The sequence below is a fragment of the Streptomyces sp. AP-93 genome (genome assembly GCF_022808175.1).
Lineage (GTDB): Bacteria > Actinomycetota > Actinomycetes > Streptomycetales > Streptomycetaceae > Streptomyces.
The window spans coordinates 1-114,300 of record NZ_JALGBX010000020.1 but is presented as its reverse complement, the minus strand read 5'-3'; the positions used below and the strand labels follow the sequence as shown (position 1 = coordinate 114,300).

Annotated in this window: 101 protein-coding genes, 1 tRNA gene and 3 pseudogenes (1 of these 105 only partly in view); 57 read left to right on the top strand and 48 right to left on the bottom strand. The window is 70.3% G+C overall.

What is annotated here, in order from left to right; genetic code table 11:
• Together MTF69_RS29230 and MTF69_RS29225 are read right to left on the bottom strand one after the other, a co-directional pair.
• On the bottom strand, nt 1-395 hold the 5' portion of the coding sequence (locus MTF69_RS29230) for an amino acid ABC transporter ATP-binding protein (RefSeq protein ID WP_243339164.1). Its footprint begins 349 nt before the window's first position; the window shows 395 of its 744 coding nt (coding positions 1-395); the start codon lies at nt 393-395; its stop codon lies off the left edge, out of view.
• A 126-nt stretch (nt 396-521) separates the two neighbouring features.
• Complete coding sequence (locus MTF69_RS29225; protein ID WP_243339163.1) at nt 522-962, bottom strand: DUF6278 family protein; 441 nt, start codon at nt 960-962, stop codon at nt 522-524.
• Between the two features lie 175 nt (nt 963-1,137).
• Between MTF69_RS29225 and MTF69_RS29220 the strand changes: the two genes are divergently transcribed.
• Nucleotides 1,138-1,986 (top strand): DUF3626 domain-containing protein, encoded by an 849-nt coding sequence (locus MTF69_RS29220; RefSeq protein WP_243339240.1) that lies wholly within the window; start codon nt 1,138-1,140, stop codon nt 1,984-1,986.
• A gap of 37 nt (nt 1,987-2,023) precedes the next feature.
• Here MTF69_RS29220 and MTF69_RS29215 read toward each other — a convergent pair whose 3' ends face one another.
• The 4 genes from MTF69_RS29215 to MTF69_RS29200 all read right to left on the bottom strand — a co-directional run bounded on the left by MTF69_RS29215 (nt 2,024) and on the right by MTF69_RS29200 (nt 4,220).
• On the bottom strand, nt 2,024-2,803 hold the full coding sequence (locus tag MTF69_RS29215; protein WP_243339162.1) for an exodeoxyribonuclease III: 780 nt from the start codon (nt 2,801-2,803) through the stop codon (nt 2,024-2,026).
• A gap of 30 nt (nt 2,804-2,833) precedes the next feature.
• Nucleotides 2,834-3,466, bottom strand: a complete 633-nt coding sequence (locus MTF69_RS29210) for an MBL fold metallo-hydrolase (RefSeq protein WP_243339161.1) — start codon at nt 3,464-3,466, stop codon at nt 2,834-2,836.
• Nucleotides 3,467-3,508: 42 nt separating this feature from the next.
• A tRNA-Trp gene (locus tag MTF69_RS29205) sits at nt 3,509-3,583 on the bottom strand.
• A 46-nt stretch (nt 3,584-3,629) separates the two neighbouring features.
• Complete coding sequence (locus tag MTF69_RS29200; RefSeq protein WP_243339160.1) at nt 3,630-4,220, bottom strand: hypothetical protein; 591 nt, start codon at nt 4,218-4,220, stop codon at nt 3,630-3,632.
• Between the two features lie 144 nt (nt 4,221-4,364).
• Here MTF69_RS29200 and MTF69_RS29195 point away from each other — a divergent pair, with 144 nt between their 5' ends.
• Entirely contained in the window at nt 4,365-5,570 is a 1,206-nt protein-coding gene (locus tag MTF69_RS29195) for a transposase (protein ID WP_243339159.1), read from the top strand.
• 34 nt (nt 5,571-5,604) lie between these two features.
• Here the strand turns inward: MTF69_RS29195 and MTF69_RS29190 are convergent, their stop codons facing one another.
• Genes MTF69_RS29190 through MTF69_RS29175 form a run of 4 tightly spaced genes read right to left on the bottom strand, consistent with a single transcriptional unit; the run spans nt 5,605 to nt 9,746 of the window.
• Entirely contained in the window at nt 5,605-6,771 is a 1,167-nt protein-coding gene (locus MTF69_RS29190; RefSeq protein WP_243339158.1) for an ROK family glucokinase, read from the bottom strand.
• A 16-nt stretch (nt 6,772-6,787) separates the two neighbouring features.
• Complete coding sequence (locus MTF69_RS29185) at nt 6,788-7,726, bottom strand: ATP-binding cassette domain-containing protein (protein ID WP_243339157.1); 939 nt, start codon at nt 7,724-7,726, stop codon at nt 6,788-6,790.
• Entirely contained in the window at nt 7,696-8,757 is a 1,062-nt protein-coding gene (locus MTF69_RS29180; RefSeq protein ID WP_243339156.1) for an ABC transporter permease, read from the bottom strand. The genes MTF69_RS29185 and MTF69_RS29180 overlap by 31 nt, the downstream gene beginning before the upstream one ends.
• A complete protein-coding gene (locus MTF69_RS29175; RefSeq protein ID WP_243339155.1) occupies nt 8,754-9,746 on the bottom strand; it encodes a sugar ABC transporter substrate-binding protein in 993 nt (330 codons plus the stop codon). The genes MTF69_RS29180 and MTF69_RS29175 overlap by 4 nt, the downstream gene beginning before the upstream one ends.
• A 236-nt stretch (nt 9,747-9,982) precedes the next feature.
• Between MTF69_RS29175 and MTF69_RS29170 the strand changes: the two genes are divergently transcribed.
• Nucleotides 9,983-10,987 (top strand): Gfo/Idh/MocA family oxidoreductase, encoded by a 1,005-nt coding sequence (locus MTF69_RS29170; RefSeq protein ID WP_243339154.1) that lies wholly within the window; start codon nt 9,983-9,985, stop codon nt 10,985-10,987.
• Between the two features lie 126 nt (nt 10,988-11,113).
• Here MTF69_RS29170 and MTF69_RS29165 read toward each other — a convergent pair whose 3' ends face one another.
• Nucleotides 11,114-12,034 carry a DMT family transporter gene (locus tag MTF69_RS29165; RefSeq protein ID WP_243339153.1) on the bottom strand — a complete coding sequence of 307 codons (921 nt, stop codon included), beginning with the start codon at nt 12,032-12,034 and terminating at the stop codon, nt 11,114-11,116.
• A gap of 164 nt (nt 12,035-12,198) precedes the next feature.
• Nucleotides 12,199-12,813: a dihydrofolate reductase family protein gene (locus tag MTF69_RS29160; protein ID WP_243339152.1), complete on the bottom strand. Its 615-nt coding sequence runs from the start codon at nt 12,811-12,813 to the stop codon at nt 12,199-12,201.
• A gap of 170 nt (nt 12,814-12,983) precedes the next feature.
• Here MTF69_RS29160 and MTF69_RS29155 point away from each other — a divergent pair, with 170 nt between their 5' ends.
• Nucleotides 12,984-13,718, top strand: coding sequence for a 3-oxoacyl-ACP reductase family protein (locus MTF69_RS29155; protein WP_243339151.1), 735 nt, complete (start codon nt 12,984-12,986; stop codon nt 13,716-13,718).
• 133 nt (nt 13,719-13,851) lie between these two features.
• Here MTF69_RS29155 and alc read toward each other — a convergent pair whose 3' ends face one another.
• Complete coding sequence (gene alc, locus MTF69_RS29150) at nt 13,852-14,970, bottom strand: allantoicase (protein WP_243339150.1); 1,119 nt, start codon at nt 14,968-14,970, stop codon at nt 13,852-13,854.
• A 2-nt stretch (nt 14,971-14,972) separates the two neighbouring features.
• Nucleotides 14,973-16,307: an allantoinase AllB gene (allB, locus tag MTF69_RS29145; RefSeq protein WP_279346418.1), complete on the bottom strand. Its 1,335-nt coding sequence runs from the start codon at nt 16,305-16,307 to the stop codon at nt 14,973-14,975.
• A gap of 337 nt (nt 16,308-16,644) precedes the next feature.
• On the opposite strand from allB, the gene MTF69_RS29140 reads away from it, so the two are divergent.
• Together MTF69_RS29140 and MTF69_RS29135 are read left to right on the top strand one after the other, a co-directional pair.
• Entirely contained in the window at nt 16,645-17,445 is an 801-nt protein-coding gene (locus MTF69_RS29140) for an IclR family transcriptional regulator (RefSeq protein ID WP_243339148.1), read from the top strand.
• Between the two features lie 236 nt (nt 17,446-17,681).
• Nucleotides 17,682-19,199, top strand: a complete 1,518-nt coding sequence (locus MTF69_RS29135) for a hypothetical protein (RefSeq protein ID WP_243339147.1) — start codon at nt 17,682-17,684, stop codon at nt 19,197-19,199.
• Between the two features lie 9 nt (nt 19,200-19,208).
• On the opposite strand, the gene MTF69_RS29130 is transcribed toward MTF69_RS29135, so the two are convergent.
• Nucleotides 19,209-19,883 carry an ABC transporter ATP-binding protein gene (locus tag MTF69_RS29130; RefSeq protein WP_243339146.1) on the bottom strand — a complete coding sequence of 225 codons (675 nt, stop codon included), beginning with the start codon at nt 19,881-19,883 and terminating at the stop codon, nt 19,209-19,211.
• Complete coding sequence (locus tag MTF69_RS29125; RefSeq protein WP_243339145.1) at nt 19,880-20,971, bottom strand: ABC transporter permease; 1,092 nt, start codon at nt 20,969-20,971, stop codon at nt 19,880-19,882. Before MTF69_RS29125 ends, MTF69_RS29130 begins: the two co-directional genes overlap by 4 nt.
• A gap of 134 nt (nt 20,972-21,105) precedes the next feature.
• On the opposite strand from MTF69_RS29125, the gene MTF69_RS29120 reads away from it, so the two are divergent.
• The gene (locus MTF69_RS29120; RefSeq protein ID WP_243339144.1) at nt 21,106-22,350 is read left to right on the top strand and encodes a sensor histidine kinase; all 1,245 of its coding nucleotides are present in this window, start codon (nt 21,106-21,108) and stop codon (nt 22,348-22,350) included.
• Nucleotides 22,347-22,982: a response regulator transcription factor gene (locus tag MTF69_RS29115; protein ID WP_243339143.1), complete on the top strand. Its 636-nt coding sequence runs from the start codon at nt 22,347-22,349 to the stop codon at nt 22,980-22,982. The genes MTF69_RS29120 and MTF69_RS29115 overlap by 4 nt, the downstream gene beginning before the upstream one ends.
• A gap of 307 nt (nt 22,983-23,289) precedes the next feature.
• Here the strand turns inward: MTF69_RS29115 and MTF69_RS29110 are convergent, their stop codons facing one another.
• Nucleotides 23,290-24,786: a PLP-dependent aminotransferase family protein gene (locus MTF69_RS29110; RefSeq protein ID WP_243339142.1), complete on the bottom strand. Its 1,497-nt coding sequence runs from the start codon at nt 24,784-24,786 to the stop codon at nt 23,290-23,292.
• 89 nt (nt 24,787-24,875) lie between these two features.
• Here MTF69_RS29110 and MTF69_RS29105 point away from each other — a divergent pair, with 89 nt between their 5' ends.
• The 4 genes from MTF69_RS29105 to MTF69_RS29090 all read left to right on the top strand — a co-directional run bounded on the left by MTF69_RS29105 (nt 24,876) and on the right by MTF69_RS29090 (nt 29,037).
• Nucleotides 24,876-25,130, top strand: a complete 255-nt coding sequence (locus tag MTF69_RS29105; protein ID WP_243339141.1) for a hypothetical protein — start codon at nt 24,876-24,878, stop codon at nt 25,128-25,130.
• Nucleotides 25,127-25,708 (top strand): NTP transferase domain-containing protein, encoded by a 582-nt coding sequence (locus MTF69_RS29100; protein WP_243339140.1) that lies wholly within the window; start codon nt 25,127-25,129, stop codon nt 25,706-25,708. The genes MTF69_RS29105 and MTF69_RS29100 overlap by 4 nt, the downstream gene beginning before the upstream one ends.
• A gap of 250 nt (nt 25,709-25,958) precedes the next feature.
• Nucleotides 25,959-27,578, top strand: coding sequence for a malate synthase A (gene aceB, locus MTF69_RS29095; RefSeq protein ID WP_243339139.1), 1,620 nt, complete (start codon nt 25,959-25,961; stop codon nt 27,576-27,578).
• A 271-nt stretch (nt 27,579-27,849) separates the two neighbouring features.
• Nucleotides 27,850-29,037: a GDSL-type esterase/lipase family protein gene (locus MTF69_RS29090; RefSeq protein WP_243339138.1), complete on the top strand. Its 1,188-nt coding sequence runs from the start codon at nt 27,850-27,852 to the stop codon at nt 29,035-29,037.
• A 69-nt stretch (nt 29,038-29,106) separates the two neighbouring features.
• Here MTF69_RS29090 and MTF69_RS29085 read toward each other — a convergent pair whose 3' ends face one another.
• Entirely contained in the window at nt 29,107-29,496 is a 390-nt protein-coding gene (locus tag MTF69_RS29085) for a VOC family protein (RefSeq protein WP_243339137.1), read from the bottom strand.
• A gap of 116 nt (nt 29,497-29,612) precedes the next feature.
• On the opposite strand from MTF69_RS29085, the gene MTF69_RS29080 reads away from it, so the two are divergent.
• Entirely contained in the window at nt 29,613-30,008 is a 396-nt protein-coding gene (locus MTF69_RS29080) for a hypothetical protein (RefSeq protein ID WP_243339136.1), read from the top strand.
• Here MTF69_RS29080 and MTF69_RS29075 read toward each other — a convergent pair.
• On the bottom strand, nt 30,005-31,213 hold the full coding sequence (locus MTF69_RS29075; protein ID WP_243339135.1) for a transposase: 1,209 nt from the start codon (nt 31,211-31,213) through the stop codon (nt 30,005-30,007). The genes MTF69_RS29080 and MTF69_RS29075 overlap by 4 nt on opposite strands.
• A gap of 155 nt (nt 31,214-31,368) precedes the next feature.
• Here MTF69_RS29075 and MTF69_RS29070 point away from each other — a divergent pair, with 155 nt between their 5' ends.
• Complete coding sequence (locus MTF69_RS29070; protein WP_243339134.1) at nt 31,369-31,620, top strand: hypothetical protein; 252 nt, start codon at nt 31,369-31,371, stop codon at nt 31,618-31,620.
• Here MTF69_RS29070 and MTF69_RS29065 read toward each other — a convergent pair.
• The gene (locus MTF69_RS29065; protein WP_243339133.1) at nt 31,563-33,611 is read right to left on the bottom strand and encodes a hypothetical protein; all 2,049 of its coding nucleotides are present in this window, start codon (nt 33,609-33,611) and stop codon (nt 31,563-31,565) included. The genes MTF69_RS29070 and MTF69_RS29065 overlap by 58 nt on opposite strands.
• 103 nt (nt 33,612-33,714) lie before the next feature.
• Between MTF69_RS29065 and MTF69_RS29060 the strand changes: the two genes are divergently transcribed.
• Nucleotides 33,715-34,767: an Lrp/AsnC family transcriptional regulator gene (locus MTF69_RS29060; RefSeq protein ID WP_243339132.1), complete on the top strand. Its 1,053-nt coding sequence runs from the start codon at nt 33,715-33,717 to the stop codon at nt 34,765-34,767.
• Nucleotides 34,768-35,429: 662 nt separating this feature from the next.
• Here MTF69_RS29060 and MTF69_RS29055 read toward each other — a convergent pair.
• From MTF69_RS29055 to MTF69_RS29025, 7 genes are all read right to left on the bottom strand, one after another.
• A complete protein-coding gene (locus MTF69_RS29055; protein ID WP_243339239.1) occupies nt 35,430-36,842 on the bottom strand; it encodes a nucleobase:cation symporter-2 family protein in 1,413 nt (470 codons plus the stop codon).
• Nucleotides 36,843-37,268: 426 nt separating this feature from the next.
• The gene (locus tag MTF69_RS29050) at nt 37,269-38,672 is read right to left on the bottom strand and encodes an 8-oxoguanine deaminase (RefSeq protein ID WP_243339131.1); all 1,404 of its coding nucleotides are present in this window, start codon (nt 38,670-38,672) and stop codon (nt 37,269-37,271) included.
• Between the two features lie 209 nt (nt 38,673-38,881).
• On the bottom strand, nt 38,882-39,805 hold the full coding sequence (gene pucL / locus MTF69_RS29045; protein WP_031149253.1) for a factor-independent urate hydroxylase: 924 nt from the start codon (nt 39,803-39,805) through the stop codon (nt 38,882-38,884).
• 1 nt (nt 39,806) lies between these two features.
• Nucleotides 39,807-40,199 (bottom strand): hydroxyisourate hydrolase, encoded by a 393-nt coding sequence (gene uraH, locus MTF69_RS29040; RefSeq protein WP_243339130.1) that lies wholly within the window; start codon nt 40,197-40,199, stop codon nt 39,807-39,809.
• An 8-nt stretch (nt 40,200-40,207) separates the two neighbouring features.
• Nucleotides 40,208-40,723 (bottom strand): 2-oxo-4-hydroxy-4-carboxy-5-ureidoimidazoline decarboxylase, encoded by a 516-nt coding sequence (uraD, locus tag MTF69_RS29035; protein ID WP_243339129.1) that lies wholly within the window; start codon nt 40,721-40,723, stop codon nt 40,208-40,210.
• Nucleotides 40,724-40,877: 154 nt separating this feature from the next.
• A complete protein-coding gene (locus MTF69_RS29030) occupies nt 40,878-41,297 on the bottom strand; it encodes a helix-turn-helix domain-containing protein (protein WP_243339128.1) in 420 nt (139 codons plus the stop codon).
• A complete protein-coding gene (locus MTF69_RS29025) occupies nt 41,294-41,551 on the bottom strand; it encodes a thiamine-binding protein (protein ID WP_243339127.1) in 258 nt (85 codons plus the stop codon). Before MTF69_RS29025 ends, MTF69_RS29030 begins: the two co-directional genes overlap by 4 nt.
• A 126-nt stretch (nt 41,552-41,677) precedes the next feature.
• Here MTF69_RS29025 and MTF69_RS29020 point away from each other — a divergent pair, with 126 nt between their 5' ends.
• From MTF69_RS29020 to MTF69_RS29005, 4 genes are all read left to right on the top strand, one after another.
• On the top strand, nt 41,678-42,511 hold the full coding sequence (locus tag MTF69_RS29020) for a TIM barrel protein (protein ID WP_243339126.1): 834 nt from the start codon (nt 41,678-41,680) through the stop codon (nt 42,509-42,511).
• A 74-nt stretch (nt 42,512-42,585) separates the two neighbouring features.
• Nucleotides 42,586-43,476: a 2-hydroxy-3-oxopropionate reductase gene (locus MTF69_RS29015; protein ID WP_243339125.1), complete on the top strand. Its 891-nt coding sequence runs from the start codon at nt 42,586-42,588 to the stop codon at nt 43,474-43,476.
• Between the two features lie 244 nt (nt 43,477-43,720).
• Nucleotides 43,721-45,178: a catalase gene (locus tag MTF69_RS29010; RefSeq protein WP_243339238.1), complete on the top strand. Its 1,458-nt coding sequence runs from the start codon at nt 43,721-43,723 to the stop codon at nt 45,176-45,178.
• A 504-nt stretch (nt 45,179-45,682) separates the two neighbouring features.
• The gene (locus MTF69_RS29005; RefSeq protein ID WP_243339124.1) at nt 45,683-46,318 is read left to right on the top strand and encodes a VOC family protein; all 636 of its coding nucleotides are present in this window, start codon (nt 45,683-45,685) and stop codon (nt 46,316-46,318) included.
• A gap of 161 nt (nt 46,319-46,479) precedes the next feature.
• Here the strand turns inward: MTF69_RS29005 and gcl are convergent, their stop codons facing one another.
• The gene (gene gcl / locus MTF69_RS29000) at nt 46,480-48,261 is read right to left on the bottom strand and encodes a glyoxylate carboligase (protein WP_243339237.1); all 1,782 of its coding nucleotides are present in this window, start codon (nt 48,259-48,261) and stop codon (nt 46,480-46,482) included.
• A gap of 276 nt (nt 48,262-48,537) precedes the next feature.
• Here gcl and MTF69_RS28995 point away from each other — a divergent pair, with 276 nt between their 5' ends.
• Both MTF69_RS28995 and MTF69_RS28990 read left to right on the top strand, forming a co-directional pair.
• Nucleotides 48,538-49,422: a hypothetical protein gene (locus MTF69_RS28995; RefSeq protein WP_243339123.1), complete on the top strand. Its 885-nt coding sequence runs from the start codon at nt 48,538-48,540 to the stop codon at nt 49,420-49,422.
• Nucleotides 49,423-49,464: 42 nt separating this feature from the next.
• The gene (locus MTF69_RS28990) at nt 49,465-49,953 is read left to right on the top strand and encodes a glutathione peroxidase (protein WP_243339122.1); all 489 of its coding nucleotides are present in this window, start codon (nt 49,465-49,467) and stop codon (nt 49,951-49,953) included.
• A gap of 91 nt (nt 49,954-50,044) precedes the next feature.
• On the opposite strand, the gene MTF69_RS28985 is transcribed toward MTF69_RS28990, so the two are convergent.
• Together MTF69_RS28985 and MTF69_RS28980 are read right to left on the bottom strand one after the other, a co-directional pair.
• Nucleotides 50,045-51,586, bottom strand: a complete 1,542-nt coding sequence (locus MTF69_RS28985) for an AMP-binding protein (RefSeq protein ID WP_243339121.1) — start codon at nt 51,584-51,586, stop codon at nt 50,045-50,047.
• A 201-nt stretch (nt 51,587-51,787) separates the two neighbouring features.
• Complete coding sequence (locus MTF69_RS28980) at nt 51,788-52,993, bottom strand: winged helix DNA-binding domain-containing protein (RefSeq protein WP_243339120.1); 1,206 nt, start codon at nt 52,991-52,993, stop codon at nt 51,788-51,790.
• 154 nt (nt 52,994-53,147) lie between these two features.
• Between MTF69_RS28980 and MTF69_RS28975 the strand changes: the two genes are divergently transcribed.
• The 4 genes from MTF69_RS28975 to MTF69_RS28960 all read left to right on the top strand — a co-directional run bounded on the left by MTF69_RS28975 (nt 53,148) and on the right by MTF69_RS28960 (nt 55,813).
• Nucleotides 53,148-54,338 carry a magnesium and cobalt transport protein CorA gene (locus MTF69_RS28975; RefSeq protein WP_243339119.1) on the top strand — a complete coding sequence of 397 codons (1,191 nt, stop codon included), beginning with the start codon at nt 53,148-53,150 and terminating at the stop codon, nt 54,336-54,338.
• Between the two features lie 478 nt (nt 54,339-54,816).
• Nucleotides 54,817-55,032: a hypothetical protein gene (locus MTF69_RS28970; RefSeq protein WP_243339118.1), complete on the top strand. Its 216-nt coding sequence runs from the start codon at nt 54,817-54,819 to the stop codon at nt 55,030-55,032.
• Nucleotides 55,033-55,194, top strand: a complete 162-nt coding sequence (locus tag MTF69_RS28965) for a hypothetical protein (protein WP_243339117.1) — start codon at nt 55,033-55,035, stop codon at nt 55,192-55,194.
• A gap of 28 nt (nt 55,195-55,222) precedes the next feature.
• A complete protein-coding gene (locus tag MTF69_RS28960; RefSeq protein ID WP_243339116.1) occupies nt 55,223-55,813 on the top strand; it encodes a hypothetical protein in 591 nt (196 codons plus the stop codon).
• Nucleotides 55,814-55,929: 116 nt separating this feature from the next.
• On the opposite strand, the gene MTF69_RS28955 is transcribed toward MTF69_RS28960, so the two are convergent.
• The 3 genes from MTF69_RS28955 to MTF69_RS28945 form a co-directional block, all read right to left on the bottom strand.
• Nucleotides 55,930-57,177, bottom strand: coding sequence for a site-specific integrase (locus MTF69_RS28955; RefSeq protein ID WP_243339115.1), 1,248 nt, complete (start codon nt 57,175-57,177; stop codon nt 55,930-55,932).
• Nucleotides 57,178-57,230: 53 nt separating this feature from the next.
• Complete coding sequence (locus MTF69_RS28950) at nt 57,231-57,497, bottom strand: AlpA family transcriptional regulator (RefSeq protein WP_243339236.1); 267 nt, start codon at nt 57,495-57,497, stop codon at nt 57,231-57,233.
• A gap of 246 nt (nt 57,498-57,743) precedes the next feature.
• Entirely contained in the window at nt 57,744-57,995 is a 252-nt protein-coding gene (locus MTF69_RS28945) for a helix-turn-helix domain-containing protein (RefSeq protein ID WP_243339114.1), read from the bottom strand.
• 566 nt (nt 57,996-58,561) lie between these two features.
• Between MTF69_RS28945 and MTF69_RS28940 the strand changes: the two genes are divergently transcribed.
• The 5 genes from MTF69_RS28940 (at nt 58,562) to MTF69_RS28920 (ending at nt 63,622) form a co-directional block, all read left to right on the top strand.
• The gene (locus MTF69_RS28940; RefSeq protein ID WP_243339113.1) at nt 58,562-59,482 is read left to right on the top strand and encodes a hypothetical protein; all 921 of its coding nucleotides are present in this window, start codon (nt 58,562-58,564) and stop codon (nt 59,480-59,482) included.
• Nucleotides 59,479-60,177, top strand: a complete 699-nt coding sequence (locus MTF69_RS28935) for an ATP-binding protein (RefSeq protein ID WP_243339112.1) — start codon at nt 59,479-59,481, stop codon at nt 60,175-60,177. Before MTF69_RS28940 ends, MTF69_RS28935 begins: the two co-directional genes overlap by 4 nt.
• Before the next feature lie 856 nt (nt 60,178-61,033).
• A complete protein-coding gene (locus MTF69_RS28930) occupies nt 61,034-61,429 on the top strand; it encodes a plasmid mobilization relaxosome protein MobC (protein WP_243339111.1) in 396 nt (131 codons plus the stop codon).
• A complete protein-coding gene (locus MTF69_RS28925; RefSeq protein ID WP_243339110.1) occupies nt 61,426-63,126 on the top strand; it encodes a relaxase/mobilization nuclease domain-containing protein in 1,701 nt (566 codons plus the stop codon). The genes MTF69_RS28930 and MTF69_RS28925 overlap by 4 nt, the downstream gene beginning before the upstream one ends.
• A gap of 112 nt (nt 63,127-63,238) precedes the next feature.
• Nucleotides 63,239-63,622, top strand: a complete 384-nt coding sequence (locus MTF69_RS28920; RefSeq protein ID WP_243339109.1) for a hypothetical protein — start codon at nt 63,239-63,241, stop codon at nt 63,620-63,622.
• Nucleotides 63,623-63,732: 110 nt separating this feature from the next.
• Here the strand turns inward: MTF69_RS28920 and MTF69_RS28915 are convergent, their stop codons facing one another.
• Both MTF69_RS28915 and MTF69_RS28910 read right to left on the bottom strand, forming a co-directional pair.
• Nucleotides 63,733-64,287, bottom strand: coding sequence for a flavoprotein (locus MTF69_RS28915; protein ID WP_243339108.1), 555 nt, complete (start codon nt 64,285-64,287; stop codon nt 63,733-63,735).
• Nucleotides 64,284-65,561 (bottom strand): helix-turn-helix domain-containing protein, encoded by a 1,278-nt coding sequence (locus tag MTF69_RS28910; RefSeq protein ID WP_243339235.1) that lies wholly within the window; start codon nt 65,559-65,561, stop codon nt 64,284-64,286. Before MTF69_RS28910 ends, MTF69_RS28915 begins: the two co-directional genes overlap by 4 nt.
• A gap of 176 nt (nt 65,562-65,737) precedes the next feature.
• On the opposite strand from MTF69_RS28910, the gene MTF69_RS28905 reads away from it, so the two are divergent.
• The 7 genes from MTF69_RS28905 to MTF69_RS28875 all read left to right on the top strand — a co-directional run bounded on the left by MTF69_RS28905 (nt 65,738) and on the right by MTF69_RS28875 (nt 72,027).
• Complete coding sequence (locus tag MTF69_RS28905; protein WP_243339107.1) at nt 65,738-66,178, top strand: ATP-binding protein; 441 nt, start codon at nt 65,738-65,740, stop codon at nt 66,176-66,178.
• Between the two features lie 2 nt (nt 66,179-66,180).
• Nucleotides 66,181-67,500 (top strand): UDP-N-acetylglucosamine 1-carboxyvinyltransferase, encoded by a 1,320-nt coding sequence (locus tag MTF69_RS28900; protein ID WP_243339106.1) that lies wholly within the window; start codon nt 66,181-66,183, stop codon nt 67,498-67,500.
• Nucleotides 67,497-68,717 (top strand): bifunctional metallophosphatase/5'-nucleotidase, encoded by a 1,221-nt coding sequence (locus MTF69_RS28895; RefSeq protein ID WP_243339105.1) that lies wholly within the window; start codon nt 67,497-67,499, stop codon nt 68,715-68,717. The genes MTF69_RS28900 and MTF69_RS28895 overlap by 4 nt, the downstream gene beginning before the upstream one ends.
• Nucleotides 68,714-69,250, top strand: a complete 537-nt coding sequence (gene dcd, locus MTF69_RS28890; protein WP_243339104.1) for a dCTP deaminase — start codon at nt 68,714-68,716, stop codon at nt 69,248-69,250. The genes MTF69_RS28895 and dcd overlap by 4 nt, the downstream gene beginning before the upstream one ends.
• Entirely contained in the window at nt 69,247-69,783 is a 537-nt protein-coding gene (locus MTF69_RS28885; RefSeq protein ID WP_243339103.1) for a deoxycytidine triphosphate deaminase, read from the top strand. The genes dcd and MTF69_RS28885 overlap by 4 nt, the downstream gene beginning before the upstream one ends.
• Entirely contained in the window at nt 69,780-70,877 is a 1,098-nt protein-coding gene (locus tag MTF69_RS28880) for a glycosyltransferase family 4 protein (RefSeq protein WP_243339102.1), read from the top strand. The genes MTF69_RS28885 and MTF69_RS28880 overlap by 4 nt, the downstream gene beginning before the upstream one ends.
• A gap of 88 nt (nt 70,878-70,965) precedes the next feature.
• Nucleotides 70,966-72,027 carry a serine hydrolase gene (locus MTF69_RS28875; RefSeq protein WP_243339101.1) on the top strand — a complete coding sequence of 354 codons (1,062 nt, stop codon included), beginning with the start codon at nt 70,966-70,968 and terminating at the stop codon, nt 72,025-72,027.
• 188 nt (nt 72,028-72,215) lie between these two features.
• Here the strand turns inward: MTF69_RS28875 and MTF69_RS28870 are convergent, their stop codons facing one another.
• Both MTF69_RS28870 and MTF69_RS28865 read right to left on the bottom strand, forming a co-directional pair.
• Nucleotides 72,216-78,347, bottom strand: a complete 6,132-nt coding sequence (locus tag MTF69_RS28870) for a hypothetical protein (protein WP_243339100.1) — start codon at nt 78,345-78,347, stop codon at nt 72,216-72,218.
• A 112-nt stretch (nt 78,348-78,459) separates the two neighbouring features.
• Nucleotides 78,460-80,667, bottom strand: a complete 2,208-nt coding sequence (locus MTF69_RS28865; RefSeq protein WP_243339099.1) for a hypothetical protein — start codon at nt 80,665-80,667, stop codon at nt 78,460-78,462.
• A gap of 377 nt (nt 80,668-81,044) precedes the next feature.
• On the opposite strand from MTF69_RS28865, the gene MTF69_RS43060 reads away from it, so the two are divergent.
• The 3 genes from MTF69_RS43060 to MTF69_RS28855 are packed head-to-tail and all read left to right on the top strand — an operon-like array spanning nt 81,045 to nt 82,657.
• Nucleotides 81,045-81,176 carry a hypothetical protein gene (locus tag MTF69_RS43060; RefSeq protein WP_279346393.1) on the top strand — a complete coding sequence of 44 codons (132 nt, stop codon included), beginning with the start codon at nt 81,045-81,047 and terminating at the stop codon, nt 81,174-81,176.
• A gap of 54 nt (nt 81,177-81,230) precedes the next feature.
• Nucleotides 81,231-82,145 (top strand): IS982 family transposase, encoded by a 915-nt coding sequence (locus tag MTF69_RS28860; RefSeq protein WP_243339098.1) that lies wholly within the window; start codon nt 81,231-81,233, stop codon nt 82,143-82,145.
• A gap of 32 nt (nt 82,146-82,177) precedes the next feature.
• On the top strand, nt 82,178-82,657 hold the full coding sequence (locus tag MTF69_RS28855; RefSeq protein WP_308401470.1) for a very short patch repair endonuclease: 480 nt from the start codon (nt 82,178-82,180) through the stop codon (nt 82,655-82,657).
• Nucleotides 82,658-82,741: 84 nt separating this feature from the next.
• On the opposite strand, the gene MTF69_RS28850 is transcribed toward MTF69_RS28855, so the two are convergent.
• The gene (locus tag MTF69_RS28850; RefSeq protein ID WP_243339096.1) at nt 82,742-83,878 is read right to left on the bottom strand and encodes a hypothetical protein; all 1,137 of its coding nucleotides are present in this window, start codon (nt 83,876-83,878) and stop codon (nt 82,742-82,744) included.
• Nucleotides 83,879-84,223: 345 nt separating this feature from the next.
• Here MTF69_RS28850 and MTF69_RS28845 point away from each other — a divergent pair.
• A pseudogene (locus MTF69_RS28845) lies at nt 84,224-84,406 on the top strand (CorA family divalent cation transporter); the annotation flags it as partial.
• A gap of 51 nt (nt 84,407-84,457) precedes the next feature.
• Here MTF69_RS28845 and MTF69_RS28840 read toward each other — a convergent pair.
• The 4 genes from MTF69_RS28840 to MTF69_RS28825 all read right to left on the bottom strand — a co-directional run bounded on the left by MTF69_RS28840 (nt 84,458) and on the right by MTF69_RS28825 (nt 87,839).
• The gene (locus MTF69_RS28840) at nt 84,458-85,639 is read right to left on the bottom strand and encodes an amidohydrolase family protein (protein ID WP_243339095.1); all 1,182 of its coding nucleotides are present in this window, start codon (nt 85,637-85,639) and stop codon (nt 84,458-84,460) included.
• A 13-nt stretch (nt 85,640-85,652) separates the two neighbouring features.
• Nucleotides 85,653-86,792: an MAB_1171c family putative transporter gene (locus tag MTF69_RS28835; protein WP_243339094.1), complete on the bottom strand. Its 1,140-nt coding sequence runs from the start codon at nt 86,790-86,792 to the stop codon at nt 85,653-85,655.
• Nucleotides 86,789-87,304 carry a hypothetical protein gene (locus MTF69_RS28830; protein WP_243339093.1) on the bottom strand — a complete coding sequence of 172 codons (516 nt, stop codon included), beginning with the start codon at nt 87,302-87,304 and terminating at the stop codon, nt 86,789-86,791. The genes MTF69_RS28835 and MTF69_RS28830 overlap by 4 nt, the downstream gene beginning before the upstream one ends.
• A 61-nt stretch (nt 87,305-87,365) precedes the next feature.
• On the bottom strand, nt 87,366-87,839 hold the full coding sequence (locus MTF69_RS28825; RefSeq protein WP_243339092.1) for a helix-turn-helix domain-containing protein: 474 nt from the start codon (nt 87,837-87,839) through the stop codon (nt 87,366-87,368).
• Between the two features lie 320 nt (nt 87,840-88,159).
• Between MTF69_RS28825 and MTF69_RS28820 the strand changes: the two genes are divergently transcribed.
• From MTF69_RS28820 to MTF69_RS28760, 13 genes are all read left to right on the top strand, one after another.
• Nucleotides 88,160-88,633 carry a GntR family transcriptional regulator gene (locus MTF69_RS28820; protein WP_243339091.1) on the top strand — a complete coding sequence of 158 codons (474 nt, stop codon included), beginning with the start codon at nt 88,160-88,162 and terminating at the stop codon, nt 88,631-88,633.
• 259 nt (nt 88,634-88,892) lie between these two features.
• Nucleotides 88,893-89,012 carry a keywimysin-related RiPP gene (locus tag MTF69_RS28815; protein WP_107069644.1) on the top strand — a complete coding sequence of 40 codons (120 nt, stop codon included), beginning with the start codon at nt 88,893-88,895 and terminating at the stop codon, nt 89,010-89,012.
• A 181-nt stretch (nt 89,013-89,193) separates the two neighbouring features.
• On the top strand, nt 89,194-90,810 hold the full coding sequence (locus MTF69_RS28810; RefSeq protein ID WP_243339090.1) for an asparagine synthase-related protein: 1,617 nt from the start codon (nt 89,194-89,196) through the stop codon (nt 90,808-90,810).
• A 10-nt stretch (nt 90,811-90,820) separates the two neighbouring features.
• Nucleotides 90,821-91,072 (top strand): lasso peptide biosynthesis PqqD family chaperone, encoded by a 252-nt coding sequence (locus MTF69_RS28805; protein WP_243339089.1) that lies wholly within the window; start codon nt 90,821-90,823, stop codon nt 91,070-91,072.
• The gene (locus tag MTF69_RS28800) at nt 91,069-91,509 is read left to right on the top strand and encodes a lasso peptide biosynthesis B2 protein (RefSeq protein ID WP_243339088.1); all 441 of its coding nucleotides are present in this window, start codon (nt 91,069-91,071) and stop codon (nt 91,507-91,509) included. Before MTF69_RS28805 ends, MTF69_RS28800 begins: the two co-directional genes overlap by 4 nt.
• Nucleotides 91,506-93,383: an ABC transporter ATP-binding protein gene (locus MTF69_RS28795; protein ID WP_243339087.1), complete on the top strand. Its 1,878-nt coding sequence runs from the start codon at nt 91,506-91,508 to the stop codon at nt 93,381-93,383. The genes MTF69_RS28800 and MTF69_RS28795 overlap by 4 nt, the downstream gene beginning before the upstream one ends.
• Nucleotides 93,380-93,700 carry a response regulator transcription factor gene (locus MTF69_RS28790; RefSeq protein WP_243339086.1) on the top strand — a complete coding sequence of 107 codons (321 nt, stop codon included), beginning with the start codon at nt 93,380-93,382 and terminating at the stop codon, nt 93,698-93,700. The genes MTF69_RS28795 and MTF69_RS28790 overlap by 4 nt, the downstream gene beginning before the upstream one ends.
• 165 nt (nt 93,701-93,865) lie before the next feature.
• Nucleotides 93,866-94,051, top strand: a complete 186-nt coding sequence (locus tag MTF69_RS28785) for an FDLD family class I lanthipeptide (protein ID WP_243339085.1) — start codon at nt 93,866-93,868, stop codon at nt 94,049-94,051.
• Nucleotides 94,052-94,191: 140 nt separating this feature from the next.
• Nucleotides 94,192-95,490, top strand: coding sequence for a lanthionine synthetase C family protein (locus MTF69_RS28780; RefSeq protein ID WP_243339084.1), 1,299 nt, complete (start codon nt 94,192-94,194; stop codon nt 95,488-95,490).
• Between the two features lie 5 nt (nt 95,491-95,495).
• Nucleotides 95,496-98,630, top strand: coding sequence for a lantibiotic dehydratase (locus tag MTF69_RS28775; RefSeq protein ID WP_243339234.1), 3,135 nt, complete (start codon nt 95,496-95,498; stop codon nt 98,628-98,630).
• Complete coding sequence (locus tag MTF69_RS28770; RefSeq protein ID WP_243339083.1) at nt 98,627-100,411, top strand: ABC transporter ATP-binding protein; 1,785 nt, start codon at nt 98,627-98,629, stop codon at nt 100,409-100,411. Before MTF69_RS28775 ends, MTF69_RS28770 begins: the two co-directional genes overlap by 4 nt.
• 10 nt (nt 100,412-100,421) lie before the next feature.
• Complete coding sequence (locus tag MTF69_RS28765; protein WP_243339082.1) at nt 100,422-101,387, top strand: LLM class flavin-dependent oxidoreductase; 966 nt, start codon at nt 100,422-100,424, stop codon at nt 101,385-101,387.
• Between the two features lie 74 nt (nt 101,388-101,461).
• Nucleotides 101,462-102,703, top strand: coding sequence for an erythromycin esterase family protein (locus tag MTF69_RS28760; protein WP_243339081.1), 1,242 nt, complete (start codon nt 101,462-101,464; stop codon nt 102,701-102,703).
• Between the two features lie 7 nt (nt 102,704-102,710).
• Here MTF69_RS28760 and MTF69_RS28755 read toward each other — a convergent pair whose 3' ends face one another.
• A complete protein-coding gene (locus MTF69_RS28755) occupies nt 102,711-103,244 on the bottom strand; it encodes a hypothetical protein (protein WP_243339080.1) in 534 nt (177 codons plus the stop codon).
• Nucleotides 103,245-103,706: 462 nt separating this feature from the next.
• Between MTF69_RS28755 and MTF69_RS28750 the strand changes: the two are divergent.
• Nucleotides 103,707-103,892: pseudogene (locus MTF69_RS28750) on the top strand (CorA family divalent cation transporter); the annotation flags it as partial.
• A gap of 250 nt (nt 103,893-104,142) precedes the next feature.
• Here MTF69_RS28750 and MTF69_RS28745 read toward each other — a convergent pair.
• From MTF69_RS28745 to MTF69_RS28730, 4 genes are read right to left on the bottom strand one after another with little or no spacing between them, the layout of a single operon-like run.
• Complete coding sequence (locus MTF69_RS28745) at nt 104,143-104,571, bottom strand: hypothetical protein (protein ID WP_243339079.1); 429 nt, start codon at nt 104,569-104,571, stop codon at nt 104,143-104,145.
• Nucleotides 104,568-109,313 (bottom strand): putative T7SS-secreted protein, encoded by a 4,746-nt coding sequence (locus tag MTF69_RS28740; protein ID WP_243339078.1) that lies wholly within the window; start codon nt 109,311-109,313, stop codon nt 104,568-104,570. The genes MTF69_RS28745 and MTF69_RS28740 overlap by 4 nt, the downstream gene beginning before the upstream one ends.
• On the bottom strand, nt 109,314-109,958 hold the full coding sequence (locus MTF69_RS28735; protein WP_243339077.1) for a hypothetical protein: 645 nt from the start codon (nt 109,956-109,958) through the stop codon (nt 109,314-109,316). It lies immediately after the preceding gene.
• The gene (locus tag MTF69_RS28730; protein ID WP_374324162.1) at nt 109,955-110,461 is read right to left on the bottom strand and encodes an SseB family protein; all 507 of its coding nucleotides are present in this window, start codon (nt 110,459-110,461) and stop codon (nt 109,955-109,957) included. Before MTF69_RS28730 ends, MTF69_RS28735 begins: the two co-directional genes overlap by 4 nt.
• Nucleotides 110,462-111,173: 712 nt before the next feature.
• Here MTF69_RS28730 and MTF69_RS28725 point away from each other — a divergent pair.
• A pseudogene (locus MTF69_RS28725) lies at nt 111,174-111,359 on the top strand (CorA family divalent cation transporter); the annotation flags it as partial.
• A gap of 481 nt (nt 111,360-111,840) precedes the next feature.
• On the opposite strand, the gene MTF69_RS28720 reads toward MTF69_RS28725, so the two are convergent.
• A complete protein-coding gene (locus MTF69_RS28720; protein ID WP_243339076.1) occupies nt 111,841-112,422 on the bottom strand; it encodes a hypothetical protein in 582 nt (193 codons plus the stop codon).
• 414 nt (nt 112,423-112,836) lie between these two features.
• Between MTF69_RS28720 and ccrA the strand changes: the two genes are divergently transcribed.
• Nucleotides 112,837-114,180 (top strand): crotonyl-CoA carboxylase/reductase, encoded by a 1,344-nt coding sequence (gene ccrA, locus MTF69_RS28715; RefSeq protein WP_243339075.1) that lies wholly within the window; start codon nt 112,837-112,839, stop codon nt 114,178-114,180.
• Nucleotides 114,181-114,300 lie beyond the last annotated feature (120 nt).

Below are 114,300 nucleotides of genomic sequence, written 5' to 3'. Positions count from 1 at the left end.
GCGAGGCCGACCCGCTCCAGCAGCTCGCGGGAGCGCTTGTCCGCCTCTTCCTTCTTGCGCTTCCTGACCTTGATCTGGGCGAGGGAGACGTTGGCGAGGACCGTCCTGTGCGCGAAGAGGTTGAAGGACTGGAAGACCATCCCCACGTCCGCCCGGAGTGCGGCGAGCTCCTTGCCCTCGGCCGGCAGCGGCTTGCCGTCGAGCGTGATCGTGCCCGACTCGATGGTCTCCAGTCGGTTGACCGCCCGGCACAGGGTCGATTTCCCGGAGCCGGAGGGGCCGATGACCACCACCACCTCCCCGCGGGCGACGGTGAGGTTGATGTCCTGGAGGACGTGCAGTTGTCCGAAGTGCTTGTTGACGTCCCGCAGCTCGATCAACGGATCGACGGCCATACGCTGCCCTGCCCACTTGTCGGTGTGTCGAGGTCAGCGCAAACTATCCAGCCGTGGAAGGGCACTTCACCGCGACACGCCTAAAAGCCACATAAAGGCCCGCGAGGTCAGCCTTCCGTGGCCATCTCAGCCTTCCGAGGCTTCGGCGTAGGCCTGGCTGAGCTCGGGGGATCCCGTCATCGCCCAGGACACCCCCGACTCGACCACGTTCAGCTCGCGGCCCGAGGCCAGCCGGATCATCGGCTGCCCGTTGGGCCACACCTGCCAGGCGGCGCCCGGAACGGAGCGGACGATCACCGTCCCGAGGTAGAAGCCCGCGTCATTGCCGAGCCACGGGGTGATCTCCGGATCCCGGCGCCAGCGCGGCATCAGCTGGTCGATCTCCTCCAACGAGCGCGGGCTCTCGTCGAGTTCGAGCCCGGCCGAGCGCGCGTGGGCGCGCAGCATCTCGCATTCCGCGAACATCTCGTTGATGCCCTCGGGATCGTCCGCGAGGGCCGCGGCGAGTCCCGCACCCGGTTCCGTTTCGTGTCGGTTGATCCAGTTGGCCAGGAAAGGGATGTTCATGGGGCCAGCCTGACACCCGGATCCGCGACCGGCCATAGGACGCGCCTGAGGATCACAGGCCGTGGGGACAATCCGCCGGGACATCCGCCGGGACATCCGCGGGGGCAATCCGCGGGGCAAATCCGCGGGCACAATCCGGGTGCGCCGGATGATCACCGTCGGAGAGACTGCCGAGATGAACCCCAAAGCCCCGGCCACCCCTCGGGAACGGGCCCTTCACCACGTCACCGGGCTGTCGTCCGGCGATCCCGTGGATCCGGCCCTGCGCGTGACCCTCAACTTCCACCCGGACCGGCAGGTGCGGGGCAGGCCGATCCTGGACGCCCTGGCACGGGAGGGTACCTACAGCTCACAGTTCGTCACGGGCGTGAGCAACGGCGGTCTGACCGCCCACCCCGGCGGTGACCGGTGGCGCTGGGAGAGCAGGATCTTCGCCAAGGCCTACGACGAGGCACCCGCCCACGAGCGGCCGGTCTACGGGGCCCTGAACTTCCGCCGCAAGCCGGCCGGCGGTGCACCGCGCTTCGGGTCCGCCCACTTCAGGCTGACCGCCGGGTCGCTGGAACGGACCACGTTCTGCTATCCCGACAGCTTCCTCGAACCCTCGGACTTCGGTGTCGCGGCCCGCATGCCGCTGATCGCACTGGCCGAGGCCGACGACCAGGACGACCTGGACGACTACGTCGAGGCCCAGGTGCACGGACCGGTCGAGCTGGACCGTGACGTGGAGGCGCTGGTCCTGGACCCGTGTTACCGCGGCACGGCGGTGGAGGCCGCGGCTCTTCGCCTGCCCTGTCCGCTGGAGTGGCACGGCGGGTTCGAACTCTCCGTCGGGGAGCTGCGGCTGCACCCCGACTACCGCGGACAGGAGTACGTGGACCTGGGCGCGGCCATCGCGGCCGGCGGCCGGCTCGATCCCCGGATCATCGGGGAGGCCCTGCTCGCCGGCCTCGACGACGAGCAGGCCCTCAAGAGGGTGTGGCACTGCCTCGCACGCTTCGGGGCTCCCGCCGGGCGGGGGTAGACCGGCGGGAGCCCCGGCAAGATCCGAAAGAGACGGCCTAGACCTCCAGGTCGACGACCACCGGTGCGTGGTCGGAGGCGCCCTTGCCCTTGCGCTCCTCGCGGTCCACGTAGGAGTCGGTGACGGCCTTGGCGAAGGCCGCGTTCCCGTAGACCAGGTCGATCCGCATGCCCCTGTTCTTGGGGAAGGCCAGCATCCGGTAGTCCCAGAAGGTGTACGGCCGGTCGTACTTGAGCGCGCGCGGGAAGACGTCGGAGAGCCCGGCGGTCCGCAGCGCCTCCAGGGCGGCCCGCTCGGCCGGGGTGACGTGGGTGAGGCCCTCGAAGACCGCCGGGTCGTACACGTCCTCGTCGGTCGGGGCCACATTGAAGTCACCGAGCACCGCGAACGGGCGCTCCCCCGCCGCGTCCTCGGCGACGGCGGCGGACAGGGACCGGAACCAGTCCAGCTTGTATCCGTAGTGGTCGTGCTCGACCTCGCGCCCGTTGGGCACGTACACCGACCAGACGCGCACGCCGCCGCAGGTGGCGGAGATGGCGCGCGGCTCCTGGACCCCCTCGTAGTCGGGCCCGTCGGGCAGCCCCACGACCACGTCCTCCAGGCCCACCTTGGAGAGCAGGGCCACGCCGTTCCACCGGCCGGTGGCGTTGACGGCCGACTCGTAGCCCAGCGCGCGCAGCTCCTCGTACGGGAACTGCTCCGCGGAGCACTTGGTCTCCTGGATGCACACGACATCCGTGCCGGAGCTCTCCAGCCAGGCCAGCAGGCGCGGCAGCCGGGCGGTGATCGAGTTGACGTTGAACGTGGCGATACGCATGCCGTCCAACCTACCGCCCGGCACCGACAGTCACAGGTCGGCGGTGTCCCCGGCGGTGAGTCGGGTGTGCGGGGAGCCGCCGAGGGCGTCCAGGGCCTTGTCGTAGATCGGGCGGGCGATGTCCGCGAGGTAGGCGTCGTGGATGTCGATGGCCACGCGCGGCTTGACCGCGCGGACGTAGTCGACGACCTCGCCGATCTTGTTCCACGGGGCGTGCACCGGGAGCATCAGCGTGTCCACGGGGGCGTCCGGCACGGTCAGCGCGTCCCCGGGGTGGAAGAGCGAGCCGTCGACCAGGTAGCCGACGTTGGTGACCCGCGGCATGTCCGGATGGATCACGGCGTGCAGCTCGCCGTGCACCTGGACGTCGAAGCCGGCCGCGGTGAAGGTGTCCCCGTGGCCCACGGTGTGGACGCGGCCCGGATAGGCGGGGGCGAGCTTCTCCGCGACGCTGCGCAGGGTCCACAGCCCCGCCGCCGGGTTCGCGTCGAGGGCGGCGCGCAGCCGGCCCTCCTCGAAGTGGTCGGGGTGCTCGTGGGTGACGAGCAGGGCGTCGGCGCCGAGGCCGGCGTCCGCTTCGCTGAAGGCGCCCGGGTCGATGACGAGCACGAGCCCGTCCTTCTCCAGCTGGACGCAGGAGTGCAGCCGCTTGGTGAGTTTCATGATCGAAGGCTAGCGGCGCGGCGGGCCCGGCAGGTGGGAAGGCGGAGCCGGCCGGATTCGAACCGGCGTCCTCGCGATGTTGGAGACCGCGCGCGACGACCTCTGCGCTACGGCTCCGCCCCCGGCAGCACTCCATCCGCGGGGGAGCAGCGCGCGGCGCCGTCTACGGGACCGTCGTGGAGACCACGTACACCTTGGCGACGCGGGGGTCCGTGAGGTCGACGGTGATGTCCCGGGTGGGCCGCGGGTCGTCCGCTTCGAGGGTGGTGCCGACCCACTGGTTCTCGGGCGTCCAGGTCCAGCCGGCGACGGAGGTGTCGTGCTCGGAGATCGACGGCCCGGGGGTCAGCGCCTCGCGGCTGGTGCCGACGGAGGACAGGAAGGCGTCCAGGTCGCCCGGGACCACCGCGAACTGCGTGTACAGCCGGCTGGTGCGCCAGTTGTTGGTCTCCAGGAATCCGACGCGCCAGGCCTTCGGCGGGATCGGCACCTCGTAGATGCTGCGCTGCACCCTGGACGGCCAGCCGGCGCGCACCGTGGCGGCGCCGACCTTGGAGGCCTTGTCGCGGCCGCTCTGGCGGCTCTGCTGGGCGGAGACCGCGAGGTAGCCCGCCGGGACGCCGACCAGCAGCAGGATGATGATCGCGGTGATCCAGCGGCGCCGCACCACGTGCTTGCGGTCCTCGGCGGGGACCGGCGGGCCGGGCCGCTCGTCGGGGGAAGGTGCCTGGCGGGGCAGGGAGGGCGGGGTCACTGGATCTCTTCCGGGGTGCCCCGGGCTTCAGCCAGGGGAGGAACGGGTCCTGCCATCCTAGGCGCGGAGTGTCGGCGTTCTCTTCGCATCTGTCGTGACCTGCGATTTCTGGCGTTGTCAGTGGGTGCGGTTAAGTTGACCCGCATGGCGGAGGCACCTGAGGAGACGGAAGAGACCGGGCACGCCCGGTTCACCTACCGGCTTCGCGTGTCCTCTGCGGCCCGGACCAAGTTGTCGGGTGAGTGGGACCGGTGCCGGTGGATCTGGAACGAATGCTGCGCGCGGTCGAAGAAGGCCCACGCCGAGGACGAGAAGTGCGGTCCGGCGCGACTGGACCACATGCTGACGCAAGCTCGCAGCCGTAACGCCTGGTTGCGTAACGGCAGCAGTGTTCCGCAGCAGCAGTTGGTACGGGACTTCGGGAAGTCCCGCGCCAAGGCCTTGAAGGACATCAAGGCCCGGTTGCCGATGCGGCAGCGGGCCGGGATGCCCAAGTACAAGAAGAAGGACAAGGCCGACCCGAGCCTCAACTACACCCGGCGCGGTTTCCGGATCAAGGACGGTCGTCTGCACCTCGCGGGCGGCATCGTGCTGACCGTGGTCTGGTCCCGCGCACTCCCGGCGGACCCGTCGTCGGTACGGATCTACCGCGACAGCCTCGGGCACTGGTACGCCTCCTTCGTCATCCCTGCCGAGGTGCAGCCGCTCCCGGAGACGGGTGTGGTGATCGGGATCGACTGGGGTGTGAGGGAGACCGCGACCACCACCAGTGACGCCCATGACCTCCCGCACACCGGGCTCGGCAAGAAGGCGGCCGCCGGGCTCGCCCACTATCAGCGGATGATGGCCCGCCGGAAACCGGCGAAGGGTAAGCCCGGCTCCAGGGGCTACCGCGCCGCGAAGAAGCTGACGGCGAAGCTCCACAAGAAGGTGGCCCGCCAGCGCCAGGACACCGGCCGCAAGTGGGCCAAGTCCGTGGTCCGGGACCACGATGCCCTCGCCGTCGAGGACTTCCGGCCGAAGTTCCTCGCCAAGTCCACCATGGCCCGCAAGGCAGCCGACGCGGCGATCTCCGCCACCAAGACGGCGCTGATCGAGATGGGCCGCAAGCACGGGCGCATCGTGCACCTTGTCCACCCCGCGCACAGCACCATGGACTGTGCGCAGTGCGGAGCGAGAACCAAGCACGCACTACCTCTCTCAGAACGTACCTACACCTGCACCGTGTGCGGAGCCGTGTCCCCCAGGGACAAGAACTCCGCCCGCGTCATGCTGGTCCGGGCTGGTCTCAACCCGGCTGGTGCCGATCGTGTAAGACCTGACAGCCCGCCGGGCCGTCAGGCTGCGTGAGCCAGGAATCCCCGCCCTTCAGGGCGGCGAGGATTCAATGCTGTTCCTGGTCCTCGGGGGGGCCGGTGGCGGTGTCGCGCCGGCCGAACTGCGCGTAGCGCTCGTACCGCTCGACGCGCCGGCGCGTGGCGCGGCGGAAGCGGCGGGCGACGAGCCGGGAGAGGTCGGCGGCGCCGACCATGCCGGCCTCGGGGCCGAGCTGGGCCTTGGCGATGCGGGCCTCGGGGCGGTAGCCGCGGCCGGTGAGGTGGCGGCGGAAGGCGTCGCGGGCGGGGCCGATCAGCAGGTCGTCGGCGGCGCTGACGCCGCCGCCGATGACGAAGCAGGAGGGGTCGAGGGCGGCCGCGAGGTTGGCGATGCCGACGCCGAGCCACTGGCCGATGTCCTGGAGCAGCTCGACGCACATGGCGTCGCCCTCGCGGGCCAGCTCGGTGATGAGCGGTCCGGTGATCTCGTGGACGTTGCCGCCGACCCGGGCGATGAGGTTGTAGGCGACCGGGGAGTCGGCGGCGGCCAGCTCGCGGGCCTCGCGGACCAGGGCGTTGCCGGAGCTGTACTGCTCCCAGCAGCCGCGGTTGCCGCAGGGGCAGCGGTGGCCTCCGGGGACCACCTGCATGTGGCCGAACTCGCCCGCGACCCCGTAGCGGCCGCGCTTGACCTGGCCGCCTTCGAGGATGGCCCCGCCGATCCCGGTGCCCAGGGTGATCATGACGAGGTGGTCCTCGCCGCGGCCGGCGCCGAAGCGCCACTCGGCCCAGGCGGCGGTGTTGGCATCGTTGTCCACCATAACCGGGACCGCGAGCCGGGACTGGAGCGCGTCGCGCAGCGGTTCGTCGCGCCAGGCCAGGTGCGGGGCGAACAGGACCCGGGAGCGGTCGGCGTCGACCCAGCCGGCGGCGCCGATGCCCACGGCGTGCACGTCGTGCCGGTCGGAGAGGTCGAGGACCAGCTCGACGATGGTGTCCTCGACCACCTTGGGGCTCTTGGACTTGTCCGGGGTCTCGGTCCGGATCTTCTCCAGGATGACCCCGTCGGCGTCGACGACCCCGGCCATCACCTTGGTGCCGCCGATGTCGATGCCGACGGTCGGAACGCGCGGTGCGGTCAGGTGCGATCTGCGCTCACGGGTCCCGATGGTCCGCAGGACGGTGCCTCGCGCCGCCCCCCGGTGGGCGAGCGTGAAGTCCCGGTACGTGCTCATCGAGTCGTGTCGTCCCTCATGGTGCGGCGGGGCCCGGAGGGGGGCCGGATGCCTGGTCGGATGGAGTGGCCGGTGGGAAGGCGGATGCGCTGTCAGGTCCTGATTCTGCCACTCGCTCCAGTTCGTGGCTCAGTTCGTCGAGCTCGGAGCCGCCCGCCATCTGCCGGGTGAGCTCGTCCAGAGTGATCGAGTCGCGAGTGTGGCTGCCCGCCATGGTGCCGCGCTTGAGCAGCACGAACCGGTCCCCGACCAGGTGGGCGTGGTGGGGATTGTGTGTGATCAGGACCACGCCGAGGCCTGCGTCACGGGCCGCGGCCACGTATTTGAGGACCACCCCGGACTGTTTGACCCCGAGGGCGGCCGTGGGCTCGTCGAGTACGAGGACCTTCGCGCCGAAGTGGACGGCGCGGGCGATGGCGACGCACTGCCGCTCACCGCCGGACAGGGTGCCGATGGGCTGGTCCACGTCCCGCAGGTCGATGCCCATGCGCAGCAGTTCGGCGCGGGTGGTTGCGCGCATGAGTTCCACGTCGAGGCGGCGGAAGGGGCCGCGGCCCTTGGTGGGCTCGGAGCCGAGGAAGAAGTTGCGCCAGACGGGCATGAGCGGGACCACGGCGAGGTCCTGGTAGACGGTGGCGATGCCGCGGTCGAGGGCGGCGCGCGGGTTGGCGAGCACGGTCTCCTCGCCCTCGATCTCGAAGGTGCCGGCGTCGTGCCGGTGCAGCCCCGCGATGATCTTGATGAGGGTGGACTTGCCGGCGCCGTTGTCGCCGAGGACGCAGGTGATCTCGCCGGCCGAGACCTCCAGGGAGACGTCCTGGAGGGCGCGGATGTTGCCGTAGTACTTGCTGACCTCGGTCAGCTTCACCAGGGCGGGTGCGGAGAGCTCCGGGGATGCTGCTCCGGTTTCGGGCTCGGTCGTCTTCACTTCGCCTCCGCCCGCTTGCGGACCCATGCGTTGAGCAGCGTGGCCAGCAGCAGCATCGCGCCGAGGAAGAACTTGAACCAGTCCGGGTTCCACTGGGCGTACACGATGCCGTTGCTGGTCATGCCGAAGATGAAGGCGCCCACGGCGGAGCCGATGGCCGAGCCGTAGCCGCCGGTCATCAGGCAGCCGCCGATGACGGCCGCGATGATGTAGAGGAACTCGTTGCCCACGCCCTCGCCCGACTGGACCACGTCGAACGAGAAGAGGATGTGCTGCCCGGAGATCCAGGCGCACAGCGCGACGCCCATGTACAGGCCGATACGGGTCTTCACGACCGGCACGCCGGTCGCGCGGGCCGCGTCCGCGCCGCCGCCGACGGCGAAGATCCAGTTCCCGGCGCGGGTGCGCAGCAGGATCCAGGTGGCCACGGCGACCAGGAGCAGCCACCACAGGATGGTGACCTTGAGGGTGACCGAGCCGAAGGTCCACTGCGAGGCGAAGAGCGCACGGGCGGAGGAGAAGCCCTCCATGTCGGCGATGGTCTTGGTGGAGACCGAGCCGCTGATCAGCTTGGTGAAGCCGAGGTTCAGGCCGGTCAGCATCAGGAAGGTGCCGAGCGTGATGATGAAGCTGGGCAGTTTCGTGCGGGTCAGCATGAACCCGTTGAAGAACCCGATCCCCAGGGTGACCAGCAGCGATACGAGGACGCCCACCCAGACGTTGGCGGTCATCTGGTAGCTGAGCATCGAGCTGAGCAGCGCCGAGGTGGTGACCATGACCCCGGCGGACAGGTCGAACTCGCCGCCGATCATGAGCAGGGCCACCGGTACGGCCATGATGCCGATGGTGGAGGCCGAGTACAGGATCGTGCTCAGGCTGGAGGCCCGCAGGAAGCTGTCGGCGGCGAAGGAGAAGAAGACGAAGACGGCCGCCGCGCCGACCACCGCGCCGAGCTCGGGCCGGCCGAGCAGGCGGCGCAGCAGCGAGGTGGGCGCGAGCCGCTCGTCGCGCGGGGCGGGGGCGGGGGCGGGGGCCGGGGTCCGGGTGGTGGTGGTCATCGGCTGCCCCGGTTGATGAACTTCTCCAGGGTGGTGGCCTCGGCCCCCGTGACGATCTGCGGTCCGGTGAGCACCGGCCGGCCGCCGCCGAGCACGTCCGCGTTGTAGCGGTAGAGCCAGAGCAGGTCGACGGCCTCGTACCCCTGGAGGTAGGGCTGCTGGTCGACGGCGAATCCGAGGGCGCCGGACTTCAGGTCGCGGGCGACGGAGGCGTTCAGGTCGAAGGTGTCGACCTCGGCCTTGCTGCCCGCCGCGTCCTTGGCCTTGACGGCCGTGGGGGCGAAGGGCGCGCCGAGCGTGACGATCGCGTCGACGGAGGGGTCGGCCTGGAGCTTGGCCTGGAGGGCGGCCTGCACGGACGGCATGTTGGTGCCCTCGACGTACAGGTTCTCCATGGTCCCGCCGGACTCGCCGAAGGTCTTCTTCGCTCCGGCGCAGCGCTGCTCGTGGCCCACGTTGCCCTGCTCGTGCAGGACGCAGACGGCCTTCTTGCGGCCGCGCTTGCCCAGCTCGGTGCCGACCGCCTCGCCGGCGATCTCCTCGTCCTGGCCGATGTGGGTGAGCGCCCCGTACTCGGCGGACTGGGCGGATCCGGAGTTGACCGTGATCACCGGGATGCCGGCCTTGACGGCCTTGGCCAGGACGTCCTTGAGCGCCTCGGGCTTGGCCAGGGAGACGATCAGCCCGTCGACCTTCTGGTCGATGGCGTTCTGGACGAACTGGGCCTGCTGCTGCGCCTGGTCGTCGTGGGCGTAGACGAAGTTGATGTTGTCCTTCGCCGCGGCCTCCTTGGCGCCCTTCTGCACGATGTCCCAGAAGGTGTCGCCGTCTCCCGCGTGGGTGACCATCGCGAAGGTCCAGCGCGGGGTGGAAACGGCCGGCCGGCCCGCCGCCTCGGCCTTCGCGCGGTCCTCGGCGCGCTTGCCGCCCGTACTGCTGCAGCCCACGAGGGAGGTGGCACCCAGTACCGCCGCGAGCACCGCGCCCACGAGGCGTACCCCTGTCCGAACCCTAGCCACGTCTGCCCGTGCCTTTCGCTTGTCGGGCCGTTCCGCGAGCGCTGTCCCGCCGCGGTACCCGGTCGCCGAAACGGTCATTTGTTTCAAGCCGCAGCCGCCCAGTATCCGTCACAGTGCACCATGCAAGGTCATCGGGGCCATTGCGGACCGTGCCGGACACAGCGGGACAGATTGACAGCTCCCCCGGACGGGGTCACGTTGAGTGCATGCGCATCGGGCTGATCGGAACGGGCCGGATCGGTTCCTTCCACGCGTCCGCACTGGCCCGCCAGGCGGACGCGAGCTCGCTCCTGCTCGCCGACGCCGACCCCGCGCGGGCGGCGCGGCTCGCCGACCGGCTCGGGGCCACCGCCGCGCCCACCGTCGAGCAGATCTTCACCTGGGGCGTGGACGCGCTGGTGGTGTCCTGCGCGACCGAGGGGCACGCGGACCTCGTCGTACGGGCCGTCCGCGGCGGGCTGCCGGTGTTCTGCGAGAAGCCGGTCGCCCCGGACCTGGACCGCACCCTGGCGGTGCTGCGCGAGGTGGCCTCGGCCGGCGGGGTGCTCCAGCTCGGCTTCATGCGCCGCTTCGACGCGGGCTACACGACGGCGCGCGAGCTGGTCCGCTCCGGAGCCCTGGGCCGGCTGCACACCGTACGGACCACGACCGCGGATCCCTCGCCGCCGGGCGCGGAGTACCTGCGGACCTCGGGCGGGCTGTACCGGGACTGCCTGGTGCACGACTTCGACATGGTCCGCTGGGTGACCGGGCGCGAGGTGAGCGAGGTGTACGCGACGGGGTCGGACGCGGGGCCGGCGGCATTCCGGGAGGCGGGTGACATCGACACGGCGTCCGCCGTCCTCACCCTGGACGACGGGACGCTGGTCTCCAGTACCGGTACGCGGTGCAATGGCGCCGGGTACGACGTACGGATGGAGCTGGCCGGGGAGCTGGACCAGGTCTCCACCGGGCTGGACGACCGTACGCCGATCGCCTCGACCGAACCGCAGGGACCGCCCCCGGCGACCAAGCCCTGGCCGGGCTTCCTGGAACGCTTCGCTCCCGCATACGAGGCCGAGCTGGCGGCCTTCGTCCGGCTGGTGCGCGGCGAGGGGCCCAATCCGTGCGACGGCGTCGAGGCGCTCGCCGCGTTCCGGGTGGCGGAGGCCTGCGAGCTCTCGCGGCGGGAGCGGCGCCCGGTCGCGCTGGCGGAGCTCGCCGGTCTCTGAGGTCCGCGCGGAGCGGGGATACGGATCCTCGTTGAAGCCTTCGACGATCGTACTGAGGTCCAGAACCGTCATGTGGTCACCCTAGACCGGGGGTTGATCCCACCCGAGCGGCTTTGGGCCATTCGCTCAGCCGGCCGCGCGCCGTCCCCAGGCGGTACCCGCGAGCACCAGCGCGACCCCCGCGAAACCGGCCGCGCCGAGCCGCTCGCCGCCGATGGCGATGCCCGCCGCCGCGGCCCACAGGGGTTCGGTGCCGAGCAGCAGGCTGACGCGGGAGGGCGAGGTGCGGCGGACGGCCCACATCTGCACGAAGAAGGCGAACAGGGTGCAGAAGACGGAGAGGAAGGCGAGCCCGGCCCACTCGGCCGCGCCGAAGTCGGCGGCGGCCGCCCAGGGGCTCGCGCCGGTGCCGGGCAGCAGGGCCAGTACGGCGAACACGGCGACCGCGGTGCCGAGCTGGACGGTGGTCAGGGAGAGCGAGTCCGCCTCCTGCACGGCCTTGATCCGGGCCATGAGCAGCACGTGCACCGTCCGCGCGAGCGCGGCGCCGAGGATGAGGAGGTCTCCGAGGCTCGGGGTGGTGAAGCCCGCCCCCTGGGTGAGCAGGACGACTCCGCTGACGGAGACGGCCGCGGCGCCGAGGAAGGCGGGCGAGGGGGCCCGGCGGCGGACGGCGGACTCGGCGAGCGGGGTGAAGATCATGGTCAGGCTGATGATGAGCCCGGCGTTGGTGGCGGAGGTGTGGACGACCCCGTAGGTCTCCAGCAGGAAGATGCCGCCGAGTACGAGTCCCAGCACTCCGGCGCCGCGCAGTTGGGCGGGGGTGAGCGCGCGCAGCCGGCGGCGGCCGGCGACGGCGAGGACGGGCAGGACCAGCGCGAAGCGCAGGACGAGCACCGCGATCACGGTGTGCGTGGTGGTGACGCCCTTGGCCGCGAGGTAGCTGCCGCCCCAGACGACGGCGACGAGCAGGACCGGCAGGTCGGCGAGCCAGGCCCTGCGGGGCGCGGCGGCGGGAGCGGGGGCGGGGGCGGCGATGGTGGACACCGGTTCTCCAACGGCAGAAGGCAGGTGGAGACTTCGGCGGCTCGCACGGGGGGAGAGCCCAAGCTACCCGAGCATGATCGGCCGGTCGAGCCTTTTGATCCCCGGGCCGCACCGCCCGCCCGCAAGCCCGCAGGCCCGAAAGCCCGCAGGCCAGGGGTCCGGTGTCAGCCGAAGGTGCCGAACGCGGCGCGCCCCGTCGGCCGGTAGGTGTGGATGGCTGTGCCGGCCGAGGTAGTGCGGGAGCCGGTCAGTTCAAAGGCCGTCGGCAGCCCGCCCGTCGGGAAGAGCCGCCGTCCGCCGCCCAGGAAGACGGGGAAGACCAGTAGGTTCAGCTCGTCCACCAGGTCCCGCGCCAGCAGCCACTGCGCGAGCGCGCCGCTGCCGTGCACTTGCAGCTCCCCCTCGATCGCGTCCTTGATCCGTACGACCTCGCTCTGCAGCTGCTCCCCGTCGATCACGGTGGAGGGGCCCCACTCCGGCTCCTTGAGCGTGGTCGAGGCCACGTACTTCGGGAGCCGGTTGAGCTTGCTCGCGACCGGGTCGGCGGGGTCGTCGTGCTGCGGCCAGTACGAGGCGAAGATCTCGTAGGTCCGGCGCCCGAGCAGGAAGGCCTCGGCCCGGTCGAAGACCTCGGTGACGAACTCCCCCATGCCCTCGTCGGCGAAGGGCACGAGCCACCCGCCGTACGCGAACCCGCCACTGGGGTCCTCGTCCGGCCCCCCGGGCGCCTGCATCACACCGTCGAGGGTCAGGAAGGTGGTGAGGGTCAGCTTTCCCATGGTTCTGCGCTCCTTGGCTCCGGTACGTCGACTGTCACGGGTTCAGACTCCCGGGCCGCCGCGGACTCATCGGTCCGGCGCGCGCGAACGCGATGTCCGTTTCCTGCCAGCGCCGTTGATCTGCGGGCGATTTCATTGAACTCGCAACCAACCGACGCGGGAGGAACACCATGAACGGCAACGCAGTGGCCCTGGTGACAGGTGGCAGCAGGGGAATCGGCGCGGCGGCCGCGCTGCGGCTGGCACAGGACGGAGCCGACGTCGCGATCACCTACGTCAGCGACGCCGCCGCGGCCGCCGAGGTGGTCGGCAAGATCGAGGCGCTCGGCCGGCGCGGCCTCGCCCTGCGTGCCGACTCGGGGGACGCCGAGCGGGCCGCCGGCGCGGTGGCGGAGGCCGTACGGGGCCTGGGGCGGCTCGACGTCCTGGTGAACAACGCGGGGGTGGGCGTGCTCGGCCCGCTGGAGGAGCTCGCCCTCGCGGACATCGACCGGCTCCTCTCCGTCAACGTACGGGGCACCTTCCTGGTCTCCCGGGCGGCGGCCGGAGTGCTGGGCCGGGGCGGGCGGATCATCACCATCGGCAGTTGCATCGCGCAGCGGGTCCCCGGTCCGGGCGCGACGCTGTACGCGATGAGCAAGGCCGCCCTGCGCGGTCTGACCAAGGCCCTCGCCCGGGAACTCGGCGAGCGCGGGATCACCGCGAACCTGGTCCACCCGGGCCCGGTGGACACGGACATGAACCCGGCCGGCGGCCCCCACGCCGCCCCGCAGGCGGCCATGACGGCCCTGGGCCGCTTCGGCACCCCTGAGGAGGTGGCCGCCATGGTGTCCTTCCTGGCGGGCCCGGACTCCGCGTACGTCACGGGCGCCGAGTTCTCGGTGGACGGCGGCCACGCGGCGTAGGCCGTCAGGGCAGCGCCCCGCACTCGCCCGCCCGGAAAGCCCGCAGGGGCGCACCGTCGAAACGGTGCGCCCCTGCGGGGTGTTCGCGCATGCCCCGGGAGTGTCGGCTCCCGGGGCGGTCACGAGGGTGGCGTCAGCCGCCCAGCTCCTGGTGACGGGCGGTGTGCGCGGCGGTGCCGGCCTCCGTCAGCGCGCCGAAGAGGCGCAGGCGGGAGAAGCCGCCGTCCGGGAAGATGTCGATGCGCACGTGCGTGCCCACCGCCGGGGCGTCGAGCACGAAGCGGTGGTTGGTGTCGGGCTGCAGGCGGGTGCGCGGCAGGAACTCCGTCCACTCGCCCTCCTCGCCCGTCTTGACGGACAGCGAGGCCCAGCCGGCCGAGTTGCCCTTGAGGTACGCGGTGTCGATCTCGACGGCGCGGATCTCGGACTCGGCGACGAGCTGGTAGCGGATCCAGTCGTTGCCGTTGTCGCGGCGGCGGGCGGTCTCCCAGCCGTCGTCCATCTTGCGGGAGCGGCCCGGGTTGATGGTGTTGGTCGGCGGGGAGTAGAAGCGGTTGGAGGCGTCCTGGACGGAGCCGCCGTTCTCCAGGGCCACCACGTCGAAGGAGCCGAGCGCCGCGAGCCACTTGGGGTCGGGCACGACCTCGCCGTAGACGCGCAGGCGGGCGATGCCGCCGTCGGGGTGCTGGTTGACGCGCAGGTGCGTGAAGCGCTGCTCGACATCGATCTCGAAGCCGTTGGCCGCGTGGCCGCCGACGGGGGTGCGGGCGACGATGGTCGTCCACTTGATGTCGTCGCCCTGGAGCTCCGCCGGGGTCGGCGCGAGGGCGCCTTCCCAGTTGGTGGCCTCGACGGAGACGGCCTGCGGCATGTTGCCGCGGAAGTGGGCGGTGTCGACGACGATGCCGCGGATGACGCCGGGGGCGCCCAGGCGGACGAGCGCCCAGTCGTGGTCCTCGGGGGTCGGCCAGGGCTGGGTGGCGGAGATGCCGCGGCGGCGGCGGGTCTCCCAGCCGTCCATGACCTTGCCCTTGTGGCCGAAGTCCTCGGGGTCGAAGTGCGCGGCCTCGGAGATCAGCAGGTTCTCGCGCTGCGCGAAGAACTCGTCGTTGGCCTCGATGACACCGGCGCCGAGCTCACGGGCGGCGAGGTTCGCGTACTGGGTGAACGGGAAGTCCGCGCTGCGGTAGTCCGCGTACGGGTCGCCGCCTCCGTACGGGTTCGCGTTGCCGGTGAAGGATTCAATCGCCACTGTCAGTTCTGCCTTTCAAGGAGTCGGCCGGTGGGCTCGGACGGGGTGCCGTGGTCGGCGATCTGCGTGCCGCGCAGCCAGGTGGACTTCACGACGCCGTGCAGGGTCTTGCCCGCGTACGCCGTGACCTGGTTGCGGTGGTGCAGGTGGGCCGGGTCCACGGTGAAGGTCTCTTCGGGGGCCAGGACGGCGAAGTCGGCGTCACGGCCGGCCTCGATCGCGCCCTTGCTCGCCAGACCGGCGAGGGCGGCCGGGGCGGCGGACATCCAGCGGACGACGTCCTCGAGGGTGCGGCCGCGCTTCTGCGCCTCGGTCCAGATGGCCGGCAGGCCGAGCTGGAGGGAGGAGATGCCGCCCCACGCGGTGGCGAAGTCGCCGGTCTTGAGGTCCGCGGTGGAGGGAGAGTGGTCGGAGACGATGCAGTCGATCGTGCCGTCGGCGAGCGCGTCCCACAGGACGTCCTGGTTGGCGGACTCGCGGATGGGCGGGCAGCACTTGAACTCGGTGGCGCCGTCCGGGACTTCCTCGGCCGTCAGGGTGAGGAAGTGCGGGCAGGACTCGACGGTGATCTGCACGCCCTCGGCCTTCGCGGCGGCGATCAGCGGCAGCGCGGAGGCGGAGGACAGGTGCAGGACGTGGACGCGCGCGTCTCGTCGCTTCGCCTGGTCGATCAGGTTCTGGATCGCGGTGTTCTCGGCGTCCTGGGGGCGGGAGGCCAGGAAGTCGGCGTACTTGGGGCCCGGGTTCTGCGGCGCGGACTCCAGGTGGTGCGGGTCCTCGGCGTGCACGATCAGCAGGCCGCCGAAGCCGGTGATCTCGGCGAGCGAGGCGGCCAGCTGCTCCTGGTCGAGGAGGGGGAACTCGTCCACGCCGGAGGGCGACAAGAAGCACTTGAAGCCGAAGACGCCGGCGTCGTGCAGCGGGCGCAGGTCCTTGACGTTGTCCGGCAGCGCGCCGCCCCAGAAGCCGACGTCCACGTGCGCCTTGGTCCGGGCGACGTCCTGCTTGACCACCAGGTTGGCGGTCGTGGTGGTCGGCGGCAGGGAGTTGAGCGGCATGTCGAGGATGGTGGTGATGCCACCGGCCGCGGCGGCGCGGGTGGCCGTCCAGAAGCCTTCCCACTCGGTACGACCGGGGTCGTTCACGTGGACGTGGGTGTCGACCAGGCCGGGGAGGAGCACGTCGTCGCCGAAGTCCTCCAGCCGGGCACCGGCCGGTACGTCGGCCTCGTACGGCAGCACGGCCGCGATCTTCCCGCCGGCGACGGCCACCGAAGCGGCACGCGTCCCCTCGGGGGTGATGACGCGCGTCGAGCGCAGTACCAGTTCCACAGCCAGGTCGGACACCGGAACCTCCCCATCTACTTCCACAGAGCGAAATTCAACGTTCTGTTGACGGAGTCTTCACGTCGATCCGGAAGCAGTCAAGAGCGCCCGGACGGACCACTGACGGTGGCGTATCGCAATTGGAGGTTTCCACAGGATGGAATTAAGATTTCGCTATGCAGAATGTAGCTACCGCCACCGGGAACCGGACGGGCAACTTCCCGAGGACGTCCGCCACCAGGACAAACCGCCTCTGACCGGCGGGGACGGCATTGCCCCGGCTCTAGGGCCGACGCAGACCGACCGGTAGGCTGCTTGCTTGCCTGCCAGCACCGAAAGGACCGCGCCCGTGCCGACGTCCAGCGCCAGCACCACCGACGCCTCCACCAAGCCCACCGCCAGCGGTGGCGTCCAGTCCCTTGAGCGCGCCTTCGATCTGCTCGAACGCATGGCCGATGCCGGAGGCGAAGTCGGCCTCAGCGAGCTCTCCGCCGCCAGCGGTCTGCCGCTGCCCACCATCCATCGCCTCATGCGCACCCTCGTGGCGTGCGGCTACGTCCGGCAGCAGCCCAACCGACGGTACTCCCTCGGACCCCGGCTGATCCGCCTCGGCGAGTCCGCGTCGCGGCTGCTGGGCACCTGGGCCCGCCCCTACCTGGCACGCCTGGTGGAGGAGACCGGCGAGACCGCGAACATGGCCCTGCTCGACGGAGACGAGATCGTCTACGTCGCCCAGGTGCCGTCCAAGCACTCCATGCGCATGTTCACCGAGGTCGGCCGCCGCGTGCTGCCGCACTCCACGGGCGTGGGCAAGGCGCTGCTCGCCTACACCCCCGCGGACGAGGTCAGGGCCCTGCTCTCGCGCACCGGGATGCCCGCCGCGACCGAGAAGACCATCACCACCCCCGAGGGCTTCCTGGACGCCCTGGAGGTGGTCCGCCGGGTGGGCTACGCCGTCGACGACAACGAGCAGGAAATAGGAGTCCGCTGCCTCGCGGTCTCCGTGCCGAACTCGCCGACCGCCGCCGCGATCTCCATCTCCGGCCCGGCCGGCCGGGTGACCGAGGCGGTGGCCGAGTCCTTCGTGCCGATCCTCCAGGGCGTCGCGGCCGAGCTGTCGGTGGCCCTGCAGAGCCAGAACCCGGCGTAGGCCCTGGCCGGGCGGTAGACGCGGAAAGAGCCCGGCGCCCCCTCCAGTGGGGGCGCCGGGCTCTCGCGCACTCCCCGGGCGCGCGGCGGCCGGGGCGGGGGGCCGCCCGGGGCCGGGGCTTTCCCGCAGCCGTGCGGGGCCGGCGCTGGGCCGACTGCGGGGCCCCGATGGCGGGGTGCGCCCCGGCGGGGCAGCGTGGTGGCCGACCGCCCCGTCTCCCGCCCCGAGGTCCGCCCATGGCCGCCCCGAACCCCGCCACGGCGCCGAGCCCGCCCGATGTCCTGCCGGAGCCCCGTGCGGGGCGGCGGCGCGATCTCGTGTGGCTGGCCCCCGTCGCCGCCGCGTACGCGGTCGCCCAACTGCTGCTGGCCGTACCGGGCACCGGACTCGGCTGGGACGAGACCGTGTACGTCAGCCAGGTCGCGCGCGACGCCCCCGCCGCGTTCTTCAGCGCCCCGAGGGCCCGGGGAATCACCCTCCTCGTCGCCCCCGTCGCGGCCCTCACCCCGTCCGTCACCGCCCTGCGGATCTACTTGGCCCTGCTGTCCGCGGCGGCGCTCCTGCTCTCCCTCTGGGCTTGGCGGCGGCTGCTCCCCGCGCCGGTGCTCGCCCTGGCCGGGGCACTCTTCGCCGGTCTGTGGACGGCCCTGTCCTACGGCCCCCAGGCCATGCCCAACCTCTGGGTGGCCTTCGGAGCGCTGCTGTCCGTCGGCTGCTTCCTGCGGGCCGCCCGCGATCCCGCCGACCGCGTCGCCCTCGCCGGTCTCGCCGCCGGGATCGGCCTCGCCGCGCTCATGCGCCCCTCCGACGCGTTCTGGCTCGTCCTGCCCCTGGCGTGCGCGGTGCCGGCCGTCCGTGCCGGGCGGCGGCCCGTGCTGCTCGCGGCGCTGGCGGTGGGGGCGCTGCTCGGCGGCGCCGAGTGGGTCGTCGAGGCCGAGCTCCGCTACGGGGGCCTCCTCACCCGGCTGCACCGCGCCGGCGAGATCCAGGGCGGCCTCGGCTGGAACCCGGCCTTCGGCGACCACCTGCGCGCCCTGGGCGGCCGTACGCTCTGCCGCCCGTGCGACGTGCCCTGGTCCCGGCCCGTCACCGCGCTGTGGTGGTTCGCGCTGCCGCTGCTCACCGCGGGCGGGCTCCTCACCGCGTACCGGACGGGGCGGCTGCGCCTGCTCCTCGTACCCACGGCCGCCGCGGTCTGCCTGGCGTCGCCGTACCTGCTGTTCGTCGGATACGCGGCGCCCCGCTTCCTGCTCCCCGCGTACGCCCTGCTGGCCCTCCCCGTCGCCCTCTGCCTCGCCCGGATGCTCGCCTGGGCCCGTACCCGCCCCCTGGCCCTCGGCGCGCTCTGCCTGGCCCTGGCCGCGCACCTCGCGCTCCAGCTCGCGGTCACCGCCACGCTGGCGGCGCGCAGCAGGGCCAACCGGACCGCGTTCGCCGCGGTGGCCGCCGAACTCCACCGCCAGGGGCTACGGCCGCCCTGCGTGGTCAGCGGCGAGGAGGCCGTCCGGGTGGCGTTCCGCGCCGGGTGCTCCTCGCGCCAGGTCTACGGGGGCCACGACGGCAGCATCACTCCCGACGGGCTCGCCGCCCTCGCCCGCACACTGCCGACAGCGGTGCTGGTGGCGGGCGGGGCGCGGCCGCCGGAGTGGGCACGGGGCTGGCGCCCGCTCCCCCTGCCGGACTTCCCGGGTCCGGGCGGCCACCTCGCCTACCTGGCGCCCTCGGCACGGCCCGACCAGGACGACAGGCCCTAGGGCCAGGCCCTAGACCGAGCAGGTGAGGCGGCCGTCGGCCATGGTCGCCGTGCGGTCCATCCGCTCCAGGTGCGCGTGGTCGTGGGTGACCAGCACGGTGGCCGTGGAGCGCTCCCGGGTGAGGGTGACCAGCAGGTCCAGGATCGCGGCGCCGCGCTCGTGGTCGAGGGCGCTGGTGGGCTCGTCGACCAGCAGCACGGCGGGCTCGTTCATCAGGGCGCGGGCGATGTTGATCCGCTGGCGCTGCCCCCCGGAGAGCTGGTGCGGCCGCTTGTCGGCCTTGTCGGCCAGCCCCACCGCGTCCAGCAGCTCCAGGGCCCGCCGGCGTACGGCCCGCGCGGGCCGGCCGGAGAGGTGGGCCATCACCTGGAGCTGTTCGGCGGCGGTGAGCGAGGCCAGCAGGTTCGGCTGCTGGAAGACGATGCCGATCTTCTCCCGGCGCAGCGCCGACTTCTCGCCCGCGCCGAGCAACGAGGTGTCCTGCCCGGCCACGACCACCCGTCCCGCGTCGGGCGTGACGAGGGTGGCGGCCACCGCCAGCAGGCTGGACTTCCCGGAACCGGAGGGACCGACCACCGCCGTCAGGGTGCCGGCCGGCACCTCCAGGCCGACCGCGTCCAGTGCGGTGAGGCGGCCGTCGCCGTCCGGGTAGGTGAGCGTGACGTCGTGCACGAGCAGGGTCATCGGGCGCTCCCGAGAGCGGTCAGGGGGTCTACGGCGGTGATCCGCCGGATGGACAGGGCGGCGCCGAGCGCGCCGAGCGCGATCATGACGGCGGCCGGCACCAGCACGGTGGCGGCGTCGAGCACGAAGGGCACGTCACCGCCGCTGATCAGCGCTCCGAAGCCGGCCGCGAGCGCGGTGCCCGCACCGGTGCCGAGCGCCAGCATCACCACGGCCTGCCCGAGGGCGTCCTTGAGGAGGTACGGGGTGGAGGCACCCAGTGCCTTCAGCACGGCGATGTCCCCGCTGCGCTGGATGGTCCACACCGTGAAGAAGGCTCCTATGACCAGGGCCGAGATGGCGAAGAGGAACCCGCGCATCAGCTGCAGGGAGCCGTTCTCGGAGGTGTACGAGCCGATCGCGGTCAGTGCCTCGTCGACGGTCTGCGCCCGCGTGCCGGAGGCCTTGTCCCCGGCCGCCCAGTCGACGCCGCCCGTCCCGTCCAGGGCGACGACGGTGGCGAGGGTGTCGATGGAGGTACCGGGGTTCCCGACGCGCTGCCAGTCGTTGAGGTCCATCCAGACGACCGGGGTGTGGCTGTAGGCGGCGGTGCCGGAGACCGCGGCGACGGTCATCTCGACCTGGCCGACCCTGAGCCTGCCTCCCGCGGTCAGCCCGCCGAGCTCCTTGGCGGCCTTCTCCGTGAGGACCACCTGCCCCTGGGTCAGCCCGCTCCCCCCGGGCGCGAGGGGGCCCGCCGGATCCACGCCGAAGAGGGACACGGCCACCGTGCGCTCACCCGAGACGACATTGGTGGTGCGGATGCCCAGCGGCTGCGCCGAGGTCACCCCCGGCTGTTCCCGCCAGGCCAGCCAGGCCTTCTCGGGCACCTGGGAGTTGGTGAAGGAGGCCTTCTGGTCCCCGGCGGGCGCGGCGAACGCGAGGCGGGTGGTGGCGGGCAGGCCGGTGATGGCCGAGATGTTCTCCCGGGCCAGGCCCGCGGTGAGCCCGGACAACAGGCCGACCAGCAGCGTGATCAGCAGTACGACCGAGCCCATCAGGGCGAAGCGGCCCTTGGCGAACCGTAGATCTCTCCATGCGACGAACATGTTCCCCACCTTGGTCTTCCGCGTGGACACAAGGCATCGCGCCACAGTAGAGATCCTCGTATCGAAGGGCGCACCAAGACATCAATCCTTTGGTTGACCGGGGCCTGCGGACCCGGACTTACGCTGGTCAGGCCATGACTGCTCACCTCCCGCCCCCCGCGGCTTCCCTCTCCCCGCCTCCCGCGCCCGGTGGCCCCGGCGCCCGCACCCTCACCCCCGTCTCCCGCGTCCTGCGGCTGTGCCTGCACGCCCTGCTCTTCGGCCTGCTCGCCCTCGCCGCCGGGCGGGCCGTCGCCGACTCTGCACCGCGCGCGGGCTGGGTGGTCGCGGCCTGCGCGGTACTGGCCGCCGTGTACGTCGCGGGCGTACGGACCCCCGCGGTGCACAGCTCGGCGCGCGCCGGGGCGGTGTGGCTGGCCGGATTGTGCGCGGCCTGGGCCGCGCTGCTGGTGGTCTCCCCCGACGGGCTGTGGATCGCCTTCCCGCTGTACTTCCTGGAGCTGCACCTGCTGCGGCTGCGCTGGGGCGTGGCCGCGGTCGCGGTGACGGCGGCAGCGGCGATCGGAGGCTTCCTCGCGCACAGCAGCGCGGTGACCCCGGGGGCCTTCCTCGGGCCGCTGCTGGGCGGCGCCGTGGCGGTGGCGACCGTACTGGGCTACCAGGCCCTGTACCGGGAGAGCGAGCGGCGCCGCGAGCTGATCGAGGAGCTCATCACCACCCGGGCCGAGCTGGCCGCGGCCGAGCGGAGCGCCGGGATCCTGGCGGAGCGGGAGCGCCTGGCCCGGGAGATCCACGACACCCTCGCCCAGGGCCTGTCCTCCATCCAGCTGCTCCTGCGGGCCGCGGAGCGCAGCCTGCCCGACGGCTCGGCGGCCCTTCTGCACATCGGCCGGGCCCGGGAGGCCGCCCAGGAGAACCTCGCCGAGGCACGGCGCTTCGTACGGGCCCTCACGCCTCCGGACCTGGAGCACGGGTCGCTGCCGGCCGCGCTGGAACGGCTGTGCTCGGGGGCGCCGGGCCCGCGGGTCCGTTTCTCCCTGAGCGGCACCGCGCGCTCCCTCCCCACGCCCTACGAGGTGGCGCTGCTGCGGATCGCGCAGTCGGCGCTGGCCAATGTGGTGCGGCACGCGGGGGCCGGGCGCGCCGAGATCACCCTGACCTTCATGGACTCCTCGGTGACCCTGGACATCGTCGACGACGGCAAGGGCTTCGACCCCTGCGCGGCCTCCTCCGCCCCCTCGGACGGCGGCGGCTTCGGCCTGCCGGCGATGCGGTCGCGGGCCGAAACCCTCAGCGGCCTGTTCACGGTCGAATCCGCCCCGGGCCAGGGCACCGCCGTGGCCGTCACCCTTCCCCTGCCCGCGGAGGCCCTGTCATGACGATCCGGCTGCTCCTCGCCGACGACCACCCGGTGGTCCGGGCCGGGCTGCGCGCGGTGCTGGACACGGAGCCGGACTTCGAGGTGGTGGCGGAGGCGGCGACGGCGGAACGGGCGGTGGAGCTGGCCGGCTCGGCCGGGGTCGACGTGGTCCTGATGGACCTCCAGTTCGGCCCCGGCGGCGGCATGCACGGCTCGGCGGCCACGGCCCTGATCACGGCCGGGTCCCCGTCCCCCCGGGTGCTGGTCCTGACCACGTACGACACGGACGCGGACATCCTGGCGGCGGTGGAGGCGGGCGCCTCGGGCTACCTCCTCAAGGACGCCCCGCCGGAGGAGCTGGCCGCGGCCGTCCGCACCGCGGCGGCCGGCCAGTCGGCCCTGGCCCCGGCGGTGGCGCTGCGCCTGATGGACCGCATGCGGACCCCGGCGGAGGCCCTGACCAAACGCGAGCTGGAGGTCCTCCAGCTGGTCGCGGACGGCCTGTCGAACCAGCAGATCTCCAAACAGCTCTTCCTCAGCCAGGCCACCGTCAAATCCCACCTGGTCCACATCTACGCAAAACTGGGCGTCGACTCCCGCACCTCGGCAGTGGCCACAGCCGCAACCCGCCGCCTGATCCGCACGCCGTAGGCACATTCCAGCCGTCCGGCGTTCGAGGACCGGGGTCCGGGGCGGAGCCCCAGCGGGGTCCGGGCAGCGCCCGGGGCCCCCTCCTCAGCCCGTCCGGCGTTTGAGAACCTCGGTTCGGGCAGCGCCCGGGGCCCCCTCCTCAGCCCGTCCGGCGTTTGAGGACCGGGGTCCGGGCAGCGCCCGGGGAACGGCGGAAGGGCGGGTAGGGGACTTCGCCCCGCAGGGCACACCACCCGCACCCGCGCCCGGGCCGAGCCCGGGGGGGCGAGCCGGGGGCCGCCGGCCCGCGCAGACCCGGCCGGCGCCGCTAGGCGACCCAGTACGGCCGCTCCACCGCCGAAGGCAGCGGCACGCCCCCGTGGAAGGCCTCCGCCAGCCTCCGTACGCCCTCGTCGAGCCGCTCCGCCGGCAGCGTGTACGGGATCCTCAGCCGGTGCTCGAAGGTCCCGGGGTCCACCCCGAACCGCGCGCCCCGCCCGATGTTGACCCCGGCCGCCGCCGCCCGGTCGGCCAGCGCGGAGCTGACCGGCTCCCCCAGGTCCACCCAGAGCGAGAGCCCGCCCGGCGGCACCTGCCAGGACCACTCCGGCGTGTGCCGCTCCAGCGAGGCGATCAGCGCCGCCCGCTGCCCGCGCAGCTGCTCCAGCCGGGCGGGCAGCGTCCGCTCCAGCCCCTCCATCAGGGGCAGCGCCACCAACTGGTCCAGGACCGAGCCGGTCATGTCGGCCGCCACCCGTACCGCCGTGAGCTCCGTGATCATCTTGGCGGTGGCCCGGATCCATCCGACCCGCAGCCCGCCCCAGTGCGTCTTGCTCAGCGAGCCGATGGTCATCACGTGATCGGCTCCGCCGGCCCCGCCCTTCGGCGCGAGCGAGGCCAGCGGGGCGGGCGCCGGCACGTCGAGCGCGATGTCGGCGATGGTCTCGTCGACCACCAGCCAGGTCCCGGTCCGCCGGGTCGCCGCCAGCAGCCGCAGCCGCTGCTCCTCCGGCATCAGCGCGCCCGTCGGGTTGTGGAAGTCGGGGATCACGTAGGCGAGCCTCGGCACGGTCTGGCGCAGCGCGGACTCGGCGATCTCCAGGTCCCAGCCCGCGTCGGAGACAGCGATCGATCCGGTGCGCAGCCGCGCGTGCCGCAGGGCGTCCAGGGCGTTGGCGTAGGTCGGGTTCTCGGTCATCACCCGGTCCCCGGGCCGGCACAGCAGGCTCACCACCAGCGCGAACGCCTGCTGCGCGCCCGCCGTGACGAGGATCTGCTCCGGACGGGTCGCCAGTCCCCGCCGGGTGAACCGCTCGGCGATGGCGGTCCGCAGGTCGGGCAGCCCGAAGGGGTGGTAGCCGGGGCTGCGGGCGAAGGCCGGGAGCCTGGGCGCGGCCCAGGCCACCGCGGCGGTGAGGCTGTCCTCGGGGGCGCCCATGGCGGCGATGGCGAGGTCGATGCCGGGGTCGCCGTCGGCGCCGTAGCCGCCGGCGCCGACGAGGGCGTGCGCGCCGACCGGACGGTGGCCTTCGGGGAGCTCGGTCCAGGTGCCAGAACCGCGGCGGCTGCGGACGTAGCCGCTCTCGCGCAGGAGGTCGTAGGCGCCGGTGACGGTGGCCCGGCTGGCGCCGACCGCCTCGGCGAGCTCGCGTTCGGCGGGCAGGCGCACGTGCAGGGCGATCCGGCCGTCGAGGATCAGGGTGCGGACGGCGTCGGCCAGGGACCGGTAGCCGGGGCGGGCCAGTACCTCCGCCGGGAGCAGAGCCGCGAGCTGGCGGCTGCCGATCATTCTGTCCGCCGTCTGGACCACTCGCCCGTTTGCCATGCCAACCTCCCCTGATTGGCTCTGCCTGCCAGGCCAATCCAGGTCCAGACTCGCTGCATTGGCCGCAGATTGGCAAGGAGAGAAACGCAATGTTGACGAGGCTGACCGACCGTGACGAACGGGACCTGCTCGCCGCCGCCGAGAACCGGATCGCCGAGCCCCTGCGCGTGGGGGCGGCGCTGGCCGCCGTACGGCGCCTCCTGCGGCGCGAGCGAGAATCGGTGACATGTCACCCCACAGCAGCACACCAGACGAGCACCGGCACCAGCTCCGGCACCAGCAGCAGCGCGAGCACCGGGAGCAGCACCCCGCGGCGGCAGCCGACCGCTCCGCTCCCCCGGTGATCGCCGGTCTGCTGCTCGCGGCCGGCGGCGGCCGGCGCCTCGGCGGCCGCCCGAAGGCCCTGCTCACCTACCGGGGCCGCCCGCTGGTGGAGAACGCCGTACGGGTCCTGCGCGAGGCGGGCTGCGGCCCGCTGCACGTGGTGCTCGGCGCCTCCGCGGCCGAGGTGCGCGAGCGCGCCGACCTGAGCGGCTGCGTGGTGACCGACAACCCGGACTGGGCCGAGGGCATGGGTTCCTCCCTGCGGGTCGGCCTCGCCTCGCTGGCCGGTACGGGCGCCCGCGCGGCCCTGGTCTCCCTGGTGGACCAGCCGGGCATCGGCCCGGAGGCGGTGGCCCGGGTCCGGGCCGCCTACCGCTCCCCGGCGAGCCTGGTGGCGGCGGCGTACGACGGCGAGCGCGGGCACCCGGTGCTCTTCGGGGCGGACCGCTGGCCGGACATCGTGGCGACGGCCACGGGCGACAAGGGCGCGCGGGTGCACCTCTCGGCGCACGCAGCGGAGCTCACGCTGGTCGAGTGCGGTGACATCGCGGAGGCCTTCGACATCGACACCCCTCCCGACCTGGCACGACTCTCCTGAGCGGGCTGTGACCACTGTGGCACTGAGGGCCACGGCGAAGCGGAATCTGTCGACTCAGAGAATCTCGACATCAACAAACCATTGAACTTCCACCATGAGGAAATTACTATCCACTGGTCAGAAGCGCCCCGAACCCCCAGACGGCGCCCGCGACCGTATCCGGAACTCTCCACACCCGACGGCACTGCGTGCCGTCCAGCGCGAGCATTCCCCGCGGCCGCCAGGCACCGCCGCTGAAGGAGTGACAGATATGTCCGCACCAGCGCCGTCATCGCTGGCCATCGTCGACGCCGAGCCCCTGCCCCGGCAGGACGAAGTCCTCACCGAAGCGGCTCTCGCCTTCGTGGCCGAGCTCCACCGGCGGTTCGCCCCCCGTCGCGCCGAGCTCCTCGCCCGCCGCTCCGTGCGCCGCGCCGAGATCGCCCGCACCTCCACCCTCGACTTCCTCCCGGACACCGCACAGGTCCGCGAGGGCGACTGGAAGGTGGCGCCGGCCCCGGCCGCGCTGAACGACCGCCGTGTGGAGATCACCGGTCCGACGGACCGCAAGATGACCATCAACGCCCTGAACTCGGGCGCCAAGGTCTGGCTCGCCGACTTCGAGGACGCCTCGGCTCCCACCTGGGAGAACGTGGTCCTCGGCCAGCTCAACCTGATCGACGCCTACGAGCGCCGCATCGACTTCACCGACGCCCGCACGGGCAAGGCGTACGCCCTCAAGCCCGCCGCGGAGCTCGCCACCGTCGTGATGCGCCCCCGCGGCTGGCACCTGGAGGAGCGCCACCTGCAGTTCGAGGGCGGCCCGGCCTCCGGCTCGCTCGTGGACTTCGGCCTGTACTTCTTCCACAACGCCAAGCGCCTCATCGAGCTCGGCAAGGGCCCGTACTTCTACCTGCCGAAGACCGAGTCCCACCTGGAGGCGCGCCTCTGGAACGAGATCTTCGTCTTCGCCCAGGACTACGTCGGCATCCCGCAGGGCACCGTCCGCGCGACCGTCCTGATCGAGACGATCACGGCCGCGTACGAGATGGACGAGATCCTCTTCGAGCTGCGCGACCACGCGGCGGGCCTGAACGCCGGCCGCTGGGACTACCTCTTCTCCATCGTCAAGAACTTCCGTGACGGCGGCGAGAAGTTCGTCCTGCCGGACCGCAACGCGGTGACGATGACGGCGCCCTTCATGCGGGCGTACACCGAGCTGCTGGTCAAGACCTGCCACAAGCGCGGAGCGCACGCCATCGGCGGCATGGCCGCCTTCATCCCGTCCCGCAAGGACGCCGAGATCAACAAGGTCGCCTTCGAGAAGGTCAAGGCCGACAAGGACCGCGAGGCCGGCGACGGCTTCGACGGCTCCTGGGTCGCCCACCCCGACCTGGTCCCGATCGCGATGGCCTCCTTCGACGCCGTCCTGGGCGAGAAGCCCAACCAGAAGGACCGCCTGCGCGAGGACGTCTCCGTCGCCGCCGGCGAGCTCATCGCGATCGACTCCCTGGACGCGAAGCCCACGTACGACGGCCTGCGCAACGCCGTCCAGGTCGGCATCCGCTACATCGAGGCGTGGCTGCGCGGCCTCGGCGCCGTCGGCATCTTCGGCCTGATGGAGGACGCCGCCACCGCCGAGATCTCGCGCTCGCAGATCTGGCAGTGGATCAACGCCGGCGTGGTCTTCGAGAACGGCAAGCTCGCCACCGCGGACCTCGCCCGCGAGGTCGCGGCCGCCGAACTCGCCGCGATCCGCGCCGAGGTCGGCGAGGAGGCCTTCACCTCCGGCAAGTGGCAGCAGGCCCACGACCTCCTCCTCCAGGTCTCCCTGGACGCGGACTACGCGGACTTCCTCACCCTTCCCGCGTACGACCAGCTCGTCGGCTGACACCCCCCGTCTTCGGCTGAATCGCACAGCAGCCGAAACCACGACAGCGCCCCCGAAGCCTTCCGGCTCCGGGGGCGCTGTCGTGCGTCCGGAAGGTTCGCGCCGAACGACCGATCGGTTGTTACTTGTTCGTAACTTGCATGTACCTAGCGGTAACAACGCGCGGGATGGCACCTTTCCGATTGCCACCGGCCGGAGGTAACCCCCACTTACCGCGCCATGCGCCGGAGTTGTTCCCGGCATGCGCATGGCCGACCGCAGGAGTTCCGCAGTGATCGGATTGCGCAGCGACAGCATGGACCGGGCCCGTCGGGTGCGACGACTGGCCGGGATCGGGATGGCGGCGGCGCTCGGCGCCGGGGCCCTGGTCGCCGGAGGGGCCGGGACGGCCGTGGCCGGGCCGGGCAACGGGCCCACGGCCGTGGTCTCCCTCGGCGACAGCTACATCTCCGGTGAGGCCGGACGCTGGAAGGGCAACAGCCTGACCAACAGCGGGAACCGGACCGGAACGGACCGGGCCTGGGTCAGCGGCAGCAGCTACGACCCCGGCAAGGTCTACGGGGCCACCGCCGGCGGCTGCCACCGGTCGGACTCCGCCGAGGTGAAGAGCGCCGGGGCCATCGCCGACGTCGCGATCAACCTGGCCTGCTCCGGGGCGGTCTCGCAGAACGTGTTCCGCGCCTCCAACGGAGGCGTCGCCTTCAAGGGCGAGGCCCCGCAGGCCGATCAGCTCGCCGCCGTGGCCGCGAGCCACGACGTCAAGGTCATCGCGCTGTCCATCGGCGGCAACGACCTCGGCTTCGCCGACATCATCAAGGAGTGCGCGTACGACTTCGTGCTCTGGAACTCCTACTGCTACGACGATCAGCAGTGGGGCGTGGACCAGAAGATCGACGGGGTCATGGCCGACGTCGGCAAGTCCGTGGACGAGGTGCGGGCCGTCATGCGCGGCGCCGGCTACGCGGACTCCTCGTACCGGATCGTGCTGCAGTCCTACCCGTCGCCGATCCCGCGCGGCACGGAGAACCGGTACACCCAGAGCGACTGGAGCCGGCTCAACACCGGCGGGTGTCCCTTCTGGAACAAGGACTCCGACTGGGCGCGGGACTCGCTCGTGCCGCAGATCGCCGGGCGGATCAAGGCGGTCGCCGCGGCGAAGGGCGTGCAGTTCCTGGACCTGAAGGACATGATGCAGGGGCGCGAGGTGTGCGCGAAGGCGAGCAAGCAGGTGACCACCGCGGCGCCGGCCTCGGCGAAGACCAGCGAATGGGCGCGCTGGATCGACAGCAGCGAGACGCAGGGGCTGGTCCAGGAGTCGATGCACCCGAACTACTTCGGGCAGCTCGCGGCCGGGCGCTGCCTGGCCCTGGCCGTGGCACAGCCGGCGGGCAGCGGGTTCGGCTGCAAGAACACCGCCGGGGCCGACCAGAGCGGGATGTACCTGACCCCGGCTCCGTAGCTCCGTAGCTCCGTAGTACTGATCCGCCGCGGCCCGGCCCCTCCGGCCCCGCCGCGGCGGGGTGCGGTACTACCCGGACTCGTTGAGGACGGACAGGATGTTGCCCGCCGGGTCCTTGAACCAGGCGATGGACGGCATTCCGCGTTCGGTGGGGCGGACGATGCCCCTGTCGTCGGCCTCGAATCCTTCGTAGCGCTCGAAGCGGACGCCTCGCGCGGCGAGTTCGTCGACCGCCTTGTCGATGTCGTCGACGGGGAAATTGAGGATCGTGAAGCTCGCGGGCTGGTGGTTCTCCTTCGGATAGACCAGCACCTTCGCGCCGCCCGCGAGGTGCAGCTGCAGGATCGGCATGTCCTCTTCCTCGGTGACGCGGAGCCCGAGCGTGCCGCCGTAGAACTCTTTCGCCTTCCCGAGGTCGTCGACCGAGAAGCCGCTGAAGGCCTTGCTGTCCGCAAACATGACCACTCCCTCGATCCGTCGCACGCGCCCCTGCTCCCATGGTCCCCCCGGGCCCGGCGGTCGTCGACCGGGAAATGGGGTGATCGTCCCGGCCGCGGACTGGCATGCTCGCGCGCATGACAGTCCGCAGCGCGCGTCCCAGTCTCTACATCTCCGTCGACATCGAGGCCGACGGGCCCATCCCCGGGCCGTATTCGATGATCAGCTTCGGGGCCGCCGTGGCGGGGCGCCAGGACGGGGCTTCGTATACGGCCGCCGATCCGGAACAGGACACCTTCTACCGGGAGTTGCGCCCGATCAGCGAGGCGTACGTACCGGAGGCCCTCGCCGTCAGCGGGCTGGACCGGGACCGGTTGCTCCGCGAGGGGGCCGAACCTGGCGTCGCCATGGCGGAGTTCCGCGCATGGGTGCGGGAGGTCTCGGCGGGGGCGCAGCCGGTGATGTGCGCGTACCCGGCCTCCTTCGACTGGACCTTCCTGTACTGGTACTTGTTGACATCCTCCCCCTCCTAAAGGAAGGGGATTCCCACACCCTCGCGGGTCGGGGTTTTCTGCTTCACTGACTGTCGCCTCTCAGGAGTGCTCCGTTGAGGTCTTACACCGTCTCCACAGACAGATACCGCCAGCCCGGCGGCCAGAATGTTCTTCGCTGCGTTCACGTCCCGGTCGTGGGTCGTTCCGCAGTCGCACGTCCACTCGCGGACGTTGAGGGGCATCTTCGATGCGATGGTGCCGCAGGCCGAGCACAGCTTGGAGGAGGGGAACCATCGGTCGATCACGACCAGGTTCCGCCCGTACCACTGGGCCTTGTACTCCAGCATCATGCGCATCTCACGCCAGGCCGCATCCGAGATGGCGCGGGCGAGCGTGTGGTTCTTGACCATGTTGCGGACGGTCAGGTCCTCGATCACGACCGTTTGGTTTTCACGGACGAGTCGAGTGGTCAGCTTGTGCAGGTGGTCACGGCGCCGGTCTCCGATCTTCGCGTAGACCTTCGCCGCTCTCACACGGGCCTTGGACCGGTTCGCGGAGCCCTTCGCCTTACGAGCGAGGTTCTTCTGTGCCCTGGCCAGACGTTCCCGGTCACGGCGTTCGAACTTCGGGTTGGTGATCTTCTCCCCGGTAGAGAGCGTGACCAGGCTGGTGATCCCGGCGTCGATCCCGACGGCAGCGTTCGCGGGTACGGGCATCATGGGCCGGTCGTCGCACAGCATCGAGACGAACCAACGTCCGGCCGCGTCACGGGACACCGTCACCGTGGACGGCGCCGACCCTTCCGGGATCGGCCTGGACCACACGATGTCGAGCGGCTCGGACATCTTCGCCAAGGTCAGCTTGCCGTCCCGGAACCGGAAGGCGCTGGAGGTGTACTCGGCACTGGCACGGGATTTGTGCTTCGACTTGAAGCGGGGGTACTTCGACCGCTTCCCGAAGAAATTGGTGAACGCGCCTTGCAAGTGCCGGAGCGACTGCTGGAGCGGGACCGAGGACACCTCGGTCAGGTACGACAGCTCTTCGGTCTTCTTCCAGGCCGTCAGCATCGCCGACGTCTGGTTGTAGTTGACCCGCTCCTGACGCGTCCACGCTTCCGTGCGGGCGGCGAGCGCCAGGTTGTAGACCTTGCGCACGCAGCCGAACGTGCGCGACAGCTCGGCTGCCTGCGCATCGGTCGGATAGAAGCGGTACTTGAACGCCCGCCTCACCAGGTTCGTGGTCATGGGTCACAAACTAGAGGCGCAGAATGTGAAGATCAAATCTGCTGGTCAGGACACTGCGATCCGCCTGGCGGCGAATCCCAGCCCGTTGCCCTGCTCCGCAGGAGCTTCGTTTTCTCCCCCCACCTAAAGGTGCGGGTATCCACGAAGGAGTCAAGATGAAGACCCTGTACGCGGCCAAGGCCCGGGTGCCGCTCCGCGCGGCCGTCAAGGGGCGCATGCCGCGCGAGCTGCTCTCCCGCCGGCCGCACACCCATCACGCGCTGGACGACGCGGTCGAGCAGGCCGAGCTGATGAGCAACCTGATGGCGTGGGTGCCGCCCGCTCAGCCCACTCCCCCCGCTCCGCCCGCTCAGCCCGACAGCTCCGGCAGGAGTTCGCGCAGTGGTGTCCGGGCGCCGGAGGTGTAGGCCGCGCGGAAGGCCTGTGGGGTGAGGCGGGTGCGGACCGTGTGCTGGACGCGGGGGGCCGCGGCCGCGTACGGGCGGGTGCGGGAGACGGCGCCGAGGAGGCGGGCGGCCTCGGCGTAGCGGCCCTGGTCCGCCTCCAGTTCGGCGAGGAGCTCCACGGAGAAGGCCTGCCCGAGCGTGTCGTCCAGCGCGAACTGGGTCCGCAGCGCGCTCAGCAGTTCGGTACGGGCCAGCGCCGGGCGCCCCTCGTGGCGCTGGACCAGGGCGTGGGCGTAGCTCACCCAGGAGCGGGCCCACAGGTCGGCCGGGCCGTCCGGCGGGCCGTCCTCGACCGGCACCGAGGCCGGGTCCGTACGGGCGGCCGCCAGGGTGTGCGCGGCCCGCAGGGCTTCGCGTCCGGGTCCGAACCCGGGATCCGCCGGCAGGAGCTCCAGGCCCTCCCGGTACTCCGCCGCGGCGTCCTCGTACCGGTCCTCCCACAACGCGATCGTGCCGCGCAGGTGCGCGAGGTACGCCAGGCAGGCGTCCTCCCCCTCGTGCACGGCCTCGGTCCACGCCTCCACCAGCAGGGGGTCGGCGCCGTCCGCCTCCCCGAAGGCGGCGACCAGCCACGCCGCGAGCCACAGCGCCCGGGCGGGCCGGGGCGCGGGGTGCACGGCCAGGGCGCGTTCCACGTGCCTGCGCCCCTCCGCCGCCATCCCGCACGCGGTCCACAGGAACCACAGGGACACCGCGATCTCCAGGGCCGCGCCCGGTCCCCCGGCGGCGAGCGGATTCATCGCCGCGCGCAGCTCGGGCAGTTCCCGCAGGGCGAGGGCGCGCGCTTCCCGCTGCGCTCCGGCGCGCCACAGCTGCGCGGCCCGCTCCGCCACCACCCGGCAGCGCTCGCGATGACGCCGGGCCGTCGTCGCGCCGTCCCCGGCGGGTCCGTGCGCGAGCCGCCGGGCCGCGTAGGCCCGTACGGACAGCGGCAGTCGGTAGCGGCCCTGACCGGCGTCCGCGAGCAGGCCGGGGGCCAGCCGGAGCAGGGCCTCCACGGCGGTGTCCGGGGTGAGCGCCCCGAAGCCGCACACCTCGGCGACGGCCGCCCTGTCGAAGGAGCCCGCGAAGACGGAGAGCCGCTCCCAGAGCAGCCGTTCGGCGGGCGAGGCCAGCCGCAGCGAGCGTTCGGCGTCGACCCTGGTGCTGCGGCCGGCGCCGCCGGCGAGGAAGCCCAGCGGGTCGGAGCCGAGTCTGCGGAGCGCCTGTGCGGGCGCGTACTGGTGCGAGCGCCCCGCCGCGAGCTCCAGTGCGCCGGGGATGCCGTCGAGCGCCCGGCACAGCGCGGCCACGGCGCCCGCGTTGCGGTCGGTCAGCTCGAAGAAGGGGTCGGCGCCGCGGGCCCGCTCCTCGAAGAGCCGTACGGCCGCGTAGCCGGCGACGTCGGCCACCGGGAACCGCCGGGTGGGGTCGGCCGCGGCATGCCCCGGCAGGACCGACGGCGCCGCGGGCAGCGGCGGCACGGAGGGCGCGGTCGGCACCGACAGCGGCGGTACGGCGAGCACCACTTCCCCGGCGAGCCGCAGCCGCCGCTGCGACGTGGCCAGAATGCGCAGCCCCGGCAGGCGCCGCAGCAGCCCGGCCGCGAGCTCCGCGCCGGCCTCCCCGAGCTGTTCGCAGCCGTCGAGCACCAGCAGCGCATCACGTCCCGCGAGGCGGTCCGCGAGCTCCGCTCCGAGACGGTCCCAGCACCGCTCGGGCAGGGCCCCGAGCTCCGCCCAGACGGCGTCAAGGCCGTCCCTTTCGCCCAGGGTGCGGACGGTGCGCACGGCGAGCCGGGTCTTGCCGATGCCGGCCGGTCCGGTGAGCGTGACCAGGCGTTCGGTGGCGAGCAGGGACGCGAGGGCGGTGAGCTCCCGCTCCCGCCCGATGAAGCTCGACAGTTCGGCGGGCACCGCCTGCCGCACGCCCGAACCGGCCTCCCCCACACGTCCTCCCGCTACGTCCGACACGTACGCACCGTCATGTGGTCAACAGTTGAACGCACAAAGAGAGATGATCGGCTCATAATCCCGTTGTCCCGTCACCGACCGGGAGAACCACCAAGGGGAGGGTATGAACTCGGCCATTTCCGCCATCGACGACACCGACCGGGCACTGGTCCACGCACTCCAGCTCGCACCCCGTGCGAGCTGGGAACTGCTGGGTCCGGTCCTCGGCGCGCGCCCGGACACCCTGGCGCGCCGCTGGGAGCGGCTCACCGGGTCCGGCGAGGCGTGGCTGAGCGGGCTCGGGCTGCGCACCGGCGTCACGAAGCCCTGCATGGCGTGGGTGGAGGTCACGTGCACCGCGGGCACCTCGCCCTCGGTCGGGGACATCCTGGTGGCGGATCCGCACGCGCTCGGGGTCGAGCACACCACCGGGGGCCGGGACCTGCTCGTCTTCGTGGCCGTACCCGACCTGCCGACGCTCTACTCCTACCTGTCCTCCCGGGTGCAGCGGATCCCCGGTGTGATCGGCACCCGCACCTCGATGGTGACGGCGGTGCACTACGCCCCCGACCGCTGGCGCCTGGACCAGCTGACCCCGGCCCAGATCGGCCTGCTGACCAGACGGACCCGGCGGCCGGCGGCTTCCAGCGCCCCGGACCGGCCGGCGGTGGCGCCGCTCCAGGAGGACGACCGGCCGCTGGTCCTGGCCCTGGCCTCGGACGCGCGGCGCAGCGTGGCCTCGCTGGCCCGGGAGTCCGGGATGAGCGAGTCGACCGTACGGCGCCGGCTGGCGCGGCTGGAGGGCGGGCAGAGCCTGCGCTACAGCTGCGCGCTGGCCTCCGGGCTGTCGGGCTGGCCGGTGTCGGCGACGCTGTGGGGGGAGGCGTCCGAGTTCGAGCTCGCCGACTGCGCGGCGGTCGCCGCGGGGCTGCGCGAGACGCGTATCTGCATGTCCGTCAGCGGCCCCTGGAACTTCATGATCAGCGCCCGGCTGCGCACGGTGGAGGACCTCTCCCGCTACACGGCGGAGCTCACCCGAAGGCTGCCGGGCCTGCGCATCACGGACTCGGCGCTGGCCCTGCAGGTCCGCAAGGCGGAAGCCCAGGAACTGGACCGCCGCGGCCACCGCGTCCGCACGGTCTCCCCGGACATCTGGTCGGACCCGATCCTGACCTGACCCCCGCCACGACCTACCTCCGGGCCACCCCCAGGTCAACTCCAGCCCCGCCACCCCCGGTCGCCCGCAGGGCAACTCCAGCCCCGCCGACCCTGGTTCCCCGCAGGACAATTCCAGCCCCGCCACCCCCGGTTGCCCGCAGAGCAACTCCAGCCCCGTCGGCGTTTGAGGCGGGCTCCGGGGCAATTCCAGCCCCGCCAGCGTTTAAGGCGGGTCCGGGGCAACTCCAGCCCCACCGGCGTTCAAGGCGGGTCCGGGGCAATTCCAGCCCCGTCGGCGTTTGAGGCGGGCTCCGGGGCAATTCCAGCCCCGTCGGCGTTTGAGGCGGGCTCCGGGGCAACTCCAGCCCCACCGGCGTTTAAGGCGGGTCCGGGGCAATTCCAGCCCCGCCAGCGTTTAAGGCAGGCTCCGGGGCAATTCCAGCCCCGCCGGCGTTTGAGGCGCGGGGTCCGGGGCGGAGCCCCGGCCGGAGCCGGCCCGCGACGTCACCCGCCACCGCCCGGCGGGGCCCGCGCCGAAGACGCGTACGGCGGTGCGGACGCCAACCCCGCAGTGGGTGACGTACGCACCGCCGCATCCCGCGCACGGGCCGGGAACAGCCCGGCCAGCGCTCACCGGCCGGGACCAGCCCGGTCCGCGCTCACCGGCCGGGAACAGCCCGGTCAGTGCACCAGTACCGGATCCGGGGCGGCCGAGGCCGATCCCTTCTTGGCACCGAGGTGGTTGAAGGCGAGGTTCAGCACGATGGCCACGACGCAGCCGGTGCTGATGCCGGAGTCGAGGACGACGAGCAGGTCCTCGGGGAAGGCGTGGTAGAAGCCGGGGGCCGCGATCGGGATCAGGCCGATGCCGAGCGAGGCGGCGACGATCAGGGCGTTCTCGCCCGTCTCCATGGCCGCGCCGGCCAGGGTCTGGATGCCGCTGGCGGCCACCGAGCCGAAGAGGACGATGCCCGCGCCGCCGAGGACCGGCAGCGGTACGACTCCGATGACGGAGGCGGCGATGGGACAGAGGCCCAGCAGGATCAGGATGCCGCCGCCGGCCGCGACGACGAACCGGCTGCGGACTTTGGTCATGGCGACCAGCCCGATGTTCTGCGCGAAGGCACTGCACATGAACCCGTTGAACAGCGGGCTGAGCGCGCTGCCCAGGGTGTCGGCGCGCAGGCCGCCCTCGATGGTCTTCGCGTCCGCCGGACGGCCGACGATCTTGCCCAGGGCGAGGATGTCGGCGGTGGACTCGGTCATGCACACCAGCATCACGATGCACATGGAGATGATCGCGGCGACCTGGAACTGCGGCGCCCCGAAGTGGAACGGCGTCGGGAAGCCGACGAAATCGGCGTTCCGTACGGCGTCGAAGTTCGTCATGCCCAGCGGCAGCGCTATGAGCGTGCCGGCGACCAGGCCGAGGAGGATGGAGATCTGCTGGAGGAAGCCGCGCAGGAACTTGCGCATCAGCAGGACGATCGCGAGGGTGACGGCGGCCATGGCGATGTTCTTCATCGAGCCGTAGTCGGTGGCGGTGCTGTTCCCGCCCTGCGACCAGTTGAAGGCCACGGGGAGCAGCGAGACGCCGATGAGGGTGATGACCGTACCGGTGACGACCGGCGGGAAGAACCGGACCAGTTTGCCGAAGTACGGGGCGGCGAAGAAGCCGAGGATTCCGGCGACGATGATCGCGCCGAAGATGATCGGGATGGCGTTGTCGCCCTCGCCCTTTCCGATGGCGATCATCGGGGTCACACCGGCGAAGGAGACGCCGTTGACGAAGGGGAGCTTGGCGCCGATCTTCCAGAACCCGAGGGTCTGGAGGAGGGTGGCGAGCCCTGCGGTGAAGAGCGAGGCGCCCATCAGGAAGGCGGTCTCGGTGGCGGAGAGTCCCACGGCCGGGCCGACGATCATGGGCGGGGCGACTACACCCGCGTACATGGCGGCCACGTGCTGGAGACCGCTGGTGAACATTTTCAGCGGCGGCAAGGTCTCGTCGACCGGGTGCTTCGCCCCTGAGTCGTCCGCGACCTGCGGTACTGCGACTGCGTCTGCGTCTTTGCGAAACCTGGGCGCCTGGGCCACGGCTTCCTCCGAACTGTTTAACACGCCGGCAGGGACGTGATGTGTCTGGGAGGTGATGCGAAAGCTGTACGAGTCGAGCCGGTATGGAGTTGTGGGTACTGCTGTGCTGCTGTGCTGCTGTGCTGTTGCTGCGAATGCTTGTCCCAAGGAGTGCGGAAACGATTCGCCCGAGTCGTTTCCACGCAAGGGCGGCCCGGGAGCCGCCGGTAAGGAAGTCGAAAGAGAGCTGGAGGTGCCGTAGCAGTGGCGCGGTACACGAGCTGCGGGGCCAGTGGCGCGGGCTGCGGAGCAACCGGCACGAGTCACCGCTCCCGGGGCGCCCTCGGAAAGAATCCTCGGGCGCTACCCGGGAACAGCTGCCGCGGACCCCGCTCGGGTCCGCGGCCGCCGGCCGGGGGCCGTCCCCCCCGGCCGGACTCCGTGGGATCAGGCCTGCGCGGAGATCCGCGCGAGGCGCTGGGCCTCTTCCCGCGTGGACACGGCGATGGCGTCCTCGTCGGCGAAGAGGAGACGGTTGTTCTCGACGATCTGCTTGCCGTTGACGAACGACGCGGTGACCGGGGCCGCCGCACCGAAGACCAGCGCGGTGACCGGGTCGGCGATCGAGGAGTGCAGGAGGGTGTTCAGGTTCCAGAGCACCAGGTCGGCGCACTTGCCGACCTCCAGCGAACCGATGTTCGAGGCGCGGCCGAGGACCTGGGCGCCACCGAACGTACCGAGGCGCAGGGCCTGGCGGGCGTTGAGCGCGCGCTCGCGGTGGACCGGGTTCAGACGGTTGATCAGCAGCGCGTTGCGCAGCTCGGTGTGCAGCTCACCGGACTCGTTCGAGGCGGTGCCGTCCACGCCGAGGCCGACCGGGACACCGGCGGCGAGCATGTCCGGGACGCGGGCGATGCCGGCGGCCAGACGGGCGTTGGAGGACGGGCAGTGCGCGACACCGGTCTTGGTACGGGCGAACGCGGCGATGTCGGAGTCGTTCATGTGGACGCTGTGCGCCATCCACACGTCCTCGCCGAGCCAGCCGGTCGACTCGAAGTAGTCGGTCGGGCCCATGCCGAACAGTTCCTTGCAGAACTGCTCTTCCTCGACGGTCTCCGAGCCGTGCGTGTGCATGCGCACACCCAGGCGGCGGGCCATCTCGGCGCCCTGCTTCAGCAGCTCGGTGGAGACCGAGAAGGGGGAGCACGGGGCGACGGCGACCTGGGTCATCGCGTCGAAGGAGGCGTCGTGGTACTTCTTCACGGTCGCCTCGGTGTCCGCGAGGGCACCTTCGAGGGTCTCGACCGCGTGGTCCGGCGGCAGGCCGCCGTCCTTCTCGCTGCGGTCCATCGAGCCGCGGGCGAGGGTGAAGCGGACGCCCATCTCGGACGCGGCGCGGATGATCGACCCGGAGAGGTCGCCCGAACCCTTGGGGAAGACGTAGTGGTGGTCCATCGCGGTGGTGACGCCACCCTTGGCCATCGCGGCGAGGGAGCCCTGCGCGGCCGTGTACGTCATCTGCTCGTCGATGCGCGCCCACGTCGGGTACAGCGCGACCAGCCAGTTGAAGAGGTTGTGGTCGGTGGCCAGACCACGCGTGATCCACTGGTAGAAGTGGTGGTGCGTGTTGACCAGACCGGGGGTCACGAGGTGCCCGGTGCCGTCGATGCGGCGGACGACGTTCTCGAGGTTCTCGGGGGCCTTGCCCGCGCCGACGAACTCGATCTTGTTACCGGCGAGCACCACGTGACCCGAGGCGTACTCGGTGTCGTTGGCGTCGACGGTCGCAATCGCACAGTTTTCGATGACGATGCGCTCTACGGCGCTGTCATTGGCTGCCGATGCTGCCATGGGACTTCCTCGTGCTTTCAGTGGCGGTGCGGGCACGGCAAAACCCAGGGGATTTGAGTGCCGGAGCCGGGGGCCTTGACAGCTGACAGTACTGCCGCCCCGTGTGGTGCGTCCGGGTGCCGATTCAGGAAGTTCAAACGTGTCGAAAGTGCTGACAGGTGTCGCGCCGCCCCGGGGCCACTGCGGAGCCCCGGGACGCGCGTGCCACATCAGAGGTTGGTCATGTCCACGGGGATACGGGCGTCTACGCCGTCGCGGAGGACCGTCGCCTCGATCAGACCGTACGGGCGGTCCGCGGCGAAGTAGACCTCGTTGTCGTTCTTGAGACCGAAGGGCTCGAGGTCGACGAGGAAGTGGTGCTTGTTCGGGAGCGAGAAGCGAACCTCGTCGATCTCCGAACGGTGGTTGATGATGCGCGAACCCATCTGGTACAGGGTCTGCTGCAGCGACAGGGAGTAGGTCTCCGCGAAGGCCTGGAGCATGTGCTTCCGGGTCTCGGCGTAGGACTTCTCCCAGTTGGGCATCCGCTGCTCGTCATCCGACCAGTTGAAGCGCCAGCGAGCCGAAACCTGGGTCGCCAGGATGCGGTCGTAGGCCTCCTTCAGGGTCGTGTACTTGTCCTTCACGTAACCCCAGAACTCGGAGTTCGTGGAGTTCATGACGACGAGGTCCTTGAGGCCGGAGATGACCTCCCAGTTCTTGCCGTCGTACGTGATCTGGGTGACGCGGGTCTCCATGCCCTCGCGGACGAAGGAGTGGTTCACCTCGTCGGAGCCGATGAACTTGGAGTTCGCGTCCGAGGTCGCGATCCGGGACCAGGAGTACTCCTCGATCCGGATGCGGGCCTTCTGGATCGGCTCCTGGCTGTTGACGAACCAGCGCGCCAGGTGGATGCCGAACTGCTCGGCGGACTCGATGCCGTACTCCTTGGCGAACGCGTACACCGTGTTCTTGGTGGTGTCCGTCGGCAGGACGTTGGCGTTCGAGCCGGAGTAGTGGACGTCGTCCATGTCGCCGGAGAGGGCGACCGAGACGTTCAGGTCCTTGATGTGGTGGGTGTCGCCGTCCCGCGTGATCTTGACAACGCGGTTCTCTGCTTTGCCGTACTGGTTCTGGCCCAGAATGGTGGCCATGCTAGCTCCCTCGGTAAACGGAGTAGCCGAACGGGTTGAGCAGCAGCGGTACGTGATAGTGCTCGCCCGGGTTCACCGCGAAGGTGATGGTGACCTCGGGGAAGAACGCACCGCTGTCCCTTACGCGGGGGGCGTCCTGCTGTGCCTCGGCGGCTTGCTTCTTGGAGAAGTACGTCTCGGTCTCGAAGTCGAGACGCACGTGGGTGGTGCCCTCCGGCAGCGCCGGCAGGTCCTTGCAGCGCCCGTCCACATCGGTGGCGGATCCACCCAGGGCCGCCCACTCGCCGTCGAGACCCGTACGGGCCGACAGGGAGATCGCGACGCCTTCGGCGGGCTTTCCGATGCTGGTGTCCAGGATGTGCGTGGACACCGACGCGGTGGTCTCAGTGCTCATGCTCGGTCTTACTCTCCTTCTACGGATTCCATGAGGCGGGTCAGGCGAATCCGGTTGATCTTGACGAGCTCGCCACGAGCGATTTCCCGCTCCTGTTCCGGCGAGTTCTCGATCCGGACCTTGACCGCGTCCCGCATGAACTCACCGGTCGCACCGGTGGCGCAGATGAGGAAGACGTGGCCGAACTTGTCCTGGTAGGCCAGGTTCAGTTCGAGGAGCTCGGTCTTGAGCTCCTCCGAGGCACCGGCCATGCCGCGCTGTTCGCGGGCGGAGGTCGGGTCTCCCGGCTTCGGCCGGCCGATCGGCGCGTGTCCGCCCATCGCCTCGCCCAGGTCCTCCGCGGTGAGCTCCGCCATGGCGGCCTCGTTCGCGGAGAACAGGGTTTCGGCGCTGGTGAAGGGGCGCTGGGCGAGCAGCTTGCTGCCCCATGCCGAGCTGGCACACACCTCGTGCAGCTCGGCCGTGGCCGCGCTGTCGTCCAAGGCGTTGAACCGGGTGAGACCCGGGGTCGGACTCGAAGTCACGGTAGGCCTCCGTGGCCTGTTGTTGCTTTGACGGGCTGCGCATAGCTAACGCCCTCGACAACACGGCGTCAACACTTTGTTGAAACTTCCCGTACACAAAAGCCGCCGCCCGGGTGAATTGGGCGGCGGCTCGTCACGGTGAGTCAATCGGGATTCACTCTTGGTTGGTCCCGGCGGACCCTTCGGGGGGCTCAACGGCCCCCTTGGGGGTGCTTGAGTCCCTGTTCAGGTAGTTGTAGACCGTGAAGCGGCTTACGCCCAGGGCGCCGGCGACCGTTTCCACACCGTGCCGGACCGAGAAGGCGCCGCGCGCCTCCAGTATCCGCACGACGTCCTGCTTGGACTTCCGGTCGAGCTGGGACAACGGTACGCCGTGCCGGCGCTCCAGCGCCGCCAGGATGTGGTCCAGCGAGTCCGAGAGCTGCGGAAGCCGTACGGCGAGCAGGTCCCGGCCCTCCCAGGCGAGCACGACGTCGTCGGGCTGGGCCAGGGACGGGTCCATCAGCTCACCGCCCATCGCGTCCACCAGCGGCTTGACCGCCGCGACGAAGGGATGGTCCCGGGGCTCGGTCATGGCGTTTCCTCCCCGGTTCCGATCACGTTGACCTGGAGCGAGACGCGCGTGGCTCCGGCTTCCAGGGAGTCGCGCAGCAGCGCGGTGACCGCGGTCAGCACCGCCTCGGACTCCCCCTCGGCCGTATTGCCGAACGGGCCGACATCCACCGCGTCCAGCTGGGCCGTCTGGATGACCTCGCGAGCGGCTACGGCATGGGCAGGGGCCTCTTCAAGATCGAAGGGCTCGGTCGTGAACTCCACTCTCAATCGCACGCCGCTCAAGCTACCTGGCAGTCCGGACTTTTCGGGAGGCGGTACTTGACAACCGGGCCGCCCTGCTTGCAGTCTTCCATCAGGCAGAAACTAACTTCCGCAATACGGAAGGAGCGCACACCCCTCATGGGATACACGGACCAGCGCTTCGATGTAAATCTTTCGATCCTCTTCACGGAACTCCCGCTCCTGGAGCGTCCCGCGGCTGCCGCCGCAGCGGGCTTCACGGCGGTCGAGCTGTGGTGGCCCTGGATCGAGACCCCCACCCCCGCTCAGGAGGAGCTCGACGCCCTCAAGACCGCTCTTGAGGACGCCGGCACCCAGCTGGTGGGCCTGAACTTCTACGCCGGCCAGCTGCCGGGCCCGGACCGCGGTGCGGTGTCGGTTCCCGGGGAGGAGTCGGAGCGCTTCAACGCCAACATCAACGTGGCTGCGGACTTCGCCGCCTCGGTCGGCTGCAAGGCGCTGAACGCCCTGTACGGCAACCGCGTCGAAGGCGTGGACCCGGCCGTTCAGGACGAGCTCGCACTGAAGAACCTGGTCGTGGCGGCTCAGGCCGCGGACCGCGTCGGCGCGATCCTCCTGATCGAGACCCTGAACAAGCCCGAGTCGCCGCTCTACCCGCTGGTGAGCGCCCCGGCCGGCATCGAGGTAGTGGACAAGGTGAACGAGGCCACCGGCCTCGGGAACGCCAAGTTCCTGCTCGACCTGTACCACCTGGCGATGAACGATGAGGACCTCTCCGAGGTCATCGAAAAGTACGCCGCCAAGACCGGACACGTCCAGATTGCGGACAAGCCGGGACGAGGTGCCCCCGGCACCGGCGAGCTGCCCCTCGAAGAGCTGCTCGACCAGCTCCAGAAGGCCGGCTACCAGGGCTTTGTCGGTCTCGAGTACAAGGCCGCCGACGCCGCCGCCTCCTTCGCGTGGCTGCCCGCCGAGGCCCGCGCCGCGAAGTAAGCGGAAAAGTCCGGGCGAACAGCCAGGCACCTGACGAACTTTTCGTACGAAGCATTAAGAGAAGGACCCTCATCATGAGCAACCTCCCCAAGATCGCATGGGTCGGCCTTGGCATCATGGGCTCCCCCATGGCCGAGAACCTCCTGAAGGCCGGCTACTCGGTCACCGGCTTCACGCTGGAGCAGGACAAGCTGGACCGCCTCGCCGCGGCCGGTGGCTCCGCCGCCGGTTCGATCGCCGAAGCCGTCAAGGACGCCGACGTCATCATCACGATGGTGCCCGCCTCCCCGCAGGTCGAGGCCATCTCCTACGGCGAGAACGGCATCCTCGAGAACGCCAAGTCCGGCGCGCTGATCATCGACATGTCGTCGATCACCCCGCAGACCTCGATCGACCTGGCGAAGAACGCCGCCGCCAAGGGCATCCGCGTCATCGACGCCCCGGTGTCCGGTGGCGAGGCCGGTGCCATCGAGGCCGTCCTGTCGATCATGGTGGGTGGCGAGCAGGCCGACTTCGACGAGGCCCTGCCGGTCCTCGAGACCCTCGGCAAGGTCATCGTCCTGTGTGGCCCGCACGGCTCCGGCCAGACGGTGAAGGCTGCCAACCAGCTCATCGTCGCGGTGAACATCCAGGCGTGCGCCGAGGCCGTCGTCTTCCTCGAGAAGTCGGGCGTGAACCTCGAAGCCGCTCTGGACGTGCTCAACGGCGGTCTGGCCGGCTCCACGGTCCTGACCCGCAAGAAGGCCAACTTCCTGAACCGCGACTTCAAGCCCGGTTTCCGGATCGACCTGCACCACAAGGACATGGGCATCGTCACCGACGCCGCCCGCAACGTCGGTGCGGCCCTCCCGGTCGGCGCGGTCGTCGCCCAGCTGGTCGCCTCGCTGCGCGCCCAGGGTGACGGTGGCCTGGACCACTCCGCGCTGCTCCGCGCGGTCGAGCGCCTCTCCGGCGCCCAGATCTGAGCTCCGCTCCGATAGGCGGCCCGCTCACAGGGCCGCCACCCGCCCCGCTCACGGGGCCCTGAGTTTCCGGATGGTGCCGGTGCTGACACCTGTCCTGTCGCGCCCAAGTGCCGGCACCGTCCGGATTACCTCTCCTCCACTCTTTCTTTCAACAAACTGTTGACGTCGAGTTCATGCCGAAATTAGGCTGTTCCGCATGACGGAAGACGATTTCCGTCAGCAGTTCCCCGTACGGAAGGTCACCATGTCGAAGCGCACGCTGACGACCGAGTCTGGCGCCCCGGTCGCCGACAACCAGAACTCCGCTACCGCCGGCGTCGGTGGCCCCCTCCTGATCCAGGACCAGCAGCTCCTCGAGAAGCTCGCCCGCTTCAACCGCGAGCGCATCCCGGAGCGCGTGGTGCACGCCCGCGGCTCGGCCGCGTACGGCTACTTCGAGGTGACCGACGACGTCACCGAGTACACCAGCGCCGCGTTCCTGAACACGGTCGGCAAGAAGACCGAGACCTTCCTGCGGTTCTCCACCGTGGCCGACTCGCTGGGTGGCGCGGACGCCGTCCGCGACCCGCGCGGCTTCGCGCTGAAGTTCTACACCGAAGAGGGCAACTACGACCTCGTCGGCAACAACACCCCGGTGTTCTTCATCAAGGACCCGATCAAGTTCCCCGACTTCATCCACTCCCAGAAGCGCGACCCCTTCACGGGCAAGCAGGAAGCGGACAACGTCTGGGACTTCTGGGCGCACGCCCCCGAGGCGACGCACCAGATCACCTGGCTGATGGGTGACCGCGGTATCCCGGCGTCGTACCGTCACATGAACGGCTACGGCTCCCACACGTACCAGTGGACCAACGCCCAGGGCGAGGCCTTCTTCGTCAAGTACCACTTCAAGACGAACCAGGGCATCCGCTGCCTCTCGGGCGAGCAGGCCGCCGAGCTCGTCGGCTCCGACGCCAACTCGCACCAGACCGACCTGCTGCAGGCGATCGAGCGCGGTGTGAACCCGAGCTGGACCCTGTACGTCCAGGTCATGCCGGCCTCCGAGGCGGCGGACTACCGCTTCAACCCGTTCGACCTCACCAAGGTGTGGCCGCACAGCGACTACCCGCTGCAGCGCGTCGGCCGTCTGGTCCTCGACCGGAACCCCGACAACGTCTTCGCCGAGGTCGAGCAGGCCGCGTTCTCCCCGAACAACTTCGTCCCGGGCATCACCGCCTCGCCGGACAAGATGCTCCAGGGCCGTCTCTTCGCGTACGCCGACGCCCAGCGCTACCGCCTCGGTGTGAACCACACCCTGATCCCGGTCAACGCTCCGAAGGCGACCAAGGCCGACAACTACGGCCGCGACGGCGTCATGGCGCTGCGCAACGGCTCGCGCTACGACAAGAACTACGAGCCCAACTCGCACCAGGGTCCGGCCGAGACCGGTCTGGCGCTGGGCGCCCCGAAGGCCGTCTCCGGCTACACGGGCACCCACGAGGCTCCGGCCCACACCAAGGACGACGACTTCTTCCAGGCCGGTGAGCTCTACCGCCTGATGTCGGAGGCCGAGAAGCAGCGTCTGGTGGCGACCATCGCCGGCGGCCTGTCTCAGGTCACCCTCGAGGACGTCATCGAGAAGAACCTGGCTCACTTCCACGCCGCGGATGCCGACTACGGCAAGCGCGTCGAGGAGGCCGTCCGCGCCCTGCGCGACGCCTGAGCCCACAAGCTGCGCCGGGATCCTGACGGGAGGTCAGGATCCGGGCGCTGAGCCCACACTGCGGACCCGGATGAGGGGTGGTACGCGGTGAGGGCAGGACGAGGACCGTGGCGAGCGTGCGAGCCAGTGCGGTGGTAATGGGTTCCGAGGCCCGTCTCTTGACCTGAGGGAGACGAAGCCGGAGTTCTCGTCGCCGTTCGCCACGGTCCCAGCCAAAACCTCTCCTCTATATACAGGGGCCACGCACAGAGCCCCCTGTATGTGAAGGAGAACCTCCCCCACCCTCTCCGCCCGGCGGTGCGAACGTCCTGTCGCGCCAGCCTCGTACCGTCGGGCGGTAACAAGCAACACACACTCAAAGAGCCGAGTCACGGACGGTCCCGCGACTCGGCTCTTTGTCATGCCCGGGGTACGGAGACCCCGGGGGACGGAAGCCTTCGCCCTCTAGCCTGTAGTCGGGCGTGGCGTCGGGATGTGTACGGGTTTCGGGGTGATGATGGCGGAGTGCGACTTGATCACGTGTCCTATGCGGTGGCCCGCGACAGCTTCGTGTCGACCGTCCAGTGGATCGGATCGGCCCTCGGCGCCGGGTTCGTCGACGGGGGCGTGCACCCGCGATTCGGCACCCGCAATTTCATTCTCCCGCTGAGCGGCGGCACCTACGTCGAGGTCGTCACCACACTCGACCACCCCGCCGCCGACCGCGCACCCTTCGGCCAGGCGGTCGCGCGCCGCGCCGCCGAGGGCGGCGGCTGGCTCGGCTGGGTGGTCTCCGTCGACGACATCGCCCCGGTCGAGGCCCGCCTCGGCCGCACGTCGGCCGAGGGCCACCGTGTCCGCCCCGACGGGTTCGACCTGAGGTGGAAGCAGATCGGCCTGCTGGAACTGCTGGAGGACCCGCAGCTGCCCTACTTCCTCCAGTGGTCGGTCCCCATCGAGGAGCGCCCGAGCGCCGACCCGCGCACCTCCACCACCATCCACGGGGTCTCCATCGCCGGCGACGCCGCCTCCATCGCCGAATTCCTCGGCGAACCGGCCGACCACCCCCTCGACCAGATCGACGTCACCTGGGTCGAGGATGAGGAACCGGGCCTGGTCTCGGTCGAGTTCGCCACCGCCCACGGCCCGGTCACGATCTGACCGGGGCCCGACTGGGCCCAGGGGCGTCCCCCCGCGGCGGAACCGTGCCGCACCGTGGAACGGCTCCGGGACCTGGGGCCCGTAGGGGACGCGGAACGGCCCCCGTTCCTCCTGGAGGAGGGACGGGGGCCGTTCGGTGGTGCTAGACCAGCCTGATGGGACTAGGCGGGCAGCGTGTTGCGGAGCGCGGTCGGGGCGTGACCCAGCTCGGTCGCGACCTCTTCGAACTCGGTGACGTCGCTCATGTCGACCGTCTTGCTCATCGAGATGTTGGTGATGCGCTCGAGGATGGCCTCGACGACGACCGGAACCTGGTGCTCCTGGGCCCACTTCTTGGCCGTCTCGAAGGCCTCGCCCAGCTTGTCCGGGTCGGTGACGCGGATCGCCTTGACGCCCAGGCCCTCGGCGACCTTGACGTGGTCGACGCCGTAGACACCCAGCTCGGGGGTGTTGATGTTCTCGAACTCGAGGTTGACCTCGAAGTTGATGCCCAGGCCGCCCTGCGCCTGGCGGATCAGACCCAGGTAGGCGTTGTTCACGAGGACGTGAACGTAGGGGACCTTGTGCTGGGCGGCGACCGCCAGCTCCTCGATCATGAACTGGAAGTCGTAGTCGCCGGACAGCGCGACGATCGGGGTCTCCGGGTCCGCGGTGGCGGCACCGATGGCGGCCGGGATGGTCCAGCCGAGGGGGCCGGCCTGGCCGCAGTTGATCCAGTTGCGCGGCTTGTAGACGTGCAGCATCTGCGCACCGGCGATCTGGGACAGACCGATGGTGGTGACGTAGCGGGTCTCGGGGCCGAACGCCTTGTTCATCTCCTCGTAGACGCGCTGCGGCTTCATGGGGATGTTGTCGAAGTGCGTGCGGCGCAGCAGCGTCGCCTTGCGCTCCTGGGCGGAAGCGGCCCAGGCGCTGAAGTCGGGCAGCTTGCCCTCGGCCTTGAGCTCCTTGGCGATCTCGACGAAGAGCTCCAGGGCCGCCTTGGCGTCCGAGGCGATGCCGAAGTCCGGGGCGAAGATCTTGCCGATCTGGGTCGGCTCGATGTCGACGTGGACGAACTTGCGGCCCTTGGTGTAGGCGTCGAGGTTGTAACCGGTGTGACGGTTGGCCCAACGGTTGCCGATGCCGAAGACGAAGTCCGACTCGAGGAACGTCGCGTTGCCGTAGCGGTGCGAGGTCTGGACACCGACCATGCCGGCGGCCAGCTCGTGGTCGTCCGGGATGACGCCCCAGCCCATGAGGGTGGAGATGACCGGGACGTTCGTCAGCTCGGCGAACTCGACCAGCAGGTCGGAGGCGTCGGCGTTGATGATGCCGCCACCGGCGACGATCAGCGGACGCTCGGACTCGAGCAGGAACTGCAGGGCCTTGCGGGCCTGGGCGCGGCTGGCGCTCGGCTTGTAGACCGGCAGCGGCGTGTAGGTCTCGGGGTCGAACTCGATCTCGGTCAGCTGGACGTCGATCGGGAGGTCGATCAGGACCGGGCCCGGACGGCCGGAGCGCATCAGGTGGAAGGCCTCCTGGAACACGCCCGGAACCTGGGCGGCCTCCAGGACGGTCGTCGCCTTCTTGGTGACCGGCTTGGCGATCGAGGCGATGTCGACGGCCTGGAAGTCCTCCTTGTGGAGCTTCGAGACCGGAGCCTGACCGGTGATGCACAGGATCGGGATGGAGTCCGCGATCGCGGAGTACAGGCCGGTGATCATGTCGGTGCCGGCCGGGCCCGAGGTACCGATGCAGACGCCGATGTTGCCGGCCTTGGCGCGGGTGTAGCCCTCGGCCATGTGCGAGGCACCCTCAACGTGGCGGGCCAGGGTGTGCGCGATTCCGCCCACGTTCTTGAGCTCGCGGTAGAACGGGTTGATCGCAGCACCGGGGACGCCGAACGCTTGTTCGACACCCTCGAGCTTGAGGATCTCCACTGCAGCGGCGGCGGCTGTCATACGAGGCATCGAGTTCTCCTGCGGGTCTGGCGGTCAGGCTTTTCCGTAATCCGGAAGTTTTGTTCTGCTATACGGAACAAGCTAAGCGGCGACTCCCTGCGCCGTCAAGGCGGTACGGCACCCCGGAACCCACCAAAAGCCGCCGATGGGGCATCGAGTTGTACGAAAATCCAGTGCCCGACCGAAAATCAAGGGTCTGCCCACCCCTCCGGTGGCAGGTGGTGGACCATGGGCCTACGCACAGCGACGAAGAGCGATGAAGGGGGTCCGGTCCTCATGGCGGATGCGGTACCGGTGCGCTGCCCGGCGTGCCTGCGCGAGAACGGCTACGCAGCCCCGGTCTTCCCCTGCGCCTGCGGGAACCCGGTCACCCCTCCCCTGGACCTGGCGTCACCGCCCCGGGAGCTGACCCACCGCACCTGGACGCAGAGCTGGGTCGCGGTGCGGTGCGGGGCCTGCGGCCGGGAGAGCGAGTGGCCGCACCCGGAGGTGGGGTGCACCTCCTGCGGGACGGTGGTGCTGGTTCCGGTGCATCCGCTGGAGCCGGCGGGCGGGGTTCCGCGCACTCCTCCCTCGTCGCCCCCGTCGACCTCGTCGCCCCCTCGCGGGGCGGAAACGCCGGGCCGGCCGGTGTCGCCGGCCGGGTCGGCCGGGTCGGCCGCGACACCCGGCCCGAGATCTCATCCGCTGAACGACTCTGCGCCCATCCCGGGCGACCCCCCGCCAAGCGACCCGCCGCCGGCCGCCCCGCCCACCACCGACCCTCCGGTGCCCCGCCCCGCCTTCCGGCCCGTGACCATCCGTACCGCCCGGGACGCGGTGGTCACCGCCGCGCTGTACCTGCGGTGGCTCGGCTTCCAGGACGTGCGCCAGCCCGACGGACGGCCGATCCCGTCGACGGCGGTGGACCTGCGGGCCCCCGGCCTGGTCGCCCAGGTGGACCCGACCACGGCCCCGGCCGGGCTGCGGGCGGTGGAGTGCGTCTGGCTGAATGGGCTGACGGCCTGCGCGACCAGCGTCTACTTCTCCCTCGCCGGGTACACGGAAGACGCCCGCGCCCGCGCGGACGACCTCGGGATACCGCTCTTCGTCATGGACCTCACGGGCATGCCCCAGCCGGTCAACGACCCGGCGGAAGACCTCCTCGGCATGGGGGCCTAGGCTCGGGGGGTATTACGTGTGTTGCCTGCCGAGGAGAGCTTGATGAGCCTGTACGACATCCCGCTGACCACCCTGTCCGACGAGCCCACCAGCCTCGCCGCGCACAAGGGCAAGGCGATCCTGCTCGTGAACACCGCCTCGCAGTGCGGTCTCACCCCTCAGTACTCGGGTCTGGCCCGTCTGCAGTTCAAGTACGAGGAGAAGGGCTTCACCGTCATCGGTGTGCCGTGCAACCAGTTCGGCGGGCAGGAGCCGGGCAACGCCGACGACATCCAGACGTTCTGCGCGGCCGGCTTCGGCGTCACCTTCCCGATGCTGGAGAAGTCCGAGGTCAACGGTGAGAACCGGCACCCGCTCTACAAAGAGCTGGTGAAGGTCCCGGACGCCGAGGGCGAGGCCGGTGACATCACCTGGAACTTCGAGAAGTTCCTGATCTCCCCCGCCGGCGAGGTCGTGGGCCGCTTCCGCCCGCGCACCGAGCCCGAGTCCGCCGAGGTCATCGCGGCGATCGAGGCGCACCTGCCGGCCTAGCACCGCCTGAGGGCCGAGGGCCGGTACGGGGCTGCGCGCGCAGCCCCGTACCGGCCCACGGTCGTGCGCGGGGGGCGGGGTCAGGGACGGGTCAGTTCACCTGCCGCTCCAGGCCCGACCAGTACGGCTCGCGGAGCTTGAACTTCTGGATCTTGCCGGTGGCCGTACGCGGGATGGTGGCCCGGAATTCGACCGTCGTCGGGGCCTTGTACCCGGCCAGTCGCTCCTTGCAGTGGGCGATGATCTCCGCCTCCTGGACGGCCTCTCCCTCCGCGAGGACCACGAGGGCCTTGATCGTCTCGCCCCATTTCTCGTGCGGCACGCCGATGACGGCGACCTCCGCGACCGCCGGATGGCTGAAGATCGCGTCCTCCACCTCGATCGAGGACACGTTCTCGCCACCGGTGATGATCACATCCTTCTTCCGGTCGGAGATCGTCAGGTGGCCGTCGGCCTCGTCGACCGTGCCGCCGTCACCGGTGTGGAACCAGCCGTCCCGCAGTGCGGCCGCGGTCTCCTCCGGCTTGTCCCAGTACCCCTCCAGCACGACGTTCGACCGGGCCAGTACCTCGCCGTCCTCGGACACCCGCAGCTTGACCCCGAGCGCGGGCAGCCCCGCGCGCGACAGCCTGCGCGCCCGTTCCCCGGCCGGCAGCTGCGCGTCGGCGGGCCCGGTCCGGTTGAAGGTGAGCAGCGGCGAGGTCTCGGTCAGGCCGTAGATCTGCGTGAACTCCCAGCCCAGCTCCTCGCCCATGCGCTGGATCGTCCGGCTCGGCGGTGGGGCGCCCGCACAGACGACGCGTACCCGGTCGCGGCCCGGGATCTCTCCCTCCCAGGTCGCCGCCGCGTCCAGCACGGTGTTCCACACGGCGGGCGCACCGCACATCAGCGTGACGCCGTGCTCCTCGACCCGGCGCAGGATCTCGGCGCCGTCGACCTTGCGCAGCACGACCTGCTTGACGCCGAGCCCGGCCATCACGAAGGGCATGCCCCAGCCGTTGCAGTGGAACATCGGCAGCGTGTGCATGTAGACGTCACGCTCCCAGACCCGGGTGTGCAGGCCGAAGGTGAGCCCGTTCACCCAGATGTTCCGGTGGGTGAGCTGCACCCCCTTGGGGCGGGCGGTGGTCCCCGAGGTGTAGTTGATCGTGGCCGTCGCGTCCTCGTCCGGGTGCGACCAGGGGCGCGGCTCCACCCCGAAGCGCATCAGCTCCGCATCCGTCTCCGGCCCGAGGACGAAGCGGTGGCGCGCCTTGACGCCCGACAGCGAGGCGTCCAGCTCCGGGTCGACGAGCAGCACCGAGGCCCCGCTCTGCCGGACCACGTAGTCGACCTCCTCCGGCTTCAGCCGGAAGTTGACCGGCACGCAGACGCGCCCGCTCATCGGCACCGCGAACAGCAGCTCCAGCAGCCGGGCGGAGTTGTGGCTGACCACCGCCACGCGCTCGCCCTCGCCCACCCCCAGCGCGTCGAACCCCGCCTGCCAGGCCCGTACGCGCTCGCCGAGCCTCCCGTAGGTCGAGTCGGGAACCGGTGGACCGGGCTGATCCGGCTCGTCCACCACGCCCGGACTGGACGAGAACCCCAGCTCCGCCCGGTCGAGGAAGTCCGTGACGGTCATGGGAATCCGCATTGCTCTCTCCTAGGTCCCTGATCCCGAACAACTGCCTGAATGACGCGCCGCCGCCGTACGTTCGGTGGTCGAGCGGCCGCCACGAACGAGAACGACCACAACCGCGGGTGATCTCGGTCGTGCCAGGCATCGTGCCGTGTCGGGCGTACGGGCCACCAGAGCGTGGCGGGGCCGGGTCGCCCGGCTCGCCGCCCCCGCGGCTCAGCCGCGGATGGACCCGAAGCGGACGGAGCCACCCGAACGGCCCTCACCCATCCCGTCGCCCACCCCGTCGCCCACCCCGTCGCCCGCCCCGTCGCCCATCCCTGCGAGAAGCGCCTCCCCCTCAGCCACGATCTCAGCTTTGCCGGCCTCGGAGACGGCGGAGAACAACTCGACGGTGAGCGTCCCGCCGCCCGTGCCACCGCCGGTGCCGCCGTCCGTCCCACCGCCCAGCTTCCAGAGTCCGGCGAGGAAGCCGTCGACGAGCAGCGTGCAGTGGGCCTGGTTCCCGGACCAGGTGCTCCCCTTCAGCTCGGGCGGGATCACCCGTGAGCGGTCGGCATGGGAGAGGAGCAGGTTGTCGAACTCGGGAAGGAAGCGGGGCGGCGCGGGCTGCTCCGCATCGGGGCGTGGCCCGTCGGGCAGATCGAACAGCTCTACGCCGTTCTCGTCCTGGAACACCTCCAGGCCGGGCCTGAGCCGCTCGAAGGCCTCGCGCAGCCGGGTGAGCCCGGCCCAGGTCTGCATGTCCTTGACGGAGGCGGGCCCGAAGGCCCCGAGGTACCGAAGAACGACGTCATCGATCCCCGGGTCCGCCCCGCCGAGGCTTCCTCCTCCCGCTTCCTCCCCGACCCACTTGCGCAGGGTGGTGAGGCGGACCTGCCCGCTCTTCCCCCAGACCCCGCGCGGGGTGACCTGGACGAGCGGCAGCCGGCAGCGCGCGGCGACGGACAGCGACTGCGGGTCGGCTCCCGGCCACTCCTTGAGCAGTTCCTCCCGTATCTCGGCCATGGTCCGCGGCTCGGCCTCCACGAACGCCCGCGCACGCTCGGCCAGCCGGTCCAGGTCCACTCCGACCAGGCCCTTCCGGAAGTAGTTGATCTCCCGGTCGCGGGCGGGCTGGACGATCGGGCGCAGGGTGAGCGCGTCGTGGACGGTGTGGGTGTGGATGGTGGACCTCATGGTGACCATCCGGACCACCTGGCGGGACTCCATCAGCCCGGCGAGCTCGGCCGGCCCGAATCCGGCGAGTCGGGCGTGGAGCTGGAAGTAGGGCGGCTTCACGTTCTGTGCCTGCAGTCCCAGCAGGTGCTGCGTGGCGTCCTGCGCGGACATCTCTGCGCGGGTCAGGAGCAGCTGACGGGCGAGCGTGGCACGGTTCAGCGCACGGGTGTCGAGTACGGGACGCGTCGTCTTGGAGGCCATGACAGCAACGTATCGGCCCATGCGGACACCTTCTGTCCGCAACTCCGATCCGGCCCCGTCCGCCCACACGGACTCGAATGGACCCCGGGGACCATTCACCCGGATATCCTGCCTCTTGCCCGTAAACACCCGTTCGACCGGGAGCTGACCTGCGATGTCGGAGCGACCAGACCGCCGCCCCTCGCCCCCGTCCGCGCCCGCGCCCGCGCCCGCGCCCGCGAAGCGTGCGGGATGGCGGCGCCCGACCGCCTCTCCCTCCGCTCCCCCGGCCACACCCCCACGGGCTCCGAAGCCGCCCCCGCCGGCCCCCACCCCCGCGGACCACCGCAGCGTGATCGACTCCGCGGTCTACCGCGACGGCGTCCGGGTCGCCTCCCCCACCACCCTCGCCGACACCTTCCGCCGGCTGCGCGAACAGCCCGACGGCATGGCATGGATCGGCCTGCACCGCCCCACGGAGCCCGAACTCCACTCCCTGGCCGACGAGTTCAACCTCCACCCGCTCTCCATCGAAGACGCCCTGGAGGCCCACCAGCGCCCCAAGCTGGAGCGCTACGGAGACACCCTCTTCGTCGTCCTGCGGGCCGCCCGCTACCTGGACGCGCTGGAGGAGGTCGACTTCGGCGAGCTCCACATCTTCGTCGGCCCCGACTTCCTGATCACGGTCCGCCACGGCGCGGCCCCGGACCTCTCGGCGGTCCGCCGCCGCATGGAGGAGTCCCCCGAACTCCTCTCCCTCGGCCCGGAAGCCGCCCTGTACGCCATCCTCGACGCGGTGGTCGACGGCTACGCCCCCGTCGTCGAGGGCGTCCAGATCGACATGGACGAGATCGAGACCGAGGTCTTCAGCGGCGACCCGGAAGTCTCCCGCCGCATCTACGAACTCTCCCGCGAAATGGTCGAGTTCCAACGCGCAACCCGCCCCCTGGTCGGCATGCTCCACAGCCTGATGGCCGGCTTCGCGAAGTACGGCACGGACGAGGAACTCCAGCGCTACCTCCGCGACGTAGCCGACCACGTCACCCACACCAGCGAACGCGTCGACGGCTTCCGCCAAGCCCTCACAGAAATCCTCACGGTCAACGCCACCCTGGTCTCCCAACAACAAAACGCCGAAATGCGCGCCTTGGCCGAGGCCGGCTTCGAACAGAACGAGGAAATCAAGAAGATCTCCTCCTGGGCGGCCATCCTCTTTGCACCCACACTCGTGGGAACCATCTACGGCATGAACTTCGAGACGATGCCCGAACTCCAGTGGGCGGGCGGCTACCCCTTCGCAATCCTGCTGATGGCAGTGGTCTGCGTAAGCCTGTACGTCATCTTCAAGAAGCGCGACTGGCTCTAGCCGACGAGCGAGCACCACCGATCGAATTCGCTAGAGCAAACATGCCCCAGTGTCTAACTCAGGGCCCTGGGGAGAATCTGGGGAGAATTGGCGGCGCCGGGGAGCGGGCCGAGCCCTCCCCCACCTGCTGCTCCACGCTCTCCGAGCGCCTCGGCTCCCCGCGGACAGCCCCCGCTGACCGTCACGGAGAGTGCCGCGCGAAGGTCCGCTTGGCAGGGACGAGCACCACGGCTGGCCCTCGCACATGGCCCACCACGTTGACCGATGAACCCATGCCCCTGCCCCAATCCCGAGAGGGCCCGCCGCCCGCCCGGGGCGCCGATGGCGGCATGGCTGGTCCCCTCCAAAGACGCACCTCGCGCCGCAGTAGGGAAGGAAGCCCCCGCAGGTGACGGCCACAACAGCGAAAGTCGTCTCCCGCTCACGCTCGCGGCAGTACGTTGGGGCCCCACTTTGGATCCCATTGGAGTCAACAGCCGTGAGTCTGACCGATGTTGTTGGAGAGATTGCCGCAGGGTCGGCCGTCGCGCTGGCCAGTGGGGCTGTGACAGGCGGGGCGGCGTGGGTCGGCCTTAAGGTCCGAGAACTCGTACGCCGTGGATCGACCGCCGAGCAGGACGCCGTGATCGCCGTATTCGATGACCAGGACGCCACGTCGGATGAGCTCGTGGGTCGGCTGACACCGCTGATTTGAGTGCACCTCGACGCGCATCCGGAGGCCATCCCCGAGTTCAAGGCTCTGACCATGGAAGGAACCACCGTGTACAACCAGCAGAACACGGGGAGCGGACTGTTCATCGGCGGCGACAACCACGGCGGCCTGACGATCAACCATGGTGGGCTCGCACGTGACTGACCGACCGCCGGAGGGCGAGAAGAAGGTCGTGAACCAGACGAACCACGGTTCGGGCACGTTCGTGGCCGGCAACGTCCTCGGCAGCATCGTTAACCTCTTCATGCCCGCGCAACGACGGGCCCGCCCTGCGCCACCGAGCGGGCCAGAAGTGGCAGAGGACGACTACGACGACATCAGTGGGTCGCTGTTCGGATCCGCCTTCCTGGCAGCCATCTCCGGACAGGTAGTCTCCTACTGCGTCCGCGGGTTGCCCCTCTTCGGCACCGGCCCGACCCCCGGTCTGCCCACGAGGTTCTTGGCGGGGTTCGCCTTCGCCTACGCCTTCTTCGCCTGCGTCGCGATGTTCCTCGCACGGGCCGCGCAAGGTCTCGAAGTGTGGGCGGGACGGTGCGCCGATATCGCCGTCCAAACGAGAGTGCGACCTCTCGCGCAACTGCCGGCCAGCGTGGCCCGGATCTTGGCGACTGCATCCTCGGGAACAGCGACTACGGCCGCCCTCGTGGCCACCTTCTACGCGTGGGGTGACTTCGGCGGCAGTGTGCAGGAGAGGGCCTACCTCGCGCGCGATGGCGCCGCCATGAACGCTACGCGGGCACGCGCAGCAGTGCAGAGAGGCTGACCAGAGAGGCGCGAAGAGGGCCCGACTCTTCGCAGGCTCTGCGGGCGAATCACAGGCTTCGTGAAGCCTGTACAGCGAAAACGGGTGCCACAGCGCATGCTGTGACACCCGTTTTCTCACATATGGGCAAGGTTGTCCGGGACGTACTCGGGCACCGTGCCGAGCAGTGCGTCGATGGCCGCGCGTCCCTTGCCGCCGGCCTCCGGCATGAAGTGGGCGTAGTGGTCGAGGGTGATGGTCGGACTTGAGTGACCGAGCCACCGGGCGAGCGTGACGATGGACTCGCCCGCTTCGAGGAGGACCGAGGCGTAAGTGTGCCGGAGCACGTGGAAGCCGTCCTTGCGCGAAGCCTTCCACCGCGCACCCTTCTCCCGCGCGGGAATGACTCCGGCCGCTGCGAGGGCCGGCTTCCAGGCCTCGTCGTTGAAGATGTTGGCTCGGATGGCGTTGCCGTACGTCGTCGTGAGGATGAGCGGGAAGCTCTGCTTCTCCCGTTCGGGCTCCGGTCCGCCCCAGGGGAGCTCGACGTCCACCGCCGGATGGTCGAGGAAGTACGCGGCCAGCTCCGTGGCCACCGACCGGGGCATGTCGACGATGCGCGTCTTGCCACCCTTGGGCAGGGCGAAGTAGAGGCGCCCGGAGAGAAGTTGCACCTGCCTGCGCACTCGGATGACGCCGCGTTCGAAGTCGATGTCCTTCGGCGACAGCCCGAACACCTCTCCCTGGCGCAGTCCACACCCCAGCGCGACGACGACCGCGATCCGGTAGCGAGGGTTGATCACGTCCCGCACTCGCTGCGCCGTTGCCAGCGGCCACGCGTCACGATCCTCGTCGGGGGCCTTCGGCCAACGCACCGTCTTGGCCCGCATCGGGTTGCGGACGAGGCGCTTGTCGTCGATCGCGGTCTCGAAGATGTTCGACAGCGAGGTGAGGATCTGCCGGGCGTACCGCGGAGAGCACTCGCCTTCGAGCGTGGCTATGTAGCCACGCAGGACGGTCGCCGACACATCGCGCAGCGCCACCGCACCGAGGTGCGGAAGGATGTGGAGTCGTACACGCTCGTCAACTCGCTTGACCGTGCCGGGCGCGCCGCGAACGCCGGCACGCCAGTGGCGCGTGACGAAGTCCGTCAAGGTGATGGAGCCGTCGCGCGGGTCGACGAACTCGCCTCGTTCACTGTCGGTGCCGGACCGCCGGAGCCACCCTTTGGCGTCCTCCAGCACGTCGAACGACATGTCCCGGACGCCCGGGATTCCAGCGACACGATATCGGGACCCCTTGCCGTAACGGGTCGTACGCTCACGCTTCCCGGTGACGGGATCCTTCTTCTTTTTGATCCAACGGTCTTCTATATAGCCAGCCAAAGAATTCCTCGGGGTAAGGGTCGGGCGTAGGGAGGTAAGGCCGGGCAGAGCGGTCAGGTCGTGACCGGATACCCGGCGCGGCGCTGCGGGACGGAATTCACCGGGCTTAGGGAGGTATTGCTGCGGGAGTCCGCCTGCTCCTGTTCCCGGATCCACTCGTCAAGTGTTTGGATCCGGTACATCACACGTCCGCTCCGCCCCATCCGAAAGCTCGGCGGACCTTGGCGACGGTGCCGCCACACGTAAAGGGTGGCGGGCGACAGCCCCAGGTATTCGGCGGCTTCACCCACGTTCAGAAAACCCCTCCCCAGCGGCGACATACGGGGAGACGTGCGGACATTCGCCAGCAATTCACTGTCACAAGCAACACTTCGCACGCATCGAACCTTCGGGGTCTTCCGTCGGCAACCTGCGGCGACGGACATCGGGCATGACAAGCCCGCCCCCGCTTGCTGTCAGGCAGGTGGAGCGGACTACTTCAATGGTCTGGAGAATCCCCGGTTTGGCTGACCGGGGATCGTCGGGTATAAGCCGGGGCGGCGTCACCGCACACCCATCCCAGCCCCCTACGTCACGGGCTGGAGCAGGGCGAGTGGGGAGACACCGAGGGCGGCCGCAATGGCGACGAGGTCATCCACGTCGCAGCGCCGGCGGGTGCGTTCGATGCGAGACAGCATGGTGTTGGTCATGGGGTGGCCGAGCTCGGTGACACGGGCAGCGAGCTCGCGCTGGGCGAACCCGCGCGAGGTGCGCAGGCGCTCGATGGCACCGGCGGTCCGTTCTCCGGCGGGACCGATTTCCGTAGCTCTTCGGGGCATGCGTCTGTTGTAGCTCGGGTTCCCGGGTTCTCGTAATCACGGAAGCCCAGACATGGGACTTTGGGGCCCGTTTCACGGAGAACGAACTGGCGATTCGCGCATAGGCGGCCATTGCGGAACTAGGGCCCATCTCGGATCACAGAGGTACGCACACCATCAGTGGTCCGGCGGCGGAAACATAGATCGCCTCGCCTACCCCGGTCAATGGCTTTCGACGTTCGATCTTCGCCGCTCTCCCTACGCCGTCGACTTTTTGGTCAACCGGGGATTCGCCCTTACTGTGAAGACGTTCGCGATCAGCGATGCGCTCTGACGCTTTTCGAGTGCGGATTCGCTGGACTTCCGCGGGCTGGGTGTGGCTGTCTTGGCCAAGCACCCCTGACAAAGGAATCGGCTCCCGGCGTTGCAGCGCCGAGAGCCGATGGGAGTCCCTTGTCCAAACCGCCCACTCCTGAACGGATCTGAGGAACGTCTATGCCCAACAGTACGGCCGAAGCAGCCGTCCGCACACCCGCGCCCACCGCGGCGTCGCCGTCCCAGCAGCAGGCGAAGGCGGGGCGATAGGCATGGCACGCATCCGCACCATCAAGCCTGAAGCCTTCAGCTCCGAATCACTGGCCGCCGTCAGCATCACCGCGGAGCGGACGTTCTTCGGTTTGCTCACCCAGGCCGACGACCACGGCCGGTTCCGTGACCAGTCCGCCGTCATCGCGGGCCTCTTGTGGTCCCTACGACCCGAACACGGCCCGATCGAGGTCGAGGACGACCTCACCCAACTCGCCGGCAATGAACTCATCTGCCGGTACGAGGGCGAGGACGGCAAGCGGTACCTGCACATCGTGACCTTCTCCAAGCACCAGAAGGTCAACCGCCCCAGCGGTGTCCGGCACCCGAACTGCCCCTACCACGACGGCGGCCGGGTACCCCTGACTTCACCGCTGGCGCAGGGAGGGCTCCGTGAGGCGTCCCTGCCCCATCAGGCAACCGTCCCGGAGCTCGCACCCGCACCTCATGCCGCTTCGATGATCCCCGTATCCGCAGGTCAGGACGGATTCAGTGAGCCCTCCGTGCAGCATCAGGGGGAGGTGCGGGAGCCGGCGCCGAGCCCTCACGGTCCGGATCTAGGACCTAGGATCATGGATCTAGGATCTCCGTTGGGAGGCGCGAGCGCCCCCGCCACACCCCAGACCGCAACGGCCCAGCAACTGGTCGCCGAGTACGTCGCCGCGTGCGGGAAGCGCCCTCCGGAGAGGGTCCTGGGCCATGTCGGCCGGGAGATCAGCAAGTTGCTGCACGAAGGCATCGACCCGGACCACATCCGAGCCGGAGTCGACCGCATGCGCCTGAAGAGCCTCTACCCGAGTCTGCTGCCCAGCCTGGTCAACGAGGCCATGAACCCGCCCCAGGCCACTGCTGGCGCCCGCAGGGCCCCTCAGCCGTACACCAACCCCGTTGACGCCGAAGCCGCTTACGGAGGCCAGCTGTGACCACCGCGACACGCGAACCCCAGCGTGCTGGCACCCTGACAGCCCGTCTCCAGGCCATTCTCGCTGCCAAGGGCATCGACCCCGACACCGTACCCGCCGGGCCCACGGTGGAGCCGGTGACCGCCCTGGAACTCGCCGACCGCCGCATCCCGCCCCGCTACCGCGAGGCACTCGCCACCCAACCCGAAGTCCTGGGCTGGGTGGAGGCGGTCACCCGCGCCGGGCGGAACGGGCCGGCCGGTACCCGGGGCATCGCCTACGGCCCTTCGCTGCTGATCGCCGGAACCACCGGCATCGGCAAGACACATCAGGCCTACGGAGCCGTCCGCTCGCTGCTGGCCGCCGGAGTACGCCTGCGCTGGCAGGCGGTCACCTCCGCCGACCTCTACGCCCAGCTCCGGCCCCGGCCGAACCACGACCCCGAGCGGGAGATCCAAGAGCTCGGCCGGTGCCCGCTGCTGATCCTGGACGACCTCGGCGCGGCCAAGCAGTCCGAGTGGACCGAGGAGCTGACGTACCGGCTGATCAACCGCCGCTACACCGAGATGCTCCCGACCCTGATCACCACCAACCTGCCGATCGCGGAACTCCGCAACGCAGTCGGGGACCGCGTCGCCTCACGCCTGGCAGAGATGACCACCCGCGTCATCCTCACCGGCCCGGACCGCCGACGTACCCAGCCGTCGGGCTCCTGACCACCACGGTCCCCACCCGGGTCGGTCCCCGTCATCGTGGGGACCGAACCACTGGCCCGAGCCGTTCGGGGACCGTCCCCACCCCGGTCCCGGTCCCCTCCCCATCACGGTCCCCAACCCGGTCCCCGTCCCCAAACTGACCCCGGTCCCGCCTGACAGCGCCCTCCCCCAGGAGGGGACCGACAGCAGTTGATCGGGGACCGTCCCCTGATTGCGCTGCGCGCGCCGGCCACCACGGGGACCGGTCCCCAACTCTGTTTCCGCAGGTCACCCCCGCCTGACGTCCCCCTACTCAGTGGGGTCCGTCCCCACGGTCCCCGCCCTCCGGGACCGCCCTGCGGCGGTTCGGGGACCGTCAGGTCACCACGTCGGGGACGGTCCCCACCCATGACTACGGGGACCGAGACGGGACCGGTCCCCCACGCCCCTGCCGCCGGGGACCGAGCGCCTCCCCGAAACGGGGACCATCCCCGCTCGGTCCCCGGACAGCACCGGCAGCGTCTCGCGTCACGAGCGAGCGGTCCCCAACCGGTCGACCCCGCCCAACAGCCCCTTCACACGACCAGCCTCTACCGCTTCAAGGACACGCATGCACAACCCACCGCACGACCGTCCCACCCACGGCGAGCACATGCCCTCGCTTCCAGCCTCAGGAGGAGCAAGTTGTACCCAGAGCATTGCTCCCGTCGGGAGCAATGCTCTGGGCTCCCCCGCCCCAGGAGTGGCGGGAGCGGACCGGCACCAGGAGGCGCCGGTCCTTCGGGACGCGGCCGAGGCCGGGCCGCACCACGAATCGGAGGGACAGCACACCTGCCACACCCCCCGCTGCACGCACACCGCCCCAACGACATCGCACGTGCGCCAGCGTGAGCGCCTGCTCGCCGAGAAGAAGCGCATGCACCAGCCCAGTTGCCGCATGAACGACGATGAATTCCAGCTCCTCACCCACGCCGCGGCTGCCTGCCGCATGAGCACCGCCGGCTTCCTCGCCCACTCTGCTCTGAAGGCAGCCCGCGACCTCGAACACACCGAAGCCGAGATCGCCACCCACCGGGACATGGTCAGAGAGCTGTTCGCGCTGCGCCGGGCCCTCGGCCAGATCGGCAACAACCTGAACCAGGTCGCCACCGTCCTGAACTCCGGCGCCGATGCCCCGCACGCCAAGGCGGTCCTCGACGCTGTCCAGCGGACCGCCGAGCGCGTGGACGACTTCACCCAGCGCTACGTAGAGACGGAGACTCCCGCCGGATGATCCCCCGCGTCCACAAGATGGGCAGCCGCACCATCGGCCTGATCCGCTACCTCTACGGCCCCGGCACCCACGAGGAACACACCGACCCGCACCTCGTGGCGGCCTGGGACAGCCTCGTCCCCGACCCCGGACGCAACCCGAAAGCCACTTACGCGGACCTGCAAAGGCTCCTCGACCAGCCCGTCGAAGCCCTGCCCAAGTCACGGCGCCCCACTGAGCACGTGTGGCACCTGTCCGTACGCGCCGCGCCCGAGGACCCGATCCTCAGCGACGAGCAGTGGGGCGACATCGCCCGCCGCATGGTCGCCGCCACTGGCATCGCCCCCGACGACGACACCGCCGCCTGCCGCTGGGCAGCCGTCCGCCACGCCGACGACCACATCCACATCATCGCCACCACCGTCCGCGAGGACGGCCGCCGGCCTCGCCGCCACAACGAAGCCAAGCGCTCCCAGGCCGAAGCCCGTCTCATCGAGGCCCAATACGGCCTGCGCCGCCTCGACACCGGTGACGGAACCGCAGCCCAGCGCCCCACCAGCGCCGAACGCCACAAAGCCGACCGCCACCAGCGGGAACGCACCCCGAGGGAGGAACTGCGCGAGAGCGTCCGACGCGCGGCGGCCGGTGCCCGGAGCGAGGAGGAGTTCTTCGGCCGCCTCACCCATGCCGGTGTCCTCGTAAAGCAGCGCGTGGCGCCGTCCGGGGACCTCCTCGGCTACACCGTGGCCCTGCCCGACGACCGAAACAAGCACGGCGAGCCCGTCTTCTACTCGGGATCCAAGCTCGCCTCCGACCTCTCCTTGCCCCGCATCCGCGAACGCTGGACCCCATCGGCAGAACCCTCCTCCGACGAAGTCATCTCACCGGAGCAGCCCGCTCTCCCGCCGGTGACCGGCCCGGCGTACGCCCGCCGCCGCGCGACCACGGCGACCTGGCAGGCGCTGCTGCTCATCGAGCACGGCGACGACGGCACGGCAGCAGCCGGGATCGCCGCTGCCGGCGAGGTCCTCGACGCGCTCGCCGACACCTCCGCCGCCCATACCCGACGAGAACTCCGTGATGCAGCCTTCGCGTTCGAGCGGGCATCCCGCTCCCACGTCCGCGCCGTACGCGGGCACGACCGCGCCCTGCGCCAGGCCGCGTACGACCTCGTCCACAGCGGACCTGCCCTCGATCGCGGGGAGGACGGCGCCACCACCGCCATGCTCATCGACACCGCGTTCTTCCTCGTCACCGCGGCGGCGAACTGGCACGCCAAGAAGAAGCACGCCCAGCAAGCCGAAGCCGCGCACCAAGCCGCCGGACACCTGCGCGCCGCCTACGAGATCACGGCCGCCCAGCCAATGTCCGTACTCCACCAGCGAGGCCGCTCCCTGCCACTGCAACGACGACAGGCAGTCGTCCTACGCCAGGCGCTGCCCGAGATCGCCGAACAAGTTCTGGCCGAGCCGGGCTGGCCCGCCCTGGCGGCCACACTCGCCGATACCCGGGCCGCAGGCCACAACCCGGCCCACCTCCTCGTAGAAGCCACGCGGCACCGGGAGCTGGACAGCGCCACCTCCGTCAGCGACGTCCTCGTCTGGCGGCTCCGCCGTCTCGCGCACCTGCCTGCCGATCCCGCAGCATCGCTCCCCCAGCGCGTGGTGACCACACAACCCGCTCCGAAGGCCGCGAACAACGCCTCCCGCCGCCGCTGACGCCCGGACGTGGCCGTCCCCATATAGCCGACGATCCCCGGTCAGCCAAACCGGGGTTTCTCCGGAGCATTGAAAACATCACCACCGGCCCCATCTCGTAAGGAACCCCCGCATGCCCGAAACCGAACTGCGCATCGAAATCATCGCCCTGCTGTTGGACGCGGACTTCAAGCTCCGACCCGACACCAACACCTGGTCCCACAGTGACGGGCGCCCCTTCACACGGGCCGAACAGGCCACCGCCTTCCAGGCCACGCGCGCCGAACTCGAAGCCGTGGCAGCACTGAGCGCCCGCAACGCCGCGGCTGCCCTCGAGCAGGACACCGCCGTGGAGGCCCTCATCGAGCTCTTGTACTCGTACTTCGCCCGGCACCCCGAAGCCCGCATGGTCATGGACGTACTCCCGCACATGACAGAGGAAGACCGCACCGAGTACAAGCGCCTGTGCGCCATCGCCGCTCCGGATGGCGGCATATACCTCCCCTACGAAGACTGACGGGCCCTGAACAGCACTCTGCGACCGGTGACCGGGTACCTCCCGGTCACCGGTCGCAGGCGTTCCCGATGCGCAAGTCCGGCAGGCCTTACCCACTGGCAGTCGCAGGATCAGTGGTGGGCGGCCCCTGCCGCCAGCAACGGAGCCAGGAGGTCGACGGCTTCCTCCCAGCGGAAGCGGTCGGCGCCGCCGCCGGACTTCGGGCGGTGGGGCTCGTAGCTCCCGACCAGGACGCCCATCTCGCGGAGCTCGGCAAGGCTCCGCTGGTACGCGCGGTGGGCGGCGAGAGCCGTGTTCACGTAGGGCAGGACGACGGTGGGGATGCCCATGCCCGGGGCCTCGCAGAGGATGCCGAGGGCAAGGTTGTCCGCGAAGCCGGCCGCCCACTTGTTGACCGTGTTGAAGGTGGCCGGAGCGACGGCGATCGCATCGGCGGGCGGGAAGGACCGTGCGTCCTCGGGCCCGCGCCAGGCGGAGCGGACGGGGTAACCGGTCCGGTCCTCGATCGCGGACACGTCGAGGAAGGGCAGCCCCTGCGGGGTGGCGACGACGCCGACGTCCCAGTTCCGCTCGTGCGCGGCGTCGATCAGCTTGCCGACGTCGCCCGCGATCCCCGCCGCGCAGACGACGACGTACAGGAAGGGCTTGGGCTGCGGCTCGGTCACGCGGGTACTCCCAGTCGGCGGCTGAAGTGGTGGAGCTCTGGCAGCGTACGCCGACGGTCGCGCGCCGCCATGTCGGCGACCAGGTCCCGGACGGCTGGGCGTCGTACGTCCTGGGCTGCGCAGGTCTCCGCGATCCGCAGGGCCTGGTAGCCGTCGGCGAGGCGGCCCTGCTGTGCGTAGGCACGGGCGGCTTCCACCCACAGGGCGGCCCGGCGCTCGGGAACCGGGATGTGGCGGCGCATGAGCGGACGGGCGATGTCGAGGGCGACGCCCGCGTCGCCGAAGGACACGGCCGCGCTGACCTCGTGGAGGGCCACGTTGGTGGGGCTGAAGTTCGCCCAGGCGTCCGGGTGGTCCAGGGCGACGTACTTCGCCACCTCCTTGGCCTCGGCCAGGAACTCTGAGGTGGCAGCGCGGTCCCCAGCTCTACTGGCAGCCGTGACTCCGCGCAGTAGCAGCAATCCGAGCACAGAGAGGTGGTGGTGGGGCTGCCGGTCGTACGCACCGGTGAGTTGTGAGGCCGTGTGCTTGATCAGCGTCACGGCCTGGCCGGCGTGCTGTTCGCGGACCAGGACGTGCGCGTGGAGGCGGACGCTGGCGGCGAGGACGAGCGGATCGCCGGAGCGTTCGGCCTCGGCCATCGCGCGCCCGACGGCGAGCCACGCCGTGCCGGGGTCTCCCTGTTTCAGCAGGAGGCTGGCCGAGGTCTGGTAGGCCGTGGCCAGGAAGCGGGGAAGCTCCTCGGCCTGCGGGGAGTCGGCGATGCAGTGGCGGAGGTCGGTGATCAGGCCAGGAAGGGTCCGCTCCAGCTCCGCGTAGTCGCACGTGCTCCAGAGGCGCCGGATGGCCGTTGCCCGGTTTCGTAGCTCCCCCGAATCCGGCGCTTCCGTCGTCGGAGCCGTCGGCATCCCGGGCAGGAGCGCCTGGACGAGCGCGGGGTGCGCAGCCGTCGGCGCGACCGAGGCTGTGAGCACGGTGACGCTGGCGGCAAGGAAGGTACGGCGGCGCAGCATTTCCTCTGTCTCCGGATCGTGGGGATCGGCTTCCGGGGCGGCCTCCGCCAGACCGAGTCTGGCCGGGGGAATGCGCAGGATGCGGGCGACGTCGCGCAGAACCCGGATGTCGTCAGTTCCGCGTCCGCCCTCCAGTCGGCTGATCTTCGACTGGTGATACCCCAGCTCGCCGGCCACGTCCGCTTGCGAGCGGCCCTGTAAGACCCGAGCCCGGCGGATCAGTTCACCGATCCGGTGCCCCTTGCCCTGCGTGTCGACCATCTCCGCCACGGCCCCTTCTGCCGAGACCGATCCTGCCTGCTCAACCGAGCCTAGCTGCAACGAACTTGCCCGCCATGCACAACGTGCATGAACGATGCAGGGGCTGCACGGCACGTCGCGGGGCCGCCTCCTGACCCGCTTGCCTGGTGGAACCGCACCCCTCCAGGAGGCTGCTCATGGAAGTGCACGAGGTCACGCTGACCGTCACGAGTTCGCCCGAGGGCGCTGCTCGTGCCCGGCATCAGGTGATGAACGAGATCAGAGGCTGGCGCTCGGTCATCGGCACCGACGGCATGTACGTAGCAGAGGCCGTGGCCGGCGAACTGCTGGCGAACGCCGTTCAGCACACCGGAAACGGAGCTGCTTCCGTGACCGCTCGCCTGCGCGGGAGCCGATTGCGCTTCGAGGTCCGCGACCGAAGTTCAGCCCTCCCCCACGCACGCCCACCCCGTACGGACGCCGAGGACGGCCGCGGGCTGCTGATCATCGACGCACTCGCCGACCGGCACGGCGTCGACCACAGCGCCGGCGGCAAATCCTGCTGGGCCGAGCTCGATCTGTCCGTACCCACCTCGGTCACGCCGTCCATCACGCAACCTCCCCTGCAAAGGAGTTGAACATGGCACCTCATCGAGCTCTTGCGACGAGCGCGGAGGTCATCGCCGTACGTCCGGGGAGGCCCCTCTCCGGTTCGGTCACCGTCGACGGCTCCAAGAACGCCGCCCTGCCGCTGCTGGCCGCCGCAGCAGCCGTGCGCCGGACCATCCAGCTGGAGAACGTCCCCGCCAGCGCCGATGTCCACTGGATGCTCACCTTGATCCAAGGGGCGGGCTGGCACGTCGCCCGAGCCGTGGGACGACCCGACAGCGTGGTGATCATGCCCCCTGACGCCGTACCCGCGGAACTCGACCTGGCCCCGGCCGCACGGATCCGCGCGTCGTACTACCTGGTGCCCGCACTCCTTGCCCTACAGGGGAACGCCCTGCTGCCCTGGCCCGGGGGATGCCGGATCGGAGAGCGCGGCATGGACCTGCACTTCAAGGTGTACGAGGCGTTCGGAGACCGTGTCGCCGTCCATGACGAGGGCTATGACATCGAGGCCGGTCGACCAGCCACCGGAACGGTCTCCCACACGTTGCCGTTCCGGTCACGCGGTGCGACGGTCGTCGCCGTCCTGCGTGCGGTCGTCGCGGGACGTTCGCTGCGCCTCGGTCGGCCGAACCTGTCGCCTGAAGTCCTCACTGTGCTGGAAGCTCTGCGCTCGGCGGGATGGGAGGCCCGAGCCGGCGAACAGGTCCTGGACCTGAGCCGGGCAGCGGCATCACCGGCCGAGATGCCGGCTTGGCGCGTTCCGGGCGACAAGATCGAGGCAGGCACCCTGGCCTGCGCCGTCGCCGCCACCGGTGGGACCGCGCGCATCGAGGGCGTCCAAGGTCGGGATGTGGTGCCGTTGCAGGCAGCCCTGCAACGGCTGGGCATCCCCACCGCGGTACGGGAGGACGTCCTCCTGGTCGACGGGAGCGCCGCCCGGCCGACGGGCCGTCCCCTTCGAGTCATCGCCACGCTCGCCGTCGGCGGCCTGGACGCCGATTTCGAACCTCCCCTGATGGCACTGGCCCTCGGCCAGCCCGGGACACACCTGTTCGCCGACTCCATCAACCCCGGCCGCCACGGAAACCTGCTGCCCCAGCTGGCCCGGCTCGGCGCGAAGATCGAAGAGATCTCCCCCACCGAATGCCGGCTGACCGGCCCGCAGCGCCTCACGGGAGCCGGGGTAGAAGCCACCGACATCCGCACCGGCTCCGCGCTCATGGTCGCGGCGCTGACCGCCCGCGGTATCACCACCCTCGGCGGAGTCGACCAGCTCCGCCGCGGCCACGCCGACCTGCCCGGCAAGCTCCTCCACCTCGGCGCCGACATCTGCGAGGTCGCGCCATGACCACGGCTCGTTCTCTGCGTCAGATCATGGCGACCACCGACGTCCACTCCGCCCTCGGCACCGGCGGCCCGCTGCTCGGGCACCTCCACCAGGCACGCGCGGACAGCCTGCTGGTGGACTGCGGCGACTTCTTCGAGGGCACGGGGTACTACCGCCTCGGCCGGGGCGCGCTCGAACGGGACATCCTGCTCGCCCTGTACGACGTCGTCGCTCCCGGGAACCACGGCTGGCCGCACTACTTCGAGCCGGGCCTCCACCAACGGACCATATGCGCCAACGTCGTCGAGGACTCCAGCGGCAACGCGCTCTTCCGCCGTCTGCGCATCGTGGACATCGCAGGCCGACGGACGGCCGTCACGGCCGTGATCGGCCAGCAGGCGTTCAAGTCGATCCCGGCCGGGCAGCGGTCCGGCCACCGCGTCACCGATCCAGTCCACGCCCTGCGCGAGCTGATGCTCGCGCACCACCACAAGGTCGACTCCTGGGTCCTCCTCAGCCACTCCGGCTTCGAGCAGGACCTCCAGCTCGCCGAGGCGTGCCCCTTCCTCGACGTGGTCTTCGCCGGCCACTGCCACAGCGAACACACGGGACCCGAACGGGCCGGCAGCACCCTCGTGCTCAAGGGCCAGGAACTCGCCGTCGGCTACGCAGTCGCCGAGCGCTCCCCCGAAGGCTGGGTCGGACGGACCGCCCGTTTCCCCGACACCTCGGGATCCGTCCTACCGACCGAGTTGGCCTCCGTCCGTCAACAGATCGCCTCCATCGACGCACAGCTGGCCGAGCCGCTGGGACGTCTCGTCGCGCCCTATCGGAACAAGCCGCTCGACCGCCACGCCCTGCTCCGAGAACTGGCCGACCGGCTGCGCAGCGGACTGGGTAGCGAGGCCGTCGTCCTCAACGAGACCGCCGTGCGCACGACGCTGCTCGGCGAAGTCCTCACCGCCGGAGATCTGCTGGCCATCGAGCCGTTCGACAACAGCCTGGTCGAGGCCCAGGTCGCGCCGGCCTTCCGTAACGACCCCGCTGCACTGCTGACTCACCTCACCGAGCCGGCGGGACCCCTGATCACCTCCCCCAATCCACTCCCCGTCGGTCTGACGAGCGTGCTGACCACCGACTACCTGGCCGACACCCGTCTCGGTAGCCGATCCCACCCCGTCGGCCTCAGCCTCGGCTCGGCGATCCGGCACATCCTGACCAACGGAGACGACCAGTGATTCTCACCGGACCCGAGATCACCTCCGCCTCGATGGACGGACGGCTGCGGATCTCCCCCTTCGTGCCGACCCAGGTCAACCCGAACAGCTACAACGTCCGCCTGGGCGGGACCCTGCTCACCTACACCGACCAGGTACTCGACGCCCACCGGCCGAACCCCACCCGCCGCACAGAGATCGGCGACGACGGCCACGTCCTGCAGCCCGGCGAGCTGTATCTCGGCCACACCCTGGAGGAGGTGGGATCCGACCTCTTCGTCCCCCTGCTCTTCGGTCGCTCCTCCGTCGGCCGACTGGGGCTCTTCGTCGAGATCACCGCACCCATCGGTGACATCGGCTTCCACGGCCAGTGGACGCTGATGCTCACCCCGACCCGTCCCGTGCGCGTCTACGCCGGGATGAAGATCGGGCAGATCATGTTCTTCGTCTCCGAGGGCGCCATCGATCTGTACGAGGGCAAGTACCAGGCTGCCTCCGGGCCCCAGCCCTCCTCGTACTGGCGCGACCTCGACGGTACGGCGGTGACCTCGTGATCCTCACCGGACCGGCCATCGCCGCCGCCCGCCAGGCGGGCCGCATCACCATCGACCCGTACGACCCGGATCGCCTGTCCCCCAACGCGTACGACTGGCGCCTGGGCAGCACGCTCCGCGTCTGCGAGGGCGACCTCGACGCCGCCAGTCCCACAACCTTCTCCGAACTCGCCCTCCCCGTCGACGGCTACGTCCTGGAGCCCGGCCACCTCTACCTCGGCCACACTCTGGAACGGACCGGCTCCGAGACGTACGCCCAGCTCCTCAACGGCGACCGGACCACCGGCTCCCTCGGCATCTGGGTCCACGTCTCCGCGCCGCTCGGGCACCAGGGGCACGCGATCCGCTGGACCCTGGAGATCCGAGCCACTCGCCCCGTACGCGTCCGGCCCGGCATGACCTTCGGCAAGCTCGTCTTCCTCCGCACCCACGGCTCCCCCGCCAGCTACCAGCAGCACGGCCTCAAGTACCGCACCAGCGAAGGCATCGAGACGTCACGCCTCTACGAGGAGAATCCCGGAGGCCGCCGGTGAACCGCGTCGTCGCCACCGCCCTCGACCTGCCGTTCCCCAGCCCCGGCGGAAGCGTCGAACTCTTCCTCGACCTCTACGCCGGCACCCAGCCCGCCATCCCCGCCCGCGCCTTCATGCTCGCCGCCGACGGCCCCCAGCCCCGCACCCCGATCGGCATCGACCTGCTGCACGCGTCCGGCAAATGCCTCGACGGCCACGCCTTCAGCCGGTACGTCACCAACCTGCGCCACGCCATGACGGCCGCCATCGACCCGCGCCAGATCAGCGTCGTGCACCTGCACCACCTGACATTCGGCGCCACGCCCGCCCTCCTGCGGGCCCTACCCGCCCACCCCCGGATCGCCTTCGTCCACGGCACCGACCTCCTGCACGCCGAGAACCACACCACACAGCTGCGCGTTCTCCGCGAGACCGCCTCCGCTGCCGACGCGATCGTCGTCCCCACCGGCGCCATGGCCGACCGCCTGCTCAAGCTCGCCCCCAAGACGGACAGGCGCAAGATCGAGAAGATCCCCTGGGGCATCCCCGACCGCCTGCTCACCAGCCCACCGCCCCGGCCCGCCCGACGGCCTACCAGCCACCTGCGGATCCTCTTCGCAGGCCGCCTCAGTTCCGAGAAGGGCCTCGAACCCCTCCTCCAAGCCGTCGCGGCCACCCGCTCGGTCGAGCTGAGCATCGCCGCCCCGCGCGCCCAGTTCCTCGACCTCGCCCCGGTCATCCGCCAGCTCGGCGTCCACGTCCGCTACCTCGGCTGGTTCCGCCGCCCCCAACTGTGGAAGGCCTTCGCCGACCACGACGTGCTCGCCGTGCCCTCCACCACCCTGGAGGCCATGGGCCTCGTCGCCCTCGAAGCCCAGGCCTGCGGACTCCCCGTCCTCTACCAACCCGTTCCCGGACTCAGCGAAGCCCTCTCCGGTACCGGCCTGGCCACCGACTTCACCAACCCCACCACCGCCGCCCACGACCTCCACCGCCTGCGCACCACCCCAGGCCTCTTGGAGATGCTCCGCGCATCCGGCCGCACCAATGCCGCCCGCTTCCCCCTCAGCGCCACCGCCACGGCCATCGCCGATCTCGGCCGACAGCTCGCCTGACACCACCCGTGGCGCAGCCGGCACCGCCCCGGACGCGTCACTAACCTGTCCAACGGACCACCCGCGGGCCCACGACGATCGGGAGACCATGACCCACACCACCGACCGGATCGAAGACCTCCTCCAGACCGGCGTACGCGACGAGGTCTACCCCGGCGCAGTGTGGGCGGTCGGGAACGCCGACGGCATCCAGGCCAGCGGAGCCGTCGGCCTCCTAGACCCCAACCACCCGGACGAGCCGATGCGGCTGGACACCGTATTCGACGTGGCCAGCCTCACCAAGATCCTCGCCGTCTGGTCCACGATCGGCACCCTGGTCGAAGAGGGCAAGCTCCAGCTCCACACCCCCCTGGGCACCTTCTGGGACGAAGTCGCAGGCCACCCCCTAGCCCGGGCCACGGCCCACCACCTACTCACCCACACCGCAGGCCTGCCCCTGCGCGCCAACCTGAAGAACCTCTACGGCACCGACCCCCAGGACATCCGCGACGGCGTCCTCCACGAATCTCTCCACCGCCCACCCGGCGAAGCCGTCGAGTACACAGACCGAGCCGCCCTCGTCCTCGGCTACCTCGCCGAGCACCTCTCGGGCCAGCCCCTGGACCGACTCGCCACCGACCGCATCTGGAACCCCCTGGGCATGATGCAGACCCGCTTCGGCCCGCTCCCCGATGCCGAGGCGGCCCGCTGCGCCCCCACCGAGTACGACGAGACCACCGACACGCACCTCAAGGGCACCGCCCACGACTTCTCCGCCCGCCTCCTCGACGGCGTCTGCGGCATCGCCGGCACCTTCTCGGTGCTCGACGACCTGGCCCGCTTCCTCCGCCACATGCTCGCCCCCACCCAAGCAGCCTTCGGGCCGGCCTGGATCGAGGAATCCCTCCGCGTCCAAACTGGCGACCTCACGCCCGCCCGCGGCCTCTTCTGGCACCCGGCCCCCGGCACTGCCCCCACTGAGGGCATCTGGGTCCACTACGGCTTCACGGGCACTGGCACGTGGATCAGCCCGCAGCAGGGCAGATGGTCCGTCCTCCTCACCAACAAACTCCGCTTCAACCGTGACCGCGAACCCCTAGCGGAGATCCGCAACGCCTTCCGTGCCACCGCGTTCGCGGCGCCGGGCCAGCTCATGGCCTCACGTTCTTAGCTGAACCGGGCCCGCATGTGGCTGGTTCGAAGAGGTCACGGGTGAGACCCCTCCAGGGCGGGGCCTCCTCGTCGCCGCGTTCGCCGCTCGCTGCGCTGCAGATCCGTCCCCGCCTGGCAGGAAGTCATCTCGACCAAGCAGGAACCGGCTCCGGAGCTGCCGGGCAGAAGCTCGCCCCTGCCTCGGTGTCAGCCCTGCAACATCACGCACCTCCGGAGCAACGGTTCCAGACGCAACTGGTTCCCCTGATGATCGAACACCTGAAGCGCATCGAGGCAGGTAACGATCCAGCGGGCCTCATCTTCGTCCTCGATCCGAACCGCTACGGCGGTCACCGCACTCTCCAGGTCAAACGTGTCCTCCATGAACTCCTCGGCGAGAGACCGGTAGCCGGTCACGAGCAGCGGGGCCGCATACACGCCGGTCGCCTCGGCAAACGCGCGAGCCTCGGTCCGGTCCCCGCACACAACGGCCAGCCGGTCCAGCACCGCGTCCGAATCGCCCAGTTCGCCGTGAAGGCGGTGGGCCCGGTCGACCAGGATCGGCCAGCCTCCGGTCAGCTCGTGGAGACGGTCCAGGCGGTCCTCCGTGTGGAACTTCTCGACCCGTTGGGCCCAGCTGTGCAGGCTGCGGCGGTCGTGTCGTCGCAGTACGACGGGAGCCGCCGAGGTGCGTTCGGTGCCCGTCAGCAGGGGGCGCCACAAGCCCAGCTGGGTGGGATCCGTGACGACGACCACGGCACGGGTCACCCCCGGCGTGGCGGGCAGCAGCTCCTCAGCCAAATCGACGGCCTGTCGGGGAGCCTCGGGCCGGGCGTCCGGATAACGGGCGAAGTCGCTGATGACGACCCGTCGTTCCCGGGGGCGGCCGCCCGTGAGCTCCTGCTTGTAGACGCTGGGCTTGCCGACGGGCGGCAGCGTCCAGCCGACGATCCGTCCGGCAATCTCACGGAGGGTGTCGCCGACGTCTCCGACACCCGTCGCCGTGGTGCCGAGGACGACCCTCGTCTGGTTGGACCGCTCGCCGAGAAGGTCGTCGAGCTGGGTGATGGTGAGCGGAGCCGGCCGATTGTCGAGCAGCTCGGGACGACCCTCTTGCACGATGCTCTCCTGGAGCTCGCAGTCGCGTTCGGCCCTGAGCAAGCGGGCGTCCACCTCGTGGGAGGTTCCGATCATGCGCAGGGCGTTCGGACCCCTCAGGTGCCAGCCCTGCCCGTCGTGGTTGGGCGCGAGCACTCCTAGGCCCACCATCTCGGAGAGGTAGGCGCGGAATCCTTCCGTGTCGAGCTGTTCGAAGCCCTTGCGCCAGAACGTCTCGCACTCCTCGCGCAGTTCGGCGTCGCTCAGTCGAACCTCAAGGCCACGATGGCGCGCGTGATAGGCCAGCACGTTGGCGATCACGTCGTAGCGGTGGTCAAGGCTCAGGGTGTCCTTGAACGCCGCCGAGATACCGTCCCTGAGACCGGTGTCCGACTCCACGACCTCGATATCGGTGATCTCCACAGCGTACGGGGGCCCCTCGGCTCCGCGCCTTGCCCGCTTGCGGTGCATCACCTCGACCAGCCGGTGGCCGAACATCTGCAGCAGGAACGGCTGGTAGGAGCAATATCCGAGAACCCGGTTGATGAGATCCATGTCCTGGAACTCGAAGCCGAGCGCCCGCATCGGGTCCACCAACAGTTCGGCGGCGGACTGGGGTGCGAGCGGGCCGATCACCTTCGGAGTCTGCGCGAGGTGGCCGAACGGTCCGTTGCTGGCGAGCTTGGAGAACCGCTGCACGGAGTGCAGGCCGGCGAAGACGACCTTGGCGCGATCCTTGGTGTCGGATCCGAGGCCCTTGAGCTTCTTGGTCTGCTCGAAGCGAGGAGCGTCCGCTTCGAAGAACTGGTCGCACTCGTCGAGCAGAACGAGCAAACGCCGGCGGGAATCCCCGTCGAGCCAGGCGCGGATGCCAGCACGGACCCGTTCGGAGATGTCCTGCCCCGACCTGCGACCCGGCTGCCCGCCCAGCACCTCAGCCGCCCGGAGCTCCCGATCTAGGACGCTCCACAGCGCCTCCGGCCCCAGCGAGCTGCCCTTTCCGATGTTCTCCTGATCGAGGTTCACGTACACCGCGAGCTGGTAGCCGGGGCGCTGCTCTTCGAACCGCTCTCCGGCATCGCTAAGCAGGGCGGACTTGCCGAGTCCCCGGCCGCCGAAGATGACCTGCGTGCCGTGCGGGTCCAGAACGCTCTTGCGCTCGGCGTCACGGCCGTAGAACATCTCGCCGCCGATCCGGCCACGCTTCTCCCGGATGTACGGGTTGACACCGGAGAACGGCAACAGTGTCTGCGTGGCCGTGCTGACCTGTCGATTGCCCCGTGCCGCAAGGTAGGCCAGGGCGGCATCGTCCACTACCACCATCGGCTGCAGCCGATCGGAGCCGACGGCGATTTCGACGCGAGCCTCACGGCTCAGCGTGCCGAAGTAGAGGACGAGGAGACTCGCTCCGCTGTTGTCGCGCTCCGCCAGGCTCATGACGACCTTTGCGGGCGGGCGGCCCCAGACCATCAGCACACGAAGGCTGCCGCCCTGCTCCCGGATCTGCGAGCCGAACGCGGGCGCCTTCGCCCTGCCGTTGATCTCCACCTCAGTCGCCTCGAAGAGGCGGAACTCTCGCCGGCGCAGGTGCGGGGATCGCTCGTCGAGCGGCCTGGCGCTCTTGGCCTCGTATCCGAGCAGTTTGAGGAGCGGCGGCAACTGCCGCTTCGCGGACACGTCGAGCCGGTCCTTCGGCTCGGTCGCACCCAGCACCCGCCACTCGTCGAGTACGTCGGCTGCCAGAGCCGCCTCGTCGGTCGAGAGCGTGCTGTAGTCCAGGATGGGGATGCCCGTGTGCGTTCCGCCGGACCGGACGAGGTCGACGAGGGCATGGTCCACGCCCTTGGGCAGCCCCTCGGGCACGGCCGGGAAGAAGTCCGTCAGGTGGGACTCACCACCGTCGATCTCCGGGACGTCCTCGCCGATCTCCAGGAAGTAGACGAGGTCGGCGGCCGTGGCCAGACCACCGGTGTCCAGGTGCCGCAGGACCTGCGCACGCAGCTCCTCGCTTGGGTCCAGGGCGTCGAGCCGGGCCCGGATCCGGTCGGCCGCCTGCTGCCGGAAGGCCGGCAGGTCACCCCGCACGGCGTCGAGCGCTCGTCGTACGTCCACCAAGTCGTACGTGTCGGCCCCGTCGAGCTGGCCCCTGGCGTCGGCGAGGAGTTCCTGAAGGCGCAGATCCTGGTCGTCGGTCACGGCTCCGTCGGCCTGTGCGCGGTGCAGTTCGGCGACAAGATCGTCGTGGCTCCCACGCAACTCCCTGCGCCGGAAGGCCGCCTGAGACTCGATCTCGGCGGGAGAGGGTGGAGTGAATTCTTCGGCCCGTGCGCCGGACAGCAGCTCCCGTCCCGCCAACTCGACGAGAGCCCGAGCCGCGGCGAAGGCGTCGTGAGCGAGCCGCTCTGCGAGGGCGTCCTGCCAGCTCCGGTCGACGGCGGTGAACAGCCCGTCGAGCGACGGCTGCTCGCCGCGGCGGTCGCATACCTTCAGCAGTTCCGCGTCCAGCACGAGTTCAGGGTCCACGGGACCGCCGGGACGCGGGGGCGGGGTATTGCCACCGGCCAGCAGGGCGAACAGCTCCTCCATCGAGTCGCGTGCCGCCCAGGCTGATGCAGCCTTGACCCCGCCCGAGCCTCGCGCCAGCTGCTCCAGTTCACCCAGAGCCGTCTCCCGGCCGTCCAGCAGGGACCGCCGCAGCGAGGAGATCTCTTTGACCGCCCGGTTGCCGTCGGAGCGGTCGCCACGGCGGATGGTGTCGACCGCCAGACACCACTCCTTGGCCAGACCGACGGCTCGCTCCACGAGATGCACCAGGTCCTGGCGCCCGGAGCCCTGGAGAGGCTTGCCACTGGGTGAGCGGTGCTTGCGGTCCATTCGGTCGATCTCGTTGCTGATCTCGGGCAGCTTGGACAGACGCTCGGCCTGCTCTCGCACCTGGGCCAGCCCGTCGCGGTGGTCGCCGGCCACGGTCATGAGCAGCGATGCGAGCAGCCCGTCGTCGGACAGCCAGCGTTTCGCGATCTCCGTTGCCCGTGCGAAGCGAAGCCTCGGAGGCTGGAGCAGGACACGGCACTGCTCCAGCAACTCCCGCAGCCGCGCCTCCGCGCCGGAGACGTCGGCGCTGACCGCCAGCGGCGAGGCCATCATCAGTGCGCCGCTGAGGGTACGGTCCGCGACCGCGGTCGCCGCTTCCGCCAGCCGTTCCGGTAGCCGGGGCGCCAGAGACTTCAACTGGGCGCCCGCCAGATGATCCCCGGTGATCAACGCCGTACGCAACAGGGCGGGCAGCAGGAGGAGCTCGCTGCCTTCCGCGTCCCGGCCATCGTGTCCGATGTACCGCTGGAGCAGGTCCGCGGTCAGTCGGGCCCCCTGGCTGTCACCGGACGTCAGCAGCCCGGCGGCACCAGCCAGACGGAGCGCCGTCACCTGCGGTTCGGGGTGGCCGGACGCCCTCGCCACGTGGTGGGCGAGTCCGAAGCGCCGCTCCACGACCAGCCTCGTCAGAACCCGCTCGGTCGCGGCCGCGTCGGAATGATCCTCGATGGTGGCGGAGGCGAGAGTCTTCAGGGCGGGCTCAGCGGGCGGACCATGCTCATCGCGCGCCGCGGGGAAACTGGGCACGGATGCCGCGACCGCGCCGGAGGCGGCGGGCGAGGCCGTCAGTTCCGTTTCCGGTTCCGTGGTGGGGATCCTCGAGGCTGCCGCGGCCGGCACGTCGACGATCGCGATCGGACCTGGCGTAGTCGTCTGGGCAGGGGCTTCCGGTTCCGGTACGGCGTGAGGCCCGGAGCCCCCCGTGGCGCGGCCGTCAGGCCTCTCCGACAGCCCGTCCTCCTCCTCGGAGACCTGCTCGCCGTGCTCGGCGGTCGTGTCGTCAGCGGCGAGCTCCTCGGCTCCCCCGACATCGCCTTCGGTGGCCTCCGCCTCGGGGGATTGCGCGAAGGTCTCCTGCGGCTGGGCCAGCACCAGTTCAGGTGCCATGATCACCGCCATGGCACACGCGGGCAGCACCCGCACCATCTGGTCCTGCAGGGCCAGGATCTCCGTCGCCGCGTACGCCTCTCGCCCCACTCGGATCAGCCGTGCCAGGTCAGCCAGGACGGCGCTTTCCTGCCGTTGTGTCAGCTCCCAAACCTCTGCGTCCAGCAGACGGCGGGTCGCTCCCCTTACGGCTTCGGCGGCAACGGCGGCAGGGCCGTCCAGCTGGCCTGCGCATTCCAGCAGGTCCCGCAGCGTCCCCCGTACCTGGTCGTCATGGTCGCGTGCCGTCCGGTACTCACGTGCAGCCTGTGTCATGGCCTTCAGACTGCGGGGCACCCCGTTCACTCCCGCCGCGCGGAACGCCGCGTCGGCGCTGTCGAAGACGGCGCCCAGCGCGTCCAGTACGGCCAGATCCCCGTGATGCGGCGGAAGACCGTCGGCCACCGCACCCGTCACGTTCTCCGCGGCTCGCCGGGCCCCCGCGAGGGCCGACTCCAGCTGTCGGCACGCCTCCTCCGGGTCCGTCCTCTGCTCGGCGCCAGCTTCTTCGGACGCGATCACGGGCACGTCGTGCGGGACGCCTGAATTCGATGCGGCGCCCTTGGAAGCGACGGCCGTCCTGCCCGGCCTCGTACCCGCACCCGCGGACAGCCGCTCGACGCCTTCCCGTCGGCCGTCGAAGTCCGGGTACGCCGCCATGACGGACCGGGCCTCATCGGCCACAGCCGCCAGGCGTACGGTCTCCTCCTCATCGGCCGTCTCCATGAACCAGTCCTGGTCGGCCGCCCAGGCGAGAAGGTAGGCGTCGGCGACGGAGGCATTGCACCAAGCGAACACCGTGCCCCGGAGCAGTGTCGTGCCCCATCGGGAAACGGGCTCGGAGACGGTCTTGCCGTCCTGGGCGAAGGCGACTTCGATGATCTGATCCAGCACGGTGGTCGTGAGGTCCCTGATGCCGCAGCTGCAGGTGTGCTGCCGAGCGTCGCGCCGCATCCGGGAGAGCAGGTCCTGGCACAGGGCCCTGCCCGCCCGGCGAGGAGCCGCCATGCGGATGCCCAGGCCGCCCAGCAGCTTCTGCCGCTCCCTGGGCGGCAGGGAGTTGAAGGCGAGTTCCACCATGTCGACCGTGAGCTCGTTAAGAGCGGCGCCGACCGGGTGGTCCAAGGCGTTGAGTGCGGCGGCCAGACCTTCGAAGTCCTCGGCCGAGACGGTCGGCGGGGACAGCGGCGGCCCCGTGATGACGCGGTAGCGGTCGTGCATGTACGCCTACTCCGTTCTGTGGCCTTCAGTGGAAAGGACTCGCTCGACGCCGAGGAGCCGGAAGGGAGGAACAGGACAGCGGCAAGAGGGGTGGGAACCGTGGATTCCCAGTTCAGTGACCTCGTGTGTGGTCGGTGACGAACGTGTAGCCGTAGGGAAGTTCCCAGCCGTCCGCCTTGCCGAGCCTGCGGCAGTATGCGCGGAAGGCCGCTCGCTGCGCCTCGCTGGGCGAGGACCCCGGCCGGAGGCGTCGCAGATGACCGGCGACGAACTGGAGGGCCAGCAGCCCCGGGCCGTCCGGCTCCGTGCCGCCCCATGGGCGTATCACTCTTCGCCGTACAGGGCGGTAGCCGAGGAGCGGAATGACCGGCTCCCCGTCACGTGCCGGGTAGTGCGGTTGACCCCACGCGTCCCGGCTACCGAGGGCTGGCTCCAGGATTCGTTCCGCCAGTAGTTCCGCGACCGCCGACTCCAGGACGGCGGTTTGAGACCGTGCCGGCCAGCGCCCGTAGACCGCGCTCGGCAGGACCGAGCGGTCCAGTAGGGCATGGCCGTCCAGGGTGAGCAGACCGCAGCGGCGCACGGTGCGCATCACCAGTAGCCGGGGGCCGAGACCGACTGCGCTGTCGCCACGGCGATCGCTGCCCGGAGCGTCCTCCCCGGTGAGCACGCGGGAGTCGTAGCAGTGCCCGATCACGCGGTCGTCGACCTGCACCAGATCTGTGAGCGGGGTCGTGGTCGCGCGGATCACCGTTTCGCCGCGGAGCCAGCGCAGTTCGAGTATGAGGCCGGGAAAGAAGTCGCGGGGCCAGTGGATGCCCGCCAAACGTCCGGTTTCGTCTTCGAGTTCGGCGGTGACGTCCTGAGCTGCCTCACGCTCGGCCAGGGTCTGTCCGGCATGGTCGAGTTCGAGATGTGACGCGAGGCGTGGGCCGTGAGACCGGCGGAGTGCGTGTGCGACGTACGGGTGCAGAGGGAACCAGCCGTCGATGAGATGGGCAAGTCGCAGGGGCGACCGCCAGACGATCTGCTCCGCGTCGTTCCGCAGGAGTTCGCCAGGCCCCAGGACGGCATCGTCGGCGAGGGGCAGATCGACCGGTTCGATCTCCGCTTCCGCAGCCGTCCCTGATTCCGGCTCCGACGGTGCGGGGAGCGTCGATGCCCAGCCGCGCCCTGCCGGGGCCAGGGGGTCGCCGGGCGCTTCGGCGCCACCCGGATGATGAGACCGCCAGACGCCCCCGCTCTCGAAGATGTCGTCAAGCGTGATCCGGGATCCGTTCGCGAACAGGCCCTGTTCGCTGTCCCGTCGGACCACATCGGCGAGTGTCATGTTCGCGCGGCAGACCGCCGCGGCGTACCCCACTCCCCTGAGCAGTTCCGTCGCACCGGGGAACTGGCGAAGTCTCGGCCCGACCGCCGTGTACACCGTGACGGGGACGGCCAAGCCATGGCGCCGCCTCGCCGGAGTGACCGCATGTTCCACCGCGGCAGCGAGAGTCCGGAAGTCGTCGCCTCCCAGTGGTCCGGTATCGCCCCAACACTCCGCGAGCGAGGTCCGGGTCACGGCGTAGTGGCCCCACGTGCGCAGCGACGGGCTGGAGGCGAGAACGCCCCTCACCGTGTCGAGCAGACCAAGGAGGCCGGCCCTCAGTTCGTCGACACTTGTGCCGCCCACGAGTTCGGCGAGGGACACGGGAACGTAGGGACTGAGCAGCTGCTCCCTCGCCGTGGTCAGGAGGTGGTCCGCGTAGGCCGTCAGGTCGTCGTACCGGGCCGCTTCCGGGGACGGGTAGGAGACGTCGACGACGACGTGCCCGTCTTCGTTGATCCAGCGTCGGCGCGTGCGTAGGCGGTGGAGTTGAGTCGGTGACAGGCTCAAGGCCGGGCCGAATGCCTGGAGGTCCGGGACCAAGAGCTCTCTTCGCCGGAGGGCCGCGCCGGTCGCCGACCTCCCCGGGCCCGTGGCCCCGACAGGTGCCCCGGAGACCCAGTCCGGTACGTCCCCGAGGGCCCCCACTTCCGGGTGTGCGCCCTCGCGGTGGACGATTTCTGCGTAGAGCGGGTCCGATCCCGTGGCTACGCACACCATGGCACCGACCGGGAGCGTAGGCGCGCACCCGCCGAGGGTGATCACGGGGAAGTCGTCGAGGCGCAGCGGGCTGCCCCCGTAACCATCGCCCCCGAGGTCGTACCCGAAGTACACGGCGTTGAAGGCGACGGCGGTGTGTACCGGTGCCCGACGGATGGCAACCACCGCCTCGAGATAGCGCAGCAGCAGATGTAGTTCCCCGGCAGGTACGGCGTTGTAGCCTTTCGTCATGGCGGGAGTCAGCAGAGCCTGGTCACCATACGGATCCGGCACCCCCGTTCGCCCGTGATCGCGGATGATTGCTGACACATTCGGGTCCCCACCCATGGCACCTCCGCCGCAATGCCGACCACCCCGGCCCGCCTGCGGTAATCCCCGCAGACTACGCCGATGCATGGGTGCCTGTGGCACTTTCCCCACATTGCGACTGTCGATAGCCACCTGCACCCGACTTGTACGGATCGACACACCTGCCGCGTCCAGGTGGAGGCGTTCTCCGGCCTGGCGGAGGCCCTCTTCCACCGCCTCCGGCACGGCAAGGCCCGAGCAGTACCGCCACGAAGCCCGTGCCCCCGCGACTCCTGGCCCATCAACCCCTGAGATGCCAGGTGGGCCCCGTCTCCCTCCACCCCGACGGGACCGTCATGCCCTACGCCGACTCCATCTTCGCGTTCGACCAGATCCAGCCGGGGTGGCACAGCGCCGAACAACTGGACGGTTACCGAATCGGCAGCCACTAGATGATTGATTCCAAGGGGTAGCTGCACGAACGCGAGGGTGCCCACTCTCAGTTTGTGACGACCGAGATAGACACCCTCGCAACTGCACTGTACGTGCGGGTCGATGACCTTTTGAAGGCTTCGCCGCATCTTGCTCCGTGGCGCCCGCGGGTGGGCCTGGAGCCGAAGCTCAGCGACGCGGAACTGGTCACCCTCGCGGTGATGCAGGCCTTGCTGGGCTTCGTCTCCGAGGCCCGCTGGCTGCGCCACGCCCACGCTCACCTGCGGTATCTCTTCCCGTACCTGCCCCAGCAGCCGGGCTGGAACAAGCGCCTGCGGCGGGCGTCGGGCCTGGTCAGGCAGGTCCTGCGTGAGCTGGCCACCGACACCGCCCTGTGGGGCGATGACGTGTGGATCGTGGACTCCACGCCGGTGGAGTGCGGACGCTCCCGCGAGACCGCGAAACGCTCCGACCTGGCCGGATGGGCCGAGTACGGCTACTGCGCCAGCCACTCACGGTTCTTCTGGGGCCTGCGCCTGCACCTGGTCTGCACCCTGCACGGCCTGCCCATTGCCTTCGCGCTGACCGGAGCCAAGGCCGTCGAACGCGAAGTGCTACTGGACATCTTCCAGATAGAACCGGGCCTGCTCGCCAACCGGCCACCACCGACGCTGCTGGCGGACAGGAACTACTACGGCCGCGCCTTCGAGAGGGACCTCGCCGACCTGGGGGTCCGGCTGCTGCGGCCAGCCCGCAAGGGCGAACCCGAGCGGGCCGGAGCCGAGCTGTTCAAGCCACTGCGCCAGCTGATCGAGTCGGTCAACCAGACCCTCAAGGGACAACTCGACCCCGAACGGCACGGCGGCCGCACGCCCGCCGGGGTCACCGTGCGCGTCCTACAGCGACTCCTCGCCCTGACCGCCGCGATATGGCACAACCACAAGACCGGTGGACCGGTCATCCGATCACTGACCGCCTACGACCACTGAAGCCTTGGAATCAATCATCTAGTTGATCGGGAGTGGAGACCAAAGACAGCCGCGGAGGCGTACCGAGCCCGCGGGACGCGAATGCCAGGAGGGTGATGGTGGCCCAACGCAACCGGGACACCGCGCCAGAACTCGCCTTGCGACGCGCCCTCCATTCCTTGGGCTTCCGCTACCGCGTGAACTTGCCAATCCCCGGGATGCCGCGCCGCCGCGCTGACGTCACCTTCACCAGATGGCGAACCGCAGTCTTCGTCCAAGGATGCTTCTGGCACGCGTGCCAGAAGCATCTGCACGCTCCGAAGCACAACTCCGAATGGTGGCGCCAAAAACTCGAAGGCAATGTCCGCCGCGACGAGGAGACCGACGCCCACCTCGTACACCTGGGCTGGCTGCCGCTGCGCATCTGGGAGCACGAAGGCGTGGACGACGCCGTTGGCAGGGTGACTGCGGCACTGGCAACCCGTGACCATCCCCGGGCCCTACGTCTGGGGTGCCAGGGCACGGCCAAGTGACGTGACCTGGTGGGGCCACTTCGATCGGTCCGAACAACGCCTCCGCGTCCGCCGTGCTTCTGTCGCATCAGGGAACGGGGCGGATCACACTGCGGCCGTGTCCGGTTCGTCTGCAGCCGATGGGTGCACGTGCCTACCGGGGTTGAACGGTGTGAACCAGGCACCGAACGCCATGGGTGCAATGCCGAGGGCCGAGCCCACCGCGCCCTCGTCGATCCCGTCCATCGAACCGTCGTACAGCCACTCGTGGTCCATGTCCTCGTAGACGTTGTCGGCGAACACTTCTAGGGCGTTCGAGACGCCGTCGTCGAGCAACCCGAACAGCTCCAGGGTGACGGTCGTCTGGCTCAAGAGCAGCCTCAGGGCAAGTTCCTCGGCGACGCAACTCAGCTGGTCGAAACTTCCGTTGGTGAAGCGGGTGGTCATGGCGATCACGGTTACTAGGAAGCGGCGGGCGAAACGGGTGTCGTACTGGAGGACGTACCTCTCCGGCAGGTCCTCCAGGTGCCACAGCGGGCCTTCGCACTCCCCGACGTTGGTGCCCTCCTGCTCCAAGGTGTGCACGTCCTCGAACAGCTCGTCGATCAAAACGTCGGTGGCATAGATCAGTGCGCCGGCGGCCAGCATGGCGTCCTCGGGGGCGACTGCGAAGCCGTAGTCGTCGCCGTCCTCCTCCCCAGGGTCGTCCTGCACACCGAACATCACTGGTGGAAAGGAACGCAGCTCGTCCGCCAGCACGAGCATCCGGGCGCGCACTTCCTCGGCCTTCGCTTGCGCGTCGTACTCGCCTCCTTCGGCTGCTGCGGGTGGCTCGGCATGACGGGCTTTGCGGTCCGCGGGGTCGTCCGGCGGGCCATCTGGGCCGTCGGCGGCGGCGAGGCTCTCCTGGGCGAGCTCCGGGTGCAGTTCGACTTCGCACCGCTCGACCTTCCAATCCGCCAGCAGCTCGGAGCGTCGAAGCACCTCGCTCACGACGTCCCGGACGGCATCCTCCGCGAATTCGAGCGCCTCGGCGTCGACGAACACCTTGAGCAGTGCCCCGCCCGGATACACGCCCACGATCGTGTCGAGGAGGTCGACCTCCATGCCGTCCGGCCCGTCGAGGCCGTCGACCGAGGCGAAGCCGCTCTCGATCAGCGCGACGGCTCCGGCACGCTGCAGCGGGTCCATCTCCGGAGTTCCCTCCGAGATGCAGATGTCTACGGTCACTACGTACGTCACGTGTCCGAGCCTGGCAGACGGAACGGAGCCGAGGGGGAGAATCGAATCGGTTCGTCAAGCCGTCGCCCCACGAAGGCGACTACCACCCCGCTCCGACTCGCTTGCACTACGCTGCGTAGCTCCGCACGACGCTTGAATCAGGCCCTGGCCAGCGGCGCCCCATCCTCCCGGGCGGCAGCGGCTGGGGAGAATCTGGGGAGAATGAAGCCCCGTTGGGGAGTGGCTGGGGAGGATCGACCGTACAAAGGGGCAGCACGGTGAAAGGGCCGGAAAGGCGGACCGTCGCAGGTCAGACCGTCCGTTCGGGCGATTTCCGCAGGTCAGCGGTGTGAAGGTGACGCCTTCAAGAACATCTCCAGCTGGGCCGCCATCCTCTTTGCACCCACCCTGGTCGGCACCATCTACGGCATGAACTTCGAGGTCATGCCGGAGCTGAAGTGGGCCGGTGGCTACACCTTCGCAATCCTGCTGATGGCGGTCGTCTGCGTGAGCCTGTACGTCATCTTCAAGAAGCGCGACTGGCTGTAGGAGTCAGCTGGCCCCTCACGCACCAACGGGGGCACCGGCAGCGGTAGCCCGTCAGGCATGCACAAGGCCATCCGCCATCACCAGCCGCACGCGGCGCAGCGCCTGGAGATCGGTCAGGGGATCACCCTCTACGACCAGGAGGTCCGCGCGGAGGCCGGGGAGCAGGCGCCCCGTGACCTTGCCCAGCCCGAGTGCCTCCGCCGCCTCGCAGGTGGCCAGGTCGACGATCTCCTGCGAGGTGCAGCCCAGATAGGCGAAGAACTCGAGACTGGACACGAAGTCATCGAAGACCGCCCGGCTCACACCCGCGTCCGTGCCGGTGAGCAGCCGCACCCCGCGCTCGCGCATTCGGCGGATCCCGCCGAACATCTCCTCCGCGCGCTCATGTCCGAAGCGCTCGGCGAAGCCGCGCCAGTCGGGGCTGGCCGCCGGACAGACCCCGATGCCCCGGGCGGCGATCTCGTCGACGACGTCGTCGAGGAACCGGAAGCCATCCTGGTCGATCCACGTGCAGTGCTCGATCGTGCTCACCCCGGCCTCCACCGCCGCGACGATGCCTGCGGTGCCGTGGGCATGCGCCGCCACCGGGAGGCCGGCACTCGCCGCCTCCTGCACGATGATCCGGAGCTCCCCGGCCGTGAACTGGGGCGCCCAGATCGGCGGCCCGCCCTTGGTGATGCCCCCGCCCGTGGCCATCACCTTGATGAGGTCCGTGCCCCGCTCCACGTTGCGGCGGACCAGCGCCCTGGCGGCGTCCTCGCCGGACACCTCTCCGCCCAGGAACCAGCAGTGTCCGCCAGGTCCCGTCACAGGAGTGCCGGCCGCCAGGACACGGGGTCCGGGCAACCGTCCCACCCTGACGGCGTCGCGGAACTCCGTCACCAGTCCGTTCCGGTCGCCGAGGTCCCGCACTGTGGTGACGCCGGCGTTCAGCAGACCGAGTGCCCGCTCCGCAATGCCTTTGGCCAGCGTCGCATCGTCCGCCTCCCGCAGCGCCGCGACCGGATCGGGCCCCGCGTCCAGAACGAGGTGGACGTGCGCGTCGACGAGCCCCGGCAACAGCGTGCCGTCGGGGTAGTCGTGACGGAGAGTGTGCGCGGGGGCACGGGACTCCACCTCGTGGCGCGGTCCGGTGTCCGCGATGACGCCGTTTCGCACCAGCACGGCGCCGTCCGCCAGGACCTGGCCGTGCGGTCCGATCACCACGCGCCGGGCCGAGATCAGGGTGTCCATCGCCACTCCTCGTTCAGAATTGCGCTGTCAGAGTTTCGGACAGCCGGATCAGTTGCCGTACATCACTCTCCAGACTGCCGTCGCCCTCGCCGGGCAGGGCGACCGGGACGGCCTGGGAGGGCGCATCCTCTCCGGAGGCGTACGCCCGCAACGCGGTCCTCAGATGGCGCGCCGCGACCTCGGGCGTGAGTGGTGCCTCGGCGTCGGCCGTGGCCGCCTCCAGCGCCAGATAGGGACTGATCCGGACGAGCCCGTCCCGGCACTCGATGACACGCCGGTAGTAGCGCCGGTGCACGCCCCGCGGACTCAGCGCGTCCCAGCGGCGACCGCCCCCGGTGCGTTCGAGTGCGTCCTCCGGGAACGCCAGGTGCAGAGCCTCCCAGAGGGGGGCCAGCCTGTGGTAGACGCGGCCGTGGTGCCACCACAGACGGATACTGGCCCAGCGCGTCACCAGCCCCGGGTAGACCACGCCCGCTACGAAGAGGGGGATCGCGAGGTCGAGCAGGAGCTTCGCGCCGGTGATCACCGGGTGGGGCACACCGCCGCCGAGCAGGCGCACGAGCGTCAGGCACTCCCGTACCGCCGAGGCCAGCACCATGCCGGTCAGCGCGGCGGCCACCATCCGCAGCCCGGTCGCCAACGGCCGGCTCGCCAGCCGCGCGTACCGCACCGTCCAGAACAGCGCCGCCGCCAGGGCATACGTGAGGTAGGCGCCGGCCGAGAGGTAGAAGACCGCGACACCAGGGACCCTCATGTCGGCCGTCGCGTACGTGTGGCCCCGCTCGGCGTGCGGCGTCACGGCCATGGCTGCCGAGGCGATCACCGCAGTCGCGGCAAACGGCACCGCATGCCACCGCACCCGCGTCCGGGCCGCGGCCGGGTCGGACGCCGAGTGAATGAAGAAGCACCCCAGGAAGTACACGGCTCCGAGCAGGCAGAGGTTCTGCAGCAGCTTCGCGGTGCCGTCCCCGGCGAGCCCGTCAACGAGGCGGATGACTACGGGCAGGCCGAACGGGAAGGAGAGACCCGCACTGAACATGCAAAGGAAAACCGCGCGCAGCAGCCGGTCGGAAGGATCGCGTACGACCTGCCGCCCCGTCCAGAGCAGCGAGCCGTACAGAACAACGGCGAGCACCAGGGACAGCACGGTCACAACCACCCCTGCCGGTCCGCGAGCGCCGTGTGCACCCGTCGGGCCGAGATGTCACCCGGCGCGCGGGGCGTGACCCGGTCCAGGACCGACGCCCACTCGAGGATGATCGTGGCGACGAGTTCCGCCTCCCGCTCCCTTTCCTCGGCGTAGGAGGTGCGCCGGAGCGCGCGGTTGATCACCTCGATCGAAAGGTCCGGCAGCACCTCCTGCCAGACGGCGTCCTCGGACTCGTCGCTCCCGTGGTCCGCCAGGATGTGCCCGACCTCGTGGAGCACGATGTGGTCCTGGTGCGCCTGGCTGGTCTCCTTCTGGTAGAAGATGAAGTCCGCCTGCGCGCCGGCGATCCACAGACCGTACGGGCCGGGGACGGGCAGCGAGTACGGGACCAGCCGGATCGGCCGTCCGCGGTGTTCACCGAGGAGCCGACACAGCTCGGGGACCCGCAGTGGAGCGGTGATGCCGAGTTCCCTGAGGATGCTCCGACATCGTTTGCGCAACGTACGTTCGGTCACGGGCCAACTCCGTTGGTGAATCTCCTGGGGCCTGGAAATTCCATCCAATGACGTCAGACCATCATGATCCAGGATGATTCAGGCCATCGTTTCGGCCGGGACCGCCCTCGGCCTGCTCCAGGCGGTAGACCACGTCCAGCAGATCCATCACCTGTTCGCGGTGCTTCTGCGACAACTGACCCGCTCGCATGGCCATCAGCTTCACGTCACTGCCCTGCGACGCCTCGTGCAGCCGCGCCTGCGCGGCGGCGAGGGCCGAGAGCTGCTCCTCGATGCGCGCGGTGGCCGAGTCGTCCACGAAATAGGCCGTGGAGACTCCGAAGAAACCTGCCAGCGCCTGCAGATGACGCAGCGTCGGATTGGTCTTCTTGCTCTTCCGCAGCTGCCAGATGTAGCTCTGAGAGATCGACACCCCGGTGTCCCGGATGGCGGAGGCCACCTGCTCGTTGCTGTACTCGTGGTCGGGATCCGGTCTGACGGTCTCGAAGAGCCGGTTCAGCTTGTCGGCGAAACCGTGTTCCGGCTCCTCTGGCATGACGCCCCCCTGGTCCGGCCAGCTCTGTTCTTCCACTCAGATGAATCGGTGCAACGTCCACTATCGCCACACTGGTTGAAGAGCGTCAAGGTGCGGACTACGGTACAACTGCACCGGCCGTCAACCGACGTGAAAGAACGGTCTACCCAAGAATCGACATGGGTCGATGCCGGACCTGGGGGAAACGACGAAGGCAGCCATCGGCTCCGCACCGACCACGCGGGAGTCGCCCCTCCGGCTGCCCCCGTCCCCCGCCCCGGCGAGCCGGCGGCGTGGCACGAGTGCTTGAGCACAACGTGAGCCAGAAGGGGGAGCAGCACATGTCAACTGCGTCTGGAACGGGGAACATCCGACGCCACAGCAGTGCCGCCGAGATACCGCTCTACGCCCAGATCCGGGCGAAACTCAGGATGGACATCGCGTCGGGCCTCTACCCCCAGGGGGAGTACCTTCCGCCCGCCGACCAGCTCGGCAAGGAGTACGGCGCCAACAAGAACACGATCCTCCGGGCGCTGCGGATGCTGCGCAGCGAAGGCGTCGTGGACTTCGGGCGCGGGCGCGGTGCTGTCGTCCTGCCGGCTTCCCTCCCGGTGGGCCTCGACGACATCTCCGACCAACTCCAGCGGGTCGTCAACCTCGCAGACGTCTCGGGTATCCCGCGCGCCGCCATCATCTCCGCCATCGAACGGATGCCCAGGATGGCCGCCCGCAATGGGAGGGCGGCGCGGCGCGGGCTGCCGGCGGTGCGCGGCCGCAGGCCGGGATGGAGCCAAGGAAGCTCAAGCGGAGAGTGACCAACAGGCCAAGAAGACCAGGCTGATCCCGCACGCCCGGACCGGCGGACCCTTCTCACGCCGGTCCCTCTTCTGCCAGGTGGCGGCCCCTGACAAGAGGTGCCGGGCGGCCCGGCCGCCCCGATCGCGGACCGTGTCGGCCACCGGTTGCTCCTTGAGCGGCGGGTGGCCACCGGCCGAGGATCTTTCCAGGCGGCCACCGAGATCCCGGGAAACGGGGTCGTCTCGTCAGAAACCCACGCGAGAATGGATGAAAACCATGGCCAAGAAGGTCTACGAGGTTCCGGCGCTGTCCAAGGCCGGCGACTTCCGCAAGGACACCGGATTCCTGAAGCGCGGACCGCACGAGCCCAAGGTCCGTCTGCCCCTGGGCTGGTAGTCCGATGACAAGCCACGGCGAGGGATGGTTCGCGCTGTTTCCGGACTGTGAGGCCGCCCTCGCCGTGGCCTCCCGACTCGGGATACGCGGCGAACGCACCCTCACACACCCGTCAGGAAGACCGTTCGTGCTGGGCAGCTGGGCCACCTCCGTCCAGGCCCGAAACGACCAAGGACTCTTTGTGGCGCTCATCGGACACACCCCCGTCGGCGCACCCGAACTCACCGCGCACATCGCCGGGGTGCGCGAACCCGGCGCGGTCCACCGAGTCGCCGCTCGCCTCCCCGGCGACTTCCACGTCATCGCCGAGGCACACGGCGAGATCCACGTGCACGGCACCGCCTCGGGGATGCGACGTCTCTTCCACGCCACCGAGGACGGCATCACCGTCGCCGCCAACCGCGCCGACGTCCTGGCCCGGCTGTTCGACGCGCCCGTCGACGAGGACGTCCTCGCCCTGCGACTGCTGGACTCCGTCCCGCACCCGCTGGGTGACGTCCCCCTGTGGCGCGGTGTGCACTCCGTCGTCCCCGGCGAACTCCTGCGCTTCGGCCGCTCCGCCCCCCGGACGGTCCGCTGGTGGCAGCCCCCGCAGATACAAGTCCCGCTCGCCGAGGGGGCTGAGGCGCTCCGCACGGCGCTGGACGAGGCCGTACGCCTGCGGGTGGACATCGCCGGGAGCGTCAGCGCCGACCTCTCCGGCGGCCTCGACTCCACCACCGTCTGTGCCCTCGCCGCAGGCGTGAGCACCGCACCGTTACCCGCGCTCACCATGCCCAGCAGGGATCCGGGCGACGACGACGTGCACTGGGCCCGACTCGCCGCCGCCGAGATCGACGGCCTGGAGCACATCCTGCTCGACATCGACGAGATCCCACTCTTCTACAGCGGTCTGCTGGACGTGCGCGGACCCGTCGACGAACCCCTCCCCACCATCCTCGACCAGCCGCGCCAGCTCGTCGGCCACGACCGGCTCCTTGCCGGCGGGTCGCGCCTCCATCTCACCGGCATGGGCGGCGACCACGTCCTGTGGGGGCATCCCGCGCACCACCGTGACCTGCTGACCACCCGCCCCCTCACGGCCCTGCGCAGCATCCGCGGCTATCGCGCCCAGAACCGCTGGTCGCTGCGAGAGACCCTGGCCGTCCTCGCCGACAGCCGCCCCTACGGCCGGTGGCTCGCGGACGCCGCCGACGACGTCACCGCCCCCCGACCCGCCCCGCACAGCCCGGACGTCTTCGGCTGGGACATCCCGCCCCGTCTGCCGGTCTGGGCCACCGCCGACGCCGCCGCCTCCGTACGCCGGAGCCTGCGGGAGGCCGCCCGCACGGCACAGCCGCGCGGTACCACCCGCGCCCTCCACAACGAGCTCCACACCCTGCACCACGGCACGCGGGCCACCCGCGTCCTGCACCAGGTCGCGGAGCACAGCGGGCTGCCGCTGGCGAGCCCCTTCCTCGACGACCGTGTCGTCGAGGCGTGCTGGTCGGTCCGCTCCGAGGAGCGCGCCACACCCTGGGAGTTCAAACCGCTGCTCAAGCATGCGATGCGCGGCCGGATGCCCGACGCGCTGCTGCGCCGCACCACCAAGGGCGAGGCCTCGGCCGACGCCGCCAACGGGCTGCGGGAGAACCGCGAACGCCTCGCCGAGCTGTGGCGGGACTCGCTGCTCGCCAAGGCCGGACTGGTCGACGCCGACAAGCTCCTGGACATCACCCTGCGGCCCTCGTCGCCCGAACTCCGGCACGGCGGCCTTGACGCCACTCTCGCCTGCGAGATCTGGCTCCGCACCATCTGAAGGGGAACCCATGCAACTGCGTGAGGACGTGTCCGTGGTGGACACCGACTACGGCAAGGTCCTGCTCGACGGCAGTACGGGTGAGTACTGGGAGCTCAATCCGACCGGCAGCTCGGTCCTGGCCAGCCTGCTCGACGGCACCCCGGCCGAGGACATCGCCGATGCCCTGTGCGCCCAGTTCGACGTCGACACGGACCGGGCGCAGGCCGACGTGACCGCCCTGCTCTCCGCCCTGCGCAACGCCCGGCTGGTCAGCCCATGAGCTTCCATCCGGTCCCGGAGACCCACACCGGGACGTCGTTCGCTCAGCGCGCGGGAGCCCGCCTCGCCGTGGCGGTGGGCCGGCCCCTGCTGCTACTGCCGCCGGCCCGGCTGGCGCGGGTGCTCGGCGTGGTGTCCCGCGGGGCCCGCCCGGCCGGCCATGAACGGACCTACCGGGCCCGGCAGGCCGTCACCACGGTCAGCGCGGTCTGCGCCGGCCGTGAGGGCTGCCTGCCGCGCTCGGTCGCCACGGCCCTGCTCTGCCGGGCCCGCGGCGAGTGGCCCACGTGGTGCGTCGGCGTCCGCGCCGCGCCGCCCTTCGGCGCCCACGCCTGGGTCGAGGCGGAGGGTCGACTGGTGGGCGAAGAACTGCCCGAGAGCTACTTCCGGAGGCTGATCACCGTGGGCTCCGGGAGCGAGGAGAGGAGCCCTTCATGACCGGCCACTCGGATCCGTCCGGCGCGGCGACCGGAACCGGCCGGGGAACCGAGGACGAGCCCGGGACCGTGGCGCGCCCGGGGGAGAACCCCGCCGACGGCGCCCGACCGGGCACCCGTGATCTGCTGCGCCTGCTGCGCGGCAGCGGCCGGACCGTGGGGGCCGCGCTCGCGCTGACCTTGGTCGGCACCGCCCTCGGACTGCTCCAGCCGCTGCTGACCATGCGTCTGATCGACCGGGTCTCCGCCGACCGGGCCGTAGCCGCGCTCGGCGTGACGCTGGCCGCTCTCTTCCTCGTCCAGGCCGCCCTCGAGGCGGCCGGTCAGTACCTGTTGGACGTGACCGGCGAGAGCGTGGTCCGGCGCCTGCGCCGCGGGCTCGTCGAACGGCTGTTGTTCGTCCGCCTCCGAGAACTCGACGGCCGGCGCGCCGGCGACCTGCTCTCCCGGGTCGGCACCGACACGACCATGCTGCGGGACATGGTCGCGGGCAGCTTCGTCCAGCTCGTGACCGTCACCATCACCGGAATCGGCGCCGCCGGACTGATGCTGTGGATCGACCCCGTCATGTTCCTCGTGGTCGCCGGGACGCTGGTGGTCGCCGCCGTCCTCGTCGCGGGCGTGATGGCCGGCATCCGGACCAGCACCGAACAGGCCCTCGCCGGTGTCGGTGCCATGACCGCCGACCTCGAACGCGCCCTCGGCGGCATCAGGACCGTACGGGCGGCCCGCGCCGAACACCGGGAGGCCGAGCGCATCGGAGCGGACATCGACGCCGCCTTCACCGCCGGCGTCCGCTCCGCGAAGCTCGGGTCCGTCGTGGGGCCCGCCATGGAGATCGCGGTCAACGGCTCGTTCCTCCTCGTCCTGCTCGTCGGCGCGGTCCGGGTTTCCGACGGCTCCATGTCCGTCAGCGAACTCGTCGCGTTCCTACTGTTCGCCACCTACCTGGTCATGCCGCTCGCAGGCCTCTTCAACGCGCTCAGCCTGATCCAGCGCGGCCTCGGCTCGCTCCGCCGGATCGAGGACGTCCTGCGCCTGCCCGTCGAGCAGGACCCGGAGGACGGTACGCCCGTACCGCTTCCTGGCCCTGCCGCGTCGCCCGCGACCCCGCTCCTCGAACTGCGCCGGGTCTCCTTCGCGTACGACGACCGTCCTGTACTGCGCGACGTCTCGTTCTCCGTGCCGCGCACCGGCCTCATCGCCTTGGTGGGCCGGTCCGGCGCCGGCAAGACGACGATCGTCTCCCTCGCCGAAAAATTCCACGAACCGGACGGCGGACACGTCCTCTTCGACGGCGCCGACGTCAGGGGCGTCGATCCGCGCGACCTCCGGGCCCGTATCGCCCTGGTCGAGCAACACGCGCCCCTGCTGTACGGAACCCTGCGGGACAATCTCGTCTACGCGAAACCCGGAGCGGATGAGAGAGAAATCCGGGAAGTGCTCCGGATGGTGAATCTCGAAGAACTCGTGGAACGTCTGGCGAACGGACTGGAGACAGAAGTCGGCGATCGGGGATTCAACCTCTCCGGCGGCGAACGCCAGCGCGTTGCCATCGCCCGCGCCCTGCTCGCCCGGCCCGAACTCGTACTCCTCGACGAACCCACGTCGCAACTCGACCCCATCAACGAACGGGAACTCACCGACGTCCTGCGGGACATCTCCAGGGAACGCGCCCTGCTCGTCGTCGCCCACCGCATGTCCACCGTCCGGGCGGCCGACCGGATCGTCGTCCTCGACGACGGCCGTGTCGGCGCCGAGGGCACACACGAACAACTGCTCGCCGAGAACCCGTTCTATCGCAGGCTGACCACCGACCACCTCACGCGGCCGCTCGGCCGGCCCGCCCCAGACAGGAGCGTCGCAGCACCGTGAGCCCCACCACTCCCCGCACCCCCACCGCACCCCACGCAACCGCCGGCGCCCGCGCGCCGGGCGCACCGCACTGGACACCGGCCCTGGAACGGGTCAGCCGACTCACCCCGCGCGAGCAGGAGACCTTCCTCCTGCTCGCCGAAGGGCTCTCCAACGAAACGATGGCCCAGCGGCTGCACGTGACCGAACGGACCGTGCGCGCACATGTCGCCGCGGTCATGGAGAAACTCGAACTCTCCTCACGCCTGACCGTCTGCCTGGCTTCGTACGTGTTCTCCACGGAGCGCGCGGACGCCGGGAACCGGCTTGGTCCGTAAAGAGTCCCGAAACGCCATCCGTTCGGAATCCGGGCCCACGGCGAATACTGTCGCCACGGCCAATGGAACGGACGCAAGGAGCTCGACATGATTTCCCTGGCGCCGGAAAAACCTCCGGAGCCCCCGGCGAATCAATTCGCCGGGCGGAATGACGAAAGGAAAGACATGTCTGACGCATTCGACCTGGACGCCCGGATCTCCGCCCCTGCCGGCCCCGCCGGCGAGCAGGCGCCCCCGCCGTCCATCTCGGGGATCGCCACCCGCACCGTCTGCACCCGAGTGACCTGCCAGGCCAGCAAGACCTGTGTCTGCACCGCGATGTGCACGGTCTTCTGCGTGGGCGGCAAGTAGCCACGGGCCAACTCCCGACGGGTGCTGCCGTGGTCGAGACACGGCAGCACCCGTCGTCGCAGAGCGAGAGAAGCACGCCGAACAGACAGGGGCTGACCACGATGCACCTCACCCACCACGGTACCGAAACCTGGGCCCGCGTGGCAGACGACGACCTCGTGAGCCGCGCACGGACAGCCGTCCGGCAGGTTCTGAGGGAGACCGCCACCACCGCCCAGGTCGAGGACCTCGCGCTCCGCGCCGCCGAGCAGAGCAACACCGCCGGCGCCTGGTTTCCGCCCAGCCTCACCCACGGCCAGGCCGGTTCCGCGCTGCTCCACCTGTACGCCGCCCGCGCCGGGCTCGGCGACCTGGACACGGCCTCCGGCCACATACGCGAGGCGGTACTCTCCACCCAGACCGAACCTCTGCAGCACCACGGTCTGTTCGCCGGCACCAGCGGCCTCCTCCTCGCCCTCGCGGATGTCACCCGCGACGAACCCCGCTTCCGCCCCAGCCTCGACCGGCTGACCGACCAGCTCGCCGAGCAGGTCCTCGCCGCTCCCCCGCACCGCACCGAACGGGCCGTCAGCGACCTCGACTACGACCTCGTCACCGGCGCGGCCGGCACCCTCGCCCAGCTGAGCTCCGTCCCCGAGCCCTCTGAGCGGGTCGCCGAGGCCGCCGCCGTCCTCACCGACTACCTCATCTGGCTCACCGGACCCGCCGAGACCGAGGGCACCCCCCACCGCTGGCTCATCACGCCCGCGTACTACCCGCCCGTCGGCGACTACCTCGCCAAGTACCCGCACGGGTACCTCAACCTCGGTCTCTCGCACGGCGTCCCCGGCATCGCCGCGGCCCTCGCCGCCGCCTGGGCTGCAGGCAACCGCCGCCCGGGCCACTTCGAGGCCGTCACCGCCCTCAGCCGCTGGATCCGCGCACAGGCGGACACCGACGCGCACGGCCCCCTGTGGAGCGACGGCAAGCCCGTCGACGAACACGGCCACGAGATCTCCGCCGGATGCGTGCACGACCGGATCGCCTGGTGCTACGGCACCTTCGGCGTCGCCGGCGCCCTCCTCACGGTTGCCGAGGCCACCCGCGACGACGAACTGCGCGCCGAAGCCATCACCGCCTTCGAGGGCGCGCTCGCCCGCCTCGGGGGCCTCCGGCCACTGTCGCCAACCCTCTGCCACGGCCTCGCGGGACTGGTCATGCTGACACTGGAGTTCGCCCCCTGGAGCGCCGTCGCCCGCGAGCGGCTGCCGGTCCTGGTCGGGGACCTCCTCAACCGCCACGAGCCGGACCGTCCGCTCGGTTTCGCCGACCTGGAGGAGCCCGGCAAACCCGTCGACGACCCGGGACTCCTCACCGGGGCCACCGGCGTCGCGCTCACGCTGCTCGCCGCCACCGGCGGCCGGCGGCCCGACTGGTTCCGCGCCTTCCTCGGCCGGTGACGGCCATGACACCGTACGAGCCCGTCGGCTTCTTCCTCCTGCGCTCCCCAACCCTGCCGGCCCGCACCTGGCTCGACGTAACCGCGGACCCCGACGACACCCCGCGGGCCCTCGTCGACCTCGCCCGCCGTCCCGACGTCACGCGCGCTCTGCTCGTCGCCAGCGAGGACATGACCGACAGTCTCGACCGGATCGGCGACCTCAGCGAGAAACGCCTACGCCGGCTGCACTCCGGGCTGCTGCGCTACATCACGCGCATGGCGACCCGGCCCACGCCCTTCGGGGCCTTCTCCGGTGTGGCGATGGGCGAGTTCGGCCCCGGTACCACCGCCCGGCTCGGCCGGCCCGAGGAACACCGGCTGCGCGTGCGCGCCGACATGGGCTGGCTGCTCGGGCTGATCAAGCGCCTCGACGAATCCGAGGACCTGCTTCGCAGGCTCCGGCTCGTGCTCAACCCAATGGCGGACACGGCCGGCGACCGCGTGGTCCTGCCGCAGGCCGACAAGTACGGTCGGCACGACGCCCGTAGCGTGCGCATCCGGGCCACACCCGCCGTCGAGCTCGTCATGCGGACCGCCGCCACCCCCGTCCCGTACGAGCGGATCACCGCCGAACTCGCCGCCGCCTTCCCCGAGGTCACGGCCGAGACCGTCGAGGGCCTGGTCCGGCAGATGTGGGACCTCGGCTTCCTCATCAGCGACCTGAGGCCCCCGCAGACCGCGGAGCGGCCCGAACACCACGTCCTGAAGAGGCTCAACGGCATCCCCGCCGCGCAGGAGACGGCCGACCTGCTCAGCACCATCGCCGACCTCGCCGACCGGGCGGACGACGTCGCCTCCCTGCGCCGGCTCGCCGCCGCACAGCACGACCTCGTCCCCGGACACGACGGCCGCTCCTACCAGGCCGATATGGCGCTACATCTGGACGATCCCGTCCTGAACGCGTCCATCGGCGAGGCGGCGGCCGAGGCCGTAGGCGTTCTGGTGCGCCTGAGCGCCGCCCACGGCAGGCGCAACCACCTCACGCGCTACCGCGAGGAGTTCACCGAACGCTATGGCGAGGGCACCCGCATCCCGGTGCTAGGTCTACTCAGCCCCGACACCGGGCTCGACGCCCCGCCGACCTACACCAACCCGCCGCGCAGCATCGAACTGCCGACGGCGACGCCCGAGCACACCGCCCGGCTGGACGCCCTGCTCGTCGAGTTCGCCCAGCAGGCCTGGTGGGACAGGTCCCTGGAGGTCGAGCTGACCGACGCCTGGCTGGAGCGCCTCGCCCCGCGCGGGCCGGTGCCCGACCCGCCGCCCGCCATGGAGGTCTACCTCCAGCTGCACGCCGCCGACCGCGCCGCCCTCGACCGGGGGGACTGGCGGGCCGTCCTGCGCTACGACAGCCTCACCTACGGTGGCCGCACCTTCGGGCGCTTCAGCGAGCTGCTGGGCGAGCCCACCTCCGAGCGGCTGCGAGGATATGCCCGCGCCGAGGAGGCGCTCTTCCCCGACGTCGCCTACGCGGAGCTCGCGTTCCTGCCTCCGTACGGCCGTGCAGCCAACATCACCCTGCGCCCTGCCGTCCGGCCGTACGAGATCCCCGTCAACACAGCGCCGTCCGTCGGCCCGGACCAAGTCCTCCCGCTCGACGACATCCTCGTCGGCGTCAGCGGGGACCGGTTCCACCTGTGGTCCCGGAAACTCGACCGGGAGGTCGTGGTCGCCCAGCACCACATGCTCAGCCCGACGATGGCGCCGAACGTGGCCCGGTTCCTGCTCGAGGCCTCCCAGGACGGCTGCGTCATGCCCTCCGGCTTCCACTGGGGCCCCGCCGAAGCGGCCCCCTTCCTGCCGCGCGTCACCCGCGGGCAGATCGTCCTGCGCCCCGCGCAGTGGCGGCTCACCGCAGGACCCGCGACCACGGACACCGCGGGCGCGCACGGCAGGGCCGGTCTCACGGCACCTGCGGCCGGCACACCGTCCGCGCACCCGCTCGACGACCTCGACGGCTGGCGCCGCCGCTGGAACGTGCCCCGTCACGTCTATCTCGTTGAATCCGACCAAAGGCTGCTGCTGGACCTCGACCACCCCGCCTGCCGCGCCGAAATCCGGGCGGAGCTGGACACGCGCGGCACCCTCGTCCTCCATGAGATGCTGCCGTCCTTCGACGGCATGTGGCTCCAGGACGCCGACGGTGAGCGCTATGCCGCCGAGGTCGTCGTGCCCGTACTCGCCCGCGACGCGGAACGCGTCACCCGCGCTCCCGTACCACGGCAAGGCCGCGAGGTGCCCGTGGAGCGCCATCTGCCCGGCGGTGCCTGGACGTTCCTCAAGGTCTACGCGGCCCCCGAGCGGCAGGACGAGATCATCTCCGGCCCGCTGCTCGACCTCGTCGCGGGACTGGGCCACGAAGGGCTCCTGGACCGCTGGTTCTACATCCGCTACGCCGACCCCTTCCCGCACCTGCGCCTGCGGGTCCGCGGTACCGACGCCGACCGTACCCTCACCCACGTCACCGCTTGGGGGCGCGATCTCGTCGCCCGCGGACTCGCCCTGGACATCGAACTCGCAGGCTACGCACCAGAGACAGCCCGCTACGGCGGCCCGGAGGTCTTCGACACGGCCGAGCGGCTCTTCGCGGCCAACAGCGAAGCCACCGCCCTGTTGCTGTCGCGACAGCTGGACATCAGGCCCGAGTTCCTCGCCGTCGCCGCTCTGGACACCCTCCACGCCCAGTGGGGCGTGCCGCCGGGCGGCGCGCTCACCCACCACACCGGCGGCCACGACGAGGCCCACGTCCGGGACACCCGGACGCTGTTCCGCGAACACAGCGCCTACCTGTGCGAACTCCTCAGCCCGTGGGAACGCGACCCGCACGCCGAAGGGCGGGCCCACCGGCTGCTCCTCCAGGAGACGTTCGCCGCGCAGGCCCCCGCCGTCGCCGAGACGGCCGCAGCCGTCCGCGAGGCGGCCCGCCGTGGCCTCCTGGTCGGCTCCGAGGACGCCATCCTCGCCAGCCTCGCGCACATGCAGATCAACCGGCTCCTCCCGATCGACCTCCAACGGGAGGCCCGCAGCCACGTCCTGTGGGCCCATGTCCGGCGTGCCGTCCGGGGCCGCACGGCCGCGAAGGCGAGGGAGAGCCGATGATCTGGCTGCGCGTCAGCACGCTGTTCTGGCGGCTCAGCCCGCTACGGGTATCCGCCTTCACCGGCGTCTCCCTCCTCCTCGCCCTCATACCGGCCGCGCAGATCGGGCTGGTCGCCGCCGCCGTGCAGGGTGTGGCCGACGCCGTCACCGGCGACCGGGACGCCGGACGGGCCGCGCTCATGGCGGGCGCCGCCCTTCTCGGGGTGGGCCTCGCCAGCCATGTCCTGGGCACCTGCCTGCAGTACCTCGACACCCTCCTGCGGCTCGAACTCACCGCTCGCATCGGCGAATGGGTGATGCGCAAGGGCACCATGCTCGACCTCCAGCAGTACGAGGATGCCGAGGTCTACGACACGATGCAGCGCGCCTTCCAGGAGAGCAGCGGAGGCCGCGTCTACCAGGTCTTCACCCAGCTCCTGGAGGTCGCGAGGGAGTTGGTCACCCTGGTGACCGTCAGCGTGGTGCTCTTTTCCTGGAGCCCCTGGATCGCCCTGGTGATCCTGCTTTCGCCCATGCCGTCGGTCATCTCGTACATGCTCTTCAGCCACAGGGCGTACGAGATCGAGTACGACCGGACCGCCGACCGGCGACGCGTGTACTACTACCAGCACCTCACCACCAGCGACCACTCCTACAAGGAGGTCCGCCTCTTCCAGCTCGGCCCGCACCTGGTGGACCTCTACACCCGGCTCATCCGCGCCTTCTTCGACGTCGACCGCCGTCTCGCCCGCCGGCAGTCCGTGCTCGGCGGCGTCCTCGGTCTCCTCAGCGTCGCCGCCTCCTCCGGCGCCGTGCTCTGGGCAATCCACACCACCACCCACGCCGGGCAGGTCGGCCAGCTCGCCGGCTACCTTCAGGCCGTGGGTTCGATCCAGGTCTCCGCTCACGGCATGTTGCTCGGCATCGCCGCTCTCTACAAGGACAGCCTGTTCCTCGGCAATCTCTTCGACTTCCTCGCCCTGCCCGAGCGTCAGATCAAGGGCGGTACCCGCCCGTTCCCGGACACGCTCCGCAAAGGCATCGAGTTCCGCGACGTGCGCTTCGTCTACCCCGGCACCGGCCGCGTCGTCCTGGACGGCGTCAGCTTCACCCTGCCCGCGGGCGAATGCGTCGCGCTGGTGGGGCAGAACGGCTCCGGCAAGACGACGCTGGTCAAGCTGCTCACCCGGCTCTACGAGCCGACGGGCGGCCAGATCTTCGTCGACGACATCCCGATCGAGGAGTACGACCTCGACGACCTGCAACGCCACATCGGCGTCATCTTCCAGGACTTCATCCGCTACGAGCTGCCCGTCCGCGACAACATCGGCTTCGGCAGCGTCGAAGCCCGCGAGGACACCGGGCGCGTCGCCGAGGCGGCACGGGCCGCCGGCGCCGACGGGTTCGTCGAAGCGCTGCCCCGTGGCTACGACACGACGCTCGGCCGCCACTTCGAGGACGGCCACCAGCTGTCCGGCGGCCAGTGGCAGAAGATTGCCCTGAGCCGAGCTTTCATGCGCCGCGCTCCCGTCGTCGTCCTCGACGAGCCGACGGCCGCCATCGACGCGGAGGCGGAAGCGGAGATCTTCGGCCGGCTCAAGGACGTCGCCCGCGGTGCCACTTCCCTGGTCATCGCCCACCGCTTCGCCACCGTCCGGATGGCCGACCGGATCGTCGTCCTGGAGAACGGCAAGGTCATCGAGGACGGCGTGCACCAAGACCTCCTGAGGGCCGACGGCGTCTACGCCCGGCTCTTCCGTATCCAGGCTTCGGGCTACCTGTCCAAAGCCGCGTCCCCCTGAAGGCCGAGTGATGCGCGTATCCGTCCTGTATCCCGCCATGCCGACGGACCCCCGGCACGTCGCCCCCTTCGCCGCGCTCGTCCGCGACGGAGGCGCGGCCCGCCTCTGGCAGGGCCAGTCCCTCTGCACCGACACCCAGCAGGTCTTCGCGTACCTGGCCGGCATGGGCTACCGCGTCCCGGTCGGGACCAGTGTCGCCCTCATGCCGCTGCGGCATCCGCTGGACGCGGCGATCCAGGCCCGGTCCCTGTCCGTCCTCACCGGACACCGCACGGTCATCGGCCTCGGTCCCGCAACCCCCGACGTCGTCGCCGGACTGCACGGAAGGCCGTACGACAGCCCACGCGATGCCTGTGTGGAATACCTGACCGAGGTGCGGCGCCTGATCGGGACCGAGGACGGAGCCGCCGGACCCGGCATCGGCGCCTCCATCGGTCTGCCGGGCCTGCGGCACCCGGGAGTGGAGACCGGGCTCGGTGTGCTCCGGCCGACGCTCGCGCGGGCCGCGGGCCGGGCGGCGGACGCGGCGATCAGCTGGATGACCCCGCCCGGCTACGTCCGCGACACCCTGCTGCCCGCCATGGCGAAGGGCGCGGCCGAGTCGGGCCGCCCGGTGCCCCGCATGGTCACCGTTGTGCACGCCGCCGTCGACCGCCCGGGACGCCACGCCTACCGGCTCGCCTTCGCAGCGGCCCACGTCCACCTCGCCGGGCCTCACTACTGCGACATGCTGCGCCGCGCCGGACTGCGCGTCCACCACAGCCGCCCGGGCCTCGGCGCCCGCGCCCTCGTCGACTCCGGAGTCTTCCTCTACGGCACGCCCGGGAACATTGCCGCACAGCTGGCCGAATTCGATCGGGCGGGGGTGGACGAAGTTGTCGTCAACGTCGCGGGAGTGTATTCCGAGCATGGCCGACCGGACGCCGTACGGGACCTCCAGGAGATCCTCGCGGCCTGCCGGGAAGCGACGAACTGACCCATGAACGGGTGAGAGAGGCCGGGGCACGACCGCGTGCCGCGCTCCCGCACGCGGTGAGGAGAGGCAAGACGGTGCCCGACGACATCGCCCGATGGCTGAACGAGCACGCCAACCCGTTGAGTAGCCTGACCCCCGGCGCGCCGGTGGAGGACCTGAAACCCCTGGGCGAGGCACTGCGGGGGACACGGATCGTCGGTCTGGGGGAATCCACCCACGGCACGGGCGAGTTCTTCCGGCTGAAGCACCGCATCGTGGAGTTCTTGGTCCGTGAGGAGGGGTTCACCACCCTCGCCATGGAGGCCAGCCAGTCCGCGTCCCGCGCACTCGACGCGTACGTCCGGTACGGCACGGGCTCCCCCGAACGGCTCGTCGCCAGGCTGGGCTTCTGGACCTGGCGCACCCGCGAGATGGTCGACCTCGTCGAGTGGCTGCGCGCCCACAATCGCGACCTGCCCGAAGAGCGCCGGGTCCGCTTCGTGGGAACCGACCCCCAGCTCTGCGCCGACTCAGTCGAGGCCGTCGCCGCCTTTCTGCTCCGGGCTGCGCCCGATCAGGCCGGGCGCGTCAGCGCCCTGGACGTACTGGCCCGGGCCCGTCCGAGCACGCTTCCGGACCCGGACAAGGCCCTGATGCGACGCGCAGAGGAGATCGCCCGTCTCATCGCGGACCACGCCGAGCGGCCGGGTCCCGGCGACGACGCCGGCGAGGCTCTGGAACACGCGCGGATCCTCGTCCGCGCCGCCGACCTGGTGACCCGGCCCTTCGCAGCCTCGGCCGGCGAGGACGGCGTGCTCGCCGCGCGTGACCGCTACATGGCCGAGGCCGTCGCACGGCTCGTGGACGACGACCCCGAGGCTCGCGTCATGGTCTGGGCACACAACGGGCACATCGCGAAGGGCACGTACGGGGACCAGGTGCCGGCCCTCGGCAGCAAGCTCCGCGAACGGTACGGCGACACCTACTACGCGCTGGCCCTCCTCTTCGGTAAGGGCTCCTTCCTGGCCCGCCGCGGCAACGACCTGCAGCGCCCGCCGGCCCGCCACCGCATCGGCACCGGCCTCCGCTCCCTGGAGGCCAGACTCACGCACGCCGTACCCGGCGACTACTACGCGGACTTCCGCGCCGCGGGTTCCCCCGCCGACGCCGCGCCCTGGCTGCGCGCCCCGCACGCGCAGCGCAGCTTCGGCGCCAACGTCCAACGGTTCCTCTACCGCTTGAACACCGCCCCGCTCGTCCCGGCCGAGGACTATGACGGCATCGCGTTCGTAGCACGCTCGACCTGCTCCCACCTGCTGCCCCCGTCGGAGGACTGAGGTTCTCTCACGGCCACAGGTCGAGCGCGGCGTTCAGAGTGAGCTGCCACATCGGTTCGGCACCGGTGCCGAATGCCGCAGCGAGCCCGTACCCCACGGACGCGTCGTACGGGTCCCTGGCACGCTCGGACTCGCCCGCCGCCTCCCAGTCGGCCGACACGCGCCCGTCGCCGCTCGATGTGAAGACGCCGAGCAGCCGCTCGTCCCGCAGCAGCCTGCTGGTGCCGAGGGAGTCCGGAACCAGCAGATAGCTGCACCCCCGCGCCCCTGAGACGACCTCGACCCGGTACGAGCGCCGTGTCAGGAATCCCTTGGACGGCCGCAGGGTCTCCTCTGCACCGTCGACGAGCAGAGTGAGATGCTCGGGGTCGCGCGTCCCGATCGGCACATGGCTCTCCGGCACTGTGTGCGGGGCCCGCCGGATCTCGACCGGCGGCAGATCGTCCCCGCTCACGCCCAGCGTCCCGGCCTCGTGGTCGAGTTCGATCCGGACCGCGCCGAAGAGCGGATCGTCGGCGGGCACGTACGCGTACGGATTCATCGGGACCCTTGCCTCCTGTTCATCCTGGTGATCGTCTTCCCTCAGTCTCGTCCGGACGCGGAGGGCCGGTTCCCTTTCCGGCCAGAGGCGGGCCGGTGGGCGGGGGTGGCGCCACGGCCTGGGCGTCGGGGAGCGCAACGGTTGTTCCCCTGTGAACGAGCAGCCGTACCCAGCCACGAGCTACCGCCAAGCGATTGACGGCCACCTATTCCTGCCTCGCGGCCGCTACGTCGCGTAGCCGGTCACGCCAGGCGGATCGCGGTCCCGACCAGCGGCGATCCGTCTTCAGAGTCAGCCGGGGCTGGGGAGAATCTGGGGAGAATGAAGCCTCGTTGGGGAGCGGCTGGGGAGGATCGGCCGTACAAACGGGCAGCACGGTGAAAGGGACGGAAAGGCTGATCGCCGCAGATCAGAGGGCCTCTCCGGGCGGTTTCCGCAGGTCAGCGGTGTGAGGGTGACGACTTCAAGAAGATCTCCTCGTGGGCGGCCATCTTGTTTGCACCCACGTTGGTGGGAACCATCTACGGCATGAACTTCGAGACGATGCCCGAACTCCAGTGGGCAGCTGGATACCCCTTCGCGATCCTGCTGATGGCGGTCGTCTGCGTGAGCCTGTACGTCATCTTCAAGAAGCGCGACTGGCTGTAGCCGGCTCGCCACGGTTAATCCACTTAGCTAGCGCGAACGTCGAGAGCGGCCCGCTGGGCCCGCTGGGGAGAATGCGCCAGGCAATCCGGCAGGGCGCTCCCCCCGCACCCTGGCGCTGACCCTCTGGCGGCGCCGACCGTCATCGGCGGCGTGCGCCTACACAAACCTCGCCCTCACCGGGTTGGACGAGCGGGCCGCACAGCGAACAACCGCATCCACATCGACCCAGAGATCATTTACGGGGCAGTCTCTAGGAAGCCGGCCCCGCGCCGCCGACCACGCGGAACCCCAGGGCGCTCAACGCAGCCTTGGAGACGGCGCGCAGGATCGGCAGGTCCTCAGCCGGCATCGAGAATCCGTGGCTGCCGGCGTGCTCGACGAATTCCGCCGGAAGGTCGAGGTTGTACCGCTCGACGTAAGCGGCGAGGTCCACTCGCCAGACGAAACGGCCGTCGGACAGCAGCGACGATCCGCCAGGCACGCGGAATGCGCCCCCGATGACGTCAATCGTCAACTCCATGATGTCGAAGATCGGATGTCCGGAGTCGAGGTACCGCTTCACCTCCGCCTTCGGATAGGGCGCCTGATCCCGCACCTTGTCCCCTATGGGTTCGCGGAACACGGCATCGTTCTCCGGGTCCATCTCCCGGTAGAAGCCGATCATTTCCATTCGGGTCATCTTCCTTCCAGCATGGGGAGGAATACCCTCCAGTAGCCGCCCCTGTCGATCTGTGGCGTTTGCCCCGGGCCCCCAAGTCTTTCGACGCCGACGCGGTCCGTCGGCGCGCGCACGGTGGTGCCGAGCTCGTTGGCGATGCGCTGGGCGACCCAGGAACCGTCCGCACCGGAATGGCACACCATGAGCCTGAGAGGTCCACCATTGTAGTGGGGATTGTTCGTCACGGCGTCCACGAGCTGGCCCGCGTTGACCGGGCCGTCGGGCATTTCCAACCATCCGTCCGGGCTGCCGTGCGCCACCACGTCGTGTTCACCGGCGTTCGCCACGTTGTGGAAGTTGCGTGTGCTCTGCCCGTCGGTGCCGATCAGCGTTCCCGTCGGGCCGTGGGTCACCGGATCGCCGGCGGGGATCCGGTTGTCCTCCATGTAGTCCATGCCGCCGTGGCACGGTGACAGTCCCAGGGGGTCGCTGCGCCGGTGTGGATTGCCGACGTACGCGACGGGGTTGGGCGCCGGGGTGATTCCGAGGGGGTCGGGGGAGGCGTAGCGCCCCGACTCCGGGTCGTAGTAGCGGAACCGGTTGTAGTGCAGCCCCGTCTCGGGGTCGAAGTACTGCCCGGGGAAACGGAACGGCGTGTAGGCAGTGCTCGACGCCGCCCATGCCGTGGACCCCCACACGGTGCTGCGGGTGTGCCAGGCCAGCTCGCCGGACTCGCCGACGAGCTCCCTGGGGGTGCCTATGAGATCGGTGACGATGGAGAAGAACCGCTCGTCGACCGCCTCCTGGGGGGCGTCCGCCGCGAACCTGCGCTCGGTCTGGGCGAGTGGGCGCACACCCTGGTGGTCCCAGGACAGGGTGATGCGGTCGGCCCCCGGGGCTCCCTGGACGGTCTGCTCGCAGAGCGTGTCGCCGTCCCAGGTGAACGTGATGTGTTCCAGGACGGTGTCGTCGTCGGCGAGGTGCTGCTTCGAGATGCGGCGGCCGAGCGCGTCGTAGCGGTAGCGCCAGCGGGTCCCGTCGGGGGTGGTGACGGCGGTCAGCCGGTTGTCGGCGTCCCACGTGTAGTGCCAGGTGTCCGGCTTGCGGGAGAGCCGCGTCCGCTGCCGCAGGGTGGTGCGGCCCAACGCGTCGTGCTCGTAGCGGACCCGGCCCGCGCGCGTGATGGTCGTGCCGGTGTAGGCGCGGCTGCCGGTGGCTTCCTGCCCCGGGTGGGCCGCAGGCCAGGAGGCCTCGGTCTGGTTGCCCGCTTCGTCGTAGGCGTACCGCTCGGTCCACTGGGCGGCATCGACGGCCGTGACACGGCCCGCAGGGTCGAGTTCGAACGTCTGGAGGCCGGACAGCCGGTCGTGGACGCCCGTGAGGTGGCCGTCGGCGCGGTAGCTGTAGTCGCGCCGCTGGATGCTCCGGCCGCCGGAGGTGACCTCCTGGCCGCTGAGCCGGCCGACGCTGTCGAACCGCGAGACGAGGAGGGTGCTGCCGCCGATGCGGCGGGCGGTCTCGCGCCCCGCCGCATCGTGCTCGAAGGCGAGGGTGCGGCCGGAGGTGGTGAGCGAAATCCGGCGGCCCGCCGCGTCGTAGGCCCGCGTGCTGACCGCCCCGGTCGGCGTGGTGCGGCTGACACGCCGGCCGAGCCCGTCATACGCGTACGACACGGTGCGGCCGTCGGCGGTCTCGGACATCAGACGGCCGTGCCGGTCCCGGACGAACATGATCGCGGCGTCGCTGTTGACGGCCTCCGCAAGCTGGTCGGAGAAATCGTATGCGAACGTGGTGACGGCTCCGGCGGCGTCCTTGGCGACGAGGCGGTCGAGATCGTCCCACTCGTAGCGCAGGGTCCGGCCCGAGGCATCGGTCCGGGCGGTGATCCGCCCGACGGCGTCCCGCTCGTAGGTGAGGGGCCGTTGGTCGAAGTCGGTCTCGGAGACGAGGCGGCCGGCGTCGTCGTACACGTAGTCCCAGGTCGCCCCCTGGGGACCGCGCACTTGGGTGAGGCGGAGGTCGTGGTCGTAGGCGAACTCGTAACGCACGCCATCGAACCCCGTGCGGGCGACCATGAGGTCGAAATGGGTGTACTCGAAGCGCGAGACCACACCCATGGCGTTCGTGTGGGTGAGGCAGTTGCCCTCGCCGTCGTACGTCCACGACTCCTCGCTGCCGTCCGCCGCGATCCGGAGGGCCTGCCGGCCCTCGGGCGTCCAGCGGACCCGGGTCGTGTGGCCCAGGGCATCCGTCAGGGTCGTCGGGCGGCCGAACGCGTCCCGCGTCGTCCGGGTCGTCGCCCCGAGCAGGTCGGTGACTTCGACGGGGAGGCCGGCCGCGTCGGTGCCGACCCGGGTCGTGTTCCCCAGGGCATCGGTGATGCCGGTCAGCCGCCCTGCCGCGTCGTACGTGTACCGGGTGGTGACCCCGGAGGGGTCGGTGACGCTCGTGCGGTTGCCGCGGGCGTCGTACGCCTGGCGGATGCTCGTCCGGTCCGGATTGACCACGCGGGTCGGGAGCCCGAGCGCGTTGTACTCGGCGGTCGCCTCGCGGCCGTCGGGGCGCACCGTCGCGGTGAGCCGGCCGATCGCGTCGTACGTGAAGCGGTGGGTACGGCCGAGGGCATCGGTCCGGCTCAGCAGGCGGTTGTACCGGTCGCGCTCGAAGCGCGTGACCGCGCCGAGGGGGTCGGTCTCCTTGACGATCTGGTGGGCGGCGTTGACGACGTACTGGCGGACGGCCCCGCCGCCCGTGGTCATGGTGGTGACGCGCAGGCCCGTCTCGGGGTCGGTGCCGCCGAAGTCCAGGCGCAGCGCGACGTGCCCCTCGACCCCGCCCTCGGAGACGCACCGGTCCATGGCGTCGTAGGCGTAGTCGTAGCGGCTGCCGTTGGTGTCGGTCCACGACGTGATGCGGGCCTGCCCGTCGTAGGTGAAGGACAGGGGCAGCCCGGAGGAGTTGGTGACCGACGTGAGGTTCCCGTCGCCGTAGCCGTACCGCAGGATCTCCTGGTCCGATCCGTCGTCGGCGCCGCCGGACAGGTGCAGGGCGGTGATCCTCCCTCCACCGGTGGTGAGTTTCAGGTGGTAGCCGCCGTGGTGCACGATCGATGCCGGTGCGCCGGCCCCGTCGTACTCGAAGGTGATCCAGTTCCCGTTGCGGTCGTCGAGCTGGGCGAGCAGCGCGAGTCCCCCGTCGGGGCGGGTGGCGAAGTGCCGGACCAGTCCGGTGTCCGAGTCGGTGACCGTGTAATCGCCGTGCACATCGCGGTCGAGGGGCCAGCGGGGGCCGTGGCTCGGCAGGACCGGGACACCCGGAGCGGGGTGCGGGTAGGAAAGCAGCATGCCGTCCTCGCACACGAACACGATCCCCACGGAGTCGATTTCGAGGCGCTGGTCTGCGGTGGAGGCCCAGGAGGGGCCGAACCAGCGCCCGGCCCGGTAGTCCGATGCCGCACGACGGCGGAAGACGAGCGGGAGCATGCCGGGCAGGACGATGTCCGTCTGCGGCAGGAACATCGCCCCCGTCGCCAGGTCGATGGGGTCGGTGGCCCCGCTCTCGACGGCGTTCGGGGGGCGGGAGGTCTTCGCGGGGTCCGCGTCGACCGTCTGCCGGGCCCCCGACTTCGCAAGGTCGTCCATGCCGCCGCGCATCCCGGCGCGGATGCCGCCGCGTATGACTCCGGCTCCCTTGGTACCGATGAGTTCGGGGATGAGCCGGCCGAGGAATTCGCTCGGGTCTCCCTTGGCCGCTTCCCACGCGCTCTTCAGTGCCCGGTCGGGGTGCGCCGCCGTGGACGCCAGGCCGGCCAGAGTCAGGTTGATGTTCTTGTAGTACTCGGCGGGGTGGGTGATGTTGTACAGGTCGAGCGGGTTGACCGCGCGGACGAAGTTGGTGATGCCCACCACGCCTTTGACGACACCGCCCCCCAAGTGCATCGCCTCCACTCCCTGGCCCATGCCCCAGTCGGCCAGGTTGAGCTTGGCCCGGTCCGTGGCCGACGGCATCGCCGGTGCGTTCGCGAGTGCGGCGGCGACCGCCTTGTTCGCCGTGTCGGCCGCCTCGTTGCGCTGGCGGCGCGCGTCGTCCAGGACCTCGTGTGCCCGACCCCGGTCGGCCCCGCCCGGGTCGGCGAACGGGCCCGGCTTGGGCAGCGGCTTGTCACCGGTGCGCGCCTCGTTGTAGGCGTCGACCTTCTGGTTGTACGCATCGACCGCGGTCTTGGAGGTCTCCTGGCCCTTCTTGTAGAGGGCGATGGCCTCCTGTGCCTTGCCCTGTGCCCACGTCACCGTCGTGGCGTACGTCTCCAGGGCCTTGGCCGCGTCCTCGAAGGCGTCCGCCGCGTGCAGCCAGTCCGTGGGGAGCGTCTGGAACTTCTCCCGGAAGGCGTTGGCCGCCGCGCCCTTCCACTGACTGGGGTCGAGGCCCCTCATCCCCTGGCCCACCGAGTCGAAGGCGCCCTGGAAGTCCCGCAGGTTCTTGACGCTGGCGGTGATGGCGCCGACGTTGCCGTGGATCAGCTCGTTGGCCTCCTCGGTCTGCCCGAGCTGCTGTTCCCCGACCTTCGCTCCCAGCGAGGACCCCGTACGGTCGCCCCAGTCCTCGACGGCGTCCGCCCAGTCTTCGGCGCCGACGTACTCAAGACCGTCCCCGACGGCATCCGTGGCCTTGTCGATGCCCTCGCCGACGATCTTCTCGCCGGCGTCCCATCCGTCTTCGAGCTTGCCGAGGCCCTTGTCGACGAGCCCCCCGAAATCCACCACTTACCCGCTCCCCCACACCGGCTGCTTCGCGCGGTCCACCGCTTCCTGCGTCGGCTCCAGCGTCTCGCGCAGTTCCTGGTCCATCAGCCCGCGCTGCTTCGCATCGAGCAGGCCCGAATTCTCCATCGAGTCCAGCAGCCCGTCCTCGACGTCGTAGGCGGTGTCCTGCCAGTTCTGCTTGACCTCCTTGTGGGCCTCGGAGAACGACTCGCCGCTCCAGTCCGCCCCGTCCCACTGGTGCTGGTCCCGGATCTCGTCCCAGTCCTTGGCCTTGACCTCGTCCTCCGTCAGATGCGGGTTGCCGTTCATTCCGTTCACCGCGATCTTGAAGGTGTCCTTGATGTACTGCTCCTGCTCGCTGATCGCCCCCGCCGACAGCCCGACGGCCTTCGCGAAGCCGTTGCCGCGCATCATCAGGCCGCGTACGCCCCACTCCCAGCGCTCGCAGAACGCCTGGAACCCCGCCGCCAGCCCCTCGTGGCCCAACTGCATCCCCGTCAGCGACAGATCCGAGAATCCGCGCCCGGTGGACGCCTCGCCGATCATGCCGAGGTCCTTCAGCTCGCCATGCGCCTTGTTGATGCCGCTCGCTATCAACTGCATGGCGGCAGGGGGTGCTTCGAGATCAGGCTCCGAACCGCTCATCGCGCACCTCCGAGATCCACCACTGCCGACTCCGGTACCAGGCCCTCAACGGGCGGGAAGAGCATGCCGTCGTCACCGCCGGCGTCCAGGGCCACTCCGGCGGGAACCCGCAGCATCGGCACCATCACGTCGAGCAGTCGGGCACCGAGGACCGTGCGGTACTCCCATTCCCGCTCCGCGTCACCCTGCGCACGCGCAAACCTGGCCAGCGCCTCCTCGTCCGAGAACGCGCAGATCCACCGGACCCCGCCCTGCTCCGCCGTCCACAGGCCGCCGTACGGATCGATCGGCACCAGCACCGCCGTACGCCGGAACTCGCCCAGCAGCACCGCGAACTCCCGGCGGCCTGCGGCTTCCCGGTCCTCGACGGACTCCGTGGCCTTCGCTTCCGCCATGGCGGGCAGCTCAACCGCGTCAGCCAGATCGGCCAGCCGCATGGGCCGCCTACGCTGCGGGGCCACTCCCCCCTGGCTTTCCCCGTTCGTCGTCACGACAGCGATCATCACATGTTCCTTTTTTCGACTGCAATCCCAGGTCGCGCCCATCGCGGCAACGCACCTGCCGAAGCGGCCGAATTCAGCCTGCTCACCGCGGGCCTCCTTCCCGACATCGACCTCGCCGGCGGCGTTCGGCCCGGCTGGCGCCTGCCCGATGGGCCTGTGAACTGATCAAGGGCCGTGGCCTTCTACCGACGTGGGCATGGACACGTTGACCCTGTTGTCGCCGACGCCCTCCTTCCTCCAGCTGATCGACGCCGAAGCACGTGGGTTCGCCGAGGACGAGCTGGTACTCGTCCTGACCGAATTCGACAGCTCGTAGTGGGACGTCAGGGCGGTCGACGAGCGGTTACTCAGCGAACGTCGCCACCACTACCCGGGTGCCAAGACCTCTGAACGGGGCATTTCACTCCGCGCGGAGCCATAGGCGGATCGCGACCACGGTGACCGCCCCTTCCACAGCTGCTCCGACTCGCTTCCACTACGTCGCATAGCTCGTCCCGGCACTTGGATCGGGCCCTGGCCTGCGGGCGATCCGCCTTTCCGGGCAACGGCGGCTGGGGAGAATCGGGGGAGAATTAAGCCCTCTTGGGGAGTGGCTGGGGAGGATCGGCCATACAAACGGGCAGCAGGGTGAAAGGACCGGAAAGGCGGATCGTTGCAGGTCAGATGACCTACACAACCGATTTTCGCAGGTCAGCACCGCAAGGGTGACGACTTCAAGAAGATTTCCTCATGGGCTGCCATTTTGCTTGCTCCCACACTCGTCGGAACCATCTACGGCATGAACTTTGAGTCCATGCCTGAGTTGGGCTGGACCTTCGGATACCCCCTTGCGATCTGCCTCATGGGCATGGTTTGCGTCAGTTTGTACGTGATTTTCAAGCGACGGGACTGGCTCTAAGCCCCTCGCATCACACTCAGTCATCCTTCGCACTTCGCTTTCGCATCACTCACAGATCGACCCAGAAGCGGCCGTGGGGGGTCTCTGGGGGGAATAGATGCGGGTGATCTCCTCACCTTGCCCTCGACAGGCCCCCGACCAGGCCTTTTGGGGCTCGGGAAAGCTCTGGGGGGAATCCGGGGAGAATCGAATGGCGTCGGCACCTTGCGTCCGCCGCAACGAGCCGGTCCGGCTCCCCGTTTGGCGCTCCCCGCAGAGCCCGCAGACCCCGCGGCGCATCACAGATGGTGACATCCATCTCGAAGTCGGACGCGCCCCACGCTGCGGAGCCACTGGCAGGCCCTGTTCCTGCCCGGCGCGGCGAGGGGCGCCTGGGAGTCTCGCTTCCCCGAGCTCGCCAGCACGGCGACGGCCACGTAGAAGAAGATCTGCACCATCGGCCCATCCGCATCGGTATGGAAGCACTCGCCGAGGACTTCGGCTACCGGCTCGCGGGCGGATACGCCGTCCAGGCCCATCGGCTCGTCACCGCGTCAGTGACGACGTCGACCCGTTCACCCCGATCGGACGCGCCGAGGGCGGGCTGCCACAGGCGATCGCACGCCTCGCCGAGGCGTACCTTGCGGCCGGGCACCTGGTCCAGGTCACCCAGCAGGCCCAGGTGTATGCCCGCCCGCACGTCACGGATCCCGATACCGGCGCGCAGTCCAAGGTGGATCTGGTGGGCGGCCTGCCGCACCACCCGCCGGTCGAGTCGGACCTCGGCCCGGGCCTCCACCTCGACGACCTTGCCGCGGCCAAGACCGGTGCTCTTTTCGGACGCTCCGAAGTCCGGGATGTCATCGACGTCAACGCGCTGCCGAAGGCTGGCTACACCCACACTCGGCTGCTCGAACTCGCCGCACAGAACGAGGCCGAACCCAGTCTTGACGAGTACGCGTCTACCTTCGCCCGCGTCCAACACCACACCGACAGACAGTTCGCCGCATGCGGACTCGATGCCCCTGCCGCGGCCGCAATCCATCAGGAGTTCACCCCCTGGCAGCGCGAACTCACCGGCCAAGTCCGTGCCGAGGCCGCGAGAAGGCGCGAGTCAGGCCGCGGCGGACAACGGCCGGCAGCCCTCGGTCGCGCGGCGCATGCACCCACCTCACGTTCCCAACCGGCCGATGCCCCATCTACGGGATGCCCTGCGGCGCCGGACCCAGGACTGGTGAAGTGATCCTGTCAGTCCCCGTGTCCAGATCGGCCCCGCCGTGCTGATCGGTGCCGCAGGCCCGGACGCCCACATCCCGATCCCGCACCCCCCATGGGATCCGCAGGCAGCACGCCTCCCGTCAATTGGGGTCTGGGGTACCCCCTGCCTGGGGTGGGTTCTAGGGGTATTTAAGGGTATGGCCCGGTGTTCGAAGTGAATAGCCTGCCGAAGTGGCGGCCGCGGGTTCAGAACAGCCGCCATCCTGAAGGAGAGGTTGGCATGCATGCTTTGACCGAGGCCCTTCTGCGAGGAGCCGGCCCCGAGGAAATCGAGGAGACGGAGCTCCCGGAGAAGTATGTGGCAGCGCATCTCCGGGCGGAGGACCTCGGGATGTTCGAAGGGGTTTCCGACAAGGACGTGCGGAAGTCACTTCACGTCGGCGAGGTCCCGATGCCGGAACTCGCTCCCGACGAGGTTGTGGTGGCCGTGATGGCCAGTTCGATCAACTACAACACGGTGTGGTCCGCGACATTCGAGCCGGTTTCGACGTTCGGCTTCCTCAAGCGATTCGGGCGCGAAGGCGGATACGCCACGCGGCACGATGTGCCCTATCACGTGGTCGGTTCGGATGCTTCCGGTGTTGTCGTGCGCGTGGGTTCCGGCGTGCGACGGTGGAGGGCGGGCGACCACGTGGTGGTCAGCTGCGTTCAGGTGGACGATCAGGAGCCGGCGACTCACGCGGACGGGATGCTGGGGTCGGGGCAGCGGATCTGGGGTTACGAGACGAACTTCGGCGGGTTGGGCCACTACACGGTGGTGCGCGCCAGCCAACTGCTGTCGAAGCCCTCGCATCTGACGTGGGAGGAGTCGGCAAGCGTCATGCTGACGGCCGCCACCTCGTACCGGATGCTGGTCAGCGACAAGGGTGCCCGCATCAAACAGGGTGACGTCGTTCTGATCTGGGGGGCGACCGGCGGGCTGGGTGCGTACGCCGTGCAGATGGTCAAGAACGCGGGCGGTATCGCCGTCGGCGTCGTCAGCTCTCAGCGCAAGGCGGAGATCCTGCGTCGGCTGGGCTGTGACGTGGTGATCGACCGCAACGAGATCGGCCTCGGCGGTGACGACGCGCTGACGCCGGAGCGGACCATCGAGCTGGGCAAGCGGCTCGGCCGGGCGATCAGATCGGCGGTGGGCGAGGATCCGCATGTGGTCTTCGATTTCATCGGGCAGGCCACCTTCGGAATTTCCGTCTTTGTTGTGCGGCGTGGTGGCGTGGTGGTGACCTGCGGGTCCAGCACCGGATATCAGCACCAGTTCGACAACCGTTACCTGTGGATGAATCTGAAGCGCATCATCGGCAGCCACGCCGCGAATCTGCAGGAGCAGTGGGAATGCAATCGGCTGTTCCAGCTGGGGCAGCTCTCACCCGTTCTGTCGGAGGTATATCCGCTGTCGGAAGTTGCGGAGGCCGCGCGGCTGGTGCAGCAGAACAAGCACGTCGGCAAGGTCGGCGTGCTGTGCCTCGCACCGGAGGAGGGCCTTGGAGTCACCGATCCGGAGAAGCGTGCCGCGCTCGGCGTCGAGCGGCTGAATCCGCTGCGTTCCGCGGAAAAGGCGGTATGAGGTGACGGCGGACACACGTATCGGAATTATTTCCACCGGTTCCTATTGATCAGAAACTCATGGGGTTCTCGTCCAGGACGTAGCGGACGTGTGGGCCGCCGAAGTAGCCGCGGACGATGT

Coding starts and splice junctions, on each gene's coding strand:
- MTF69_RS29225 (WP_243339163.1), bottom strand. CDS start 962: ATGAACATCCCTTTCCTGGCCAACTGGATCAACCGACACGAAACGGAA.
- MTF69_RS29220 (WP_243339240.1), top strand. CDS start 1,138: ATGAACCCCAAAGCCCCGGCCACCCCTCGGGAACGGGCCCTTCACCAC.
- MTF69_RS29215 (WP_243339162.1), bottom strand. CDS start 2,803: ATGCGTATCGCCACGTTCAACGTCAACTCGATCACCGCCCGGCTGCCG.
- MTF69_RS29210 (WP_243339161.1), bottom strand. CDS start 3,466: ATGAAACTCACCAAGCGGCTGCACTCCTGCGTCCAGCTGGAGAAGGAC.
- MTF69_RS29195 (WP_243339159.1), top strand. CDS start 4,365: ATGGCGGAGGCACCTGAGGAGACGGAAGAGACCGGGCACGCCCGGTTC.
- MTF69_RS29190 (WP_243339158.1), bottom strand. CDS start 6,771: ATGAGCACGTACCGGGACTTCACGCTCGCCCACCGGGGGGCGGCGCGA.
- MTF69_RS29185 (WP_243339157.1), bottom strand. CDS start 7,726: ATGGGTCCGCAAGCGGGCGGAGGCGAAGTGAAGACGACCGAGCCCGAA.
- MTF69_RS29180 (WP_243339156.1), bottom strand. CDS start 8,757: ATGACCACCACCACCCGGACCCCGGCCCCCGCCCCCGCCCCCGCCCCG.
- MTF69_RS29170 (WP_243339154.1), top strand. CDS start 9,983: ATGCGCATCGGGCTGATCGGAACGGGCCGGATCGGTTCCTTCCACGCG.
- MTF69_RS29160 (WP_243339152.1), bottom strand. CDS start 12,813: ATGGGAAAGCTGACCCTCACCACCTTCCTGACCCTCGACGGTGTGATG.
- MTF69_RS29155 (WP_243339151.1), top strand. CDS start 12,984: ATGAACGGCAACGCAGTGGCCCTGGTGACAGGTGGCAGCAGGGGAATC.
- MTF69_RS29135 (WP_243339147.1), top strand. CDS start 17,682: ATGGCCGCCCCGAACCCCGCCACGGCGCCGAGCCCGCCCGATGTCCTG.
- MTF69_RS29130 (WP_243339146.1), bottom strand. CDS start 19,883: ATGACCCTGCTCGTGCACGACGTCACGCTCACCTACCCGGACGGCGAC.
- MTF69_RS29125 (WP_243339145.1), bottom strand. CDS start 20,971: ATGTTCGTCGCATGGAGAGATCTACGGTTCGCCAAGGGCCGCTTCGCC.
- MTF69_RS29120 (WP_243339144.1), top strand. CDS start 21,106: ATGACTGCTCACCTCCCGCCCCCCGCGGCTTCCCTCTCCCCGCCTCCC.
- MTF69_RS29115 (WP_243339143.1), top strand. CDS start 22,347: ATGACGATCCGGCTGCTCCTCGCCGACGACCACCCGGTGGTCCGGGCC.
- MTF69_RS29110 (WP_243339142.1), bottom strand. CDS start 24,786: ATGGCAAACGGGCGAGTGGTCCAGACGGCGGACAGAATGATCGGCAGC.
- MTF69_RS29105 (WP_243339141.1), top strand. CDS start 24,876: ATGTTGACGAGGCTGACCGACCGTGACGAACGGGACCTGCTCGCCGCC.
- aceB (WP_243339139.1), top strand. CDS start 25,959: ATGTCCGCACCAGCGCCGTCATCGCTGGCCATCGTCGACGCCGAGCCC.
- MTF69_RS29085 (WP_243339137.1), bottom strand. CDS start 29,496: ATGTTTGCGGACAGCAAGGCCTTCAGCGGCTTCTCGGTCGACGACCTC.
- MTF69_RS29080 (WP_243339136.1), top strand. CDS start 29,613: ATGACAGTCCGCAGCGCGCGTCCCAGTCTCTACATCTCCGTCGACATC.
- MTF69_RS29075 (WP_243339135.1), bottom strand. CDS start 31,213: ATGACCACGAACCTGGTGAGGCGGGCGTTCAAGTACCGCTTCTATCCG.
- MTF69_RS29070 (WP_243339134.1), top strand. CDS start 31,369: ATGAAGACCCTGTACGCGGCCAAGGCCCGGGTGCCGCTCCGCGCGGCC.
- MTF69_RS29060 (WP_243339132.1), top strand. CDS start 33,715: ATGAACTCGGCCATTTCCGCCATCGACGACACCGACCGGGCACTGGTC.
- MTF69_RS29050 (WP_243339131.1), bottom strand. CDS start 38,672: ATGGCAGCATCGGCAGCCAATGACAGCGCCGTAGAGCGCATCGTCATC.
- pucL (WP_031149253.1), bottom strand. CDS start 39,805: ATGGCCACCATTCTGGGCCAGAACCAGTACGGCAAAGCAGAGAACCGC.
- uraH (WP_243339130.1), bottom strand. CDS start 40,199: ATGAGCACTGAGACCACCGCGTCGGTGTCCACGCACATCCTGGACACC.
- MTF69_RS29030 (WP_243339128.1), bottom strand. CDS start 41,297: ATGACCGAGCCCCGGGACCATCCCTTCGTCGCGGCGGTCAAGCCGCTG.
- MTF69_RS29020 (WP_243339126.1), top strand. CDS start 41,678: ATGGGATACACGGACCAGCGCTTCGATGTAAATCTTTCGATCCTCTTC.
- MTF69_RS29015 (WP_243339125.1), top strand. CDS start 42,586: ATGAGCAACCTCCCCAAGATCGCATGGGTCGGCCTTGGCATCATGGGC.
- MTF69_RS29010 (WP_243339238.1), top strand. CDS start 43,721: ATGTCGAAGCGCACGCTGACGACCGAGTCTGGCGCCCCGGTCGCCGAC.
- gcl (WP_243339237.1), bottom strand. CDS start 48,261: ATGACAGCCGCCGCCGCTGCAGTGGAGATCCTCAAGCTCGAGGGTGTC.
- MTF69_RS28995 (WP_243339123.1), top strand. CDS start 48,538: ATGGCGGATGCGGTACCGGTGCGCTGCCCGGCGTGCCTGCGCGAGAAC.
- MTF69_RS28990 (WP_243339122.1), top strand. CDS start 49,465: ATGAGCCTGTACGACATCCCGCTGACCACCCTGTCCGACGAGCCCACC.
- MTF69_RS28985 (WP_243339121.1), bottom strand. CDS start 51,586: ATGCGGATTCCCATGACCGTCACGGACTTCCTCGACCGGGCGGAGCTG.
- MTF69_RS28980 (WP_243339120.1), bottom strand. CDS start 52,993: ATGGCCTCCAAGACGACGCGTCCCGTACTCGACACCCGTGCGCTGAAC.
- MTF69_RS28975 (WP_243339119.1), top strand. CDS start 53,148: ATGTCGGAGCGACCAGACCGCCGCCCCTCGCCCCCGTCCGCGCCCGCG.
- MTF69_RS28950 (WP_243339236.1), bottom strand. CDS start 57,497: ATGTCGCCGCTGGGGAGGGGTTTTCTGAACGTGGGTGAAGCCGCCGAA.
- MTF69_RS28945 (WP_243339114.1), bottom strand. CDS start 57,995: ATGCCCCGAAGAGCTACGGAAATCGGTCCCGCCGGAGAACGGACCGCC.
- MTF69_RS28940 (WP_243339113.1), top strand. CDS start 58,562: ATGGCACGCATCCGCACCATCAAGCCTGAAGCCTTCAGCTCCGAATCA.
- MTF69_RS28925 (WP_243339110.1), top strand. CDS start 61,426: ATGATCCCCCGCGTCCACAAGATGGGCAGCCGCACCATCGGCCTGATC.
- MTF69_RS28920 (WP_243339109.1), top strand. CDS start 63,239: ATGCCCGAAACCGAACTGCGCATCGAAATCATCGCCCTGCTGTTGGAC.
- MTF69_RS28910 (WP_243339235.1), bottom strand. CDS start 65,561: ATGGTCGACACGCAGGGCAAGGGGCACCGGATCGGTGAACTGATCCGC.
- MTF69_RS28905 (WP_243339107.1), top strand. CDS start 65,738: ATGGAAGTGCACGAGGTCACGCTGACCGTCACGAGTTCGCCCGAGGGC.
- MTF69_RS28900 (WP_243339106.1), top strand. CDS start 66,181: ATGGCACCTCATCGAGCTCTTGCGACGAGCGCGGAGGTCATCGCCGTA.
- MTF69_RS28895 (WP_243339105.1), top strand. CDS start 67,497: ATGACCACGGCTCGTTCTCTGCGTCAGATCATGGCGACCACCGACGTC.
- MTF69_RS28875 (WP_243339101.1), top strand. CDS start 70,966: ATGACCCACACCACCGACCGGATCGAAGACCTCCTCCAGACCGGCGTA.
- MTF69_RS28870 (WP_243339100.1), bottom strand. CDS start 78,347: ATGCACGACCGCTACCGCGTCATCACGGGGCCGCCGCTGTCCCCGCCG.
- MTF69_RS28865 (WP_243339099.1), bottom strand. CDS start 80,667: ATGACGAAAGGCTACAACGCCGTACCTGCCGGGGAACTACATCTGCTG.
- MTF69_RS28840 (WP_243339095.1), bottom strand. CDS start 85,639: ATGGACACCCTGATCTCGGCCCGGCGCGTGGTGATCGGACCGCACGGC.
- MTF69_RS28825 (WP_243339092.1), bottom strand. CDS start 87,839: ATGCCAGAGGAGCCGGAACACGGTTTCGCCGACAAGCTGAACCGGCTC.
- MTF69_RS28820 (WP_243339091.1), top strand. CDS start 88,160: ATGTCAACTGCGTCTGGAACGGGGAACATCCGACGCCACAGCAGTGCC.
- MTF69_RS28815 (WP_107069644.1), top strand. CDS start 88,893: ATGGCCAAGAAGGTCTACGAGGTTCCGGCGCTGTCCAAGGCCGGCGAC.
- MTF69_RS28805 (WP_243339089.1), top strand. CDS start 90,821: ATGCAACTGCGTGAGGACGTGTCCGTGGTGGACACCGACTACGGCAAG.
- MTF69_RS28800 (WP_243339088.1), top strand. CDS start 91,069: ATGAGCTTCCATCCGGTCCCGGAGACCCACACCGGGACGTCGTTCGCT.
- MTF69_RS28795 (WP_243339087.1), top strand. CDS start 91,506: ATGACCGGCCACTCGGATCCGTCCGGCGCGGCGACCGGAACCGGCCGG.
- MTF69_RS28785 (WP_243339085.1), top strand. CDS start 93,866: ATGTCTGACGCATTCGACCTGGACGCCCGGATCTCCGCCCCTGCCGGC.
- MTF69_RS28775 (WP_243339234.1), top strand. CDS start 95,496: ATGACACCGTACGAGCCCGTCGGCTTCTTCCTCCTGCGCTCCCCAACC.
- MTF69_RS28770 (WP_243339083.1), top strand. CDS start 98,627: ATGATCTGGCTGCGCGTCAGCACGCTGTTCTGGCGGCTCAGCCCGCTA.
- MTF69_RS28765 (WP_243339082.1), top strand. CDS start 100,422: ATGCGCGTATCCGTCCTGTATCCCGCCATGCCGACGGACCCCCGGCAC.
- MTF69_RS28755 (WP_243339080.1), bottom strand. CDS start 103,244: ATGAATCCGTACGCGTACGTGCCCGCCGACGATCCGCTCTTCGGCGCG.
- MTF69_RS28745 (WP_243339079.1), bottom strand. CDS start 104,571: ATGACCCGAATGGAAATGATCGGCTTCTACCGGGAGATGGACCCGGAG.
- MTF69_RS28735 (WP_243339077.1), bottom strand. CDS start 109,958: ATGAGCGGTTCGGAGCCTGATCTCGAAGCACCCCCTGCCGCCATGCAG.
- MTF69_RS28730 (WP_374324162.1), bottom strand. CDS start 110,461: ATGATCGCTGTCGTGACGACGAACGGGGAAAGCCAGGGGGGAGTGGCC.
- ccrA (WP_243339075.1), top strand. CDS start 112,837: ATGCATGCTTTGACCGAGGCCCTTCTGCGAGGAGCCGGCCCCGAGGAA.